This is a genomic window from Endozoicomonas sp. ALD068 (assembly GCF_049310145.1).
Classification (GTDB): domain Bacteria; phylum Pseudomonadota; class Gammaproteobacteria; order Pseudomonadales; family Endozoicomonadaceae; genus Endozoicomonas_A.
Window position 1 is genome coordinate 2,133,847 of sequence record NZ_JBLYNU010000004.1, and the last position, 115,343, is coordinate 2,249,189.

The 115,343-nt window shown below is 47.1% G+C and carries 74 protein-coding genes (1 of these 74 running past the window's edge); 43 read left to right on the forward strand and 31 right to left on the reverse strand.

Translation table 11 applies throughout. The features are described from left to right. Together tsf and rpsB are read right to left on the reverse strand one after the other, a co-directional pair. Nucleotides 1–367: the 5' end (the start) of a translation elongation factor Ts gene (gene tsf, locus ACO6V5_RS07655; RefSeq protein WP_422409533.1), read on the reverse strand. The gene continues 494 nt to the left of window position 1, outside the view; the window shows 367 of its 861 coding nt (coding positions 1–367); its start codon is at nucleotides 365–367; the stop codon falls past the left edge of the window. A gap of 195 nt (nucleotides 368–562) precedes the next feature. Further along, nucleotides 563–1,375: a 30S ribosomal protein S2 gene (gene rpsB / locus ACO6V5_RS07660; RefSeq protein ID WP_422133626.1), complete on the reverse strand. Its 813-nt coding sequence runs from the start codon at nucleotides 1,373–1,375 to the stop codon at nucleotides 563–565. A 440-nt stretch (nucleotides 1,376–1,815) separates the two neighbouring features. Here rpsB and map point away from each other — a divergent pair, with 440 nt between their 5' ends. The 7 genes from map to corA all read left to right on the forward strand — a co-directional run bounded on the left by map (nucleotide 1,816) and on the right by corA (nucleotide 14,347). Continuing rightward, a complete protein-coding gene (gene map, locus ACO6V5_RS07665) occupies nucleotides 1,816–2,616 on the forward strand; it encodes a type I methionyl aminopeptidase (protein ID WP_422133625.1) in 801 nt (266 codons plus the stop codon). Nucleotides 2,617–2,726: 110 nt separating this feature from the next. Beyond that, the gene (gene glnD, locus ACO6V5_RS07670; RefSeq protein ID WP_422409530.1) at nucleotides 2,727–5,444 is read left to right on the forward strand and encodes a [protein-PII] uridylyltransferase; all 2,718 of its coding nucleotides are present in this window, start codon (nucleotides 2,727–2,729) and stop codon (nucleotides 5,442–5,444) included. A gap of 197 nt (nucleotides 5,445–5,641) precedes the next feature. After that, nucleotides 5,642–6,868, forward strand: coding sequence for a hypothetical protein (locus ACO6V5_RS07675; protein ID WP_422441791.1), 1,227 nt, complete (start codon nucleotides 5,642–5,644; stop codon nucleotides 6,866–6,868). 1,047 nt (nucleotides 6,869–7,915) lie between these two features. Further along, complete coding sequence (locus tag ACO6V5_RS07680; protein WP_422409526.1) at nucleotides 7,916–9,208, forward strand: hypothetical protein; 1,293 nt, start codon at nucleotides 7,916–7,918, stop codon at nucleotides 9,206–9,208. Between the two features lie 547 nt (nucleotides 9,209–9,755). Next, nucleotides 9,756–10,916: a hypothetical protein gene (locus ACO6V5_RS07685; protein WP_422492077.1), complete on the forward strand. Its 1,161-nt coding sequence runs from the start codon at nucleotides 9,756–9,758 to the stop codon at nucleotides 10,914–10,916. 414 nt (nucleotides 10,917–11,330) lie between these two features. Continuing rightward, nucleotides 11,331–12,626: a hypothetical protein gene (locus ACO6V5_RS07690; protein WP_422409524.1), complete on the forward strand. Its 1,296-nt coding sequence runs from the start codon at nucleotides 11,331–11,333 to the stop codon at nucleotides 12,624–12,626. A gap of 767 nt (nucleotides 12,627–13,393) precedes the next feature. Next, nucleotides 13,394–14,347, forward strand: a complete 954-nt coding sequence (gene corA / locus ACO6V5_RS07695) for a magnesium/cobalt transporter CorA (RefSeq protein ID WP_317141697.1) — start codon at nucleotides 13,394–13,396, stop codon at nucleotides 14,345–14,347. A 38-nt stretch (nucleotides 14,348–14,385) separates the two neighbouring features. Here corA and ACO6V5_RS07700 read toward each other — a convergent pair whose 3' ends face one another. The 3 genes from ACO6V5_RS07700 to ACO6V5_RS07710 are packed head-to-tail and all read right to left on the reverse strand — an operon-like array spanning nucleotide 14,386 to nucleotide 16,985. Then, nucleotides 14,386–15,750, reverse strand: a complete 1,365-nt coding sequence (locus tag ACO6V5_RS07700; protein WP_422409522.1) for an ATP-binding protein — start codon at nucleotides 15,748–15,750, stop codon at nucleotides 14,386–14,388. Next, a complete protein-coding gene (locus ACO6V5_RS07705; protein ID WP_422137892.1) occupies nucleotides 15,728–16,405 on the reverse strand; it encodes a winged helix-turn-helix domain-containing protein in 678 nt (225 codons plus the stop codon). Before ACO6V5_RS07705 ends, ACO6V5_RS07700 begins: the two co-directional genes overlap by 23 nt. Before the next feature lie 49 nt (nucleotides 16,406–16,454). After that, on the reverse strand, nucleotides 16,455–16,985 hold the full coding sequence (locus ACO6V5_RS07710) for a PepSY domain-containing protein (RefSeq protein WP_422137891.1): 531 nt from the start codon (nucleotides 16,983–16,985) through the stop codon (nucleotides 16,455–16,457). A gap of 259 nt (nucleotides 16,986–17,244) precedes the next feature. On the opposite strand from ACO6V5_RS07710, the gene brnQ reads away from it, so the two are divergent. The 9 genes from brnQ (at nucleotide 17,245) to cydX (ending at nucleotide 30,106) form a co-directional block, all read left to right on the forward strand. Then, nucleotides 17,245–18,558 (forward strand): branched-chain amino acid transport system II carrier protein, encoded by a 1,314-nt coding sequence (gene brnQ, locus ACO6V5_RS07715; protein WP_422133616.1) that lies wholly within the window; start codon nucleotides 17,245–17,247, stop codon nucleotides 18,556–18,558. 118 nt (nucleotides 18,559–18,676) lie between these two features. Continuing rightward, a complete protein-coding gene (locus tag ACO6V5_RS07720) occupies nucleotides 18,677–19,831 on the forward strand; it encodes an ATP-dependent zinc protease (protein WP_422133615.1) in 1,155 nt (384 codons plus the stop codon). An 8-nt stretch (nucleotides 19,832–19,839) separates the two neighbouring features. Further along, nucleotides 19,840–21,381, forward strand: a complete 1,542-nt coding sequence (locus ACO6V5_RS07725; protein ID WP_422133614.1) for a UUP1 family membrane protein — start codon at nucleotides 19,840–19,842, stop codon at nucleotides 21,379–21,381. Nucleotides 21,382–21,384: 3 nt separating this feature from the next. Further along, on the forward strand, nucleotides 21,385–22,353 hold the full coding sequence (locus tag ACO6V5_RS07730; RefSeq protein ID WP_422409518.1) for an alpha-L-glutamate ligase-like protein: 969 nt from the start codon (nucleotides 21,385–21,387) through the stop codon (nucleotides 22,351–22,353). Nucleotides 22,354–22,570: 217 nt separating this feature from the next. Next, nucleotides 22,571–24,763 carry a diguanylate cyclase gene (locus tag ACO6V5_RS07735; RefSeq protein WP_422409516.1) on the forward strand — a complete coding sequence of 731 codons (2,193 nt, stop codon included), beginning with the start codon at nucleotides 22,571–22,573 and terminating at the stop codon, nucleotides 24,761–24,763. Nucleotides 24,764–24,850: 87 nt separating this feature from the next. Continuing rightward, nucleotides 24,851–26,752 (forward strand): hypothetical protein, encoded by a 1,902-nt coding sequence (locus ACO6V5_RS07740; protein ID WP_422409514.1) that lies wholly within the window; start codon nucleotides 24,851–24,853, stop codon nucleotides 26,750–26,752. A gap of 498 nt (nucleotides 26,753–27,250) precedes the next feature. After that, complete coding sequence (locus ACO6V5_RS07745; RefSeq protein WP_422133610.1) at nucleotides 27,251–28,825, forward strand: cytochrome ubiquinol oxidase subunit I; 1,575 nt, start codon at nucleotides 27,251–27,253, stop codon at nucleotides 28,823–28,825. A 12-nt stretch (nucleotides 28,826–28,837) separates the two neighbouring features. After that, a complete protein-coding gene (gene cydB / locus ACO6V5_RS07750; protein WP_422133609.1) occupies nucleotides 28,838–29,971 on the forward strand; it encodes a cytochrome d ubiquinol oxidase subunit II in 1,134 nt (377 codons plus the stop codon). A 12-nt stretch (nucleotides 29,972–29,983) separates the two neighbouring features. After that, a complete protein-coding gene (gene cydX, locus ACO6V5_RS07755) occupies nucleotides 29,984–30,106 on the forward strand; it encodes a cytochrome bd-I oxidase subunit CydX (protein WP_422133608.1) in 123 nt (40 codons plus the stop codon). Nucleotides 30,107–30,271: 165 nt separating this feature from the next. On the opposite strand, the gene ACO6V5_RS07760 is transcribed toward cydX, so the two are convergent. Beyond that, nucleotides 30,272–30,481 (reverse strand): hypothetical protein, encoded by a 210-nt coding sequence (locus ACO6V5_RS07760; protein ID WP_422409511.1) that lies wholly within the window; start codon nucleotides 30,479–30,481, stop codon nucleotides 30,272–30,274. Between the two features lie 227 nt (nucleotides 30,482–30,708). On the opposite strand from ACO6V5_RS07760, the gene ACO6V5_RS07765 reads away from it, so the two are divergent. The 4 genes from ACO6V5_RS07765 to ACO6V5_RS07780 all read left to right on the forward strand — a co-directional run bounded on the left by ACO6V5_RS07765 (nucleotide 30,709) and on the right by ACO6V5_RS07780 (nucleotide 34,611). Continuing rightward, nucleotides 30,709–32,343 (forward strand): IS1634 family transposase, encoded by a 1,635-nt coding sequence (locus ACO6V5_RS07765; RefSeq protein WP_317142404.1) that lies wholly within the window; start codon nucleotides 30,709–30,711, stop codon nucleotides 32,341–32,343. 171 nt (nucleotides 32,344–32,514) lie between these two features. Beyond that, on the forward strand, nucleotides 32,515–32,775 hold the full coding sequence (locus ACO6V5_RS07770) for a pyocin activator PrtN family protein (RefSeq protein ID WP_422133605.1): 261 nt from the start codon (nucleotides 32,515–32,517) through the stop codon (nucleotides 32,773–32,775). 115 nt (nucleotides 32,776–32,890) lie between these two features. Beyond that, on the forward strand, nucleotides 32,891–33,667 hold the full coding sequence (locus tag ACO6V5_RS07775; protein WP_422137886.1) for a type IV toxin-antitoxin system AbiEi family antitoxin domain-containing protein: 777 nt from the start codon (nucleotides 32,891–32,893) through the stop codon (nucleotides 33,665–33,667). Nucleotides 33,668–33,684: 17 nt separating this feature from the next. Then, complete coding sequence (locus tag ACO6V5_RS07780; protein WP_422413967.1) at nucleotides 33,685–34,611, forward strand: nucleotidyl transferase AbiEii/AbiGii toxin family protein; 927 nt, start codon at nucleotides 33,685–33,687, stop codon at nucleotides 34,609–34,611. Nucleotides 34,612–34,651: 40 nt separating this feature from the next. Here the strand turns inward: ACO6V5_RS07780 and ACO6V5_RS07785 are convergent, their stop codons facing one another. The 6 genes from ACO6V5_RS07785 to ACO6V5_RS07810 form a co-directional block, all read right to left on the reverse strand. Next, nucleotides 34,652–35,833, reverse strand: a complete 1,182-nt coding sequence (locus ACO6V5_RS07785; protein WP_422413965.1) for a tyrosine-type recombinase/integrase — start codon at nucleotides 35,831–35,833, stop codon at nucleotides 34,652–34,654. A 722-nt stretch (nucleotides 35,834–36,555) separates the two neighbouring features. After that, the gene (locus tag ACO6V5_RS07790; protein WP_422441790.1) at nucleotides 36,556–37,800 is read right to left on the reverse strand and encodes an AAA family ATPase; all 1,245 of its coding nucleotides are present in this window, start codon (nucleotides 37,798–37,800) and stop codon (nucleotides 36,556–36,558) included. Between the two features lie 607 nt (nucleotides 37,801–38,407). Continuing rightward, the gene (locus ACO6V5_RS07795; protein WP_422133599.1) at nucleotides 38,408–39,067 is read right to left on the reverse strand and encodes a transposase; all 660 of its coding nucleotides are present in this window, start codon (nucleotides 39,065–39,067) and stop codon (nucleotides 38,408–38,410) included. A 48-nt stretch (nucleotides 39,068–39,115) separates the two neighbouring features. Then, complete coding sequence (ltrA, locus tag ACO6V5_RS07800; protein ID WP_422411757.1) at nucleotides 39,116–40,429, reverse strand: group II intron reverse transcriptase/maturase; 1,314 nt, start codon at nucleotides 40,427–40,429, stop codon at nucleotides 39,116–39,118. Between the two features lie 148 nt (nucleotides 40,430–40,577). Next, complete coding sequence (locus tag ACO6V5_RS07805) at nucleotides 40,578–40,715, reverse strand: hypothetical protein (protein ID WP_422133597.1); 138 nt, start codon at nucleotides 40,713–40,715, stop codon at nucleotides 40,578–40,580. 278 nt (nucleotides 40,716–40,993) lie between these two features. Further along, entirely contained in the window at nucleotides 40,994–41,551 is a 558-nt protein-coding gene (locus ACO6V5_RS07810) for a transposase (RefSeq protein ID WP_422137881.1), read from the reverse strand. A 217-nt stretch (nucleotides 41,552–41,768) separates the two neighbouring features. Between ACO6V5_RS07810 and ACO6V5_RS07815 the strand changes: the two genes are divergently transcribed. After that, a complete protein-coding gene (locus ACO6V5_RS07815; RefSeq protein ID WP_422133595.1) occupies nucleotides 41,769–42,128 on the forward strand; it encodes a hypothetical protein in 360 nt (119 codons plus the stop codon). A gap of 801 nt (nucleotides 42,129–42,929) precedes the next feature. Next, the gene (locus ACO6V5_RS07820; RefSeq protein WP_422133594.1) at nucleotides 42,930–43,646 is read left to right on the forward strand and encodes a hypothetical protein; all 717 of its coding nucleotides are present in this window, start codon (nucleotides 42,930–42,932) and stop codon (nucleotides 43,644–43,646) included. Nucleotides 43,647–43,853: 207 nt separating this feature from the next. On the opposite strand, the gene ACO6V5_RS07825 is transcribed toward ACO6V5_RS07820, so the two are convergent. Both ACO6V5_RS07825 and ACO6V5_RS07830 read right to left on the reverse strand, forming a co-directional pair. Further along, entirely contained in the window at nucleotides 43,854–45,089 is a 1,236-nt protein-coding gene (locus ACO6V5_RS07825; RefSeq protein ID WP_422137878.1) for a lytic polysaccharide monooxygenase, read from the reverse strand. A 183-nt stretch (nucleotides 45,090–45,272) separates the two neighbouring features. Beyond that, a complete protein-coding gene (locus tag ACO6V5_RS07830; RefSeq protein WP_422411760.1) occupies nucleotides 45,273–46,541 on the reverse strand; it encodes a hypothetical protein in 1,269 nt (422 codons plus the stop codon). 500 nt (nucleotides 46,542–47,041) lie between these two features. Here ACO6V5_RS07830 and ACO6V5_RS07835 point away from each other — a divergent pair, with 500 nt between their 5' ends. After that, nucleotides 47,042–48,442, forward strand: coding sequence for a hypothetical protein (locus ACO6V5_RS07835; protein ID WP_422411762.1), 1,401 nt, complete (start codon nucleotides 47,042–47,044; stop codon nucleotides 48,440–48,442). 255 nt (nucleotides 48,443–48,697) lie between these two features. On the opposite strand, the gene ACO6V5_RS07840 is transcribed toward ACO6V5_RS07835, so the two are convergent. From ACO6V5_RS07840 to ACO6V5_RS07855, 4 genes are all read right to left on the reverse strand, one after another. Further along, entirely contained in the window at nucleotides 48,698–49,744 is a 1,047-nt protein-coding gene (locus ACO6V5_RS07840) for a hypothetical protein (RefSeq protein ID WP_422137877.1), read from the reverse strand. Between the two features lie 420 nt (nucleotides 49,745–50,164). Then, nucleotides 50,165–53,731 carry a DUF4116 domain-containing protein gene (locus tag ACO6V5_RS07845; protein ID WP_422411764.1) on the reverse strand — a complete coding sequence of 1,189 codons (3,567 nt, stop codon included), beginning with the start codon at nucleotides 53,729–53,731 and terminating at the stop codon, nucleotides 50,165–50,167. A 354-nt stretch (nucleotides 53,732–54,085) separates the two neighbouring features. Further along, nucleotides 54,086–55,174 (reverse strand): hypothetical protein, encoded by a 1,089-nt coding sequence (locus ACO6V5_RS07850; RefSeq protein ID WP_422133588.1) that lies wholly within the window; start codon nucleotides 55,172–55,174, stop codon nucleotides 54,086–54,088. Between the two features lie 388 nt (nucleotides 55,175–55,562). After that, nucleotides 55,563–55,967, reverse strand: coding sequence for a VOC family protein (locus ACO6V5_RS07855; protein ID WP_422133587.1), 405 nt, complete (start codon nucleotides 55,965–55,967; stop codon nucleotides 55,563–55,565). Nucleotides 55,968–56,511: 544 nt separating this feature from the next. On the opposite strand from ACO6V5_RS07855, the gene ACO6V5_RS07860 reads away from it, so the two are divergent. From ACO6V5_RS07860 to ACO6V5_RS07900, 9 genes are all read left to right on the forward strand, one after another. Next, on the forward strand, nucleotides 56,512–57,663 hold the full coding sequence (locus ACO6V5_RS07860; protein WP_422133585.1) for a hypothetical protein: 1,152 nt from the start codon (nucleotides 56,512–56,514) through the stop codon (nucleotides 57,661–57,663). 419 nt (nucleotides 57,664–58,082) lie between these two features. Continuing rightward, a complete protein-coding gene (locus ACO6V5_RS07865) occupies nucleotides 58,083–59,234 on the forward strand; it encodes a hypothetical protein (RefSeq protein ID WP_422133584.1) in 1,152 nt (383 codons plus the stop codon). Between the two features lie 277 nt (nucleotides 59,235–59,511). Further along, a complete protein-coding gene (locus ACO6V5_RS07870; protein ID WP_422133583.1) occupies nucleotides 59,512–60,693 on the forward strand; it encodes a hypothetical protein in 1,182 nt (393 codons plus the stop codon). An 81-nt stretch (nucleotides 60,694–60,774) separates the two neighbouring features. Further along, complete coding sequence (locus ACO6V5_RS07875) at nucleotides 60,775–61,878, forward strand: hypothetical protein (protein WP_422137872.1); 1,104 nt, start codon at nucleotides 60,775–60,777, stop codon at nucleotides 61,876–61,878. Nucleotides 61,879–62,233: 355 nt separating this feature from the next. Then, a complete protein-coding gene (locus ACO6V5_RS07880) occupies nucleotides 62,234–63,217 on the forward strand; it encodes a hypothetical protein (RefSeq protein ID WP_422411768.1) in 984 nt (327 codons plus the stop codon). A 183-nt stretch (nucleotides 63,218–63,400) separates the two neighbouring features. Next, nucleotides 63,401–63,928, forward strand: a complete 528-nt coding sequence (locus ACO6V5_RS07885; protein ID WP_422411770.1) for a GNAT family N-acetyltransferase — start codon at nucleotides 63,401–63,403, stop codon at nucleotides 63,926–63,928. Nucleotides 63,929–64,030: 102 nt separating this feature from the next. After that, the gene (locus tag ACO6V5_RS07890) at nucleotides 64,031–64,486 is read left to right on the forward strand and encodes a GNAT family N-acetyltransferase (protein ID WP_422133578.1); all 456 of its coding nucleotides are present in this window, start codon (nucleotides 64,031–64,033) and stop codon (nucleotides 64,484–64,486) included. A gap of 190 nt (nucleotides 64,487–64,676) precedes the next feature. Next, nucleotides 64,677–64,958: a nucleotidyltransferase domain-containing protein gene (locus ACO6V5_RS07895; RefSeq protein ID WP_422411772.1), complete on the forward strand. Its 282-nt coding sequence runs from the start codon at nucleotides 64,677–64,679 to the stop codon at nucleotides 64,956–64,958. 149 nt (nucleotides 64,959–65,107) lie between these two features. Then, nucleotides 65,108–66,001: a hypothetical protein gene (locus tag ACO6V5_RS07900; protein WP_422411774.1), complete on the forward strand. Its 894-nt coding sequence runs from the start codon at nucleotides 65,108–65,110 to the stop codon at nucleotides 65,999–66,001. A 29-nt stretch (nucleotides 66,002–66,030) separates the two neighbouring features. On the opposite strand, the gene cydC is transcribed toward ACO6V5_RS07900, so the two are convergent. Then, the gene (gene cydC, locus ACO6V5_RS07905) at nucleotides 66,031–67,722 is read right to left on the reverse strand and encodes a heme ABC transporter ATP-binding protein/permease CydC (RefSeq protein WP_422133575.1); all 1,692 of its coding nucleotides are present in this window, start codon (nucleotides 67,720–67,722) and stop codon (nucleotides 66,031–66,033) included. Further along, complete coding sequence (gene cydD, locus ACO6V5_RS07910) at nucleotides 67,712–69,487, reverse strand: heme ABC transporter permease/ATP-binding protein CydD (protein WP_422133574.1); 1,776 nt, start codon at nucleotides 69,485–69,487, stop codon at nucleotides 67,712–67,714. The genes cydC and cydD overlap by 11 nt, the downstream gene beginning before the upstream one ends. Before the next feature lie 207 nt (nucleotides 69,488–69,694). On the opposite strand from cydD, the gene trmJ reads away from it, so the two are divergent. Next, complete coding sequence (trmJ, locus tag ACO6V5_RS07915; RefSeq protein ID WP_422408977.1) at nucleotides 69,695–70,456, forward strand: tRNA (cytosine(32)/uridine(32)-2'-O)-methyltransferase TrmJ; 762 nt, start codon at nucleotides 69,695–69,697, stop codon at nucleotides 70,454–70,456. 11 nt (nucleotides 70,457–70,467) lie between these two features. Here the strand turns inward: trmJ and ACO6V5_RS07920 are convergent, their stop codons facing one another. Beyond that, nucleotides 70,468–71,367 (reverse strand): hypothetical protein, encoded by a 900-nt coding sequence (locus tag ACO6V5_RS07920; protein ID WP_422133572.1) that lies wholly within the window; start codon nucleotides 71,365–71,367, stop codon nucleotides 70,468–70,470. A gap of 195 nt (nucleotides 71,368–71,562) precedes the next feature. On the opposite strand from ACO6V5_RS07920, the gene rarD reads away from it, so the two are divergent. After that, nucleotides 71,563–72,489 carry an EamA family transporter RarD gene (rarD, locus tag ACO6V5_RS07925; RefSeq protein ID WP_422133571.1) on the forward strand — a complete coding sequence of 309 codons (927 nt, stop codon included), beginning with the start codon at nucleotides 71,563–71,565 and terminating at the stop codon, nucleotides 72,487–72,489. 67 nt (nucleotides 72,490–72,556) lie between these two features. On the opposite strand, the gene glpK is transcribed toward rarD, so the two are convergent. The 6 genes from glpK to cysM form a co-directional block, all read right to left on the reverse strand. Continuing rightward, entirely contained in the window at nucleotides 72,557–74,065 is a 1,509-nt protein-coding gene (glpK, locus tag ACO6V5_RS07930; protein ID WP_422133570.1) for a glycerol kinase GlpK, read from the reverse strand. A gap of 126 nt (nucleotides 74,066–74,191) precedes the next feature. Beyond that, entirely contained in the window at nucleotides 74,192–75,007 is an 816-nt protein-coding gene (locus ACO6V5_RS07935) for an MIP/aquaporin family protein (protein WP_422133569.1), read from the reverse strand. 314 nt (nucleotides 75,008–75,321) lie between these two features. Beyond that, entirely contained in the window at nucleotides 75,322–76,143 is an 822-nt protein-coding gene (gene mazG / locus ACO6V5_RS07940) for a nucleoside triphosphate pyrophosphohydrolase (protein WP_422408980.1), read from the reverse strand. Continuing rightward, nucleotides 76,140–78,386 (reverse strand): GTP diphosphokinase, encoded by a 2,247-nt coding sequence (gene relA, locus ACO6V5_RS07945; protein WP_422133567.1) that lies wholly within the window; start codon nucleotides 78,384–78,386, stop codon nucleotides 76,140–76,142. Before relA ends, mazG begins: the two co-directional genes overlap by 4 nt. Before the next feature lie 56 nt (nucleotides 78,387–78,442). Next, entirely contained in the window at nucleotides 78,443–79,783 is a 1,341-nt protein-coding gene (rlmD, locus tag ACO6V5_RS07950) for a 23S rRNA (uracil(1939)-C(5))-methyltransferase RlmD (protein WP_422408983.1), read from the reverse strand. Between the two features lie 243 nt (nucleotides 79,784–80,026). Further along, entirely contained in the window at nucleotides 80,027–80,917 is an 891-nt protein-coding gene (gene cysM / locus ACO6V5_RS07955) for a cysteine synthase CysM (RefSeq protein ID WP_422133565.1), read from the reverse strand. A 107-nt stretch (nucleotides 80,918–81,024) separates the two neighbouring features. Between cysM and ACO6V5_RS07960 the strand changes: the two genes are divergently transcribed. Then, nucleotides 81,025–83,769, forward strand: coding sequence for a response regulator (locus ACO6V5_RS07960; RefSeq protein WP_422133564.1), 2,745 nt, complete (start codon nucleotides 81,025–81,027; stop codon nucleotides 83,767–83,769). Nucleotides 83,770–83,862: 93 nt separating this feature from the next. On the opposite strand, the gene ACO6V5_RS07965 is transcribed toward ACO6V5_RS07960, so the two are convergent. Continuing rightward, nucleotides 83,863–84,195 carry a hypothetical protein gene (locus tag ACO6V5_RS07965; protein ID WP_422408985.1) on the reverse strand — a complete coding sequence of 111 codons (333 nt, stop codon included), beginning with the start codon at nucleotides 84,193–84,195 and terminating at the stop codon, nucleotides 83,863–83,865. Between the two features lie 316 nt (nucleotides 84,196–84,511). Here ACO6V5_RS07965 and ACO6V5_RS07970 point away from each other — a divergent pair, with 316 nt between their 5' ends. The 6 genes from ACO6V5_RS07970 (at nucleotide 84,512) to ACO6V5_RS07995 (ending at nucleotide 99,909) form a co-directional block, all read left to right on the forward strand. Next, nucleotides 84,512–88,234, forward strand: a complete 3,723-nt coding sequence (locus ACO6V5_RS07970; RefSeq protein ID WP_422408987.1) for a DUF4116 domain-containing protein — start codon at nucleotides 84,512–84,514, stop codon at nucleotides 88,232–88,234. 161 nt (nucleotides 88,235–88,395) lie between these two features. Continuing rightward, nucleotides 88,396–89,349 (forward strand): PEP/pyruvate-binding domain-containing protein, encoded by a 954-nt coding sequence (locus ACO6V5_RS07975; protein ID WP_422408989.1) that lies wholly within the window; start codon nucleotides 88,396–88,398, stop codon nucleotides 89,347–89,349. After that, nucleotides 89,240–91,789: a PEP/pyruvate-binding domain-containing protein gene (locus ACO6V5_RS07980; protein ID WP_422408991.1), complete on the forward strand. Its 2,550-nt coding sequence runs from the start codon at nucleotides 89,240–89,242 to the stop codon at nucleotides 91,787–91,789. Before ACO6V5_RS07975 ends, ACO6V5_RS07980 begins: the two co-directional genes overlap by 110 nt. Next, nucleotides 91,770–91,940: a DUF4116 domain-containing protein gene (locus ACO6V5_RS07985; protein WP_422408993.1), complete on the forward strand. Its 171-nt coding sequence runs from the start codon at nucleotides 91,770–91,772 to the stop codon at nucleotides 91,938–91,940. The genes ACO6V5_RS07980 and ACO6V5_RS07985 overlap by 20 nt, the downstream gene beginning before the upstream one ends. 54 nt (nucleotides 91,941–91,994) lie before the next feature. Continuing rightward, a complete protein-coding gene (locus ACO6V5_RS07990; RefSeq protein WP_422408995.1) occupies nucleotides 91,995–95,810 on the forward strand; it encodes a DUF4116 domain-containing protein in 3,816 nt (1,271 codons plus the stop codon). A 385-nt stretch (nucleotides 95,811–96,195) separates the two neighbouring features. Then, a complete protein-coding gene (locus ACO6V5_RS07995) occupies nucleotides 96,196–99,909 on the forward strand; it encodes a DUF4116 domain-containing protein (protein ID WP_422408997.1) in 3,714 nt (1,237 codons plus the stop codon). Between the two features lie 76 nt (nucleotides 99,910–99,985). Here the strand turns inward: ACO6V5_RS07995 and ACO6V5_RS08000 are convergent, their stop codons facing one another. Further along, entirely contained in the window at nucleotides 99,986–103,105 is a 3,120-nt protein-coding gene (locus ACO6V5_RS08000) for a hypothetical protein (protein ID WP_422408998.1), read from the reverse strand. Nucleotides 103,106–103,443: 338 nt separating this feature from the next. Here ACO6V5_RS08000 and ACO6V5_RS08005 point away from each other — a divergent pair, with 338 nt between their 5' ends. Continuing rightward, on the forward strand, nucleotides 103,444–107,151 hold the full coding sequence (locus ACO6V5_RS08005) for a DUF4116 domain-containing protein (protein ID WP_422409000.1): 3,708 nt from the start codon (nucleotides 103,444–103,446) through the stop codon (nucleotides 107,149–107,151). Between the two features lie 102 nt (nucleotides 107,152–107,253). Here the strand turns inward: ACO6V5_RS08005 and ACO6V5_RS08010 are convergent, their stop codons facing one another. Together ACO6V5_RS08010 and ACO6V5_RS08015 are read right to left on the reverse strand one after the other, a co-directional pair. Then, a complete protein-coding gene (locus ACO6V5_RS08010; protein ID WP_422409002.1) occupies nucleotides 107,254–107,775 on the reverse strand; it encodes a hypothetical protein in 522 nt (173 codons plus the stop codon). A gap of 301 nt (nucleotides 107,776–108,076) precedes the next feature. Further along, the gene (locus ACO6V5_RS08015) at nucleotides 108,077–111,196 is read right to left on the reverse strand and encodes a hypothetical protein (protein WP_422409004.1); all 3,120 of its coding nucleotides are present in this window, start codon (nucleotides 111,194–111,196) and stop codon (nucleotides 108,077–108,079) included. 269 nt (nucleotides 111,197–111,465) lie between these two features. Between ACO6V5_RS08015 and ACO6V5_RS08020 the strand changes: the two genes are divergently transcribed. Beyond that, complete coding sequence (locus ACO6V5_RS08020) at nucleotides 111,466–115,266, forward strand: DUF4116 domain-containing protein (protein WP_422409006.1); 3,801 nt, start codon at nucleotides 111,466–111,468, stop codon at nucleotides 115,264–115,266. The last annotated feature ends 77 nt before the right edge of the window (nucleotides 115,267–115,343 follow it).

Sequence of the window (115,343 nt, forward strand, 5' to 3'; positions counted from 1 at the left end):
GGCGTGCTTCTTCCAGTTCACCTTCCATCAATTTGGCTACGTCAGCTTCCTTACGGTCAAAAGCAGCGTCTAACACTGTCTGAACGTAACCCAGGAAGTTGTCATCACGAGCAACAAAGTCGGTCTCGGAGTTAACTTCAACCATTACACCGAAGCTTCCATCTTCAGCAACTTTGGTAGCGACAATACCTTCAGCTGCGGTACGACCTGCTTTCTTGGCGGCTTTAGCCTGACCAGATTTACGCAGCTCTTCAATCGCCTTTTCAATATCACCTTCTGAAGCAACCAGAGCCTTTTTGCACTCCATCATGCCCAGGCCAGTGCGTTCACGCAGTTCCTTAACCAGTGCTGCAGTAATTGCTGCCATGGTGGGTTCCTCTCGCAAATATTCAATAAGGGATTCAGGGCAGCCTTGAGCTTAGTTGTTTAGCGCTTCAAGCTTATGACATACAAAATAGGCTTGTGCATACTGAAGCTCCTGTCAATGACCACCCCAAAGTGACAAACGCTCTTTTAAATCTGAAAAAGGGGGCCACGCCCCCTTTTCGCAACGACCAGAAGATTAAGCTTCCTTAGTGTCTTCCTGGCCGTCTTCAGCCTTGGCTTCAGCTGCTTCTGTAGTTTCTGCAGCTTCAGCTGCTTCTGCAGCTTCTACTTCAACTTCTACAAACTCGCTTTCAGCGCCTGTGTTAGCAGCGGAACGACCTTCAAGAACAACATCAGCAGCAGCTTTAATGTATAACTGAATAGCGCGAATCGCATCATCGTTACCGGGGATAACGTAGTCAACACCTTCAGGACTGGAGTTGGTGTCAACGATACCGATGACAGGGATGCCCAGCTTATTGGCTTCCTGGATAGCGATGCGCTCGTGCTCGACATCGATAACAAACAGTGCGTCTGGCAGACCACCCATTTCCTTGATACCACCCAGAGAGCGATCCAGCTTTTCCAAATCACGACGGCGCATCAGGGCTTCTTTTTTGGTCAGCTTTTCGAAAGTGCCATCTTCAGCCTGAGCTTCCAGGTCACGCAGACGACGTACAGACTGACGAATGGTCTTGTAGTTGGTCAGCATACCACCCAACCAGCGATGTGCTACGAAAGGCATGCTGCAGCGAGCAGCTTCTTCACGAATGATCTTACCGGCGGCACGCTTGGTACCAACAAACAGAATCTTGTTCTTACCTTCGGCCAGCTTGCGAATGAAGCTCATCGCTTCATTAAAGGCAGGCATGGTGTGCTCAAGGTTGATGATATGAATCTTGTTACGAGCACCAAAGATGAATTTATTCATCTTCGGGTTCCAGAAACGAGTCTGGTGACCAAAATGCACGCCCGCCTTGAGCATGTCACGCATGGTGACTTGAGCCATGAGAATTCTCCTGTTACAGGGTTAGGCCTCCACACACCCCATGAGTTCGACCCAACGACCAGCTCTCGCTGACTGCACTCGGGCACCCTGAATCATGTGTCGGTGTATGTGAGTTCTGTTTACAAAATCAAATAGTAACCTCGCAATCAGGTGACCCTGAACACGAGGACGCAATTTTATACCACAATCTTATGATGATTCAAAGTCGACAGATTTCTTTGCAGGAGGATTCTTTATACAGTTGAAGCCAGTTCCAGTTAACAATAACCAACTCTCTCTTCTTTTCTGTTAGAATTTCAGCAATGAATCCATAAAGCCCCTGGGAAGCTACCGAAGCAGACCGTCATAAGTGATCAAAACGACCTTGTTAACCCGTCATCAAAGATCACTCACTATAGAGCACTCTCGGTATTTCCTGCGCCTGACAAAGAATATTTGAAATGAACGTTACGATCAAAACCCCTGAAGATATTGAAAAAATGCGCATCGCCGGCAAGCTGGCTGCCGAAGTACTGGAGATGATCACCCCCCACGTAAAACCTGGCATTACTACTGGCGAACTTGATCGTATCTGTCACGACTACATCGTTAATGAACAGCAGGCTATTCCAGCCCCCCTGAACTATGGTGCTGCACCCGGTCGCCCCGGTTTTCCAAAATCCATATGCACCTCTCTGAACCATGTTGTCTGTCACGGCATTCCCAATGACAAGAAGACCCTCAAGAACGGCGATATGCTCAACATCGACATTACTGTTATCAAAGACGGTTACCACGGTGACACCAGCAAGATGTTCCTGGTCGGCAACGTCCAGCCCTATGCAGAAAAATTAGTCAATGTCACACAGGAATGTCTCTACAAGGGCATCGAGATCGTCAAACCCGGTGTAAGGTTGAGTGATATTGGCCGGGTCATCGCCCAGCATGCTCACGCCAACCACTACTCTGTGGTTGAAGAGTTTTGCGGCCACGGCATCGGAAAGGTCTTCCATGAAGATCCTCAGGTACTTCATTACGATGGTTATGGCGATCATAACGATTATGTTCTGCGGGAAGGCATGACATTCACTATTGAACCCATGATCAATGCCGGCAAGAAGTTCACCAAACTCCTGGGAGATGGCTGGACTGCGGTCACCAAGGATCGTCGCCCTTCAGCCCAGTGGGAGCACACCATTCTTGTTACCGCTGATGGCGTCGAGGTACTGACTCTCAGAAGTGAAGAAACGCTTCCTTTTTGACCCCTGAATGGCTCGCACGTTTTATCTATAGAATCTGATCTGTAGAATTTCGCCTTCAAAGAAGCGCGAGCCGTTTTTTTAGCGACGGAGTGCCAGGAGAATAATCTATTATGAATCACGCAAACCCAAAGATTCCGAATCAGCTTGAAGCCCAGCTGTTTGATAAAAACTCGTTTGTTACCGCCCTCAGCAATCAGCCTTCCATCCCTCTTTACAAAGACACCATCCAGTCTGGCAGAGATATGCTGAACCAATGGTTCAGGAAAAAAGTCAATATTGATCAGCTGGTATACAGTCATACTTGGCTTATCGATCAAATTCTTATCACAGTATGGGAACAATCTGCCTGGGACGATTCTGAACACATCAGCCTGCTTGCAGTAGGAGGCTACGGTCGGGGCGAGCTTCATCCCGGCTCCGATATCGACATTCTGATTCTTCTGGAGAATGACGAGTACCAGACCCACCAGAGAGAAATCGAAACTTTTTTGACGACATTGTGGGACATTGGCCTGAAAGTAGGCTCCAGTGTGCGGTCCATAAAAGAATGCGCCGAACAGGCCAGAGACGATCTGACCATCATCACTAACCTGATGGAAGCACGCCCCCTCTGTGATCCTGAAAATCTCAACAAGCAACTTCAGGAAAAGATCAGCGTCCACCATATGTGGCCCAGCAATCAGTACCTTCAGGCCAAATTTGACGAACAGAAAGCCCGACACAAAAAGTATGCTGACACCGCGTATAGCCTGGAGCCCAACATAAAAGGCTCACCCGGCGGCATCCGTGATTTGCACATGCTGGGTTGGACCGCAAGACGTCATTTCGGTACCCAGGACCCGATCAAACTGATGGCTTTGAATTTTTTGACAGAAGCCGAATACGAACAACTCATCCGCTGCCGGGCATTTTTGTGGAAGATACGATGGGCACTGCATACACTGGCCGGCCGGGGCGAAGACAGACTCCTGTTTGACCACCAGCGATCACTGGCTGAACAGTTTGGCTACCGGGACCAACCTGGCTCACTGGCGGTAGAACAGTTCATGCAAAGCTACTTCCGCACGGTTCTGATTGTTGGCCAGTTCAAAGACCTGATCCTCCAGAATTTTGATGACAAGATTCTGAATGCGGACAAACCGCAGACCGTAACGGCTATCAATGATCGATTCCAGATACGCAATCAGTACATTGAAGTTACTCATGACCGGGTATTCGCTGAGCACCCGCCAGCTATTCTGGAAATGTTTGTCCTCATGACCCGCGACCCCGATATTCTCGGCCCAAGGGCTGAGACCATCCGGTTGCTGCGCGATATTCGTCACACCGTTGACAGTCAGTTCAGAAAAGACCCAAGGTGCGCAAAATTATTCCTTCAGCTTTTGCAGGCACCCTATGGATTAACCATCAGTCTCAGAAGAATGGCTCGCTATGGCATCCTTGGCCGCTACCTGCCAGAGTTTGGTCGCATTATTGGCCAGATGCAGTTTGACCTGTTCCACACCTATACAGTCGATGCGCATACTCTGTTGCTGATCAAGCACCTGCGTAGCTTTCGCTACGAAGAAAACAAGCAGCGCTACCCTATTGCCTCTCGAATCATACATGACATCAAAAAACCAGAGTTACTCTATGTCGCCGGCCTTTATCATGACATCGGTAAAGGGCGTGGAGGTGATCACTCTCAGCTGGGCGCCGTTGATGCCGAAGTATTCTGCCGAAGACACGGCCTGCGTCGTGTAGATACCAAACTCATTGTCTGGCTGGTACGCGAGCACCTCACCCTGTCGACCACGGCCCAGAAAAAAGACCTGTCGGACCCGGAAGTCATTCAGGATTTCGCACGTAAAGTGGGCAATCTGAACAGCCTGAACCATCTTTACCTGCTCACTGTTGCCGACATTAATGCTACCAATCCTGAGTTGTGGAATGGCTGGCGATCTTCCTTATTGCAACAGCTGTATAGCCAAACCCGCCTGGTCCTGGAGCACGGCATAGAGAATATGCCTGACAATGATGAAAGACTGCAGGACATTCAGCAGGAGACGCTCGCCTTGCTGGCTGATGACAACCTGGACACACAATCGATTCAGTCACTCTGGAACACTCTGGATGACGACTACTTTTCCCGTCATGACCCCCATGAAATTGCCTGGCATACGAGGGGAATTCTCGCTCACCAGGAGCAGCAGCCCCTGATACTGACCCGGGAAACAGACACTGACAGGGAGCACAGTGGTTCTCAAATTTTTGTTTATGCGCCTGACCGCCCCAATCTCTTTGCTGCAACGGTGGCCGGACTTGACTCCCTGCACATCAGTATCCAGGACGCAAGAATCATTACCTCCAGTGAACAGTTCAGTCTCGATACTTATACCGTATTAGAAGAAGACGGTTCAGCCATAGGTAACAATGAGTCTCGCATTGTGCAGATACAGAGTTACCTGCAAGATATTCTCAGCGATTCGGGGCAAATGCCCGTTGCTGCCCAGAGACGCACCCCCAGACAACTTCGGCACTTCGCCAAAGAACCTCTGATCACCATCAGCAACTTACCCGGCATTAAAAAGACACTGCTGGAGATCAGGGCAACCGACAGACCCGGACTTTTGGCCAGAGTCGTAAGGACTTTCGTGGAACTGGAGCTGCAAGTCCATAATGCCAAGGTTGCTACCTTTGGTGAAAAACTCGAAGACAGCTTCTTTATAACGGATAAAAACCATCAGCCCATCAGTGATCCTGATGTTGCCGAGCATATCTGCCTGACTCTGAAGCAGATTCTGCAACAGGCCTCTGAACAGGATGTCATCCGCTTTCAGAAACCATAAGTTCTTAGCCAGGCCGACCGGGGACTTCAAGCTGTTTATGACTCTTGAGTCCCTTTATGGCTGTACCAAAAAACACCGGAGCCAGGAAAGCATTAACAACACCTGCAAAGTGTTGCATAGTCGGAAATATTCTAAATAAAAAACATCTTTTTTCAGTGGCTTAACTATTTTTAAGCTTTTGATTAACAGGTGTGATGATGAAAAAACTATATCTTATCCGGGTATCGTTCAGTTTTGTCATTACTGTGTTGCTCCTGCTGACCCCACCAGCTTCGGTTGCAGAGCATTTCCTACTTGTTTTTCAGAGTCCGCAGACCATCGTCAGAGTCCACCTCTCTGTACCCCTTGATACAGAAGCAGCTCAAGCATCGGTAGAACAAGGATTACAAGAACAACCCTCTGGATTGTTACCCAGTGAAGATCAGAAATATACAACAGTAGGTGGCTTGCCAATTTCTGAACCGGCGCCTTCTCCCCCCCCGGTCCGGCCCTCTGATTTTACATCAGGTGCTAATGATGAAAATCAGGAACCTGGTGCAATTGGAGGCATGCCGGAATCCACCGAAAGTCAGTTCTCTGATTTGACTTACATTATTAACGATGAAGGCCAGAACCTGGGAGGCCTTCCTTCACCCGTTTCACTGCATTTCATTGATCCTCATGACGGGACTGCATCAACTTCTTCCCTACCCTTAACAACTCAACCAACTGCTGCATCGAAAGAATATATCCGTCCGCTGCAAACCAAAAGTGCAAGCGTTTCCTCCTGGCTGGAAAGAGTAGAGGATGACGGTGGTGCATTTTTTTTTGAAGGTTCTCCAGATCAGCTGGATGAATTTGTCGTTCTGTTCGCCAGTCTGGTTGCTACGGAAGCTAAAGAAATGCATTCCTGTCAGCCGTTCACCCGGCTCCGCAGCTACATATGTGACTCGGATGTAAATCCGCGCTGGTATCGGGGAAGGATTGCGGTTCTCACTGAGTCAATCGCTATAGCGGCAGTTACCAGTGTTGGATTTAGTATGGGAATCCCTGCCTTGGGAGGCACATGTCTGAGTACCGGAATCTGTATTCCTCCCAGCATTTTAATGTTAAGCCGTGCCTGGTTTCCAAACCGGTTTCAGGTGAGTTTCACATTTCGATCGGATAATTTACTCATGAGTGAGGAAATCAATCATTTGCAGCAGATAGTGAATTTACTGCAGTGCACAGGAGGCTTTAATCTGGTGTCATTTCATTTCAACGAGCGGACCTCCATCCAGACACTGAGATTTATAGTCCAGGTACCTGATACAGTACATGCTGGCAATCTCCGCGGCTTGCTTGAAAGGCACAATCAGCAATTAACAAATCCGTTTCAAATAAAGGTATCTGCCATTGGCGAGCCAACAACACACCCTGTTGGTCTGCTGGAAACCAGCCTCTAGAGCACAGATTAACTTTATATCCGTTATTTCGGACTACAGAAGCCTGGTATCAAAACGCTGTAAGAGAGAAGAAATAACATACTCAAAAACCCCTTCGCCAAATTAACAAACAAACTGTTATGAGAAACATAAAAACCACCTGCTCAACTCAAACGCTCTTTATTAAAATTATTATAAAAAGCAGAATACGTGGTTTTTTTTTGAAAATCTGTATATCTTCACATCAAAATCATTCAGTAGAAATACAATAAAAAAATTCAAAGAATTCAAATACGCCGACTAGAATATGCGACTAGAGAAACATAGCAATTGAACATTGAAGCATAAGCACAAAATTTGATAGCAAAAATAGAGTCCAATCCACCTAAACAGTTGACAACCTGCCACCTTGAAGATTGAAAAAAAACCATGGTCGTATAATTCTCAAAACAACATTAGTCTCTGATTTCGGAACAAGACGCACAATAACAAAAGAGTATTTCCCGGATCAATCAGTCTACTTTGGGTGCAAGCAAACTCGAGCACAGTCCCCACCTGATACAAGTCTAAAAAGTAGTTCAACACGTCAGTTAGTCAAATATATGGATACTTTTTCCTTCTCTATTTTAAAGTCACCCGGTCAAAGAATTCCCCGAACGTTTCTCTGTTTTTCTTTGTTTTTCTTTGTTTCCTTGTTAGTAAAATTTGTGGACACCCCTTTATTTTATATTTTATAGACAGAAATATTCTAAATAAAAAGCATCTTTTTCCAGCGGCTTAACTATTTTAAAAACGTCTGGTAATCAGGTGCAATAATGTTTGAGTCTTTAAAAGACACATTATGGCGATTTTTTTATTACCCCTTACAGTTTGCAGACAACACCATCAACAATCATGGAGGAGTGTTTTCGGGCAAGCATTAATTGAATGCATTTTCTGTTTTTTCGGGAAGGCTTAGTTACTCGCCGGGTCTTTATTCTGCCCTGGAGCAGCTCTCCCTTTCATTCTTATCTAATTCACTGTGCAGATTGGAAATGCGTTTCCGGCTATTAAGCTGGAGGAGTAATTATGAAAAAACTTTGTAGTGTTAAGGTGTTGTGCAGCTTTGTCGTTGCACTGATCTTTCTGCTGACCACCATGGTTTCAATGGCCGATAATTACGTGCTTAACTTTAAAACCTCACAAACACACGTCAAAGTATACCTGTCTATTGATCCTGAAACTAACACTGATGGAGCACCAGAAGAGCAAGCCACGGCCACCGGGATGTCCCCCGATGATGTGAGTGGAAGCCATGAACATAAGACAGTTGGAGGGTTACCAATTTCTGGGCCGCCACCTTCTGTCCAGAGCCAGCCTCGCGATTTGACATCGATAGGCAGTGATGGAGACCGTGAACCTGAAACAGTAGATGGCATTATACAGGGACTGCTATCTGATTTGACAATGGTTGAACATGCTATAGATCAGGAACTTGGAGCAACAGGCGGCCCGCCAGTTTCTCCCCAGACTCAGCCCCTTGATTTAAGATCTACTGGCATTGATTTAGATCAGCAGCCCGGAGCAGTCAGGCGCTGGCCTGCGTCTTCGCCAGTTTCAGTGACTATTATTGACTCTATCGACGCAGCAGATTCCACTTCAGCTGCCCAACCCTTAACCAATCAACCTGATGATGCGTCGGTGCATTCAGTCCACTATCTGAAAACAGGGAGTTCAATCGTCTATGCCTGGTTGGAAAGAGGAGAGGTAAGCGGCGGCAACCGGTTTCATATTTCTGCCAATGAACTTAAAGCCTTTGTCCGGATGTTTGCCAGTCTGGTTGCTATGAAAGTCAACAAAATGCGAAGCTGGAAGCCCTTTCCACGTTTCAGCACCTACGTCTTTAACTCCGAGGCAAATCCGACCTGGTCATGTGGAAAGTTTGCGGTGCTCTCGACGTTTCTTGCGGCAGCGGCAGGTACGGGCACTGGATTTGGTACGGGAATCTCTGGATTAGCTTACGGATCTCTGGTCGCAGGGGGGGTCTTTACTCCTCTGTGTACCTGTTTTTTCAGCCATACACGTTTTCCAAACCCGTTTCAGGTGAGCTTCACTTTCAGTTCAAACCAGTTGCTTATCAGTCAGGAAATCTATGATTTTCAGCAAATTGTGAATATTCTACAGTGCTCGGGAGGTTATGAATTGGTATCGTTCAGTTTGGATGAGCAAAACGCCAGCCAGACACTGACGTTCAATGTCCGCGTGCCAGATAACGTGGATGCCAAACAGTTCCAAAACTGGCTGGAAAGTAAGAATCAGCAATTAGCTAATCCGTTTCAAATAAAAGTCTCTTCCATGGGCAAATCCGAAACCACGCTATAGGGCTAAGGTTGAATTTATCCGCAGCCGACAGATTAATCCTCATCTAAACATCCCCCCACTGATTCAAAGAAATCAGCGGGGGATTGTCTTTGCAGCTACTTTTTCACGATTTCGTAGTGGTTCCTGCCTGCTTCGTCACAGATGCCAATGAGCCTGGTCAAAAGGCCAGCAGGTCACGTCCTGACGCTCAGCCTATTGTAAGTACCTAACCAGTTGGTTTCGCATATTCTGGACGGCGGCTTTTTCCATCCTTCTGCGTTACAACTCTGGTTGCGTAGCTATGGCCACGCGTCCGTCGTTGCGCCTTGAAGGATGAAAAAATCCACTCGCCAGAATATGCGAAACCAACTGGCCAGGTACTTAACGGGTGCCTTTTGAAAGAGTTTGGGTGATGGTATTGCCGGGTGGCAGTATATTGCGCTTTTTCAGTACTTTCTTACTTATCTCAGCTTTGCTCTCTGCTTTTGCGACACCCTGGGAACTCTTACGCGATAAAAAACATCTTTTTCCAGTGGCTTAACTATTTTAAGACTTCTGATTAACAGGTGTGATTATGAAAAAATTTTTAATCATCGAAGCATTGTTCCATTTTGTCACTACAACAGTGTTTCTGACAGCTCCCATGGTTTTAGCAGCCGATGACTACGTGCTTAATTTCAAAACTTCAAAGACTCTCGTCAAAGTCTATTTATCTATAGACCCTGACAGAAAAACCGATGAAGTATCGCAAGCATGCGGGCTACAAGGGCATTCCTTTGTGTTACCAAACGTTGATAACAGTGCGAGTCGAAATTCCAAAAAGGCTGAAGGGTTACCAATTTTTAATTCGCCATTTTCCCGGGTTCACGCTCCTGGGATGACACCCTTTTATAATGATGAGACCGAGGAGCGAGGCGCCGTTGGGGGCCTGCCAATTGCAGTATCTTTATTCGAGCTTGAGTTTGAGTTTGATTCCGATGACGAAGATGAATCCTCTCCTCCAGCTCAACCCTTAACCACTCAACCCGTTGCAGTTTCAACCCATTCTATCCAAAATCTGCAAACTGGAAGAGCCTCGGTTTCCGCCTGGCTGGAAAGAGTAGAGATGGCCGATGACGCCCCGTCAATTCATGTTCCTTCAACCCAGCTCAATGCGTTTGTCCGTGTCTTCGCCAGGTTGGTTGCTATGGAACCTAAAGAAATGAATACCTACCAGCCTTTCACACGGTGTGGCATCTTTGTATGTGACTCGGCCGCAAATCGGATTTGGAAATATGGAAAGTTTGTGCCTTTCTTTGCGTTGATTTTGACAGCAGCAAGTTCCAGTGCTGCATTTGCTGAGGGAGCTCCTATTCTTGCTGCCGTATCCCTGGCCGCAGGGCTACTCATCACCTCTGCCTCTACCTTATTCTATAGTCTTACCCACTTTCCAAATCAGTTTCAGGTCAACTTCACATTTAGCTCGAACAATTTCGAAATCTGTAATTTGCAGCGAATAGCGATCATGCTGAAATATTCGGGAGGTTACGAATTGGTATCGTACATTTTGGACGATCAACACGATAGCCAGACACTGAGGTTTAATGTCCGGATGCCGGACGCAGTAGATGCCAACCAGTTAAAAGCCTGGCTCGAAAGTCATAATCATCACTGGGCCAGCCCTTTCCAGATAGGGGTCTCCGACATCAGCAGACCAAACTATATGGGTGAGCGGGAATCCAGACTTTAGAATTCAGTTTCAATTTATGGGCGGAAAACAGGACGGTTGTTGTCTCATCGCAACCGTCTTTTATCGATACAAGGCGGCCTATTGACAGAAAACAAGCAGGACGCGCCCTACAAGAGGTGTTGAAAAACGACCATAAAGGAACATCACAACCGATCTAAAGAGCCTCGATATCTTTGTTAAAAAGTCTAACAAAATACTTTATTTACTATGGTCAAAGGGAATGACTGGTTAATAGTTGTCATAGTCGGAAATGTTCTAAATAAAACCCCATTTTTTCCATAGGCTTAACTATTTTAAAATTTCTGATTAACAGGTGTAGTTATGAAAAAAATTTCGAGCATCAAGAGATTGTGTAGTTTTTTCACTGCACTCCTATTCCTGCTGACCCCCACAATTTCAGTCGCAGATAATTTCGTGCTTAATTTCAAAACCTCACGGGCACTCGTCAAAGTTTATTTGTCCGTAGAGTCTGACACAAAAACCGTCGCTGATGACCTAACCCCAGCCCCCGGATCACAGGGAGACTACTCTGAGTTACCAACCCATGAAAATACTGAAAGCCAGAGATCTGACATGGTTGGCGGGTTACCCGTTACCGGACGGATCCCTTCTGCCCAGAGTCATTCCAGTGGCTTGACATCGGCGGCTGACGATACGGGTCAGGAACAGGGAGCTGTTGGGGGAGTGCCGACTTCTCCGGCAAATGGTGCGGTTTCCTTACCAGTCTCAGTGTCTTTCTTTGATTCTGATAACAGGGCTGAATCCACCACTCCCGAACAGCCCCTGACCAGTCAGCCTGCTGCTATGTCGAGACGTTCCGCTGAATTTCTACCCACCGGAAGTGCCTCTGTTTCCGCCTGGCTGGAAAGAGAAGACCGTGGCGCTGGTGAACCGTTTGTACATATTCATGAAAACCAGCTGAAAACGTTTATCCACGTATTCGCCAGGCTGGTGGCCATGAAAGCCGACGAAATGTATTCCACCCCGCCTTTCTCCCGGCCTCACTGTGTATCAGACCCGGAAGCCATAGAGCCCGACCATCAGCTCAGCTGCTTATGTGGTAACTATATATGTAACTCGGAAGTAAATCCGTCATGGTCATATATGAAGTATGCGGTTGCGCTTACGTTTCTCGCGACAGGGGCTGTTTCAGGAGTTGGATTTGGTATAGGGATTCCAGAGCTGGGAGGCGGATGCCTGGGTGCAGGACTGATCGCTTTAGGTCTGGAAGGCCTTTTCTTTAGTCATACCACCTTTCCAAAAGAGTTTCAGGTCAGCTTCACGTATAACTCAAGTAATCTGGAAATCGATACTTTGCAGCATATGTTACCCATACTGCAATACTCTGGAAGTTATGAGTTGCTCTCATTCAGTTTGAACGAACAAAACGCCAGCCATACATTGAGTTTCAGGCTATGGGTGACGAAGGCTGTGAATGCCGAGAAGCTAACAAACTGGCTCGATACTCGTAATCAGCAATTGGCTAATCCTTTTGAGATAGAGATCTCTTCTATCGGCGAGCAGGCAGATAAGGAGCCGGTAGATAAAGAGCAAACAGATGGCGCGCAGGCAGATGATGAGTCGGCAGATAACAAGCAGCCAGCAGATAACAAGCAGGCAGAAGATCGGCCAGCAGATAACAAGCAGGCAGAAAATCAGCCGGCAGATAACGAGCTGATGGATAAAGTCGAAAAGGAAACCGAACTATAGGGCTCATTAACTTTATACAAGGCGGCAGGCCGGGTAGCTTTCCTATCGCAACAATGCATAGCGATAAAGCTGGCCTGCCGAAAGAAAATGAGTTAGACATGTCCCACAGCAGATACTGAAAAACGACCAGAAAGTAAAATTACAGCCTGATTTGAGTCACTTTGTATTTTTTCTCCATCTACAGCTACTCAGCGGGAATGGCTGATTGAGAGTTTTTACATTCAGATATCATCTAAGTAAAAAGCATCTTTTTTCATTGACCTAACTATTCTGAAGCTTCTGACTAAAAAGGTATGATTATGAAGAAAAAATGCCGCAATGCTCAGTTGCTTATTATTTGATCGGATTTCGTTTTGACAGGGAGCGCAAAAGCCAGACACTGATGCTTAATGTCCGAATGCCAACCAGCTAAGAGACTGGCTCGAAAGTTATAATCAGCAATCAACCAATCCCTTTCGGATAGAGGTCACCTCCATGATGCGAAGATCTGAACATACAGGCGATGAAAGAACCCGCTTATAGAGCCTGGGCTGAACTGTCTCACTATTGCTGACAGGTAAAAAGCCTTATAAAGCATATCACCAGACTCTGGTGGACAAATGCCTTGCCTCCACCAGAGCCAGATCACTGCTGGACTAAGGTGCATCGATCTGTACAATAGAGCGACCCTTCTTAAAGGAGCCTGATGGACTTAGACGATTTTAGCCAATTCCGGGAAGCCTGAGTCCAACAGACGCCAAGTACCAGATTTGCTATCAGAGTCTTTTATGATCAACGCCTATCACCGTGATACTGAGCAGTACTGCATCACCCGTATACAGACCGATGTGGCGCTTCCTGAAAATACACTCTGGCTGGACCTTGTTGAACTGGACGAAAACGAGGATGACTGGCTGAAACAGGAGTGCCCGGGATTTATAGAAGACGAAGATGCACTGTACGAGATTGAAGCCTCATCACGATTTTTTGAAAGTGAGACAGGTTTTCATATTCGTTCCTTATTCCCTCATCAGGCAGGCCAGGAATTTCGAAGCATCAACGTTGCTTTCAACCTTCGTGACGACCAGTTGGTCACCCTACAGGATGAGCCTACCGCCCTGTTCCGACTGATGAGAAATTATCTGAAACTGCAACACATAAAGGCACGAACACCGATCGATATCTTGATCGCATTGTTTGACACTAAAGTTCAGTTTCTAGCTGACACTCTGGAAGAAGTTTACGAAAATCTCGAAGCCACCAGTCAACATGCTCTTTCTGACGATGATACTGATGTTGATGACCTGTTGAAAAATATTACCCTGCAGGAAGATATAAACGGCAAAGTTCGTCTTAATCTACTGGACAGCCAGCGCTGCCTCAGATACATACTGAAAAACTGCCGTCACAAGCTGGATGACGGACAGGTTGACCAGGTGCGAGACATTCTTCGTGATATTGACTCTCTGACACCCCACACTGGCTTTCTCTTTGATAAAATCAACTTCCTGATGGACGCCACCATGGGTTTCATCAATCTGGAACAGAACAATATCATTAAGATATTTTCCGTAGCCGCCGTGATGTTTCTGCCGCCGACCCTGATTGCCAGCATCTATGGTATGAACTTCAAGGTAATGCCTGAACTCAGTAGCAGTTGGGGATACCCTCTGGCCCTGATTCTGATGCTGGCAAGCGCTCTTGGCACTTATTTTTTCTTTAAACGAAAAGGCTGGCTATAAGTAACCGAACAGAGTAAAGCCTGCCCATATGCCAGGCTTTACTCTCCTCTGCGAAACGTCAGTTTAACAGCAAAAGATTGCTCACCCTGCTCAAAACTGATCCTGGCATTGTGCAGCTCAGCGACCACCTTGACCAGCGACAAACCCAACCCATGACCAGGAGTTGTTCGACTCTGATCAAGCCGGTACAGCCTCTGGAATACCTTTTCCTGCTCTGATTCCGGAATACCTGCCCCCTGATCAATAACTGATACTGAATCCTGATCAATACGAATTTTGACCTCGCCTTTTTCAGGAGAGTACTTGATTGCATTCTCCACCAGGTTAAAAAGGATTCTAAACAGCAACTGGTGACTCCCCCGAACAACCAGAGGCTGCTGCACTTCAAGTATTAGAGACTGCTCACAGGCTTCTGCCAAAGGCTCCGCCAGTTCAACCACTTCATAGCCTATTTCTTTCAGGTCACAACGGACAAACTCAAGATCCCCCTGCCCATATTCCAGTTTCGTGAGTTCAAGCATGGCATTGAAGGTATGCAGGATCGTATCAAGCTCAGTCTGGGCCTCAAGAATATCCTCAACACCAGCACCGCCATTTCGCAAGTATCCATCCAGCTTGATCCTCAGTCGGGATAAAGGCGTTCTGAGATCATGAGCAATACTGCTGGTTACCGATGCAATGGCTTCTACTGAGTCTTCGATCTGCGCAAGCATTTGATTGATATGACCAGCCAACTCATCAAACTCATCGCCCTTTTCAGTGACTTTAACTCTGGCGGCTAACAGACCTTCACCGACTTTTGCAGTCACTTTATTGATAGCGCGAAGACGAGCCAATATTTTTTTTGAAAATAAAAACCCGGTCACCAGTCCTACCAGCAAAACCAATACCATAGCGGCATAAAGTGCCAGAGTGAAACGAGAAGCAAACAGGTTAAAGTCTGAAGAGTTGTAGGCCAGCACCAGGGGACCCCAGCGACTGTTAATACGACTCCCCCGCACTTTCTGGAAGCGACCGTCTCCCAGAACCGAATCTCCCAGTATCCAGAAACTGCCCGTCGCTGGTGACAGGGGGACGGTTTCAGGCAGATAATTCAAATTACCCAGATAGCCTTCGGCGCTTTTAAAAACCACCAGCACTTGCCGGTTATTTTCAGCCATCTGACTTACAACCGCGCTGAATTCACTTTCTGAATGGCTTCTGGCCAAAGATGCCAGAGAATTGAGCTGTTCCAGAACAAATTGATCCTGTCGTTTCTGATAGAACCCCAGACTGTAGTCTTTCACTAACCACAGGGCTGATCCGCAGAGTACCAGGACAATAGCTGTATGCAGCAAGGTATAGCGCAGCAGTGAGGATGCCCGTAACCGACCCAGAGGGTCAAGCTGACTCACGGAGAACATAACCTGCCCCTCTCACAGTGTGAATCAGGGATGCTCCTCCGGCAGTATCCAGCTTTTTCCTCAATTTAGCGACATGAACATCAATAATGTTGCTGCCCGGATCAAAGTGATAATCCCACACAGACTCAAACAGCATGGTTCTGGAAATCACCTGATCCTGATGCTCCAGGAGAAAGCGAAGAAGCTGGAACTCTCTTGGCTGAAGGTTCACCTCAACCCTGTTTTTGACCACACGCCTGGATAATAGATCTACTTCGAGATCGGAAATAACAAGAGTATTTTTAGCTTCTTTACTGTGCCCTCTGCGAGTCAGAATTTCTGCCCGAACCAGAAGTTCCCCAAAAGAGAAAGGCTTGCAAAGGTAATCATCCCCTCCCTGCTTCAAGCCTTTAATGCGTTCATCAACGCCATCAAGAGCGCTGAGAATGATTACCGGTGTCTGGTTTTCAGAAGCTCTCAGTGCCGCCAGCACCTTGAGCCCTTCCATCTGGGGTAGCATACGATCCAGAACAATGATGTCATAGCTCTCGCCTGATGCCAGAAACAGACCATCCCGGCCATTGTCAGCCACATCCACGGTCCAGCCATGCTCCATGAATCCCTTGGCAATGTATTCACGGGTTGTCCGGTCGTCCTCAACCACTAGCAACTTCATATCATCACACCTATTCCGTTCCGACCATGGAAGGGAATCAAAAGCCTGATCATTTTTGGGTCACCGGAATCGGCCTGCCAGACTGAAGATCAACAATCACCTTGCGCACGCCTTTATCCGTCAACAACTCAATTTCAAAAAATACAATACCCTTCTCCTGTTCAAGCTCTGCTTCCATCAGCTGCCCCGGAACAATCTTTTTCGCTTCATCAATGGCTTTCTTCAAAGTCATGCCACTGTTCATTAACAGCTGGTACTTTTTACGTTTCAACTTTTTGCTGGAAAGCCTGTCTTTTTCGTCCAGCCAGACCTTTCCCGAGTCAGCATCCATAATTACTTCCAACTCAACGCTGTCTTCTGGATCAACAATGGCAAACTCATAAACCATTCTACCGTCTTCATCATCGATGCCAAATTCGCTGAGATGCCCGGAATAGCGGTCGGAAATTTTCGCAATGGCCTGTTCGGGTTTGATTTTGGCATTTTCGATAGCCAGCTGAAGCAGGACATTCTCCTGGCTTGCCAGAGCAGCGGTTGATACCAGAAAAAGGCCCAGAATGGCCTCTTTTAAAAGCCTCATGACACTTACCTGTATGAAATCAGTGAATAATCGCAAAGGATAGTGACTCTACAATGAAGACCCAATGAGCATAAGATTAACAAAAGTTAATCTTATGCTCATCTCGAATAATGACCGAGCAAAACTCGGACCGGACTACCACTTTCTGAAATTGAGTCCATACTTCCTATTCATTACAAAAAAATCGTTCATCTCCCAGGATTGAGCATGGACGTCCGTTTCTGACCAGATAACATTCAATCAAGGCAGAACCTTACGCATGAAGCAACGATTAAGTCTTCAGAACATCATTGGTATGGGTTTTATGACCTTCGCCATGTTTCTTGGCGCGGGCAATCTCATATTTCCTCCATTGGCGGGGCAGCTGGCTGGCACCCACGTCTGGCTTGCTGCTGCCGGTTTTCTGGTCACCGGAGTGCTTCTCCCTTTGTTAGCTGTGGTCATGATTTCCCGAGTTGGCGGCGGCTTCAACGAGATCACCGGTGAACTGCCACGCAGCATGATTGCATTGATGGGTTGCTGCATTTATATCATTGTTGTCCCGATATACGGTGTCCCGAGAACCGGCCTTGTTGCCTATGAAATCGGAATAATCCCGTTTCTGAAAGAGCCCGACAGCACTTCCAGACTGGCATACAGCATCATTTTCTTTGGCACTGCCTGGTATCTCAGCCTCTATCCGGGAAAATTACTTGAATCCGTAGGCAAGATCATCACACCGGCCCTCATCCTCTTGCTGATGATTCTCGGTATATCTCCCCTCATCTCCCCTCTGGGAGAAGCCGGTGAACCTATGAACGGATATGCAGAAAATCCTTTCTTTAGTGGATTCCTTGAAGGCTATATGACGATGGATGCTCTGGCTGCACTGCTGTTCGGCATTGTCATCATTACCAACCTTAAATCTCACGGTATTACCGCACCCGACGCCCTGGCCAGATATTCTGTCATAACGGCCTGTCTAGCAGCTTTCGGACTGGCTCTGGTCTACCTGTCCCTCTTCAATCTGGGTGCTCAAAGTCACGGAATCATTGCCCACCCAAACAACGGCGGCCAGATTCTTTCTGTTTATGTCAACAGACTGTTTGGTTTCTATGGCAATGTTCTGCTTGCAACGGTTGTGACACTGGCGTGCCTGACTACCGCAATTGGATTGATCACTGCTGCTTCGGAGTATTTCTGTGATCTCTCCGGGAAACTCAATTACAAGGTACTTGTGGCGACCATCAGTCTCTCCTGCATGATGTTTGCCAACTTTAATCTCAACCAGATGATCGAACTGTTTATTCCTGTTTTACTGGTACTCTACCCGGTCTCTATTGCCCTGATTCTCCTGGGACTGATCAAAAGCCTGCTACCCAATCCTCAGCTGGTCTACAGAGCCACGCTCCTGGTCACCTTTATACTCAGTCTGGTCGATGCCAGTAAGGGTTTGAACCATCCAATTACACAAAAGCTTCTGGTACCTCTTGAGTCACTACCAGGGTACGACTTTAATTTAAGCTGGGTTGCCCCCTCTGTGGTGACTATTGTTCTTACCTGCCTGATCGGGAAACGCGTTACCCCTTCATAGCCTGCTCACAAGGCCAGACTTCTTGGCAAGTCACCAAACATCAAGTAAGCTGCTCGGCTTGCGATAGACTATCGCGGCTACCATTCACTCATTTTATGTAAAAATAAGTAGCTTACCCATGACCCGTTTTCCGGCATTACCCGCGCTTATCCTGGCGATATCCGCTTTGACTGGCTGCCAGGTGCTACAAAAACCTGCTCAAACTACGGACAGTCAAAAGACCTCCAGGACAGAAACCGAGGCGCCCGACTCAAAACAGAAGACAGAAGAATTACAAACTTTTAAACCTTCCAAGCCTCTTCATCCGGATACCATTTCTGTTAAACAGCAACTGGTTCAAACCCCCGCCCGTGTTGGCGGAAAACTGGTGTTGGGTTTTGCAGAGATAGGCACTCTCACAGAATACGGTCTGAAAATGAATGCCAAGATCGATACCGGTGCAGGACGCTCGTCGATTGATGCCAGAAACATTAAGAACTTTGAACGGGATGGTAAAAAGTGGGTTCGCTTTGACCTCCCCAGAACCAGCAAGGGCAATGTCACTCTGGAACTCCCCGTCAAAGACACTGTCTTGATCAAGGTTCCGGGCGGTGAAGAGTCCCAGACCCGTTATGTCGTCAATATAAACGTCAAGGTCGGCGATATTACCCAGAACCTGGATGTCTCACTGAACGACAGGGAAAGTTTTGAATTCCCACTGCTCATTGGTCGGGATTTTCTCAAAGACATGGCCATAGCCAATGTTGGCAAGAAATACATCGCAACCGAGAAAGTCCTGGATACCTTGACCGTTAAGCTCCCGACTGGCGGCAACCTGAGTATCAAGAAACAGATTGACAAGCCTGTCGACGTCAGTGGTCTTGCTTTGTTTGGAGAGCTTGAAGAGGTTCGTATCAAAGGATTCAAGAACCCATTCAAGGCACGTATTGATACAGGTGCCAAAACGTCTTCCATTGATGCAACCGATATTGAATACTTCACAAAAAATGGCGAAGAGTGGGTTCGTTTCAAGATCGTCAATGGTGACAACAGCCGGACCTTTGAGCGCAAAGTCCATCGTGAAGTTTCAATCAAACGTCACGGCGGTCTGGCAAACCAGAGCCGGGTTACTGTCTTTATTCCCATAACTTTGGGAAAGATTTCCAAAAATGTTGAATTTACGCTGACCAATCGCACTGGCTACGAGCATCCGATTCTTATCGGTGAAAGACTCCTGAGCAATACGGCTCTGGTTGATGTTGCCCAGCAAAATATTGCTGAGAAAAAGAAGTGAGGTTTTGAATGAAAGGACGTTTTCAACTCAGTCTGGCGGTGGTCATTTTGATCGCGGCAGGTTTGGGCCTGACTTTATACAAACACTTTGCCCTGGGGTTTCCCTTAACCCGGGGAGAAACTACCACCGTCTGGAGTGTTGAAGCTGAAATACAGTTCAAGGCCGACGGTGGACCCGCCAAGGCATCCCTGACCTTACCCGATCAACAATCCGGCTTCCGTATTCTGAATGAATCCTTTGCTTCTCCGGGTTATGGCATCAACCAGTATGATGATGAAGGACAACGTCGTGCAGAGTGGAGCATTCGCAAGGCCAGTGGCAAACAAAGCCTGTTTTACAAGGTGAGTCTGCATCCGGATCGACAACTGGTGGAACCTCTGGCCCCTCCTGTTGAAGAAAACAACGACACCCTGAAGGCCAAACCGTCCCTGCCGGAACCTTATCAGACTGCAGCAGACTCACTGCTGGAACAGGTGAAAGAACGCTCTGCTGATAGTCGAAGTTTCACAGGCACCCTGATCAAGGAATTTATTGCCCAACAGCCCAGTCAGAATACCAACATGCTGCTTAGCATGATTGATAGCCGTGCTGAGCTCACCAATCTGCTGATCGAGATGCTCTCCATGGCCGATATACCGGCCCGGGTTGTTCGAGGCCTTTACCTCGAAGACGGCAGACGTCGTCAGCCCATAGTAGAGATGCTGGAAGTCTACACCAATGATGGTTGGTTACTCTTTGATCCTGAAACCGGAGCATCCGGAAACCCGGAAAACTTCTTCCTCTGGCAACGAGGTGGTAAATCCCTGTTGGATGTCATGGGTGGCACAGCGTCCCGGGTCTCTTTTTCGATGATTTCCCAGAACGAGCCAACAAGGGATCTGGCCATTGAAACGTCCCGGGCTGACAATGCAGCACTGGTCGATTTCTCTATCTACGCCCTGCCTCTGGAAGTCCAGAATGCCTTCAAGAGCATTCTGCTAATTCCGATTGGCACCCTGGTCGTATTGATCATGCGTATCCTGGTCGGCCTGAGAACATCAGGAACCTTTATGCCGGTCCTGATCTCCGTGGCCTTCCTGGAAACCCAGTTACTGCCTGGTTTGATTATCTTTGTCACCATAGTTTCCATCGGCCTCTGGATTCGCTCGATATTGAGTCAACTCAATATGCTCCTTGTCGCCCGACTGGCGGCGGTGATCATTGTCGTCATAGGCATAATGGGCGTTATGAGCGTACTCACCTGGAAGATGGGGATTACCCAGGCCCTGACCGTGACCTTCTTCCCAATGATTATTCTGGCGTGGACCATTGAGAGAATGTCTATCCTCTGGGAAGAAGAAGGCCCCAAAGACGTACTGATTGAAGGCTCTGGTAGTCTGCTGGTGGCCACTATGAGTTACCTGCTAATGTCCAACCCACTGGTTGAGCACCTGACCTATAACTTTCCGGAGTTGCTATTGACCGTTCTGGGTCTGACCCTCATGCTGGGTCAATACACCGGTTACCGTCTGTTGGAACTTCGTCGCTTCAAGCCTCTGGTTGGAGGTTAACCCATGGAGTTCATCAAACGATTTTTTCGCAGTTTTGCCAGTCCATCCAGCCTCCACGAGGCCGGGATTCTCAGCATGAACATGCGGAACCTCGATTATGTTATCAAATATAATCCCCGCAAACTGCTACCTCAGGTGGACGATAAGCTCACTACCAAAAGGATGGCAGAAAAAGCCAATGTAGACGTCCCTGAACTGCTGGGTGTTGTCGAATACCAGCACGACATTAAAGATCTGGGTACCCTGCTTGAAGAACACAACAGTTTCGTGATCAAGCCCGCCCAGGGCAGTGGCGGTAAAGGCATTCTGGTCATCGTGGGTCGCGACGGTCCACGTTATGTAAAAGCCAGCGGCGACACTCTGGAATTTGAAGACATCAACCGACATGTTTCCAACATTCTGGGTGGCCTTTACAGTCTCGGAGGCAAAAGTGATGTAGCCATGATCGAGAGCCTGATCGTGGCAGACCCGGTATTTAATGATTACAGCTTTGAAGGTGTGCCGGACATTCGTATGATTGTTTTCCGGGGCTTTCCGGTGATGGGCATGCTGCGTCTGGCCACCCGGGCTTCTGATGGTAAAGCCAACCTTCACCAGGGAGCCGTTGGAGTGGGTCTGGACATTGCCTCTGGCAAAAGCCTCAGAGCCGTCCAGTTTGATCTGCCGATTGACAGGCACCCTGACACGGGTCACAGCTTTGAAAAACTGGCAGTACCTCACTGGGACAAACTGCTCAAGTTGACATCAGCCTGTTATGACATGACAGGATTGGGTTATCTGGGCGTGGACATTGTCCTGGATGAGAGGGATGGTCCACTGATCCTTGAACTCAATGCCCGACCCGGCCTGGCTATCCAGATCGCCAATGACTGCGGCATCCAGCCCCGTTTGGAGCTGATTGAGTCTCTGCCCAACTGGACTATGCCTATTGACGAGAAAGTCGCCTTCTCTAAAGAGCACTTTGCGATGTAATTTCCACTACATCAGGACTCGACGTCCTGATGTACACTCGTTGCACCAGTGACAAGCAACGTCACTGTCGAAGTTAAATTAGTGACGAATCCGCTCTGCCACCTTGGCCTGCACACCTTGTCTGTGTCACAATCATTTACAGGGTAAATAGATTTAACAGACGACCCTTTGAAGGAAGAGTGAAAAGCTGTCAATTCGTCATGGAGGACTGCCTGAATTGCGGGTTCTATTGACCTTCTCAACCTGTTCGCAAAGAGCAGTCATTTTCATCAGGGCTCTGGTGCTTCTGCTGATCTTTTTTGTCAGCCAGGCTACCCACGGGACTTCCGTTGCAGAATCTTCACCGTCTGGACCGGTTAAACTGGTCAGCTTCCTGACTTCGGTTCCTGCTCCGGAAGCGATCCTGAGCGGAAAACAGCCCGGCACCAGTGATCGCTGGTACAAACTCCGCCTGACATTGAATCATTCTCTTAATTCAGACTGGTTGTTGGTATTCAGAAGGACTCCCCACAAGAAACTTGATGTCTTCACACCTTCTGAAAAGGGTTATCGGATCACTTCATTGGGTATTGGCAGTCAAAGCCGCAAGTCAGACCCAAGAGTTCTGAAACTCCGGCTACCTGGGAACAAAACCCACGACATTTATATACGTGTGGACAGCTCAGAACCAAACAGGTTGAACCCTCACCTTTGGCCACAATCACTCTACATGCTGGATGAATACAAAAATCAGGCCTTGTCAGCTTCACTGCTGGCATTGCTTCTGCTCTTTCTGATCGTTACAGCGGCTGTAATGATCTACACCCGGCACCCTTCCTACCTGTTGCTTACTGCACACCTGCTGGCCACCACGACGCTGATCGTATTTTACCAAGGCGACATTTTCTGGATAATTAACGGGTCCTGGGACCCCGAATTCTGGGTGCTGATCATGACGGTCATCAGCCTTGTCTCGGCCCTGGGCTGTTACAAGAACCTCGGTTTGCTGGCACTCTATAATCCCAAAACAGACAGACTTATGCTCTGGCTTAGCTGCCTGTCGGTCGGACTGGTTCTCAGCTTCTTCGCCACAGAGAAAACCCTGCTTCTCAATGCGGCATTTTTAATGATCGCAGTGTCCGCAGTCCTGCTCATTGCCAGCCTTCTGACTATTTTTTCGCAGGGTGTCAGACCCGCCAAACTGGCGTTACCGGTCATGCTCACACTGTTCTTTGCCCTATTTAGCAGCTGGGCCTCAAAAGAGTGGCCCAGAGTCATTCCCAGTCAGGCCGAACTGGCATTAATTGCTCTCCAATCCATGCTAATTAACGGTCTTTACTGGATTAACCGCAAACACAAGAATCGCCAGGCTATCTCTATCAATCTGGTTAACAGCCAATTTGATAAACGACGAGTCTTTGATTCAGCCCTTCGCAAACATCTTCAGGCACCCAGCAATGCACTAATGGATGAAAAGACCATTCGACAGCGTATTCTGGCAACTCTGGATGCGATAATACCCGATACACCCTCTATGATACTGATTAAGAATAAAGACCAGTGGGATGTCAGCAGCCATTACCCTAAAGCAGCCCAGATTCTAACAAACAGTATTGACAGTATTGAAGATGAGCTGATGAACATCATTACCTCGGAACAAAAGCACCATATCCGGCTTGAAGATCGAAACGGCGTTAAATACTGGATATTTCTGCTTCACAGTGAAGAAAACCACCATAGTCTGCTGGTGGTCTCACCGGGAAGCCAACCCAACAGACCTTTGAAGTGGCAACAGATAACCGACATCAGCAACCATGCGCGAACCCTGTTTCAGGCCAATCAGCAGACTCGATTCTGGAAACTGCAGGCCAGCCTTGATTCACTGACGGGTCTTCTGAATCGGAGAGCTTTTGTCAATGAGGCTTCAGAACTGCTTCACCGCCCTGATTCCGCAAAGTCCCAATCCTGTCTGATTTTCATAGATATCGATGATTTCAAACAGATCAATGATCGTTTCGGTCACCCGGCGGGTGACAAGGTTCTCTCTGACCTTGCCTGTCAACTAAGGAAAGATCTTCGTCAAGAGGACCTGATTGCCCGCTATGGCGGCGAAGAATTTGTTGTTCTCCTGCCCAACACAGATGCTGTCAGGGGCGTAAAGATCGCTGAGCGACTCAGGAACTCGGCATTACTCTACAAGGGAGGTCCTGTTCCCCTGAGCCTCAGCCTGGGCATTGCTGCCACCGGTCCGCAGACCGACACTCTCGACAAAATACTTAAAGAGGCAGACGACGCTTTATACCAGGCCAAGCATCTGGGTAAGAACAGAGTCTGTCGGGCACCTTCCTGTGCAGATATTCGACTATCGGTTGGTGAACCAGACAAAGTTCGACAGCCTGCGCGAGAAGAGATTACAAAACGCTTATCCTGAAACGTAAATCTACATATACTACACCGTCACACTGAGGCTTTAGAATATAGTACTCATCTCCTACCGAAAAAAACGTAATATACGACAATGACCGCTCTTTTCAGTCGCTGGAGACGGCAACGGAATGACGCAGACCTGCAGCTTGAAGAACGAAATTTAAGCTGGCTGGAGAAAGTGGCACGCGCTCCTCACCAGGAGCCCTGGAGTGTCACCATACTGCAGTACGCCTGGACTGCCGGTCCGGTCACACTTCTGGCCGCCTTTGCAGGCTACTATATTGGTTACGGCACCATGATGCCTTTGGACAAAACCCTGTATTTTGTTGGCTATTCTATTGTTGCCATTGGTCTGGGTCTGTTCACCAAGCTAATTTACGACGTTACCCACGGCCGACGGATCAATCAAGACAAAAACAACCTGCTCAGCATCATCGACCGAATTCCCGAAATCATTTACATGGTGCGTGATCTGACCCAACGTAATATGACCGAAGATGCACGTCGCATCCACTCTGCCGGTATTCTCTTGCAAAAGTTCGATCTTGGTCCGGAATGGATATCAACAGCCATCGAAGATATTACGGGTGACCCCGATCTGGCCCGCAAGGCCGAACAGATTGAAATATTTCGCAGGGCTGGCCTTTATCACAGAATGCATGACATTGTTCACGAAGTCTCTGATGACACAGAGCGTTATCAAAACGAACTCAAAGAACTTCACCCACGCATAGCCAAAGCGCTCAAAAACAGGTTAAGCGGGATCGTGGCCAGACCCCATGAAGGGCAACCCAGGGAGCCTCTGTTTATTGAGCGGATTCTCACTGCCAGCGAGCGAGATAATGAAGAATTGATGACCCTTCACGATGTCGAGGAAATACTCATATTATGCTTCGAGCTGATTTGCGGGCGCAAAATTTCCTGGCTGAAAATTGAGTATACCGGTCGCTGGGATCTGGCCAAGGCTTTGGACAGGCTCGAGGAAGAACGCAATGATTTCCGGATCAGCCGGGCCAGGGTGTACTCACGCCTCAAGGCTCTGGCAACCTGGCTCCATAATGTTGATATCCAGAATGACATTATTACCGATCACGGCCTGAGCCCCCGGAATTTGCTGGCGGCAGTCAGGGAGTCACTCGACACTCTCAGTTTGCAGGTTCGCCAGGCTAGGGACCTGACCCATAAAACCGGCAAACACGTTAAGGCCCTGAACATAAAACGCAAACAACTCGATAAAGCCATTCAACTCTACAATGAAGCTCACCGCGCCTACCTGAAACAGGGACGGGACAGCGACAAACTCAAACGCGCCCTGAAGTACTGGCAAAAACTCTCCACACTCCATCAGCACAACCCTGAAGAGAACTTAAAACGCAGCCTGACTATTTCAGAGCAGATTATCGAACTGGACGATGACACCAGAATGGAGGTTGCCAACCGTCTGGAAGCGTTTTCAAAGGAAACCCGCTTGAGAAAAGATAGCCATCGAGTCCACTCCCTGTCGCCTGCACGGAGATACCTGACAGAAACACGTGCCAGGGAGGTGGCCATCGAGGTGGCAACTATTCTAGACCCCTACATACATCTTCATGACCCACAGATTCAGAGGGCTATTGAGAGTTCCAATGCTTCCAGCCTGGCTTTTCTTGAGCCCGGTATGAGCGCCAGGACCAAGGCAGCGCTGGGAGAAGCTTTGGCCGCAGATGTTGATAAAAACCTCTCGGCCAGTGCCGAGAAACTGGCCCAAAACCTGATCCGTTACTATCGCGTCCCCCTGAGTGAGAGAACCATTAACTTCCTGGTACACACCTATCAGGCCGATTTGAAACGATTACAGTTCATTGCCCAGTTCGAGAGCCCTATGAGCGCTCGCTATTCACGGGATAATATTTCGCCCATCGAAGTTCCCCCTGCCAGTAACAAATGGCACATTGACTTATACAACGCCAATAAAGTCATCAGCAAATACAGCTCTGCCAGAAGCCATGGCTGAGTCACCTCTCAGCCCATCCTGATAACAATCAACCGAGCAAATATTTTCTATATGCCAATCAGAAATACTGATAGACAGATATTACATCCATCAGCATTCCTTATAGCCAAAAATCCACTTTACATTTCGAATGTTTCGTTTTTACACAGTGATTTATTCTTTATATTCAAACAAAAAACATTTATATCCCTAAAAAAAACCTGGATAACAATATATTTTAAACATTTTTGATGAAGATCAAACTTTGCGTCCTACTGTAGTTCATATATGTAACAAATCCGAGTAACATGTCCACAAATCTGTTTAACCAGCCACAGATTGATCCAGACCCATCTAAAACTCGTATATACCGGCGCACCGGCCAGATACATGCATTTAGCATGTATCTATTATCCAGAATGCGCGGTAACTGCAGCACAAAAAGGACCTCTGTGGCAGCATGCATTTTCTGATTTTCAGTACGGATTTGATTTAACACTGTCATAAACGAGGAGCACCATGATTACAGACGAAATCATCGACCTGTCGCGATTCCAGTTCGCGATGACAGCACTCTATCACTTCCTCTTTGTGCCGCTGACCCTGGGCATGACCTTCATTCTGGCGATCATGGAGTCGGTTTATGTTATGACCGGCAAACAAGTCTATCGGGATATGACCAAATTCTGGGGTAAATTGTTCGGTATTAACTTTGCACTCGGCGTTGCTACCGGCCTCACCATGGAATTTCAGTTCGGAACCAACTGGTCATACTACTCCCATTATGTTGGTGACATTTTTGGTGCTCCACTGGCCATTGAAGCCCTGATGGCCTTCTTCCTCGAATCAACGTTTGTCGGCATGTTCTTCTTCGGCTGGGACCGACTCAGTAAAGTTCAGCATCTGGCTTGTACCTGGCTCATGGCTATAGGTACTAACCTATCGGCCATGTGGATACTGATTGCTAACGCCTGGATGCAGAACCCGGTAGGTGCAGAGTTCAATTATGAAACCATGCGCATGGAAATGACCAACTTTGCTGACCTGATTCTGAACCCTGTAGCCCAGGTGAAATTTATTCATACGGTTTCTGCCGGTTATACAACAGGTGCCATCTTTGTACTGTCTATCAGTGCCTGGTACATGCTTAAAGGCCGTGATATAGGTTTCGCTCGTCGTTCATTTGCGGTGGCCGCAGGCTTTGGTCTGGCATCCATCCTCTCTACGCTTCTGCTTGGCGATGAATCCGGTTATGAACTGGGTGACGTACAGCAGGTCAAGCTGGCAGCGATCGAGGCCGAGTGGGACACCGAACCTGCACCGGCCGCTTTTACTGTTTTTGGACTCCCCAACCAGGAAGAGCAGAAAACAGATTACGCGATCAAAATCCCTTACGTCATGGGCATAATCGCAACCCGCTCAACAAACACAGAAGTACTGGGTATCAAAGATCTGATCGACGACAAGATTCAGAGAATCAACAATGGTATCAAAGCCTACGAACTGCTTGAAAAACTTAAAAATGGTGAAGATACACCCGACAATCGTCGCGAGTTTGATAAAGTCGTGGATGACCTGGGTTATGGCTTGTTGCTCAGCCGCTATACCGACGACATTCGAAGCGCGACACCCCAAATGGTTCGGCAGGCTGCAGAAGAGGCTATTCCGACCGTGTGGCCACTGTTTTTCTCTTTCAGAATCATGGTAGGTCTCGGTGTTGTGATGCTCCTGCTGCTTGTAACCGCCTTCTACAAGACGGCCCGCAGAACTGAGTACAATAGTCCAAAATTCCTCAAACTCTGTTTCTATGCGTTGCCACTGCCATTCATTGCCAGTGAAATGGGATGGTTCGTTGCTGAGTTTGGTCGTCAACCCTGGTCGATCTCAGGCATTCTGCCTACCTACCTGTCTGCTTCTACCCGGACAGAAGCTGACCTCTGGCTCAGCATCATTGGTTTTACTGCGCTCTACAGTATCTGCATCATTATCGAAATTTACCTGATCGTTAAATATGCCCGCAAAGGCCCTAGCAGCCTGCACACTGGCCGCTACCACTTTGAACGCAATCGTACCGACGATATGGCTCAGGCATAAAAGGAGGCCCTTATGGACTACGAAGTTCTCAAATTCATCTGGTGGGTTCTGATCGGAGTCCTGTTCATTGGCTTTGCCATAATGGACGGGTACGATCTGGGGACCGCCAACCTGCTGCCTTTCATGAGCAAAACTGACGAAGAACGTCGTATCATGATCAATGCCGTCGCCCCTCACTGGGACGGCAACCAGGTTTGGCTGATCACTTCAGGTGGCGCACTGTTTGCGGCGTGGCCTATCGTTTATGCCACAGCTTTCTCTGGCTTCTACTGGGCCATGCTGCTGGTTCTGTTCGCACTGATTGTCCGTCCGCTGGCCTTTGATTATCGCTCCAAGGTTAAACCCGAGCAGACAAAGTACTGTGACTGGGGTCTCTTTATCAGCGGCATCGTACCTTCTCTGGTATTCGGCGTAGCCTTTGGCAACCTGTTCCTGGGCTTTGGTTTTAATCTGGATGACACAATGCGCTCCAGTTTTACTCAGGGTTTCTTCTCATTGTTGAACCCCTTTGCCCTTCTTTGTGGTGTTGTCAGTGTCTCTATGCTAACCATGCAGGGATCTGTATGGCAAAGCATGCGCTCTGGTAGCCCAATCAAAGAGCGTGCGACCATTGTCGCCCGCATCTCTGCCCTTGCGACCATTGTCACCTTTGCACTCGCGGGTGTCTGGGTAGCTAACCTGCCCGGCTTTGAGGTCGTCAGCGGTCTGGTTATGAATGGCGAAGCCAACCCTCTGATCAAAACAGTTCACATAGCTGACGCAGGCATCTGGTTGGCTAATTACACCAAGTACCCGGTTATGCTGATTGCACCGGTCATGGGTTTTGCTGGCGCCATTGGTGTCTTCCTGCTGGCCAACAGCCGTCTGCACGGCCTGGCCTTTACCTGCAGTTCAATCACCCAGGCAGGCATTATCATGACAGCCGGCTTCTCACTGTTTCCATTTATTCTGCCGTCCAGCACCCACCCTAACGTTAGCCTGACACTGTGGGATGCAACGTCCAGTTACCTGACGCTGGGAATTATGACAGTGGTTGCCATGATATTTGTTCCCATCATTCTGGGATACACCATCTGGTGTTTCTACAAATTGTGGGGTCGTATGACAGCAGAACACCTTAACGAAAACACCCACTCACTTTACTAAGGAGGGCAGACTATGTGGTATTTTGCCTGGATTCTGGGCGTACTCCTTGCGTGTGCCTTTGGTATCATCAATGTCATGTGGTATGAGTTTCATGATATGGGATTTGATAATGATATCAATGATTTAGATGACTAGGGCAGGTGTTTGGGAGTAAAATTTTGTTACTCCCAAGCTCATTTTTTGTTCCCGAACATGCTCAATAAGAAGCAACAATTCCGAATCGTGCCTTGTGGCAAGATTTAGTTGCTCAGGAAGAAAACGCCACTCTACAGCAAAAAAGCAGTGAGTGGCGTTTTAGTTTCAGTGCAGCAGCCAGTCCCTGGTCAAAGCGAACAGAGAAGATTTCAGCTGATACAACTGCTCAATCATCAGGCTTTTTGGGAACAGCTCTTCTGGTAGCTGAATACTGATCCCCAGCCCCATAACATCTATCCCTGAGTACTCACAACGTTTCACCAGGTCAACCACCGCATCATAGTGGTCAATATCCGGTGCTCCATCAGTAATCATCAGAATCAAGCGCCTTTCGGCATTTGATAGACAAGTCTGATGCACTGCATACCACAACCCTGTGACCATGGGGGTTGAGTCATGGCTGTCCAGAGCAGAGAGTGATGGCTGTCCAGAGCAGAGAGTGTTCCTGCAATTCGTAGATTGGACCTGCCTTTCACCACCCCGATTGATATTTGCCTAAAATCTGTTGTCAAAGAAATAAACAGACATTCAGGTGCACCAACATGCCTCAAGCTCAATACCAGTCTAAGAACCTCAACCACCTTGGCTTGGTTGCCGCTATGTGTCGGGAGTTAAAGATAGCCGAATACATTGATGCCCGTATCACAAATGACTCCGATGTTCGTAATGTCACTATTGGACAAGCTGTAGTTGCAATGATCATCAATGGCTTGGGCTTTACGGGGCAAACTCTGTACATGCTCCCTGAGTTTTTTGAGGATAAGCCGATTGACCGCCTTATCGGGGAAGGTATACAGGCTGAACACTTGAACGACAAGGTACTTGGTCGGGCTCTCGACAGTTTGTACGACGCTGGTGTTAGCGACTTGTATCTCAATCTGGCCGTCAAGGTCGTCAATCATCTGAAACTTCCTTGCAAGGCATTAAATCTGGATGGCACCAGCTTTCATGTGGATGGAGTCTATAACAGTCATGACAATCCAGACGACTTAAATTGTATTCATATCTGCCAAGGTTACAGCCGTGACCACCGGCCTGACCTGAATCAGGTAGTCTTGCAGTTAATGACTGAAAATCAGGCGGGCATCCCTGTGTTTATGGCCCCTGCCAGCGGTAATGTAAACGACAAAACCTGTTTTCAGGAAATTATCAAAAATCATCTGTCATGTTTTAAGGCCGCTTTGAATAGCCGCTATCTGGTTGCTGATGCTGCCATGTATGTTGCAGAAACCCTTCAGTTGCTTGATGAGCAAAAGCAGCTGTTTATCTCCCGGGTGCCCCTGAACATCAAGGAGGCAAAGGAGCTGGTCTGCAAAGCGCCAACCATGTCGCTGGTGCCTGTTGAAGGCTATGAAGATTACTATTCAGCTGAAGTGCCTTCCTGCTACGGAGGGGTTCAGCAACGATGGTTCCTGTTTCTCAACAAAAAGCGCGGGCTTAGTGAACGGAAAACATTGACCCGAAAGATGCAAAAGCAGTCACTGAAAGAGGCCCGTGATCTGGAGAAGCTGAGCAAAAAGGCCTTTTTGTGCCGGGACGATGCATTGAAGGCTTTTGCCTTGTGGCAGAAACAATCGAAACTTTGCCAAAGCGAAACAGAGCCAGAGGTTATCCGTAAACCCTGCTATTCGGGCAAAGGAAGACCATCGCCGGATAGCAAGCCTGATCACTTCGAGTACTTTGTGCAGGCTGAATGCTTTGTTTCCTGCGAGAAAAGGGAGCATGCAGAAGCCTCACTGGGTTGTTTTATCCTAAGCACCAATGAACTGGATAAAAATAGTTTGAATGCCTCTGAGCTGCTGTCTACTTATAAGTCGCAACAAAAAGTTGAAGGCGGCTTTCGGTTTCTGAAGAGCCCGGACTTTCTGGTCTCTTCGCTCTATCTGAAGAAAGCGGAACGTATTGAAGCCCTGTTAATGGTGATGACTCTATGCCTGATGGTCTATGCTGCTATCCAGCACAGAATCAGGCAGGAACTGAAAAAGCAAAGTCGTGTATTTCCAGACCAGAAAAAAAAGCCCTGCCAGAACCCAACAGCAAGATGGGTATTTTTCTGTTTCCAGGGGCTTAGTGTATTAACGGTCAATAATCAGGAGGAACATGTGATTGGCTTGAAGGAAAGGCAGTGGACGATCATTCAAATTTTGGGCATTTTTTACGAGTCCATGTATTCCTGATAGGGGTGGTGAAAGGCGGCTATCAACAAGGCTGGATCAATAAAGATGACTTCCAGAAAACCAGAATCACCAATGAAACCTGGGATAAAGGTTTGCTAACTGAAAAAATAAATCTATTTAGCAAGCCTCACTTTAACCCTCACTAATACCCAATGTCATAGTCTGAATATTATGAATACTGAACTGATGCTCTTTGCCAAGTACGAGAAACCTTACGTCCGCCTCGAAGAGGTATGTGACGAGTTTTTTGGTTTATGTGAGAAAAAAGCTAAAGCAGCGGCAGCTTCCCAACAACTACCTGTACCGGTAGTGCGGCTGACTGAAAGTAGGAAGTCGCCGATGATGATTCGGTTGTCAGACTTGGCCAACTATCTTGATAATCGGCATCAAACCTATAGCAGTACTTGGGAAAAGGTTAGAGGAGTACGTTGATCAAAACAGCGCAGTTTATGATATTTAATATATTGACACCTTAGGTATTAATATCTGCATTTAGACAAACCTGTCTGTTTGGCATAAGATATAAATTAACACCTTGGGTATTAATATGTCATCTAAAATAAACTGGCTAATAAACCATACCTCTCCGGGCTCTCTGGTGCTCCAACAATGGCTGACGGAGAACGGTATACGTTATTCCCTAGCCCAGAAATATGCCAAAAGCGGCTGGTTGAAGAGACTCAGCTCTGGTGTCTACTATCGTCCGGAACCCAGTGGCAAGATCAAACCTGACTGGCCGGACGCATTGCAGGCTCTTACTCAACAGTTACAGTTGCCAATACACCTTGCAGGGCTTAGCAGTTTGACTCACCAGGGGCTTAGCCATTATCTGCAACTGAATTCAGAACAGGTCTGGGTTGGGACCAGAAGCAAGCAAATCCTGCCCAAATGGTTTCGGGAGTTTTCCGAACAGCCCTGGTTATATAGTGGTAACCAAAAGCTTTGTGAACTAACTGACAAAGATTTCACTACAGTAACCGTAAAAGGAAAGGAACTCAGAGCCAGTCGCCCGGAACTCGCAGCTTATGAAGTGGTCGATGCTATCGGGAAAAATATTCGTTTTGAACACGCCGCCGAATTATTTCAGGGTTTAGTTAACTTGAGCCCAAGAAAAGTGCAGTCACTTCTTAATCGCAGTAATGCTGTTCAGACCAACCGCATATTTCTCTTTCTGAGTGATTACTATGGCCATCAATGGTTTGGCCGTCTTGATGAATCTCAAATACAACTCGGTTCAGGTAAACGTCAAGTAGTGACTAACGGTCGATTCGACGAGCGTTACCAGATCACTGTTCCTCAATCTCTACACTACCCTGCATCGTAAAAGAAGATCAGACTAAAATGGACAAAAAATCCGTTTATTACCAACAGCTGTCCCTGTTGATCCAAATGCTGCCAGTTGTGGCAACCGAGCCTGTCTTCGCCCTGAAAGGCGGAACAGCCATCAATTTGTTTGTTCAGAATTTTCCTCGACTTTCTGTAGACATTGACCTTGCCTACCTTCCTCTCGAACCAAGGGATGAAGCACTGAAAAATGTTCGCTCAGCACTCGAACGTATAGCTGAGCGGATTAATACGCAGCCTTCAACCAGTGCAGTGCTTCAGGACAACCGACAAGACGAATTAAGAATTATTGTTACTACAGAATCCGCAACCATCAAAATCGAAGTCTCTCCTGTTGCCCGGGGTACACTGCATGACCCAGAGTTGCTGCCTGTGGTTGAGTCAGTAGAGGATGGATTTGGCTATGCTGAAATACCTGTTGTCAGTCAGGCCGATTTATATGGAGGAAAGCTTTGTGCTGCTATGGATCGCCAGCACCCTCGAGACTTGTATGATGTACAGCGAATGCTAAATGCAGGTGGAATTTCCAGAGAGATATTTACTGGCTTTCTAACCTACACACTGAGCCATCCACGCCCCATACATGAAGTCATGTCACCACGCTGGAAAGAGTTGGAGCAAACGTTTTACGATGAGTTTGCCGGTATGACGAAAGAACCAGTGGAATTGAACGAACTAATAGAAACCCGTTCTCGTATGGTGGCAGCCTTGCAAGCTCACTTCACCGAGAGAGACCAGGATTTTCTATTATCTTTCAAACGAGGCAAGCCAGACTGGACACTGTTTGACGAGCCTTCTGCTGCAGAACTTCCCGCTATCCGCTGGAAGCTAAAGAATATTCAGCGGTTGTCAAAAAACAAAGACAAGCATCAGCAGCAGCTTGAAAAACTGGAGAATACACTGAAGCAGTGGCTACAGGTTTAGAAAATATGCACTGACCACAGCAGGCAGAACTTTAAGTTTCTTACTCCGTTCCCCATGAAAGCGACATCGAAGCCTTGAGCAACTGCCTGTTCACCAGCTCATTTTCAGCCCAGTAATTATTTTCTATTCTCTTGCACTGCCCCCATAAATCCGGTGGCTCTTTGTGCAAGAGGTGAGTATAGCGCCGCAGATGCTCCCAGGTTTTATGACCACTACGAAGTGCCACTTCAGGAATCGACATATTTTGCTCAAACAGCCTTGATACACCTTCGTGCCGAAAGGAATGAAACCGGATATCTGGAAACCCAAGCTCTTTCGTCCAATAGGAAAAGCGCACAGCGATAGATTTTGCCTTATAAGGAAATATCCGGTCTTCCCCCTCGAACTTTGGCTGCCTCTCAATAATTTCAAGACACTCAACAGGTATGGGCACTTTTTGATGGTTCCCGAATTTATTGTTGGGGTCTTTCCTGTCTTCAATGATCACAAGCCCATGCTCCATATCGAGCTGACTGTACTTGATGCTACAAACCTCTCCCTCACGAAAGGTGCTGTATATGCTGAACATCATGATGTGATGGTGAGGTATGGTTCCAGTTGGTTTGTTATAACCAGCCAGTAGTACCTGATATAGCTGAAGTATCTGTTCCTCAGTAGGCCGTATGTCGTGCCGTCGGGATTTTCCCACCAATCCGAGCTTCCAAAGCTCCTTCATCACTTCATCATTAATAAAACTCTTGAAGTAAATTCCTACCCTCTTTTGCCAGCTGACGGCACGCCTCAGTAGAGAGACATATAAATGATTGGTCGATGGAGTAACCGTCTCCAGTCGTTCATCGAGGATTTTGATTAAATCCTGCTCGGTAATTTCATTTGACCTCTTCTCTGCCAGCCAGCTTTTCTCCCAAAATTTGATCGCCTGCATATCCCGATAGCTGATCTGCTTTTCTTCTGGCAGGGTACCCTGTTTTAGCCTGTAATGTTCAAGGTAAGATTTCAGGGTAATATCGCCGGTTCGAGACTGAGCCGCCTCGTACTTTGGTTCCTCTTTTTCCGCTTCTCTCAGCATTTCCTTTTCAACCTGTTTTGCCCAGGCACGTCCTGACGGCTTGTCCGGAAATGTCATCTGTTCTTTGGCTACGAAATGCTTTTTCATGACCTGAACGATGAACTTGTAAACAGTGCCTTTCTTCCGCTTTCGGGTGTCGCAATAGATACTCATCAGCATTACCTTTCAAGCAAGTTTTTGGGAGTAAATTTGGGAGTAAATGCTGATGAATTATAGGTGTTTCAAGGGGTTTTATAGTTCTCAACGGTAATCAGAATCGCAGTAAAACAAGAGGTTAGAGTGACAGGAAGGGGCGCTTAACTTGATGTGGTATGAGTTTCATGAGATGAATTTTGATAATGAAAACAAAGATTTAGAAGAATGATGTGAATTTTGGGGGCCAATTTCACTGGTCCCCAAGCTTAAAAAATCGGGTGTTATTGTGCCTGATGGTGGGCAAAAGGTTGCTTTCTGGAGGGCATTCCCTACCCGGTTTTGTTAACCCCGGAATGATAGAAGAATAGAAAAATCATAGAAAAATAGGATAGAAAAATCATCCTGAAAAATAGTGAAAAATAGGACATCCAAAAAAGAGAAACAGAAAAGGAAACAGTCTGACTGCTGTATCGTCCTAGGAGGCCGACCGAGAATAGCGCCCGTAGCGAGGACGGCAGAAAATTGAGGATGAAAATTCGGTTTTGTGAGGAGAATAGCGAGCTATTTGACGAACAAAAGCGGATTTTCAGACCAATTTGCTGCCGCCGCAGTAGGGCAGTCTATTCTCGGTCGGCCTCCTAGCAGAGGAAAATGCTAATAAACAAGCCGGGGAATGGGTCATGGTACCCCTTTTTGATGAGCTTTTGCCGGGAGCTTGAGGATTCGCCCGTTGCAACTGATCAGCGGTATATGTCCTTCCAGGCATCTGATTCATGATAAGCTGACTGATACTGATAATCCTCCATAGCTGCTTTCAAATCAGCCACGGAAAACTCCATCAGCTGTTCAACATCTGCAGTAGGATGAGCAGAGTTTGCCCCTTGAGAAGTTATAGAGTCCTCCTGTGGAGTCCCATTGTTACCGTCAAATTGTGCACCAAATTCTCTGGCGAGCCGACACTCTTGAGCAGATTGAACACTCTCAAAAAAGTTCCTGATACTTCTGGCATTAGCGAAATGTTCACCCTCTTGTTTTTTGATGTCTAATAATGTTTCTTTACAAATAGTGACGGCATCATCTGAGAGCTGATAACCGTTGTGATCACACATTTTCTGGAATATCTGGATTAACTGTTCATTTTTGTAATCATCAAAATGGATCTTTATTGGCACTCTGGATTTAAACCCCGGATTAGACTCAATCAATTGTTCCATCTGCTTATGATATCCAGCCAGGATGACTAATGTATTTATTTTAGGGTCTTCCAACATGACCAATATTTTTTCGATGGCTTCAGTGCCATAATCACGATCTGAACCGGGCTTGAAGAGACTGTATGCTTCATCGATGAACAGTACCCCGTTTTGTGCTGAATTAACCAGCGCCTCGGTTTTGATAGCCGTATGCCCAACATGTTCTCCAACCAGCCGGGATCGATCCGCTATAACGATTTTGTCTTCTTTTATTATTCCGAGTTCATACAAAATATTTGTTAACAGCCGAGAAGACATGGTTTTTCCTGTACCCGGATTACCTGTAAAGAGCATATGACCACGGGATAAATCCTTGCACTCCAGGCTGGCATTTCTCCGCATTTCTCGAACCATCATTTTTTGTTGTATTTTTTCGACGTGTCTTTTTAAGTTCTCTAAACCGACCATATTGTGCAACTTTTTGAGTGAGCCAGAGTCGACATGTTGTTGTCTTTCAAGTTGACCGCTTAACAGACGATATTCCGTGCGCAACCGGTTTATTTTTGGTTGAACGAAAAGTTTGTGGGTCAAGACACGAGTCAAGATCAGAGTACCTATTGATATAGCTACCGCTTTGCCTTCTCCAACATAGTTTCTGCTAATCTTCAATGCTTGCAGGCTAGTAGTAAGGCAAACTGTGCGAACAAGCCACTTTGAGACAGAAGTTTCACTGATTTCGTTTTCCAGTTTATCCAGCGTCTGCTCAAAATTCGGTGGTGAAACTGGTTTCAATCCATTACCACCCTGCCAGGTAATCGTGAACATAATTATCTCCTTTTGATACAGTATATTTATGCGAAGACCATGTTATCAATAACGTCGGCCTTCGCATCATTTCCAGTTTAATTAATGTATACATAAGTGACAAGAATTGCAGTGACAATAATTACAATGACAAAGATTAATACACCTTCTAATTAACAGCCTGCGCAAAATCTTATTGAATTAATTAAATCGAATGACATTGACTGCATTATTTCTGACCATGGACCAGTGAGAAATCTCCTCTCGACAACCACATTGTTAGTTAAACAAACTAATTTGTTATGCCTATTGACATATTGAGCAGCACAGATGTCAGTTATGTGAGGATTTTTAGTCTTATGGTGTTGCAGTGCTATAACAGGGTGAGTCGTCCGGAAAAGGATCCAAACCGAATAGCGTGGTGTTTTATCCAAGCGGAGATTTTTGGATATCTGTTGACTGTCGAAAAGATGCAGAGCGCTCTATAGGGGGCTTTGTATTGGCAACGAATGATGTGGACGATAAGAAAAAATAGGACATCCACATTGAAAAAAAAGCAGGGAAAAACAGGACATCCATTAAAAAAAGAGCCTCGTCAGCAAAATCTGTGGGGCATTTCTGGTTCGGGCAGGTTGCCCAGTGCGTGATATAAAGCGATTTCTGCACATCTATAGGTTCTGAAACCATACGATTTTCTCGTAGTGAGTTTTATCTTGGTGTTCAGACCTTCCACAATTCCGCTGGAAAATGCTTTTTTTGCCCTGAACCAATTCAGGATCAGTGGTCTGTGTCGCCGAACAGTTTTAGCTACTTTCTTCATCGGTTCTATCTTTGACCGCATGACTCTTGTACACCACCGGTCCAGATACTTTCCTGCCCAGTGTGGTGATATGTAACTCCAGAACACTTGAAACTCCTCTCTGAGCAGATAGGCCCTGACACTTTTGAGATTATACTGAAGCACTGTATTTAACTTGATCTCTTCTTTCTCGGTCAGGTTTTCCTTCCGTTTCAGCAGACACCAACGGGTCTTTTTCAAAACAGGCTCATAGCCATCAGCCTGAAGCTGTTTGTGTTCTGATGCCCTGACCTCATCGATGGCCTTGTTCAGCATGGCCACAATGTGAAATCGATCCAGAATATGCAGCGCCTGATTGGCAAACTCGGCGATCGCCTTTACATAGGGCTTCCACATGTCAGAGCAGACATACCTCACCCGCTGTGTCCGAGTAGAAGAGGCCGTTGCCGACCTCAACCCTCGCAGACCCGGACGAGCGCAATTAACGCATCCGGTTCCTCACAATTATTGGTTCACTAGCCGACGACCATATGAATACCGATGATAGATTTTCGGCGGTGCCAAGGGGAAGCGATCCAGAAGCAGATTGAATTTCTCCCACGTGATATGGCTCTTCTGCGAACGCCGACTGAGCCACTTGTGCCAGATTTTCTTCACTCGATGTAGGATCGTACTTAACGCTTTGGCGTTGCCCGTTATTCCGAAGTATGCGTAGTGCCCCCGAAGCTTCCGGTTGAGCGCTATATATTGTTCACCCAATGACTTATGTCGGTATTTTTGACAGTATTGGTTGAACGACTTCAAAGTTCTGGCAATTCGCCCTTTTGCTGTTTTCTGGTAAACAACAGTATTCCCTCTACGGGAAGTTCCCCAGAAGTGGGTAAACCCGAGGAAGTCAAAGCTGACCGGATTGCCGTTGCGTTTGTTTTCTTTCCGGCAGTAAGGCCGAAAGTCAACGCATCGCGTTTTCTCCGGGTGCAGTGTAAGTCCAAAGCGTTCAAACCGCTTTGACAGCACTGCCTCAACCTTGTTGCAATCTTCATGAACCGAAAATACCATGACAAAGTCATCAGCAAATCTCGTCAGATTGCATCTTCCACGCATCCTTGGCTGGACTGTCTGAGTGAACCAGTTATCCAATACATAGTGAAGATAAATGTTGGCTAGTAGCGGTGAAATTACTCCGCCCTGTGGTGTTCCCTGCGTCGGGTAGACAAGCTCCCCAGACTCAAGAATACCTGCCTTCAACCATTTATCGATCAGTTTTCTTACTACGCCATCAGCCACTCGTCTGGCTAGAAACTGTCTTAGCTGACCATGGTCAATCGTATCGAAATACTTTTGTATGTCCACGTCCAGCACCCAGTAGGCACCATTTCTCATAATGTTTTCACGCAGACTACACAAGGCTTCATGTGACGACCTTTGTTTGCGAAAGCCAAAGGAGCCGTTATAGAAGTCTTGCTCGTAGATGGGTTCCAGTAGCATAACCACCGCTCTCTGAGCAATTTTGTCTTCGAAAGTGGGTATGCCCAAAGGCCGTTTCTGACCGTTTCCTTTATCGATGTAACTCCGCTTCACAGCGGGTGCTCGGTAGCGACCGGATTTGATACGATCCAACAGATTCAGGAGGTTATACTCCAGCTGTCGTTCATACATTTCAGCCGTCTGACCATCTACTCCTGTAGCGCCATCTTTACGGGTCAGTTGGTATGCCTGATAAAGCCACTGATAATCCATGTGATGATTGAGAGAAGTGAAAGCCATGGCCGGGTTGTCTCTGGCCAGTGTGGCTATCCGTTTCTGTTTCGTTGACACAAACACAGGTTTCTGAGCACCTCTTGTGTTTCCCACAAACGGGTCAATAACTATGATGTCCCCTTTCCTCGTCCGGGTCCTCCTGAGCAGAGTTCCCCGTTGTCATCAGTACTATGGGACACTAAGACTTCCAGTACCTACTGCCCGGTCACTTATGTATTCGCTTCCGGGTTCCTGCATGCTGCTTCATGTTTGCTTCATCGGGTTTAAAGCGATACCTGATGACCGGGTTCTGTTCAGCCATAGAACCAATGGCGATTACACCCAGGTCAATACTGGACCTCACAGGTTCCTGAGAAATCCATCCTGTACCTCTGCCCTGCTCTCCGATCCCGGTTAGGTTGATGTTGCCTTACCGTAGCGGCAAACCAATGCTGACCCCATTTCCTGAACAATGAAGTCCACCAACAATTGCAACATTTCGAGACTCAATCACATGGCTTTAGCACCCACTGTCTACGCTTCACAACCATCGTTACCCGCTGGCTATGCAAGACTCGTTTCCGGCTGATGGTTAGTCTTTGCCGGGCAGGAGTTGAACCTGCTGGATTTCAATGAATGATTTCAGTTCATGGAACCTCCCACATTCTCAGGCTTCGCCTCATCCAACAACGCCTGACTTTTAAACCGCCCTTCCCAGAAGCGACCTTGGCAGCCATCTTCCTGGTTAGCCTCACGGGCAAGATATTCGTTCAGGCAACGCATGAACCAGCTGATATTCGTTAAACGATTTCGATACTCTTCAACAAATTCATCCAAACGAGCCAGTTCCGAATGACTCAACTGGTCAGCAGCAAGATATCTCTGAACCAGGAGCGGCCCTGTGAAAAGCCTTGTCCATCGACTCAAAATTTCATCTCGTGTCCACTCTCTGGCAGGCTTCTGATTGATATGCAAAACCACATGATAGTGATTCGACATAACCGCATAGGCGCAGACTTCTATAGAAAAGATTGAAACCAGTTCCCTGAGCTTATCTACAACCCACTGCCGACGGTGCTCGTAGTTTTTGCCCGTTAAATGATCCTCTCCGCACAAATATGCTCTGCGTACGCATCGAGCTATACAGTGATAATAAGGCGTACAACCTGGGTCGATCAGAGAACTTCGCGCACGGGTCATAATCTCTCCTGCCGGAACTAAAAATCAGCGACAGGGAACAGAATTAGACGAGCTGGCTTGTTTGTCAAATATAAGGATGTCCTATAATCACCCATAATCACTATCACTCATAATCACCATTGTAATCATAGTGGCACACCAGTAACTGGCTATCTTAGAAGGATGATCTATAAAGAAGGTGTTTATAGGTAGTTTTTCATTTTAGGAAGGCATTTTGATGCATACGTTTAAAGCTACTGGAGTACTGCTACTAATTTTAGTTATATCTGTTAAAGCCAAATCTGACCCTCTGGAAATATACTCACACTACGGCTATGAAATAAATCCAACTCTTGTGTATTTGGTTATAAGCTATCCTTTCATTCACGGTCTTCTTGAGCATCTGTACGCGCTGTCAGATAACTTTATCTTTGCACTAATGCAGCTGGTTTACAGAAGTTCATCAGATGCTGTCGATGAAAGAAACATGATTAATATGGAAAGAAGGTTAGCCACTACATTAGATCGTAATAAAACTGTCAATTACTTCAAAGAGCGCTTATACAAAAATAAGTGGTGGGCTAAAAAAAAACTATAGCCACCTGAATCAGGTAGCTGGATGTCTCTACTCTCCAGCCCCCAAGCACATCGACATTCGGGTCCGCACCGGGGTAGGTTCATCGAGGATGGTTAAAGCTGACCCATAAGCCCTCCAGAGAAACAAGCCCAAGGTTTGAAAGACAAGAAAAGTGTCGTTCAATGCCTCACTGTACAAGGTAGATGTCGCTTCGGCAATTCTACAGGCTATGGAAAATCTCAGAGAGCAATACAGCCGTGTTGTTGATGGTTAAGCTTATGAGACTCCTGCCAATCAGGTGCAGCCAAAAGTCATCATTCAAGACTTTTGGCTGCGGCCATTTTTTTTGAACCACCAAGGGTGTTCTTGTCTGTTGAATGGCGATCGCTGATGAGAGAGCTCCTGGTGGATGTGCCTGCAGATACGTCGATTTCAGCAAATACTCTGAGCTCTTTTATGCAGTTGGATTTAGCTAAGTAGAATTCTGAATATGAGCTAGTACATTGGATGTTCCACATATGCTTGTAACATTGGATGTCCCACATATGTCTGTTGGATGTCCCACATATGACTTGAGCTAGTACATTGGATGTCCCATATATGCTCTCTCAGTTATTGAGAGTCATGAATCAAAAGAGGCGACATCTATCCTGACACAGAGGGTAAGTTAAACCTCTTGGTTCTTGGCGGAACCCTTGAGGTTAGCTACCGAAGCCTCGGTATGACCTATGCGAGTCTCCCCGGCATAGCCGGGGGTTTACCTAATGATTAATCAATTCTTGTATAATGTTCTATGTGATAAGTAATAGCGAGGGTCAAATCATGAAATCAATCATCTCCTTTTTAATTTCTCTGCTGCTATTTTTTTCGTTTTCTTTGTTTGCTGATTCTTTTGTATTCGACAATCCGGATGAATACACTATAGAAGTATTTGATGGAGATTCACTCATATACGACCAGCATGATAGAAGCATTTATCTTGATCGAAATCCTAAAACCAATTACTTCATAGTAAGAGTAGACAAGTTCACAACTCCTATAAATCTAGTATTAAACACTTCTTTAAATGAACAGTTCTATACAGGAGGTTGTAATTATAGCTTTACACTAAGTAAAAAAAATGGATGGGCTTTTGAGGGCAGTGATTTTCCTTGCACAAAAGGCCAGGACCATTTAAAAGTTGATGCTCCTTTATTTATCATCCGAAATGATTCGATTGACCCAAGTGATCCAACTAAAAAAGGAATCAATGTCTACCCAGCAATTGCCGCAACTAAAAACGGTTTTACCGCTGATAACCAACGAGGGTTTCTCTATCCAGGAGACACCAGACCTATTACTGAAGACAATATTATATTAATAAACTTAGGTATAAAACGTGGTTCAAACATACAATTAGGATTTTTTGATCCTGGCATTCCTGGCTATATAGTTTGTGGGGATGATGTAATGCCTTATACCGGTCGATATACATTCACACTGACAAAAGATAAAAAATGTATCATTGCAAAAAATATTAACCAGGTAAAAGCTTACTGATTATTGGAATGTTTAAAAATGGGAGTCTCAGTAATTTAGCTGTCTTCCGGTTGCACACCATATACAGCTGAACATAGGCTCCCATGTTTTGATCTGTATATTCTGTTGACATCAATTGCCATTTTTGATGGCCACCGGATTGATAGCTACAAGGTTTTCTCAAAACCGTCAACAGGTCAGGCAAAAGCCCGACCTGAATCAACGAACTTACTTTTTCATCCAGGCCTCGGACCAGTGTAAACCGGTTCCCGGAGCATAATACAAAGTAGACTGATTACACCAACCAGAGTAAGGGAAAGGCTTGCACTGATAGATCTCACCATCTGTGCCAAGGACAACTGAACCAGGCTGATAGCTACCTTTACCTTCCGGATACTTATATTCGTAATTCGGTGTCGGAGAGGGTGTGGGAACGTTATCTGCTTTTATGACGGAAGTGGATGCTGAGTGTTTAGTGTCAGGAGCCCAGATACGATTGCTGAACAGGTTGTCTTCATCATACATCAAATGATTCATCTCCTGATGCCAGATACCAATGAAGGCTTTACCCTGATTGCGATCATTCACCTTCAGTGCCAACTCTGTGGTCCAGAGGTTAAAGTCGGCATTGCTGCTGGTAATGGCAATCTGCTCATCCGCCACTTCTTTACCTGTGCCGTCAAAGAGTCGGAAGCGGACCCTATCACCAGCTTCAGCAATATCGTGCCCGGTACTCACATAGGTTCCAACATTCACCAGCTCAGGTGAAGGATCCGGATCTGGAGAAGGTGTTGGAGCTGGTGTCACCCCATCACTGCTGAAAGCAATGTCAGAACAGTTATAGAAGCCTTCTCCTGCAGGGTCAGCGCGTTGCCACCGCACATAAAGAATACCGGTACCGCTTCTTCCTTCGGGAATATTGATATCCATCTCGAAATACCCGTTCACTACGGGCAGGTCATCATGGCTGTTGATCAATTCGAGATCGGACCAGTGCAACCTTTGTAGGGAAGAATCAAATCCGGGTCTGGTCAAATAAATTCGCCAATAGCTGGGGTTGTGAGGTGCAGTTGCCCTGAATCTCAGTGTGTGTGTACCGGCAGACAATTCAGTCTTTTGCCATTGCGAGGACGGAATATCCATGCCCGCTTTAGCGGCAGAGCCAGCACTGCAAAGATTACCATCTGTCACAACCGAGCTGACAGCTGCGTTATTATTATAATCAATGACATTGGCAGCAAACTCATTTTTCTGCACAAAAGGGTATGTACCAGACTCCAGAAACGCAGCACGACAAGCTGCATTGGGAATCGTGGAGCCATCCTGATTACCCCAGTAACCCCCATCATCAGCACAGATTGTCTGCCTTGCTTTGGGGAATTCAGTCCAGCCATGACCAATAGCCATACTGGAAAACACTGCAGTGGCCAGCGATGCCAGCCCGACAAAAGAAGTTTTTATCATTTTTATTCTCATCTTTATTTTCTACCCAGACAAAAGCCATGGGATATAAATACGACTTTCAAATACTAATATTAAGACGATGACAATAAAACTTGCGGATAATACCTACTGAGAATTATTGTCAATACAGAATCCGCAACCATCAAAATAAAGTGATGCTGACCCTATTTTGGCCATGTTATTCTACCTCTCACTCTGAACCTCTCTCTCCAAAACAGACAGTTCACAGGTATCAGAATTATAGAGAAAAACATCCAGTTCAAGTCCTAACTTTTTTTTCACTAAGTTCCGGAACAACTTACAGTCTTCTGAAATATAATTAACAATGAGACTCGATAAACCTGCCTCAGTATTTTTTCCATATTTTTTTTCATATGATGATAAATTAACGACCATTCCAACAATGGATTTTTTCGAGTATGAAATAATAAGTTCGTTTTCTAGAGGGCATTTTTCCGAGTTATACTTTAGATCCAATGAATCTTGCAGTGCAGAAATGGACTCCTTTTTAAATTCATGACTCCCCGTTACCGTTCGGTAGTACCCTCCAAAACTGGTTTCCAGCTCAAAGTATTTTGCTTTTTTTGCTTGTTCATTTTTTAAAAAAAAGTTTAAGTCGAAGGCTTTCTCGGGTATTGAAACCCGAAGATCCTGACCTGTAAGCCTCGAGTAAATATTCTGTAGTGCAAAGTTAAAGTATGTGTCCAACATTAAAGAAACAACTTCTGCTCCGACATACTGTTTATCTATTATCTTTAAGAGCTCATCTTTTACAAATTCATGCTTGTTTATACTCCACTTACAAACTTCGCCCTGATTATCCAGTAATCGTGTATACACATCTTTCGAATATATAGCCTTTACTTCGCACTTATCACGCTCAAGAAGAAAACCAATATCTCTGAATAACTGAGTTGGAACATTGGGGGACATATAGCTTACTGATGACACTTGAATGCATTTTCTATGCTTTAGCTCATCCACCTCTAAACTTACTCTGTCATAGCCTGAACGCAGACCAGTTTTTCTAATTTCGAATCGCTTGGGATTTTCAAGCATTTTGGCAATAAGTTTTCCTTCCTTGAAGGCTTTTATAACTTTACTTTGTTTGTAAGCATTACTGTTACCAGGCAGCTTATCAGGCTTACCTACGGACAGTGCAGGCTGCCGTAACAAGGCAGTTTCATCTTGAAGCCATTCTGTATAAGGCTGTGTGGGTAAAAGTTGAGCATCTATATTTTTATGCGAAGGAGAACTATGCTGCCTTGCAACAAAATATTCCTCTAATTTTTTTCTTGTCCTCATGATTCCTGGTTTGAATTTATCATCATCTTTAAGGACAAGGTTTTTAGGTGAAGGATCCACTGTCACAGGAGAGTATGCACTTCCATCTCTCGTTTGGGGCGGTGCCATAGTTGATACAGTTGATAATGGTTTGATAGATGAATCCATGATTAAGCCCTTTCTTGATAAAATGAATGTTTAGAGCCCTAGTCTTCAAGAAAAGTTCATAACAGCAACGACAGCACCCCTAACAAAATCCCTCAGAGACTGCCCGGTCACCTCGCTGGACCGCCAGAATCGAGCCTTTTTTGGCGTCTGACTGACAAATCTTTGCACTGCATGCCACAATTCTGTGACCATGATTAAGTCATGACTCCCAGAGCAGAGAGTATTTCGACAATTCTTTTACCAGGCCCCTTGACTGAAGCTGTACGATAAACTCCGAATGGTAACTCCAGACTCCATGAACAAAAGCTTCTGGAGCAGAGATATGCTTTAACAGAGAGCAGAGATTAGAAATACTTACCAATGACGCCTATTGTTCACATTTATACTTAAGTAGTACTTCAGCAGGTTATTTTTATCATGACTCCAATTTTTTATTTACCTCAATTCCGGAGAATAAAAAGCAGAAAAATACTTCTCTGTGTCCTGCTGTCTTTTTTTTTGTGCCTGCCGCTTTTTCTGCCTGGGAGTTTAAATATTCTCGTAGCCTTACGAAATACTGCAATGAAGCAGGCACCAAACTGAAGGAGGACAGTCCCTATCAGTATTTCCTGTGCATCTCAAAAAAAAAGAACAAAGCATCTACGATTTCAAAAGCTGTGAGCCAGGTCATGCCTGTTCCGATGGTGGCTGTTCCAATCAACACACCGGGCGAACAACCAGGCTCTGATGACGCTGAAATTTATTCGGGCTATACCGAAATTGTTATAACCAATACACTTGCCGCAACATCAACCTCTTCGTCTTTAACTGTTTTAGGCGCCATTAGCCTCAATAAAAGTCGTGTGGCCATCAGTGAAAGCGAGCTACCCACACAGGCTCCCCCTATAGCAATAAAAAATGCCTTAGAAACTTTCAGGCAATCCACTGTCTTTAGCGCAAATCCTGATGGAACTCCAATCTACTTTACAACTTCGGCTGTTCAGATGAACTCTGAAAGAGCCAGAACTATTCATGAAGAGATAGGAAAAATAGTAAAACACCTGGATGATCTTGATGAACTAAACGAAGAAATTCCACATTGGATCAGGAGAGTCTGGTTAATGATCCGAAGTTACTATCCGACTTTCACTCGATTCAGCCCTGCAGGGGCATTATTTGTTTCAATATTTTCACCGCTCTACACAAAGCCACTGGAAAACACTTTTACTGACTATATAGAACAACCTTCTTATAACTTCACAGGCTGCCGTGTTTTTGTCATTATCAACACTGAAAGGTTAATAAGGGATATGTACCAACAGGGCGTATTAATTTTTGATCCTAAAAATGGTTTTCCGCTATTGACCAGCGCCAATACGGTGAGAGAATTTGCTTTATCAGCCAACAAATCTGTGCACTCATTTAAGACTAAAGGCGAGTTCATTAGCTTTTCAGACAACTCACTCCAGTGTCAGTGCCCCATTTGCAGCAAAACAGGAAGGCATGCGGCCAGTGCATTTGGAGGCTGTCTGGTTGATGGAATAGTATTACCCAATGTCCTTTTCGTTAATGTCATAGATGAAGTGCGTAATCGACTTGACTCACCTATTGGCAATATATCAGAGATTGAAATGTATGTTCATAACATCTCTGACCCTCGCTTATTAGACCGACCTCTAAAAACCAGGCTCTATAATTTTGTAAATTTCAGTTCTTTTGATGACACGAATGAAAAATTCTTTGGGCGGCACTCCCCGTGCCAATGTGAAAGCTGTCCGAATGTACCGACTAAAGAGTCGGAAGCCTCTGCAGTTTTAGTGACTTTTATTGTGAACGGATTAGTCTTTGTTGCTGCAACAGCAATGGCTATAGCCTGCAACAATGGCCTGAGACGTGTAATCATACATGCCAGAGAACGGTAATCTAAGTACTCAACCATACGAAATCATATTTTCTGACTTATTGTTCAGGCACTCTGACTGCGTTGCAACTCTGGTCACATAGCTTGCTATGTTCGCGTCGTTGCGCCTTGCAGAGCACCTGCCCAATAAGCCAGAAATATTCGATTCCATATGGCTGAGTACTTACATATCTTTTCAGTCAGACTGCTGATGTTTGCCAGGTCGATTAGATAAAAAGGCCCTCCAGAGACACGATGCGGGTCATGTAATAGAGTGTTATTTAAATTGTTCAGGAGAATCAATCCCAAAATGATCATCAGGCAGAAGCCACTGAAGCTGCTCATCCGATACGGGTGGTTCAGAGTTTAAATTGTCTGTATGACCCAAAGTGCTTTGCATTCCTTCCAACAGCAATCCGAGGTCACTCTCGTTGACTATCATCATGCCCATTCCATAATTAGTGAACAAAGTGACCGTTTGATCATCATTTAAAGCAAGCAAAATCCAGATGTCAGAGTGAGGTTCTGGTAATTGATAGGTCGAGGTTCCATCTGATATATAAAAACGTCCCAGAAAGTTCCATCGTCCCTCTTGCAGGAATCTTAAAATCCAATCCTGCGGTTGCAGATACATCATAGTCCAACCCTGCGGATTGAGATATTGAGTAAGCCACTTCCATTTCCATGAACCTGTCATGTCAAGCACCGAGGATGGCACAACACAGGACTCAATATAAGAGCCAAATGTCATGTGCTCAGGAACAAAAAGATTGTCAATACTTTTCTCATCTCCCCTATCATAATCCAGTAAATAGCCATGCAATCGTTTGACCAGACTATTGTCCTCTTCCTGACGGGCCTGCTGTTGTCGCAGCATAATGTAATAGAGATAAGCAAAAAAACGCCTTTCATTCCTCAGTTGCTTCCAGTCATAGCTCGCCAGGTCAGCTTTTATTTCAATGGACAGCCAGCCAATTCTGATAAAGAAGGTTTTCTCAAGCCGATCTAAATCAACATCAGTGATCTCACCTGCCTCCATAAGGGCAAAAAAAACTGTCAGATCTTCCGGACTGAACAAGCTGGCATAGCCTTCACTATCTCCCCCGGGAAGGTTTCGGTGAATATGTCGCTGCATGAATTCAGATCTTTCTCTGAATGTTTGTATTTCATTGCTCAACCTCTCATTCAGCATGACTGGCTGACCTGTTAAACAGTTATTCGCAACGCTCAGTATATTTGCGTTCATTATGCTATCGTCGTCTGTTTTATCATTCAATAGCTCTACCAGCACTTCGCAGAACCCACGCAAACCCTGACTTGACATGTTAGAACTTGTTTCTAAACATCTGGCGCAAACGCCACCCACTGCCCCGAGGTTTGACAAATGTTGGCAGTCAGGACAACTGGCGTTAACCTTTGGCACAGACAGCGATAAAGTTACTAATAGTAATGCAGTGAAAAGTCGCAGCATACAAAGATGCTTAAATAGTCCTGCAGTTTCTCTCCAGGGCCGATTGTTAATGTTCGATTCAGATTGCACTTTATTGTCTCTATTGACCGGTTGAATAAACGGAAGAGTTTTAAGATTCCTGCCACGCTGGTTTGCAGTAAGAACCAGGCAAGGCAGACATGATAAATAATAACAACGATTTCCAACGGTCGCTCAAAGTTATCAACGCATTATAAAGCTCAGATGTGTTTTACGTGATGACAGTATAGTGAACTAGGACTTATGCGCCGCTTTCTAAATAAATTCACGAACTTTACTGTTTTTTTCAATTGCTGACCTGACAAAGACTGTATCATTTTTAAGCTCATCATCCGCATAAATGAAAGCACGAGGATGCTTTTTAATTAATTTCAGCAAATACTTGCGATCATTCAATATCTCTTTACTGGCATATGATAAGAAACTAATGTCGTCGGCAATGACTCTTTGAATAAGGTGCTTATCGCTTCGGATTCTTTCACTTGCATCATTCAGAGCCATTGGGGACTTTGCGATAGCGGTCATTACAACCTCATCATTGTCCCGAAGTTCCGGGCTGGCATATTCCAGGTCGCCCGGATGTTCTTTAATGGTGAGTAATACAAAATCTTTATCACTTCGAACCCGTTGGCTGGCATAGGTCAGCCCATATTCCAGCAGGATGTTCCTGACCTTTTCTTTGTGATCCTGAAGCGATTGACCCGGTGAAACAATAAACTCCAGATTGTAAGTATGAGGTGGCTTGATAACAAAGTATTCATTTCTCAGATGGCTATAAAAATGCTCAAATAATGGGGTAGCTTTTCGGGAACCAACGAGTAGGAGATGAAATAAAAATTTCTTGCAGTTGTCCTCACCGATCCCTTCATTTATTAACATTTCCTGAGGATTCTCCTTTGATTCTGCCAACCGTAGACTGTCATCCATAAACTGCTTGTGGTGGCTGCTTAATAACTGGCACCAATCGGGAGCGCTGTGGAAAAATCTGAAATAGAACATTGAAAAAAGGCAATGCTGGAAGGCAAATCTATCAGCTTCTGCAAAAGAATCGCTATTAAGGCGTTGTGCAAGAAAGTTAAAGTTCCACTGATCTCCACCAAAAATGGTCGTATTGTGCCTCAAGTGAACTTCCACCTCATCAAGAGCATCATCTAACACTGCGATCAATTTCTCAAAGGCATCCTGCATAGTTTCAGTGGTTTTCATTCGGGGGCATTCGACGATAATTTCTCCCGCTACGGCATTGCTACTTAGCTTCATGCCATCAGCATTTTTATCCAGCTCGATCGCTTGTAATAACTGCACCAGAAACCACATACGCTTCAACCTGAAGGGTTGATCACTGCCATCAGGACTATAAAACTGGTCAGAGAATGTCAGCCGCAAGGTTCGTTTTTTTCCACCCTCTGCCTGTTCAAGTAACTCAATGATACCCACATGATTGCCAAAATTCAGGTTAACAATCACGGCATCAACCATATTGACGACAGTTGCATTAATCCGCATTTTTTCGATGGCTGCTTTGCAGGTCTGATTCAATAGCGCCGTTTTATCGCCCGGGGGTGAGCAATCAACATAGGTGACTTCCTGTTCAGTAGAGACTTTGCCCTGACCAGAAGCCAGAGAGACCATTGCCAACGCTTTTACAAAGCGCTGATGCAGGGCAAAAATCAGGTCATGAACACTCTGAACCTGTTCAGCCTCCAAGGGATGGAGTGCCTGGAGAGAAGATTGCAGATGATGGCAGGTGGCCATCCACTGACGAAACATGTCCGGACACAGTTTCAGTGCTTCACCCGCCTGCAGGGGAAGAATGATACGCTTTAACGCTGATCCGATGGTCTCTTTCAGCGTCCCGAAACGGTTAATCAGTTGTGGTAATTCATCGTGCAATGACTCGAGCTGGGGTGAAAGGTGCTCACCCGCCAGTAACAGGAATGCCCGGTAACCTCCCAACAGTGCTTCAGCTCCCTGAAGCAGCAGGGTTACGTCATCCTCTGTCTCTGACATTATCTTTAAGCGTTCTGGAGACATGCTTAGTTTTATTGGATCTGCAAGACAATCCAGTCCGCCGCCGGGGGCAAAGAATGCCAACAGGCGGGCATTTTGATCCACAAGCCATTGAAACCCGCTGGCAACTTCACGGAAGGTCCCTTCAGGGGGAGATAAATCATCCGCTGACTTGCCGGTTCTTACTGATGGCACATCAGAGAATCCAGAGGATTGGGTTCTGTGACTGACCAGTTTTCCAGTAAGGTCACCGTTAACAATAAACGCGCGGGGCATACCGTCAAAGCGGGCGCAGACCAGCGTGGCTTGTTGTTCATCCTGGCCCGTCAATGTCAGGCACTGGTCACCGGCCAGCATTAAAGGTATTTTTTTCTGTCTCAGGAGGATCGCAACATGATCATTGAATCCTCCAATAACAAAGACAAAACCCGCAATCCGCTTCAGGCAATCAGGCTCAAGCATCCAGTCTTCAGCGTGTCGTGCCACGACAATGGCGCCGTCTGGCATAGAGTCTGCCTTTTGTTTTTTGGCCAGCCAGAGTGGTCCGGTGCAATAGCCTTCGCTGATGCCCTCGCCACTGGCAAGGGTTTCTTCGGGTTCGGCCATGGCAAAATCCATGCCCCCGGAAAGTCGGGTAATTGGGCGCACCTGCAACAGGAACAGACGACCCTGTTGATCGATGCCAAACTCCACATCCACAGGACAGAGCAACAGGTCTTCAAGTATTGCCACTGCCTGCCTGAGTTCTGAAACCAGGTCATCACTGAGTCGTTCCCCAACACTGTCTGGTTTGCCAACGATATTATGAATCTCTGTTTCCGAATAGCCGTCGTTATCGCTATTCCTTTGCAAGATAAAGTGACTTGAGACCGTCCCGGGAAAGTAAGTCACCTGGTCAGCCCCTCCCCTTCGTTCAATATTGATGCGGTGAGGCATGTTAACGGACTTGCCAGCCACTGCGCCTCTGGGCTGACCGGATGAGTACTCAACCCTGATGGTATTATCCTGGAGTGATTGAAAGCTCATGGCTACACCGCCACATTGGCAGACAATACACTGTTGGATGATCAGTGCCATAGGTTCCGGTATACCCCCATGACAGACTCCAGGCCTGTAACCTGAAGCCATAACCTTAAGACAGGTGCGCAATACATCATCTTCTCCCTGAATTTCAGAAAGGTATTTGCCCGCCTGGACATCGCCGTAGTTGTCTTCATTGATACCAGAGCTGCGGACAATAACAGGCTGCGATAGGGATGGCCCGCCCAGTTCAAAGCGCAGATCCCTGATTTGTTGAGCCGTTTCTGAATCTTTTACCTGCTCGTAAAAGTCATGACTGGCAACAAATTTTGCCAGCCCTGTCAGCCAGTCAACCCATCTGGTAGGCTCTGAATCCAGCCAGCCAGTGAGGTGCTTCCTGATATCCACCAGGCTGGTTTCTGCCCCCAATTCAGCCACTATTTCAGGAAGGTACGGGGCTAAACGACGGTTATCCAGTGGCTGTTGTTCAAGAGCATTCGTCAAAGAGGCTGCAACACATCTGAAGGGTGGGACTGTCAGCCCTGCTTCCTGCATACGCTGTAAAAACATACCCTTGCCCCCGAGCTGTTGCCGGTCGGGGAGAGAATGGTCAGAAGAAACAGGAAAAGGTTTACGGCAGATGCGCTTGGCTAATGGTTTTGTCTCGGTCAGAGTGTCATGGGGATCAGTACCCTTTAAATATCTCTTGGATGGGCTTTTGGCCCCGTTATTTTGAGAGGGTTGAGTGGTCGGGCTTTGATAATCAGGACTGCCAAATTGAGGATTTAGCATCAAGATCTCCAATATAACGTCTAATGTTTGTCCATGACTTAATGGCTAATATCTGTGGTTTTCAGTGATCATGGTGCCAAAAAGTTGGAAAAGAAAATCATTCATCCCGGTTGGACAGTAATATTTCTATAAAGTTCAACCGTTACAATGAAGTAGTTAATTTGGTCATTATCATAAGTACCTGGCCATCACCGGAGCCGATTGATAAGCAACAAAAAGATTTACGTGAAGAGCATGAATACGGGTTAACAATTCATGTTGAGGAATATAAAGGGGGCTCAATACCGACAGACCATCCATGGTCTGAATCGCTCGCAGATAGTACCGGCCTGTTACAGTTTCTACAGGCTGTCATCAGGACCCGTTAGGGGAGACTTTTATACTAAACGGATTAGCTAACTGTTGATTGCTGGTTTCGAGCAATCTTCTTAGCTGATCGGCATCCACGCAATCCGATACCTGGACATTAAACGTCAGTATCTGTCTTTCAACCTGTCGTTCAAAGGCTCTTAAATTGTAGCCACCCGAGCACTTCAGTAACTGCGCTATTTGCTGCAAAGCGTCGATTTCCTGAGTGATCGTCAAGCCGTTCCTGCTGAATGTGAAGCTCACCTGAAAATGATTTGGAAACTGGCTATGGCTAAAAAAAGAGATAGAGCCAAAAGTAGATAAACTTTCTGCTACTAACCATCCGAATTCCATGCCAGGTACCCCTGTACCAAGGTTGCCAGCAGTGCGTGCCGCTGTTGAAAGAGTCCTCAAAAAAATTGCAAACTTTCGACGCCACCCGCTTAGGTTTGTGAGCGAATCACATGTACAGCTGCCAGAGCTCACGGAAGGCTGATTGGCATAGATTAGGATCGGCTCCTCCATCAGATTGATAAGCGTCATAACGTAATTACGCAGCTCGCTTTCAGGTATTTCATGAGCCGGTAAATGTTCTATTTCTGTTGCTGTTTCTATGTCTGTTGCTGTATTAAAACTTGTCAACCAAGCCAAAACAGTAGTACTTCCGGTTGTCAGGGAACGAGTCCAGTCATTAATATAATCTATTAATGTCGTTATAACTGGCAAAGCAGCTGTTCCAATTGCCGGGTAAGCCGGTAAGCCACCAACGGCTCCACACTCTTCCTGAGGGACTGATGCGCTATCAGTCCTGCCAGATTCCCGGGGAGGCAAGTCATCAATGGTTCCGGATTCCCGATTTGCTCTGGATAACAACCCGGAGGATGGCTCTTGTGGCCCCTGCACTTGCGATGATCCATCGGTTTCTGTATCGGGCTCGACTGATAGCAATAGTCTGACGTATGACTTGGTGCCTTTAAGGTGAAGCAGGTAATATCCTGCTAATGAAGTCGTGGGCATCAGCAGGATTGCCAACACAGTGATAAAACTCCACAAGACTTTCAGGTTGCAATATTTTTTTATAACCTGCTTTTTCATAACCAGACCTGTTCATAACAAACCACTAAAAGTAGTTAAGCCACTTGATAACAGGTGGTCTTTACTTAGATTATTTTCGACTTAGAGAGGGTGCCCGCTCAACCCATAATGGTTTCGGCAATTTTCCGAAAAGACTTGGTCATATAGTTCTAAAAATACGGCGAGCCTGACCAGATCACCGCGCCTGAATCTTTTCAGAATCGCTTATCACCGGTGACATACAACCACAGCCCCCGCTGTCGTAGAGGATACTAATCCACGACAGGGGAACACTTTACACAAGCGATCAGTCCGAGCGCTTCGGCAATAGAAGCCAGAGAACGGTTTGTTTTCCTGATTTTTTTCTCGTAGTTAGTCCAGCAAGGTTAAAAGACAAAGAAAAACTCATTCATCCTTTACCCGCTGGCTGATGGAACTCAATTACATTGCTATCAGGATCACGGATAAAAAGCAGTATTGAGCCATTGTTTGTAGTAACAGGACCTTCTGTGATAGTGATTCCAAACGCCTGCAGCTGCTTCTGAACCTCATGGATATCATCCACTTCAAGCGCCATATGGGTATAGCCCGGGTGCTTTTGGTCAATATCCATCAGGATATTCTCTTGCGGCTGAACCGTTGCGTTCAGGATGAAGTTCAGGTTGACGCCACAGGGGTGCTCCATAATGGCAACCGGCTCTGGCCCCACAGGCCCTGCCAGAAACTGGAAACCGAGCTGCTGATAAAAGCTCCTGGTCGTCTGCAAATCGCTTACCCGAATGCCCACATGGTTAATTCTGCTGACTCTTATCATCACTCACCTCCGTCAGACCCATAAGTACTCAACCGGTCTGACTGTTGTTTAACAGCTGAATTCCTGTTAAGTACCTAACCAGTTGGTTTCGCATATTCTGGACGGCGGCTTTTTCCATCCTTCTACGTTACAACTCTGGTTGCGTAGCTATGGCTACGCGCCCATCGTTGCGCCTTGAAGGATGAAAAAATCCACTCGCCAGAATATGCGAAACCAACTGGCCAGGTACTTATTACAATTTATCAATTCCACCCAGTCATGTACAAACCGAACGCTAAACAAACCATACCCTGACTTTAGAATTAATAATACCTGAATTATTAAGTACAACTCTACCTGCCTTTATTCATATAAAAGTACAAAATACTGAAATCGTTAACGAAACCATGCAACCAAAACATTATAATCCGGCACAAAGTTTTTCAAACATACCTGTATGTTTACCCATTATTAAAATCCTCAAAAAATATCTCACCAATGACTTGAGCTATCCTTAATTGCCTACATCGGCAAGTTGATTTTAATGAAAAACAGGTGATTGACAATGAAAATGCACGTCAGATCAATTATTTTTTTTCTACTATTATTGCTACCATTTTATTCGCATTCAAAAGATTTACACCTCAATTGGAAGCTGGAACACCATAATAATTTGCTACTAAGTGGTAAAACAGTAACAACCAATCAGGTAAGTCATAGCAATTCTTTAACAGGTTGGAATGATCACCCATCAGAGCTGGATATTTCCACTCCACCTTCTGTTTCTTGTTCAGGGGACAGTTTTGCCATTTATTATGACGTAGTCTCTTTTACTACTGTGAATTTTGATCAAAATAATCCAGGTTATACTGTGCCAAAGCTTTTTAATACTTTATTAGGCAATGGCAATGATCGTCTTGACCATAGTTTCAATACTCAATACACACTAAGAGGTCACACAACAAAAGCAAGTAACCTTGCTGAACTCTTTTGTTGCGTGCTCTGTCATCCTTTTTATCTGGGATTCAAGAAATGCTCAGCCAAAGTCTCACATGGATCTGACAATGAGCTGGCCAGAATCAAAGCATTGGAAGCAGCAATAGCAGCCGATTTTCCAGAGCATATCACTATTCATAAATGCGCTTTATATCATGGGGCTGTGGACAGTCATCATAAGATGCTTTCATCATCAAGCACAGAAGCTACAGACGCTAAGACTCATATATTTGATCTTTTCCTGAATACTCCGGAAACACAGCATTGGCTAATAGAGAATCTAAACCCAAAAACCAACCAGAGGTTAGAACTGATAATACCTGAGTTATTCAATACAGCAGCACCTGCTGCAATTCTTGTGCAAGAGAATAACGGGGAAACTAATGATGAAAGCCTGCAACCATCACATTTTTTATCATTAGATTTTACCAATGGAATTAAAGTACAATATCACCTTAATCGAGTCTCCGACATAGAGATTGAGGTACTAGCAATTGTGGTAAGCGCTGAGGGGTATACCCTCACACTCGTAGTTAATAATTATGATATTACAGCTAACCAACCTCCCCCACATTATGCGGCATTACCAAAAACCTGTAACTGTAACGGCGCATGTAATTGTGACCATTCAAGGGCAAATGATACTGATAATTCAGATAATCGGATTCATAGAATTAACATTATGAATCCTCGTATATTTTTTCCTCATACTCGTCTGTGAGGCTGAAAATGAGCGTCTCCGTTGGGCAGTGGACGTTGGCAACAATCTGCTTCCCAGCCCCCTGAGAGTCATTCAGATGGTAAAATGACCCTGGCCAACTGAGCGAAATTAACAGCAACAGAATCCCAGCAGTGACTCTGTTATGATGCTTTTGTCGAATCGTGCCATCTTTGTGTCAATTCGCTTCAAAACTGCCCCACATCAGTGAATACTCGCCCTTATTTATACCAGGCTGTCGCTCAAGACAATACGTCAGTTTCTACCTGATCGCCACTAGCAGCTCGCCGAAGATTTACATTTATACAAAGACGTCTATTGGTCGCTAGAAGAACTCATAAAAAAAGTTATATCAAATGTTTAAGCTATTCTAAGCTTCAAATGTCTGGAAATTGATATTCGTAAAAAATAGGTAGTTAGTAATGAATATAGACGTCAGATTAATTATTGTATTCTTTCTCTACTCGCTATCATTTTATTCCAACTCAAAAGACTTACACTTTAACTGGAATCTGGAGCTGAACGACAGGTTGCTGCTAAGTGGTACAGCCACATCATCCCATCATTGTGGTCATAGAGAAGATTTAACAGAATGTAATTATGAAGACCTTACTCAATCGAAGACTGATTGCTCAGGGTATGATTTTTGCATTTATGAAGTAACTACTGTTACCTCTATAGAATTCAATCAGACTCAATCTTGTAATATTATACCAATGTTCTTTTACAGTTTGTTAGGAGATGGCTTCAATAGCCTTAAACATAGCTCCCTGACTTGTTATACACTTAGAAGTCAATCGCCAAAGACGACATCTTCAATTGCTGAACTGTTATATTCCACTTTCTGCACTCCCTGCTTCATGCCTGCTGAGCTGGTTTCTCAAGATTCGCAAATTCAGCAAGAAAGAGTGAAGGAGTTGAAAGCAGCAACACCAAACCATTTGCCAGATCATGTAACTATCCATAGCCGCTCAATATTATCTGAAACAGCTGTGTCAAATGATCGTCATACGTTTTTATTGTCAAATACAGAAGCTATAGACGATGATACCCATATATTTGATCTCTTCCTGAATAATCCGGAAACACAAAAATGGATAATAGCGCATCTAAATCTTAAAAACGGAATGATGTTACAACTGATAATACCCGGGCTATTCAATACAGCTTTACCCGCTATGATTTTTGTGCAGCATCAAACCAGTGGAGATAACAATGTAAGCCTGCAACCCTCACATTTTGTATCAATATATTTTCCTAACGAAGCCAGAGTGCAATACCACATTAAGAAATTATCCAATAATGATATACAGGTATTAGCAATTGTAGTTAGCTCTCATCTTTACACCCTGACATTCGCTATTGATAACTATGATATTTCAGCCAACCAGCCTCCTGCGTATTCTAACCAGGCAGAAGTAGCACCAGCAAACACCTGTCATTGCCGAGGAGCATGTAATTGTTCCAACCAAAGAAAAAATGATACAGATGAATCACAGGGCACAGAAGACTCAGATTATCAGAGTGACAGCATTATTGGTCATGTAATTTCAGGTCTGGAGCAGTTGAAGTGAACATCAGATTAAACTACTTATTCTCCTGTATATTTCTCAGGCTTTATCATCTTGAAGCGGTCGAGAATAGGATTACCCGAAGCCGACTACATTCACGAAGACAGGTAAAAACACCCACATATCAGGTTGACAAAAAACTCTATACGTTTTTTTAGAGTTGTACAAGGACGTCTAATAGTTATTACAAGCTTCATGAAATTGTTATATGAAAGTTTTGTGCTACCTTTCACCTCTGATTTCTAAAATTCGATATGAGTGAAAAAACAGGTATTTAACAGTGAAAGAAAGCGCCAAATTAATGATTTTATTCTGTCTTATCTTGTTATCATCTTATTCAAACTCAGATGCCTTGCACTTTAAATGGAAGTTGGAGCATTTGGGTAGATTAGTACTCAACGGCACAGCCACATCATCCACTCATTCTAGTCATAGCGGGCCTACAAGAGAATGTTACTGGGATGATCCCACCAAAGGTTTTAGTGATCTATCCGGGGATTACATTCTCATTTATGAACTGCTTTCTTCGATCAATATAGAGTTTAATCAGCAGAACTCTGGAAATAATGTACCCGTTTTTTTTTATGAGTTGCTAGGAAATGGCCTTCATAACCTTCAACATAGCTTCCACACTCGTTACACACTAAGAGGTCAAATTGAAACCAGGAAATCCATGATTACTGAACTTATATTCTGTTTATTCTGTCCTTGTTTTTTTGTGGCTGGCAATGGGGATTATCAAGACTTGTTGGACGAAAAAGTAAGAGCGCTGGAAGCAGCCACACCAGAACATTTGCCAGAGCATGTAACTATTGACAGCCGCTCTCTATCTCATACAGCTGTGACCAATAATTATCAACAGTTTTTATCGTCAAACACAGAAGCCATAAATGATAACACCCGTATATTTGACCTTTTCCTGAATACTCCGGAAACTCAACGATGGATTATAGGGCATCTGGATTCAACGACCAACCATGTATTGGAATTGATAATTCCCGGATTAATCCGAACTGCTATACCAGCTACAGTTCTCGTGCAAGAGCAAGGCAGTGAAAACTTGCAAGCGTCACATTTTTTATCATTAAACTTTCTGACCGGTACTAGAGTGCAATATCACCTTAACAGGTTATCCAACAATCAAATTGAGGTACTGGCAATTGTTATTAGTTCTGCTGGTTACACTCTGACACTCGTTATTGATAATTATGATGTTATAGCAAACCAGCCTCCGCCACATTACACCGAGCTACCAATACAGTTACCATTACAACAAGCCTGTCATCATCATGGGGCATGTAATTGTGCAACTTCAAGAAATAATGATACCCATAATTCAAATTATCAGCGTGAAACCATAGGTGATAATGGCCAGGACATGCTCAATCATGCAGAAGTGATAGTGCCGCTGGGCACCCAGGAATCGCAAGATATGGATGGCAAACTCAATACGAAACTGTAATGAACATCAGGTTAAGCTGTTTCCACCCGTTCACATTTCTCAAGCATAATCGTTTTACCTCTGAGCAACAGGTAGTTAACAATGAAAACAAACGTCAGTGTAATAATTTTATTCTTTCTTTACTTGCTATCGTCTTATTCAAATGCAGAAGACTTGCACTTCAGATGGAAGTTGGAGCATCTGGGTCAACTTGTACTCAATGGTAAAGTCACATCATCCACTCACTCCGGTCATAGCGAAGCCACAAGAGAAGGCTATTGGGATGCCCTCACTAACTATTTGAGTGGTATTTCCGGAGATCATTTTGTTATTTACGATCTGCTCTCTGACACCAATATAGAATTTTACCCGCATGATCCGACCATTAATGTGCCCGATTTTTTTCATGGCTTATTAGGAAATGGCAGCCATGACCTTCAACACAGCTTTCATACTCGTTACACACTAAGAGGTCAAACAACAACCAAAACAGGATCTATTGCCCAATTATTATGTTGCATTTTCTGTCTTCCCTGTTTTTTGAGTAGCAAGATAATTAATCAAGACATTCTGGAGCAGGAAGCAAAACTGAGAGAGCTGGAAACAGCAACACCAGACCATTTGCCTGAACATGTCACGATCGATAGTCGCTCTATGGCTCATATAACTATGACCAGTCATTATGAAACGCTTTCGTCATCAAACACAGAAGTTATAGACGATGATATCCATATATTTGACCTTTTCCTGCGCAATCCGGAAACACAAAAATGGATAACAGGATATCTAAACTCGGAGACCTACCTGACGCATGAATTTATAATACCCGGGTTATTCAATACCGCCAGACCTGCTGAGGTTCTTGTGCAAGAGCGAGACAGTGAAAACGAGAGTGAAGATGATGACACCCTGAAACCAACAGATTTTGTATCATTATACTTTGATGACGGAACCGTCCTGCGATACCACCTCAAGAGATCACTCACCAATGACCTTCAGGTATTAGCGATTTCGGTTAGCTCTAATTATTATACCCTGTCGTTTGTTATTAATAATTATGATGCTTTAGTCAACCAACCTCCCCTGATTCTCTCTTGGGCGGAACTTAGATTCTTTGATCCCTGTGATTGTAGTGGAGCATGTAATTGTGCACTCCCAAGATATAATAATAGAGATGGCTCAAATTATGAGAGTGACACGCATTAGTGTTTATGTATTTTTTAGTGTGAAGCAGTCAAACTGACATCCGCTTAAGCTGCTTCCATCTGTTTATACTCCCACAAAGGCAGTTAAAAACACCTATACATTAAGTACCTAACCAGTTGCTTATGCTTACAAAAAAAACTCAAACGTTTTTCTTTTTTTAAACTAGTTTGAATACTTCACAACTAATGATAAAACTGTACTATAAACTGTGAGGTTTTCGTTGAATAAAACATTTCCTTCTTTCTCAAAAACTTTAACTCCGTCTTTTCTTCTGGCTGTTTCGATATCTCTGTCGACGAGCACCTATGGATTACCAAAGGACACATTGTGTGAAGAGTATGGAGAGCGTTTCAATTTGGCTAACTCACCCTCCAGTCGTGGAGGAGCCTATGGCGAGTGGATTGATAATAAATGCAACATCACTGTTCTTCCATTAAGCGAGCTCAACAGGAAGGTTTCTCTTGTAGATGCCAGACTCCCGATTGTTTTGAAACCATCTCCGGTTTCTGACTCGGGAGGCTCCATAGCCCGCGACCGTCAAAATCACAAAGAAGTAGATGTGTCATTTATTTCATTCGACAACATAGAACCCACCTCGCATACAGTCAAATATTATCCAATGTATTCTCCCAGTGCTAGCAATGATGGTTATTCTGATGGCTTAACACGGAAAGAACCCACCTTAATGGCAGCTCCGGGCTATGAAGAGGAAGTTCTTTTGGAACTGCCGGGCGATGTGATTATTGAAAATGGTTTCATCATCGATCGCTCTCAACTCAAACCCACCATCAGTGGCTGTTTCCATTCAGGTCTTGCCCTTTTTGGCGCATTGATTACTGGCGACGTTTCAGGTGTTGGCTTTTCAGATATAGGTCTTCCCGCATGCACTGGCTTATATATGGGAGGACCTGACTTCACAGCCCCTGTCAGCAAAATCCGACAGGCAACTAAAAAAGGTAACTCAAGAGGCAGTAACGGAAAAGCTGGCGCCAAAAGCAAGAAAAATGGAAATGGCCAGAAAGGTGGTAGCCATGGACGCAATGGAAAAAGTAGCAAAAATGGTAAAAACTCGGGTGCCAGTGGTGGTGCCGGTGGCGGCGAAGACCCCTTTCACAGCAGTAAAGGCCTTCACTATATGACGGAGCCACTTTATAAGACGGTTATAGATGCCATAAAAAACCTGGCCAGTAAGAGACTGGAGAAAGGCTTTGATCGAACGTCAGCCTCGTCAAGATCACTCATAGGACAAATCAAAAAAGGAACAAGGTCCTTGTCAGATGATCAGAGAGCATTCATTTACAGTACTGAGCCCTATAGATCAATCAGTCATTTATTATAAAAAACCGTTGTGATCCTGAAGCACTCTTCAATCGACGATATTGTTGAGTGCTTTTGATGAAAGTGTTAAAGGCCAAGCCATGTCAGTGACTTTAACATTATCTCAATAAGCCCCAAAACAGGGATTTTTGTTTAAATCCATGGCAGGATATCAAACAGGAAGAAACAACAAGAGTCTGACATTATGGAAAAAACAATTGCCACAGACCGGTTAATCCTCAGAGCCTTCACTCAGCAGGATGCTGACCAGGTACAGACACTGGCTGGAGAGGAGCAGGTAGCCAGACTGACCGAAAATATTCCCCACCCCTACCCGGACGGACTGGCAGAAAAATGGATTAAAGATCAAGAATGCCTGAGAGAAACAAACAGCGCTTTTGTGTATGCCATCAAATTGAAATCATCAAGTACACTGATCGGAGCCATCGGATTGAATAACGCAACTCATACCGAGGCTAAATTAGGTTACTGGCTGGGTCTACCCTTCTGGGGGCAAGGGTATTGCTCAGAAGCCGGACAAGCACTGCTAAACCACGCCTTTGAACAGTTACCACTCAGCCAGATCCGGGCCAGGGCACTGACCAGGAACATAAAGTCCCAACAGGTTCTTTTAAGGCTCGGTTTTCGGTCCACTTCGGAAATTCTTGAAAAAGTAAAAGAGGACATGGATACGGTAAAGTATTATGTTCTGAACCGGAGTCATTCACGATGAGCCACCGAAACTAGTCAAGATCGTGATGCTCACCCGGCAGCCAGCGGATCACAGCATCAGCTTTGCAGATTAAATAACCATTCAGCAGTAAAAGAATAATTTATGGAAATAAAACTAGACGACCTACAGGGTCAGGAAATTGCCCATCTGCTCCAAGACCACCTGGATGATATGTATAGTCACTCACCGGCAGAAAGCGTTCATGCCCTCGATATTGAGAGGTTGCGTTCGCAAGACATAACCTTCTGGTCCGCCTGGATAAACCGCAACCTGGCAGGTTGTGGTGCATTAAAAGCCCTCTCGCCCTCTGAAGGCGAAATCAAATCCATGAAAACCTCATCTGGCTTTCTCAGGAGAGGTGTAGCTTCCGCCCTCTTAAAAAATATTCTCAGTGAGGCAGAACGAAGACAATATAAGACCGTGTACCTGGAAACAGGCTCCATGAATCACTTCAAACCGGCCTGTGAGCTTTATGAACGCTTTGGTTTCGAGCCCTGTGCACCTTTTGGAGATTATCACGAAGACCCCAACAGTCTTTTCTTTTCAAAAAAACTGTGAACCCATAGCGCCCGGAATTCTGAGTGAATACCGGGTGGCTGGTTGCCTGAATCTTTATCATACCCCTGGAACAACACATCTCTTTTACAGGCAGCAAGTAAACACAAAAATAATGCAAGACCCGTCGAGAGCTTTTTCTGGCACCTGTGAAACGATATGATTTTCCCCGAAAATCATCCGGATAATCATTATGAGATTGACTGAACAGGAACAACAGATCATCAAAAAGGTCATTCAAGGTTACGATGCAAAGTCAGTGATTCTATTGTTTGGTTCGCGTGCTGACAGCGGTAAGAAAGGCGGCGATATTGATCTGCTGGTAACTTCACAAACACTGGGCATTGTAGATAAACTCAATATTCTCGCTGATCTGCATGGTGAACTGGGTGAACAGAAAATCGATATTGTGTTAGACAACGATGGTTCCGGAAATTTTGCCAGATCAGTTCTCCCCACTGCGATTAAACTTTGAATAAATTGATCCGCCACAGGGTGACCCATGACTGATAAAATTGATCACTACCTGCATGACAAGCTGTCATAAGCCGTCATGGGTAGCCTTCTATACTGAGAGTGTCTTCTTTCAAAACACAATAAGGACAGCTCTACAGGGACTTAATCATGACCAGCAGCGTTGAAAACTGCCTCAATATACTTCGCCAGGACCTTCTTCAGGACATTCCCACAAGCCAGCAGACATCTGCGAATAAGCCTCTCTGGCTCGGAAGGCGTGTGGTCAGAAAAGTAAAGGGTTTCGGTCTTAAGCTGGCCGATATACTCAGGGGCCGGGGCTGGCTCAGTAATAAAAAGATCAATGAACGGGAAATTCGCGAATGCCGGTGGGCTCGAAGTGTTGCCGGGGCTGGACTGGTTGACCAGAATTTTTTTCCTGCCAACATTCCTCAACAGGAGCTTGTTGAGCGCACCCGCCTCGCCCGGGAACTCTGGCAAAAAGACCCGTACAGTTTTGCTCTCTGGTGCATTGAAAACGATCAACCTTTCCCGGAACACTTTCTGGAGGCAGAGCTTATCCCCTGGCAGATGGAGCAATTTGCCAGCCTGGGCCTTAATCGCAATCATGCGGCCCGCATGTCCCTGCGCCTGAGCATTGCAGTTAAGCTGCTGCATCCCTCTGAAGCCGCTGGTCAAAGGGAAAGCCTGTTAACCGTATTGCCCACAGATACCCCGGATGAGATTGAAAGAAAGGAGAAATATAACGAAAAACTTCTCAATCTCGATCATGATGAGGAATCAGCCGATATGTATCTGGACAGTTTTATTGGCAACTATACCCCCAGTGAACAGATCGAACTCCTGAAAGCCTGCCGGGATGAATTGGCGACCCACCCGGAAAGTCATCAGCTATCCGAGCAGAACCTGCTGAGAAAAGTGATCAGTGACCGTCAAAGGCAGGAGACCGCTCAATTTCTGAGCGAGCGACAAGGCAGTGATGACAGTCTTGTCGACTTTGATACCGAACTGGACGAGAAAGGTCGTCCAAAAAAACCGTCATGACGATAACATTTGTGGACCATATAAGCCTCCTAGACAATACGTCCGCCATCCATTCGAATCACTCGGTCCATGCGCTCCAGCATGGCCTTCTTATGAGTAATCATAATGACGGTTTTATCCCGGTATGCGTCCAGAATCAGGTTCATCAAATGATCCTCACTGACCGGGTCCAGACCTTCACTGGCTTCATCCATAATCAACACTTCACCCTTTTTCAAGAGTGCCCGGGCTATTGCGAGCCTGCGCTGCTCACCACCGGAGAGAGCGATCCCAGCCTGTCCCAACCATAGATCCAGCAGGTTCTGTTCACCCTCAGCCGCCGCAAGACGATCCAGGCCTACCACTTTGACAGTTTCCAGTAGCTCACTGTCTTGCGCTTCGGGTCGGGCCATTTTCAGATTTTGCCTCAGCGTCGTACTGAACACATGGGTTTGCTGGGGAATCACCGTTAATAATTGATAAAGTGAAGCCTCGGAATATTCATTAATAGCAATGCCGCCCAGCTCGATACTGCCCTCAAAACCCGGTAGCTGCCGGGTCAGGATACGGATCAGTGTCGATTTACCACAGCCCGTTTTACCCAGTAACGCCAAGTGCTGACCTGCCGGAACATCAAGACTGATGCCCTCCAGAATCATCGGCCCCGCTGCCGAAATTCCCGCAGCTGCGGGGTATTGGAAACACAGATCCCGAAAAATGATATGACCCTTGAAGGCATCCGGAATGGTTTGATCACCAAACTCAATAGCTTCTTCTTCAAGGATCTCTGTCAGCCTCGCAGCGGCCAGTTGAGTGTTACCGAGAAACTGGAAAGCACCCGGCAGAGGCATCAACGCCTCAAAGCCTGCCAGTACTGCAAAGACGGACATAACCATCACTGGTCCGGAAATAACGCCTTGCTGGTATTCCCCTGCAGCAAGATAGAGCATTATGACCGCTGAAATACCAGCCCCAGCCACCATCAACGCACCACCTAGCCCCTCCAGCCTTGACATTTTTCTCTGGATATAACTCAAATTTTGCCCAGTAACATCGATACGCTCCCTCATCCGGACTTCTGATCCATAAATTCTGGATTCGGCCATGCCCTGCAGATAATCCAGGGCTTTCTGTCTCAGCTCCCCCAGAAGTTTGCCCTGTGCCCGGCCACTCCTGAAACCCAGACGGTAGAACATCACCGGCAGAACGATCAACCAGACTCCCATCAGCAGCAGCGCCCCCTGAGCCAGAACAGGGCTAAAAAAGCTCAGCCCAAGAGAAAGCAGAATCACAACCAGCACCGCAGCAATAACCGGACTGAACAGTCTCAGATACAGCTGATCCAGGGCATCAACGTCCGCCACAAGGCGGTTCAGCAATTCAGCCTTACGATAACGTTTCAACTGAGTCAGAGAAAGTGGGAGCAGTTTTTCGAAAAACCAGCTTCTTAACCAGGCCAACAGTTTGAAGGTCGCATCGTGACTCACCAAACGTTCAAAGTAACGGGCAGCGGTACGACCGATTGAAAAACCTCTGACCCCGGCACCGGGAGAGAAGAAATCAAATCTCTGAGCGGTCACGACCGTCAGACCAGCCAAAGCTGTTGCCGTGATAAACCAGCCTGACAGTGCCAGCAACCCAAGACTGAACAACAAGGTTGCCAAAGCCAAAAACATACCCACAGACAGTGCCCCCCAGTGCCTGCGATAAAGCTTTAAATAAGGCAACAACTCACTCATCATCCAGACTCCCTGCTAAACCGGCCACAAAAGCTTGCACCACCGCAGACTGTTGCCTGAGGACACCGGGTTCACCATCAGCGACCAACTCCCCGTTTTCAAACATCAACACTCTGTCCATCGAATCTATCTGCTTGAGTCGGTGGGTGACAGTAATGACAGTGCATTGCGGATCGATGGCTTCCAGAGCATCCAGGACAAGACGCTCATTGTAGGCATCCAGGCTGGCCGTTGGCTCATCGAGAATTAACAGTTTTACCGGCTCGGCTATAGCTCTTGCCAAAGCTATCCGCTGTGCCTGCCCTACGGAAAGATTGCCTCCCTGTTCTTGCAGCAGACTGTTCAGCCCTTCCGGTAGCTGTTCAACAATCTCCATAGCCTGAGCCTTTGCCAGAGCCCGATTGACCTGAGATTCATCCAGATCCCGACCAAATGAAACATTTTCATAGACCGTGCCATGAATAATCAGGGGCTGTTGGCCCAGCCAGGCAATTCTTTTGCGCCAGTCATCCATTGACAGGCTGGAGAGGTCTTCACCTGCGGCTCTGATTTTACCCTGGTAGTTCCAGAACCCCATGAGGGTATTTACCAGGGTCGACTTACCTGCCCCGCTGGGGCCAATGATGGCCACTCGCTCGCCAGCTGCAATATCAAAAGAAACATCCCTGAGCAAAGCTCTGCCACCGGCACTGCCCTGAACCATCAGACAATCAGCACTGAGTGAAACCGGCACGTCCATAGCCATTGAATTGCTGCCCTGATGCATCCCGGACTCTTTGCGCTCTAGCAGCTCAAGGATCAATTCTGCTGCACCCACCGCTTTTGACTTGGCGTGATAGTGCGTTCCCAGATCACGCAATGGCTGATAGAACTCAGGCGCCAGCAACAGCAGAAACAAGCCGGTATAGAGCGTGACCCCGGCACCATAACTGCCAAAATTCAGATAGCCCAGAAAGCTCATTCCCAGATAGACGGCGAGAATAGCAATGGAAACAGAAGCAAAAAACTCCAGCACCGTAGAAGACAGAAAGGCCAGTCGCAGTACCTGCATGGTTTTGTGTCGAAAGTCTTCACTGGCCGATTTCAGCGACTGGTGCTCATGATAGGTCCGCTGAAATAACCTCAGCGTTTCCATGCCCTGCAAACGATCAAGGAAAAAACCACCCAGTCGGTCCAAGGCCCGGAAATTCCGTCGATTCGCTTCGGCTGCCTTCATCCCGACCAAGGCCATAAATACAGGAATCAAAGGGGCTGTTCCCAGGAAAATCAGACCGGCAGTCCAGTTCACTGGAAAGGCCACGATGAGTATGACCAGCGGAACCAGAACTGCCAGAGCCATTTGCGGAATGTAACGGGCAACAAAGTCCTGTAACTCTTCCACCTGCTCTACCACCATGGTCGACCAGCTACCAGCTGGCTGCTCTGCAATGACAAGAGGGCCAAGAGCTTTCAGCTTATTGAGAATAGCTCCTCGAATAGTCTCCTTGACGATCAACCCGGCTCTGAACCCGGTGATCTCCCTGCCCCAATGACAGAGTGCCCGAAGCAGGATAATCATAGCCGTCAGAATCAGGTCATGGATCAAAGACTCCCTGACTGCGCCTTCCATTACGATCTGATGAATAATTTTCGCCAGCAACCCAGCCTGAGCCAGAAACAACAGACCATTGATCAAGCCCAGTATGATGGCTACCAGCAACCAGTTCCGGGTAGGACTGAGCTGGCCAATCAACCATTTATAAGCCTGCTTCTCCGTAATACGACTCATAGCAGAGGACACAACCTGAGGGGGAAAAGAAGACTATTCTATCTGAACTCGGGTGGTTATACAGTCAGGCAACAGTAAATTACCGTCACTCTTCAGATGGAATGGCAATAATTCAATCCGGTTTCACCCAACCGGTCGTAAGTTAAAACGACTCAACGTATAATGACCTGCTTTTAACCCCTCTTCTCAGTGCTAATTCGGGTTACGATGCTGTCTAACATTCGCATTATTCTGATCAATACCTTTCATCCCGGAAACATTGGCTCCGCCGCCAGGGCCATGAAAACCATGGGACTCTCAAATCTTTGCCTGGTCTCCCCGCAACGATTCCCGGATCCGGATGCCGAATCCATGGCAGCAGGAGCCCAGAACGTTCTGGCGGCTGCCAGAGTATTTCAGACCCTGGATGAAGCAATTGCTGACTGCTCAATGGTAATAGGAACCAGTGCCCGCACCCGCAACCATACCTTTAACCGCCCCATGCTGACGGCTGAAGTTTGTGCCGACAAGCTGGTTGCTGAAGCGCCCCGAAATCCGGTGGCACTGGTTTTTGGTCAGGAGACTATGGGACTCACCAATCAAGAGCTGGAGAAATGTCATTATCATGTCTCCATTGATGCTAACCCTGAATACCCTGTGCTCAACGTGGCTTCTGCCATTCAGATTCTCTGCTACGACATTCGCAAGGCAGAATTGCGCAAGAGCCAGCCGGATTTCTCAGGCGACGAAGCAGAAGAATATCCACTGGCCCGTGAGCTTGAATATTTCTACGAGCACCTGGAAGAGACACTCAACAACATCAACTTTATTATCAAACAGCACCCTGGTCTGGTAATGACCCGCCTTCGTCGTCTGTATAACCGGGCCAGGCCTGAAGCCAAAGAACTGAATATGCTCAGAGGCATTCTTGCCGCTGTCCAAAAGTCAGTCAGCAGGGAAAATAGCCCCATCAAAAAAGACAACGAATGACGTTTTGCAGGTCAGTGACAGGCTCTTAGCGGCAGGCTGTTAAACAATGCCGCCTTGAGAGCAGCAGGAGCGGCAAATGAAGAACCTGTCAGCAATCGCCAGAATTTTTTAGGGTACTCTGTCATTTTTCGTGAATAGCCGGTCAGTCGATTTAAGGGAATATCTACACACTGGTCGCCATTGAGGTCATAACCAACGGGCTTACCTTCAGAATCATCAATACGGATGACTTCGTAGGCAGCCCGGGCGTAAGTATCAACAAAGGGATTATTAGCAACAAAGTGTTGCAACTCTGGTTCCACAGAGCCGACCGTGACTACATCATCCGCAAGAGAAAAGGTATTGATCATTCCTCTCCCGCCATTACCGGCTATGGTATAGACCTGTATACCCTGAGTGGTAAGTGCCTCCAGAGCCATTATAATCTGGTAAGTGGTTTTCCAGACTTCATCCGCCTGCCCCATCTCCCTAACTTTCTTCTTATACTCTCCTGCCCGCTGCAACTGAAGTGGCGCTTTGAATGTGCTGATCAACGTGGAAGACTCCCAGGAAAGAAGAACGGCATCAACGGGCTGTTTTTCGAAGCGAGCCAGAATATTCTGAAGGTTGACGAGGATTTCTGACATGGGCTTTTTCCCATCCAGAATCGGGTATTGGATAAACGTAATCTGAGGGTGAGACGCTATCATCCGAACCACATCACCATGATAAAAAGGCTCCCGACGTTCATCGTCGTCTAAGTCCATCATGCCATACAGCCAACCATGGAGAACTCGCTCTTCATCATTTTTAAAACCTTCGGCCGGAGGGAAAAAGCGATCGATGATCGCTACACGATAAACAGGTAACCGCACTTCGGCCTGAGTAAACAGACTCAACAGAACTATCGTAAAACCGGTAATCCATCGCATCGCAGCCTTTGCATCCTTTACTCATCCATCAGTAAAGTCATCGGCTTAAGGGCTTTTTTCTCAATGCGTGCTTATCAATAGAGAAGTGGGTTAACTCGAAACAAATGTTCAGGCACAATGTCCCTTCGTGAAAAACAGAACACCATGCTCGTCACCATAACTGCGTAATTAGAAGTAACCATTTAAGGAAAAAGAGTGTCCGAACAACGAGATTTCTCTGGCTTTGCATTGGGTATAATGGCCTTTACCATCTGGGGGCTGGTACCCATTTATTTCAAAGCTCTGGAACACGCACCTCCGCTGGAAGTATTGGGACACCGCGTATTCTGGTCAGCTTTATTGCTGCTGGCCCTACTGAAAATAACAGGTACGATTTCAGAGCTAAAGCAGATTTTCTCCAGTATCAAACTGTCGGGAACACTGACACTATCCGCTATTCTCGTTGGTGCAAACTGGTTGATCTTTATCTGGGGTGTGACCAATGACAGGATTCTTGAAACCAGTCTCGGTTATTACATCAACCCACTGTTTAATGTTCTTCTGGGCTATCTGTTTTTGAATGAAAAACTGTCACCGCTCAAACAGATTGCTATCCTCCTGGCTACTGTCGCTGTCATCTATCAGATACTGATGTTAGGTATTGTGCCCTGGGTTGCTTTTGCCCTGGCTATGTGTTTTGGCTTGTACGGACTGGTCAGGAAAAAGACTCAGGTGGAGGCTGTACCTGGCCTGGCTTTCGAAACTCTGATTCTGCTGCCAGTGACTCTGGGATATTTTTTCTGGCTCTACAAAAGTGGCAACCACAGTTTCCGTTTCTCGGACCCTCACACCAGTCTACTGTTGTCTCTGGCCGGATTGGTGACCACCGTCCCTCTGGTTTTGTTTATCACGGCGGCCAAAAAGCTGACATTAACCACAATCGGTATCCTGCAGTATCTTGGTCCATCCATTTCTTTTTTGGTTGGACTGTTCGTCTACAAAGAACAGGTGACTCAGGCTCAATTAATCACCTTTGGTCTGATCTGGCTGGCCCTGATTATTTTCACCTTTGATGGCTTGCGTAAAAAGTCATCTCCAATGAACCAGAAACCGAACTCAGTCAAGACTCAGAGCGCAGAGTAAATAACCCCCATTGCAATCGCGAGCCTGCCTGAGCAGGCTCATTTGCAATAGTATCAGGAAATTTACATCACTCCTGATTTTCCCATGACTGACTGCGAACGACCGCTTTCTTCCAACCGTCGTAAAGTTTCAGACGATCTTCATCGGACATCGACGGAGCATAGACTCGATCAACGGAAACCTTATCCTTTAACTCATCAGTGCTTTTCCAGAAACCAACGGCCAGGCCCGCAAGATAGGCCGAACCTGCGGCAGTGGATTCTACAACTGTCGGGCGAACCACTTCAGTGTCGAGAATGTCAGACTGGAACTGCATCAAAAAGTTATTGGCTACCGCACCACCGTCGACGCGCAACTGTTTCATTTCAATTCCGGAATCCTGTTCCATTGCGTCAATCAGATCACGGGACTGATAAGCAATGGCTTCCAGTGTTGCACGAACTATGTGGTTACGGTTAGCTCCCCGGGTCAGGCCAAAGATCGCACCACGCGCGTAGGGATCCCAGTAAGGGGCACCCAGACCTACAAAAGCAGGCACAACATAAACACCGTTAGTGTCGTCGACTTTATTGGCAAAATATTCCGTGTCGGCAGCATCACGGATCAGTCCCAGTTCATCACGAAGCCACTGAACTGAAGCACCACCCATAAATACGGCACCTTCCAGAGCGTATTGCACTTTGCCATCAATACCGAAAGCTATGGTGGTCAGTAAACCGTTTTCTGATTTGACCAGCTCACTCCCCGTATTCATCAGCAGGAAGCATCCTGTGCCATAGGTATTCTTGGCCATACCTTTTTCATGACACATCTGGCCGAACAGAGCCGCCTGCTGATCCCCCGCAATACCGGCTACAGGAATGCGGGTACCGCCTTTTCCACCAATGTTAGTCTGGCCATAAATTTCAGAGCTGGATTTCACTTCCGGTAACATAGAGGAAGGAATTCCCATAGCCTTCAGCAGGTTTTCGTCCCAGTCCAGTCTATTGATATCGTACAGCATGGTGCGCGAAGCATTAGAATAATCGGTGACATGGGCACGACCTTCGGTCAGCTTCCAGGTCAGCCAGGTATCGATAGTACCGAACAGCAGATCGCCGTTTTCAGCTTTTTCACGAGCACCTTCTACATTGTCCAGAATCCACTTGATTTTCGTTGCCGAAAAATAAGCATCCAGAACCAGACCGGTGGTTTCCCGGATATAGTTTTCCAGACCTTCTTTCTTCAGCTGCTCGCAGATTTCGGTTGTACGACGACACTGCCATACAATGGCGTTATAAACAGGGCGGCCAGTGTTCTTATCCCAAACGACAGTGGTTTCACGCTGATTGGTGATACCCAGAGCAGCGATTTCGTCAGAACGAATACCTGTTTTAGCCAGAACTTCCGTCAGCACAGAACTTTGGGTCGCCCAGATTTCCATCGGGTCGTGCTCAACCCAACCCGCCTGTGGGTAGTGCTGGGTAAATTCACGCTGTGAAGTTCCCACCATGTCACCGTCGTGATTAAAGATAATGGCTCGGGAGCTTGTAGTACCCTGGTCTAATGAAACAACGTATTTCTTCTCAGTCGTCATAATCAATCTTCTTTATCATTCAGCTCTGGGCTGATATCAGCAGTGCACCCAGTTAAGCCTGTTATACAAAACAGTGAAAAAGACCGCGCTTTCTATGTAACAGGGTGCGTAACGGGTTTTACTGTGTTATGTGGTTTTTATCTCTAATTGGCTCGATGTTGTCTCGGGCTCTAATTGTTTGCCTAACAGGTTAATGTAAATCCATGCGCCAGCCATTGCGCCGCCGATCGGAGCCACTATTGGTACCCAAAAATAGGGATTGGCTCGAGCGCCGGTCAGAGCCACTTCACCCCAACCTGCCATATAGGTGAACAGCTTGGGACCAAAATCCCGGGCAGGGTTCATGGCAAAACCAGTCAGTGGGCCAAAAGCAGAACCAATGGTTGCAATCAGCAAACCGATCAGGAGGGCAGACAGCGCACCATTGGAGTCACCATTGTTGTTATCACCAATAGCCAGAATAACCCCCATCAGCACTGCAGTAATCACAAACTCCACAGCAAATGCCTGCATATTGCTCAGGGCACTGTGCGCATAGGTGGAAAAGATACCCGCTGTGGCCAGGCTCTCTTCGGAACCACGGACGATACCTTGAGACAGTTCAAAATCGGCAAACAGATTACTATAAAGAAAATAAACCAATGCAGCGGAACAGAAAGCACCCAAAATCTGGGCAAGGATGTAAGGCACAACCTTGTGCTTTTCGAAACCTTTAAACACAGTCAATGCCAAAGTGACTGCCGGGTTCAGATGAGCGCCGGAAACACCACCGGTTACGTATATCGCCATAGAGACGCCCAGCCCCCAGACAATAGAAATTTCCAGCTGACCAAAATCCGCGCCCGCCAGTACCAATGCGGCAACACAGCCAACACCGAAGAAAATCAGAAGGCCAACGCCGATAAACTCAGCCAGACATTCACCAAAGAAAGATTTTCGCATAAAAATGAGCTCCGCCCACGTAGGTATACATTCAAGATATTAATTGCGAGGCCTTATAAAAACTTGTTTATTTTTAGCAGCCCCGACAGCGGGCAGATTATTTCAAACAACAACAAAACTCATCAACGCAAAACCATTGATTTAAGTCAACCAATGTTCAAACATGTTCGTTTTTTTTCTAATCAGGTCTATCACTCCGCGCATTATGTAAAGAGTCAAGCATCTTGCTCTGCTATTTTTTCAATGTCGTGCCTTTCATGGGGCCAGGGTGGAAAAATGTCAATGTTATTTCTGCAAAGGGTCAAAAAAGCCCACTAACGAACTTTTCCCAGCTGCCAGTACGCTTCCATTTCTTCCAGTGTTAACTGATGAAACTCATGGCCTTCTTCAGCAGCCCTTAATTCCATGGTTCGAAAACGCTTCTCAAACTTGTCACTGGCTTTGCGCAATGACAACTCCGCATCCACTGAAAGATGACGCGCAAGATTGACACAGGCAAACATCAGATCACCTATTTCTTCTGCAATCCGATCATTGCCCTGCTGTTCTCGCACAGCTTCACGTATTTCTTCCATTTCTTCCTGAATCTTGTCAAACACGGGTTCGACTTCTGGCCAGTCAAAACCGACCTTTGCAGCCGCTTTTTGCAGTTTGAACGCTCTTGTTAACGAGGGTAAAGCAGCCGGTAATTTTGACGGCATGGCCGACTCTGAAGTCTTCTCCCCCCTTGCCAGTTTCTCTTTCTGCTTGATCGCCTGCCAACTTTCAACGACTTGATCGGAAGTGGTGTCATCATTCGGCGACATTCTGGATTCCAGGGTTCCGTCAGGGAAAACATGGGGATGACGACGCACCATTTTCTCCACCAGACCAGCAGCGACCTGATGAAAATCAAAGAGCCCGGCCTCTTCTGCCATTCTTGAATGAAACACTACCTGAAACAGCAAATCACCGAGTTCTTCACGAAGGTTTTCAAAATCCTCGCTGGCAATGGCCTCCAGAACTTCACAGGTCTCTTCCAGTGTATAGGGGGCTATAGTCGTAAAGTTCTGCTCCAGATCCCAGGGGCAACCAGCTTCGGGGTCCCGAAGCCTGCTCATAAGATACAGCATATCCTCCAGGCTACTCTGACTCATCTGCCTTCCTTGCGATAACGCGCAACTTCGACCACGTTGGGCAGCTGATTGACTTTAGCCAGGACTTTACTCAGTTGCTGCAGACTCTGAACTTCAACCGTCAACAACATATTGGCAATGTTGTCTTCCTTGCTGGTTCGCGTCTGTACTGAGAGAACATTGACACGCTCATTAGCCAGAACAATGGTAATATCGCGCAGCAGCCCTGAGCGGTCATAGGCGGTGATGATAATTTCCACCGGGTACATGTATTCCGGAGAATAGCCCCAGTTCACCTCTATCAGTCTTTCCGGTTCCAGCTCCTGAAGATTCAGGGCGTTATTGCAGTCCTGTCGGTGAATGGTGACACCACGACCGATCGTGATATAGCCTATGATGGGATCACCGGGCACCGGTTGACAGCAGCCGGCCATCTGGGTCATCAGATTACCCACCCCGTCAATGGTGATAGTACTGTCTGACACTTTTTCCTGAGGTGCCCGGGTACGTATCTCAAACTCTTTTTCTGCTTCCGGCTCCAGCTCTCTTTGAGCCAGGGCTACGGCCTGGGTGACACGATAATCGCCAGCTCCGATGGCTGCGTACATATCATCCATTTCCTTAAAGGGCGTCTGAGGCAGGAGATCGTTGAAATCAACGCCCGTCAGAGCCAGACGTTTGAGTTCAGCATTGAGCTGACTACTGCCATCAACAATATTGGAGTCGCGATCCTGCTTTTTCAGCCAGTTGGTAATTTTGGCTCTTGCCCGATTGGTATTGACATAACCGAGATCCGGGTTGAGCCAGTCACGACTGGGTTGAACATTGGGTCCGGTCAGAATTTCTACCTGATCTCCGGTTTTAAGATTGTGATTCAGAGGCACAATGCGGCCTCCCACCTTAGCGCCGCGACACTTCAAACCCACTTCTGAATGAATTCTGAAAGCAAAATCAATGGGCGTAGCACCCAGAGACAGATCCACTACATGACCTGCTTTTGTGAACACATAAATACGATCCGGCTCGACATCAGAACGCCACTCTTCAGCGATGCCTCCCAGATCACCCAACTCTTCATGCCACTCCATGACATTACGCAGCCAGTTGAGCTTTTCTTCATAACTGTCACTTTTGGTATTAACGTCGGTGCCCTTGTACTTCCAGTGGGCACAAACACCCAGCTCAGCTTCTTCATGCATCGCTTCGGTTCGAATCTGTACCTCAAGCGTTTTGCCTTCCGGTCCAAAGACCGCTGTGTGCAGGGAGCGATAACCATTCTCCTTGGGCGTTGCGATGTAATCATCGAATTCCTGAGGGATATGATTAAACAGAGAGTGCACAACACCCAGAGCCGCGTAGCAATCCCTGACCTCTCTGGTAATCACCCGAAAAGCACGAATGTCATAAAGGTCCCTGAAGTCCAGCCCCTTGCGTTTCATTTTTCGCCAGATGCTGTAGATATGTTTCGCGCGACCATAAACATTGGCTTCTATCTGAGCTTCACCCAGCGCTTGCCTGAGTTGATCGACAACATGGTCAATATATTGCTGGCGATCGGTTCTTTTCTCATCCAGCAGGCGGGCAATACGTTTGTAATCCTGAGGATTCAGATAGCGGAAGGAAAGATCTTCCAGCTCCCACTTGATATAACCGATACCCAGGCGGTGAGCCAGGGGGGCATAGATTTCAAAAACCTCACGGGCCACCCGACGGCGCTTGTCTTTATCAGCATCTCTCAAAGCTCTGATGGCACAGGTACGCTCTGCCAGCTTGAGCAGTGCTACCCGAACATCGTCAATAATAGAAACCAGCATCTTGCGGACTTTTTCCAGCTGGTCCTGACTCTGATCCAGCACCTGGGTTCTGGCCGGGTTAAGGAGTTCACTGATGGCGGCCATACCCTGAACATCTTTAATCAGACGAACGACGGTCTTGCCGAAGTCTTCTTCCACCTGTTTCATGGACAGTCTGTGTTCACGAACAGCCCGATAGAGAGCAGCAGCCACCAGCGTTTCAGTATCCAGCCTCAGCTCTGCAAGGATTTCAACCATCTCAAGGCCGGTACGAAAACAACCCAAACCTGTAGGCCAGACAGTATCTGCCTGCTGACGAGCCTCAAGCTCGGCCCAACGACTGAGTTCACAGGCAGCCCTGAGGCGATCCGTTCCGGTCACACCAAAGCTTTCCTGCATACGCACCAGCCAGGCATCCAAATCGATGGAGCCATCAAAGCGAACGGGATGATCTTCTCTTACCTTTACCATGCAAGTTTTCCACTTATTTCTTCGGAGGCACTGCCTGAATGAAGGGATCTCCTGAATCAGGACTGTTTAAAAAGTGCCATGGATTCGACATGCCCGGTTTGCGGGAACATGTCCATCACGCCTAATCTGACCAGCTTGAACCCCTGTTGGGCGAGGGCTCCGGCATCTCTGGCCAGGGTTGCAGGGTTGCACGAGATATAAAGCAACCGATCGGGTATATGACCTTTCATGTGTTCAATAATTTCAATAGCACCGGTTCTGGGAGGGTCCAGCAACATGGCGTCGTAATGTTGATGCAACCAGCCCTCCCCTGACTTGTTCCCCTCAACCAGAGCAGCAAGGTTGGCCTGATAAAAGTGGGTGTTTTTCAGACCATTCAGACCGGCATTGAATGCAGCTCTCTCAACAGCCCCCGCACTGCCCTCGACACCAACGACAGAAGTTGTCTTTCTGGCCATTGCCAGAGAAAAATTGCCAAGACCACAAAAAAGATCCAGCACCCGGTCTTGCGGTGTCAATTCCAGCCAATCCAGAGCCTGTGCCACCATTTGACAATTAACAGGCCAGTTGACCTGGGTAAAGTCTGTTGGTCTGAACTGAAACCTAAGGTCCATCTCCGGTATCCGGTAATACAGCCAGGGATCAGCCACCGGAGAGTAGAGGCAACGGGTAAGCTTCTCATCCCCCATCAGGTACAGGTGCAATTGCTGCTCCCGGGCCATTGCTTCCAGCCTGTTCAAATCCTCGGGCGGCAACCCCCTGGTGTGTCTGAGCAGAATGGCGCGGCCGGAATCAGCCAGCAACAGTTCAGCATGACTGATCGCTTCTCGCTGGTTCAGTTCTGGTAAACAGTCTCGCAGCAACGCCGGTAGTGACTGCAAGGGTTCTGCCAGGACCGGACACTCACGAACATCGACAATCTGTTTACTGCTTCTCTCCCTGAACCCGAGTGATAAGTGGCCCTTCTTCCAAAGGATCGACAAACGGGCACGATAACGATAACCATAGGGTTGAGAAGCCAGAGGTTCAGCTATTGCCATGGGCGTCAGCGACGAAAACCGCTGCAACTGATCCAGTACAATACTTTGTTTGCCCTGAAGCTGGCCCTCATGGGACCAGTATTGCAGGCTGCAACCACCACAGACTTTAAAATGTCGGCAGGGAGGAGAGACGCGCTCATCTGAAGCAGACTCTATATCAGTGACCCGACCACTGCTGAAACGACGTCGATCTTCTGTCAGCAGGACCGAAACCTGCTCCCCGGGAAGCGCCCCATCGACAAAAAGGGTTTTGCCTTTTAATCGGGCAAGACCCCGACCATCATGGGAAAGACCCTGTACAAGAACTTCTCCAACGACCCGACGTCTGGCGCCCGGAGAAGCCTTCTGAGATCGCATGAAACTGTATCCTTCAGATTCAGAAATACACACGCAGCCTGTCAACGAAACAACACAGCCCCTCACAACAAGAAGCAGTGCCGGAGTGAATAATGCTGTATTTTCACGGGAATAGCTGCGTAAAAATTAATACCGTTGAGAATTGTACCTACAGCTGTATAAAATTTCAGTACTGGAGAGCAATGACTGTGTAAATGTTTTTTGAACCCGCTTTTAGACGACACAGTCAATGCGTTGATTCCCCTATCGGTTAAAGACGTTGGTAGAAAGATAACGATCACCCCGGTCACAGATAATGCAGACGATGGTGGCATTTTCCACTTCTTCAGCCAGTCTTAATGCTCCCGCGACAGAGCCACCGGAAGATACACCGCAGAATATACCTTCTTTTTTGGCCAGGGTTTTCATGGTTTCTTCGGCTTCGGACTGATGGATATCCATCACTCTGTCTACACGACTGTCATCGAATATTTCCGGCAGGTATTCCGGTCGCCAGCGCCGAATACCGGGAATGCTGGCTCCATCAGCAGGTTGCAGACCTACAATCTGGATATCCGGGTTCTGTTCTTTCAGGAACCTTGAGGTACCCATGATGGTGCCGGTAGTACCCATGGAGCTGACAAAGTGGGTGATCTCACCACCAGTCTGCTGCCAGATTTCAGGGCCGGTGCCTTTGTAATGCGCCAGAGGATTATCCTGATTAGCGAACTGGTTGAGCACTTTGCCCAGACCTTGCTTTTCCATTTCCAGCGCCAGATCCCGGGCCCCTTCCATACCCTCTTCCTTGCTCACCATTTTAAGCTCTGCACCATAAGCAGCCATGGCACCCTTGCGTTCTTCGCTCATGTTATCGGGCATGATCAGAATCATTCGATAACCCTTGATAGCAGCAGCCATGGCCAGGGCTATACCGGTGTTACCACTGGTCGCTTCGATCAGATTATCACCGGGCTGGATGACGCCCCTGGCTTGCGCCTCAGATATCATGGAGAGCGCAGGACGATCCTTGACCGATCCGGCGGGGTTATTTCCTTCCATCTTCAACAGAATAGTGTTCCCTCGCCCGGCAGAAAGCCTCTGCAGCCGAATAAGAGGAGTGTTGCCTACCAGCGACTCGATTGTGGGGTAATCCATACTCTCTAAACCAAAACTTCCTAAACCAAAACTTCCAAAACTGACACATAACTCTTATGATGCCCCCAGCATAAATGATAATAATCCAGTCTGTACAATTATTACTTATGAAAACATCTTTCCAGACTGTTCAGCGCAGGATTCTTGTTTTAGCACTGCTACCGGGCACACTCATCTCTGCCCTTACGTGCAGCCTCTATCTCTGGGCACATTTAGCCGGACTTGACCAGCAGCTGACCACGAAAGCCAGAGACATGACTCGCAAGCTGGCGACGCTTGTAGTTTATTCAATAGAAAGCGGTGAGATGCAGAACACCCGTGATCTGGCGGTCCGGATTCTGGATGATACTGATATCAGGGCAGTCAGCCTGCTCGATCGAAATGGCAGGGAATTACTTCATACCGGCCCCAACCTGCTCCCTGTAGGCATAGATCAACCACTTCCCGACGCTCTGACTCTTTTCACCACCCGGGATACCTTAAGAGCTATTACCCCCGTGGTTCGACTCAGTGGTGATTCAACTGAAACCCTTGGCTGGCTGCAGATTGAATACGCTTATTCGGAAACACGTATACAAAAACACAGAGCCACTCTTGTGGCCGTTATTCTGCTGGCTCTGGCTATTGGCATTGTCCTTTCTCTCTACATGAAGCTGTCCCGCTCCCTGATAAACCCCATGCGGGCCATCGCCGATGCTATGGATAAAATCGATGCAGATGATCAGGATAGCCGACTGGAAGCCTCTCCCGGGAGTCTCTACTTTACACTGGAGCTGGCTATCAACAGACTGCTCGAGCGGCTCACTCACTCCCGGGAGGTGTTGCAAAGAAGCGCTGACTTATCCACCAATGAATTACACGAAACTCTGGAAACCATAGAAATCCAGAATGTTGAGTTGGACCTGGCCCGAAAAGAAGCACTCGAAGCCTATAAGAGTAAAAGTGAATTCCTGGCCAATATGAGCCATGAAATTCGGACACCTCTAAACGGTATTTCCGGCTACACTGCCCTGCTGCTTGAAACGGAACTTAAATCACAGCAAAGGGAGTATCTGTGCACTATTGAGAAATCTGCCCAGGGTCTTATGACCATACTGAATGACATTCTCGACTTCTCCAGAATCGAGGCAGGCAAGCTCGAACTGGACAATCAGCAACTCAGTATCCGGGAAGTGATCGACGATGTCCTGGCTATTATGGCCCCTGCGGCACACCATAAATCGCTGGAACTGGTCAGTTTCATTTATGAAGATACTCCTGAAGATATCATTGGCGACAAGCTGCGGCTCTCCCAGATTCTGACCAACCTGGTAAGCAACGCCATCAAGTTCACCAATTACGGCAGTGTCGCCATTCGAGTCATGCTGGAGCAAGTGGATGACGCTGACATCCATACACTTAAGTTTACCGTCACAGATACTGGTTCAGGGCTGACGTCTGAACAGCACTCCCGCATTTTCAAATCTTTCTCTCAAGCTGACTCCAGCAGAACACGACAAGCCGGTGGTACTGGTTTGGGACTCGCCATCAGCAAAAGTCTTGTCGAACAGATGCAGGGGGAAATCGGACTCGATTCTGATCTGGGCAGAGGCTCTACTTTCTGGTTTACCATTCGAGTCCGCTCGATAAAAGATGAGAGCCTTCTGTTTAAGCCGGAGCCCTTACCCGGCTGCCGTCATGTATTACTTTACGAGCCTCAGGAACTCTCCAGGCTTTCCATAGGGCATCAGGCACAGAGCCTGGGATTAAAAGTCACTTCTTTTCAGTCTTTGTCAGAACTGCAGACTTACGTTGAAACTCATAACAACCATGACCTGCTTCTGCTGAGCCAGGGTGACGATCATCTGCAGCGCACCCTAAAAATCGCCGTAAACTATCTCCAGCAAAGCCCGGTTCTGATTCTTGCCGTGGCCGGTAGCAGCAACCTGCTGGATACTCTGCCCTCAGGGATTCACTGCCTCCTTAAACCCGTAGCCAGAAACAAGCTCTTGCGGGCGATTAAAGGGATGACTTCGAACCCCGCCCCCGGAGCCGATGTCATGCGACCTGCCAAAGCAGTGTTTGAAAAAAAACTGGATATCCTGATCGTGGATGATAATGAGGTCAACCTTAAGCTATTGGAAACCATTCTGTTAAAAATGGATCAGTCTGTAGTCACTGCCAAAAATGGTTTTGAAGCCATTGAATGTTGCCATCAGAAAATCTTCGACCTGATACTGATGGATGTTCAGATGCCTGAGATTGATGGCTTGGAAACGACTCGTCGAATCAGAAATATCAACACTATTTACAACCGTATTCCTATTATTGCAGTGACTGCCCACGCACTGCCTGAAGAACGCAAGCAGATCCTGCAAAGCGGGATGGACGACTATATGACCAAGCCCGTCAACACCCGTCAGCTGGTCTCTACCATCAGTCACTGGACAGGCAATTCAGTGCAGGCACCGGATGACCCGACTGAAGAGAGCCTATCCGTTCAGCTAGAGGCTGACTCCTCACCAATAGACGTGGAGAAGAGCATACAACTGGCAGCCGGCAACCGGGAACTGGCCAGAGAAATGCTGGACATGCTACTTGATGGTTTGCCAGAGGATTTGCAGACCATCGAAGAGAGCTTCCGAAACCATCTCCATGAGCCGTTACTGGATCGGGTTCACAGACTTCACGGAGCTTGCCGATATTGCGCGGCACCAAAACTTCTGAAAGCCTGTCTGGAGCTTGAAACCAGCCTCAAACAGAGTACCCACCTCAATTCAAGCCCTATTATTCATGGTGTTGAAGAAGTGATTAAAGCCATTAAAGAGCTTCTGGAATGGCAGCGGTCGAAGGAAGCAGTAGCTATTGCATGAGGGCTACCTGCTTCTGTTCCAGCCAGCCTTGTTGCGTCTTCGCTTAATTACGATCAGGCGGAACCTTCACGGGCACCAGCATTTTCTGCAGGTTTACCTTACCTTTCTCGTCATATCCCCTGAAGCGCTTCTCCTTAACCACCAGGCCCGCAATACATGACTGCAGTTGTGATCAGGCTTCCATACCCCGGGAAATGTTTCACTGCCAAGGCATTGGATAACTCGCTCTGGCCCGGGGCGACGGTGATAATGCTGTAGTATTCTCAGAATGGTCTCTTCGTTATCCATGGCATTAGGCAAAACCGGTGGTACTCTGAAGGGGTACTCTGAAGGCGTCGACGAGAAATTGCAACGCTTCTGGTTGTGCCAGGGAGGCAGGTTGCACAGATCGACAATGGCTGAGGCCAGGGGACCTTTGCAGTTCAACTATTTGTTGCTGCCCTACTTTGACTTTTTCTGGCCATCGCCGGTAAAAGGGCTTTTGACCACGCCGTTTCCAAAGTGCTTTAACCCAGTGGATATAATCATCTGCACTCAGCGTTCCCAGAGATTTCTCAATATATTCAGGGTGGGTGTCTGCTATTTTCGAAGGTCGCCCGGAAATTTCGCTACAACCCTCAAGAAACAGCTCTCATTCTGGTCTCTCTGTGCAAGCAGAGGCCTGATGTTGATTTATTGAAACTTTTTTCAAAAGTACCGGTCTCATATAAAGGTAATCAACGAAATCAAGGAAATTAAGGCTATGGATAGCATTCAACCAACAAGATCAGGCCCGACTGAGGACAAATCTGCCCGGTTGTCGGGTGGTCAGGCAGCGTATGCACTCAGCCGTTCTATCACTCCTAACGATCATGAGAGCCCTCCTCACAAGCAGCTGCGGTTAATGAAGGTTGATCCAGGTGAAGCTTTCACGTCTTTTACTCCGCTATCCGCTCGTGGTATCGAATGCCCGGATACGAAAAATAGCAAGCCTGCCAGCCATGACTTGCCAGCTGACTTTTCAACTCTCATCAAAGACGAGCAAATCCGATCCTCTATAGGCGGCAAGGGATTGTTTCTGCACCGTATGCAACAGGCCGGGATTCCGGTTCCACCCTTCACGGTGGTTGACACAACCCTGATCGCCAGGCTCGAGCAACAGCCTTTCCCCGCAAAATGCCTGTTGCCCTTTTTGCCAGATATAGACACGCAGAGTCAGCAATCATTCAGCCTGGAACAACTGCGCACGATCGTTACCAAACTCCCCCACCCGCAACTATCAGAATGGCTTAAGGGTTTATCCGGGTTTATTGCCAGTGAGGATTTCTATCAACAAGTAGAAAATATCAGTGCTGCCCGGGGTATTCGCCATCGCTACTTCAGACTTCGGCAACAAGCCAGTGGAGCCTGTATCGTCCGCAGTTCCGGCGTCGATGAAGACCGCTTCGGCAACGCCCAGGCCGGTCGCTATGATTCCCGGGTTCATGGTGGCGGCGATATCCTGAAAACCTGCCTGCAAGTCCTGTCATCCGCCTACCGGCCTGAAGTCTGCCCGAACGGACAGGTAAAGCCCATGGCGCTGGTCCTGCAGCAGTGCATTCATTGCCTGCTGGGGGGCGCAGTGATCAGCCACTCAACACTAAAGGACAATACCATTGAGGTGGAATATGCACTGGGTCAACCCCGGGGGGCGGTCTCCGGAACCACAGGTATCCGCCCCCATCGCTATTCGATCAAGCGCAGTGATGACGAAAACAGTCAACCAGATCGGCAATTTACCCCGGGTGATGTTACGACACAGTTTGTCCTGGAAAAAATCACCGATGAAGAGACCGGTGAAGCGGGTTATATCGAACGCAGCAAGACGGCAACCACCGATGCAAAAGACATCATGCTCTCTGACAAGATATTGCAAGAACTGCAGAAAAACATAGAAAAGCTCGAAGATATGTTCTGTTGCCCGGTCGATGCTGAGTTCGGCGTGGATGGCGATCTGCAACTCCACCTGTTCCAGAGTCGACCAGTGACTCAGCTGCCGGGCAGTACCCGTTTCTCTGCACCTGCGCCAGCCCGGCCACTGGCTGAAGGAATCATGGTCAGTGAAGGTTGCTGCAGTGGTGTGGCCCTGGCGGTCAACGAACCGGTCAACCCAGAACAGATTCCACCCGGTGCCATTCTGTTTGCCAATCACGCCAGTGACTGGATGCTGGCACCTGATATTTTAAAACGTCTGGGTGGCTGCGTGTTCAAACAGGGAGGAACTAACGATCATGTTGCCATCACCCTGCGTCAGGCGGGTATACCCTGTCTGTTGGCTGGTTGTCAGTATTCTGAGGCATTAAGACAGAGCAGCGGACAACAGGTAACGCTGGTGGCAGGCAGTTTTGCCGACAGCCCCGGAGCCTGTTTGCTGACCGGCGACCAGTCTGCCTACTGGCAGGCCAATAGCAGGACTTCTGGTGAGGATATCATAAGCCGACCCTCAAGCTGTCTCACAGAACCGCCCGACTTCACCAGAGTCGACACAGGTTTTGACTGGCTGAACCGCCAGAATAATCGCTTGCTGGACTACTTTCATGCCGACAGACTACTAAACCACTGCCTTGCTCCGGGTCGAAGCAAGGCAATGAGTATGTCAGCAAACCGAACGAATCTATTACCGGAACTCGGTATGGAGACTCTTCTTCTGCAGAACGATTTGCAGCAATTTCTAACCGGTTATGAGCGCTTTTTATATCTGGCTGCAGGCTCTGAATCGGGCGCCCTATCTTCCGGAGTCCAGCCTTTTGTCAATGAACTCACGGCACTCAAAAAACAATGTAAATACCTGGAGGATGCCATTAATGGTCTCTGCTCAAAAGTGCTCTTGCCGCTGGCTACGGAAGGAGAATTGCCCACCCGGCGGACGAATTTAGGACAATGGCTCAAAGATTGTCAGACCTTGCAGGATAAACTGCAAAAACTGACCCAACCCAGAGAAGTGTGCGATATCCATTCTGCTCATGACCTGATTTACTGGTTTCATCAGCGATTTGTCAGCGCTCTCGCCCCGGTGGCCGAAGCATCCGGCCAAGGTAAAATTACCGAAATTACAGAAAAGAGAATCCTGATTGATTTACTCCCCCGAGGCGTTTCCGGACTATTAAACGACAATTGCATCTCGGTACTGAGCATACTTAACGTAGCCAGTCTTCGCATGCTTAATATGATGGATGCCGCTTTGATTAGTGCAACACTCGGAATACATGCCTGCACCATAACCATGCTGGAACAGGCCGAGGGTGGCAAGGGCCGAACACTCCGCCTCGACATCTCAGATAAGTTTTCCCAAAACGAGAAAAACAGGAATTTACAGGGCAAACTGAAGCGTTTCTGGTTTTTGGTCCAGACACTGCGCTGCGCATCCATTGATAGCAATTCACGGCCAATGGCAATCAGTTTCAATCAAAGTGCGGGAAAAATGACCATAGAATACACTCAGGTTGATACAAAACGAGCATTGCAAGATGGCTTTGTGAAATTGGTGACCATTCTGTCAGGACTCACCAGCATGGATATATCAATCAACAAATTTAATCCCGGTGACACTTCTGAAAAGTGGTATTTTGAAACACTGGTTAAAAAGTGCCAAAACGGGCTGGACGAACCTGAAAATAACTGGATATACAAACATTGTCTGGTACTGGATGCAATCACTAGCCGATATATGCCGACAGAATGGCATTATGATTATACGTTCTTCGATTATCTGGATAGCGAGTACAGACTCTTCTTTGAATTGGCCAAAAGAGCTCGCCACCAGACTAACACATCCAAAGCTCCGAATCGAAATACAGAACTTCGCGAGATCCTTAGCTCAGCGACCAAACACCTTGAGCCGGATGATGCCGCAAGAATAATAAAAGAACTGTTAGCTCACATGGCCATTGGAAGCATATCGACACTCACTTATATTGAACTCTTGCGTGAGGACTTTAATTTAGATGACGACAGGGCTCAGGTTAGATTCCTGGTTCGCCATAACCCAAGGGTATTTGAATATATTGCCGACCGATTTAAGAATGATATTGAAATAGCTGAATCTGCAATAAAAAAGCAAGGAGATTTATTAGAGTATGCCAGCAATCATCTCAAAAATAATAAATCGCTAGTGACGATTGCCGTCAATAATTGTGGTAGAGCCATCGAATATGCCAGTACAGATCTCAAAAATGACCCCGCTGTGGTTTTGTCAGCTACCAGAAACTATGCTTTTGCCTTTTACTATGCCGGACAGACAGTAAAAAACAATGAAGCCCTGTCGAGGAAAATCATTAAGGAAAAACCGGAAGCCATGTACTTTGCTACTGAATCTCTTAAAAATGACAAGGATTTTGTCCTGCCTCTGCTCTCACGATATCCCTGCATTTACGAAGACCTTAGCGATAAACTGAAATCTGATCCGGACATCCAGGCTGCAGCGCAAAGGATGGAAATCTCATACTGATCAACGCCAAATCTCTGCATCCCATGCACTACAGAGGCTGCCTGCTTCATAGCCAGCTCAGTGGATGCGAGTCGCACACCTCAATTAAGCTCGGACTGATTAGTTGAAACTTTTTTCAAAAGCACTGGTCGAAATTAACCAGGATTATGGAAATCACAGTCATGGAAAACACTCAGCTAACAACATCGGGCCTTGCTTCACTCAAACCTGCCCGTAAGCCAAACTGCGACAGAGCATCTGCATTCGCTCGTTCTGTTATTTCTGCCAGACAAGACTCCTCTCCTTGCATGAAGGATAATTCAGACAAAACTCATCTCTCTTGTCCTGAACTCACTGCTCGTGATATCAAACTTCCGAATACGGATAACCGCAGGCCCGTCAGCTATGACTTGCAGCCTGTCACCTTGCCTAGCAGCAATGACAGGCAAACCCGGGCCTTTATGGGCGGCAAGGGGCTGTTTCTGCAGCGTATGCAGCAGGCCAGAATCCCGGTTCCACCCTTCACTGTGGTTGACACAACCCTGATCGCCAGGCTGGAGCAACAGACTTTCCCCGCAAAATGCCTGTTGCCCTTTTTGCCAGATATTGACACCCGGAGCCAGGAATCATTCAGTCTGGAACAACTGCGCACGATCGTTACCAAACTCCCCCATCAGCAACAATCAGAATGGCTCAAGGGGTTATCCGAATTTATTGCCAGTGAGGATTTCTATCGACAGATCAAAAATATCAGTGTTGCCCAGGACATTCGCCATTGCTTCTTTATGCTCCGGCAACAAGCCTGCGAAGCCTGCATCGTTCGCAGTTCCGGCGTCGATGAAGACCGCTTCGGCAATGCCCAGGCCGGTCGCTATGATTCCCGGGTTCATGGTGGCGGCGATATCCTGCAAACCTGCCTGCAAGTCCTGTCGTCCGCCTACCGGCCTGAAGTCTGCCCGAACGGGCAGGTAAAACCTATGGCGCTGATCCTGCAACAGTGCATTCATTGTCAGCTGGGGGGGGGTAGTGATCAGCCACTCAACCTTACAGGACGATACCATTCAGGTGGAATTTGCTCCGGGTCAACCCCGGGGGGCGGTCTCCGGGAATACAGGCATCCGCCCTCATCGTTATAGTATCAGGCGCAGTGATGACGAAAACAGTCAACCAGATCGGCAATTTACCGCTGGAGACGTTACCACACAGTTCGTTCTGGAAAAAATCACCAGTGAAGAGACCGGCGAAGCAGGTTATATCGAGCAGAGCACCTCGGCAACCTCGGATGCAAAAGACATGACGCTCTCTGACGAGATATTGCAACAGCTGCAGAAATACATAAAAAAGCTGGAAAATATGTTCTGTTGCCCGGTCGATATTGAGTTCGGCGTGGATGGCGATCAACAACTCCACGTGTTCCAGTGCCGACCAGTGACCCAGCTGCCGGGCAGTACCCGTTTCTCTGCACCAGCACCCGCCCTGCCAATGGCTGAAGGAATCATGGTGAGTGAAGGTTGCTGTAGTAGTGTGGCCATGGAAGTCACCGAACCGCTCAGCGCAGAACAGATTCCACCCGGAACCCTTCTGTTTGCCAATCACGCCAGTGACTGGATGCTGGCACCCGATATTTTAGAACGTCTGGGCGGCTGCGTGTTCAGACAAGGGGGGACCAACGATCATGTTGCCATCACCCTGCGCCAGGCGGGTGTACCCTGTCTGTTGGCTGGTTGTCAGTATTCTGAGGCATTAAGACAGAGCAGCGGACAACAGGTAACACTGGTGGCAGGCAGTTTTGCCGGCAGCCCAGGAGCCTGTTTGCTAACCGGCGACCAGTCTGCCTTCTGGCAGGCCAACAGCATCACTTCCGGCCAGGATATCATCGGCTTACCCGCAACCACTCCTGTAGAACCGCCCGACTTCACCAGAGTCGACGAAGGTTTTGCCTGGCTGAATCGCCAGAATAACCGGTTGCTGGACTACTTTCGCGCTGACCGGTTACTAAGCCACTGCCTTGGACCAGGGCGAAGCAAGGCGATCAGTATGTCAGCAAACCGATCGGATCTGTTACTACAACTTGGCATGGAGATTCATTTTCTGCAGGACGATTTGCAACGATTTATAACCGGTTATAAGCGTTTTTTAGATCTGGCCATTGGGTCTACAGCGGGCTCGATAGTCAGTTACTTTATCGATGAACTCCCGCTCCTTAAAAAACAATGGCGCTACCTGAAGGATGCTATTGGTGACCTGTACTCAGAAGTGGTCACGCCGCTGGCCAGCAAAGGAGAATTGCCCAGACGACGGACGAATTTCAGACAATGGCTGAGAGATTGCCAGACCTTGCTGGATAAATTGCAAAAACTGAACCAGCCCGGAAGAATGAGCGATATCCATTCTGCCCACGACCTGATCTATTGGCTTCATCGGCGATTTGTCAGTGCTCTTGCCCCGGTGGCTGAAGCATCCGGTCAGGGACAAATTACCGATATTACATTATATGGAACGCTGATTGATGTACTCCCCCAGGGAGTTCCCGGACTATTAAACGACGATTGCCTCTCAGTACTGAGCAAACTTTTTGTAGTAGAGCTAGACATGCTAAATATGGCGGATGCCGCTTTTGTTAATGCAACCCTCGGAGTGCACGTCTGCACCATAACCATGCTGGAAGAGGCTGAGGGAGGCAAGGGCCGAACACTCCGCCTTGACATCTCGGACAAATTTTCCCAAGACGAGAAAAACAAGCACTTACAAGGTAAATTGAAGCGTTTCTGGTTTTTGGTCCAGACGCTCCGTTGCGCATCAATTGATAGCAGTTCACGGCCAATGGCGATCAGTTTCAATCAAAGCGCGGGGAAAATGATCATAGAGTATACCCAGGTTAATTCCACACAAGCATTACAGAAAGCCTTTGTGAAATTGGTGAACATTCTGTCCGGGCTCACCTCCATGGATATATCAATCAACCAATCTAATTTCAGTAAAAATACTGACAAATGGTATTTTGAAACGCTGATTAAAAGGTGTCAAAACGGGCTGGACGAACCAGTAAATAACCGGACGTTCAAACATTGCCTGGTATTGGATGCAATCAATGACAGAGATGCTGCTTATTGGCATCATGAATATACTTTCCTCGATTATCTGGATAGCGAATACAAGCTGTTTTTTGATATGGCCAATAAAGCTTGTCATTGTATTAAGGCAACTGAAGATCCGAACACAAATTCAGAACTTCGGCAAATATTTAATGCTGATACCAAAGACCTTGAGCCGAATGATGCCGCAAGAATAATAAAAGAACTGTTACTTTCCATGGCTATTGCAAGCGGCTCGCCATTGCAGGACGCTTGCATTGAACTCCTGCGTGAGGACTTTGATTTAGATCATGACAAGGATCTGGTGCTTTTGCTGGTTCGGCAAAACCCTTGGATATTTAAAAATGTCGCCGACCTATTCAAGGATGATATTGACATAGCTAAAACTGCCATAGAACAGGAAACTGATTTATTAGCCTTTGCCAGCGAACGTCTCAAAAACAATACATCGCTGGTATCGCTTGCCGTCAATAATCATTGATTGTGCTCTCCACTCTGCCAGTAAAGATCTCAAAAATGACAATGATGTGATTCTGTCAGCTACCAGAAGAAATATTTATTCCTTTGACTATGCCAGGTCGTTAGCAAAAAACATTGAAGCCCTGTTGAGGATAAGACTGACGGATAGTTGAAACTTTTTTCAAAAACACCAGTCAAATATAGAAAGGATTATGGAGATCACAGTCATGGAAAACACTCAGCTAACAACATCGGGCTTAGCATTACCCACATCTGCCTGTTCGCCAAAATGCGAAAAAGCATCTGCATCTGCATTCGCTCGTTCTGTTATTTCTGCCAAGCAAGATTTCCCACCCTGCATGAAGGATAATTCAGACAAAACTGTCCTCTCTTGTCCTCAACTACCTGCTCGTGATATCAAACTTCCGAATACGGATAACCGCAGGCCTGCCAGCCATGACTTGTCCAGCTTGCAAGCCAACAATGACCGGGCCTTTGTGGGCGGCAAGGGACTGTTTCTGCACCATATGCAGCAGGCCGGGATCCCGGTTCCACCCTTCACTGTGGTTGACACTGCTCTGGTCGCCAGGCTGGAGCAACAGCCTTTCCCCAAAAAATGCCTGTTGCCCTTTTTGCCACACATAAACATGCGGAGCCAGAAATCATTCAGTCTGGAACAATTGCGCACGATCGTTACCAAACTCCCCCATCCGCAACAATCAGAATGGCTCAAGGGGCTATCCGGATTTATTGCCAGTGAGGATTTCTATCAACAGGTCAAAAAAACCAGTGCTGCCAGGGAGATTCACCATTGCTACACCCTACTTCGGCAACAAGCCAGGGGAGCCTGCATCGTCCGAAGTTCCGGCGTCGATGAAGACTGCTTCGGCAATGCCCAGGCCGGTCGCTATGATTCCCGGGTTCATGGTGGCGGCGATATCCTGAAAACCTGCTTACAAGTCCTGTCATCCGCCTACCGGCCTGAGGTCTGCCCGAACGGTCAGGTAAAACCCATGGCGCTGGTCCTGCAGCAATGCATTCATTGCCGGCTGGGGGGTGTAGTGATCAGCCACTCAACCTTGGAAGACGATGCCATGGAGCTGGAATATGCACAGGGGCAACCACGGGGGGCCGTCTCCGGAAATGCAGGCATCCGCCCCCATCGCTATACGATCAGGCGCAGTAATGACGAAAACAGCCAACCGGATCGGCAATTTACCCCGGGAGACGTTAGCAGCCAGTTTGTTCTGAAAAAAATCACCGGTGGAGAGGGTTATGTTGAAGAGTGCATTGCGACAACCGGCAATGCAAAAGAAATCAGGCTTACTGACAAGGTATTACAACAAGTCCAGAAACATATAGAACAGCTGGAAAATATGTTCTATTGCCCGGTGGATGTGGAGTTCGGTGTCGATAACCGGGGGAATGTCTTCGTCTTCCAGTGCCGACCAGTGACCCAGCTGCCGGGCAGTAGCCGTTTCTGTGCAGCCGCTCCCTCCCTGCCTTTGGCTGAAGGAACCCTGGTCAGTGAAGGTTACTGCAGTGGCCTGGCCCTGGTGGTCAACGAGCTGGTCAGCGCGGAACAGATTCCGCCCGGTAGCATTCTGCTTGCCAATCACGGCAGTGACTGGATGCTGGCACCGGATATTTTAAAACGTCTGGGCGGCTGCGTGTTCAAACAGGGAGGAACCAACGATCATGTTGCCATCACCCTGCGTCAGGCGGGTATACCCTGTCTGGTGGCTGGTTCTCAATATTCTGAGGCAGCCAGCGGGCAACAGGTCACACTGGTGGCAGGCAGTTTTTCCGGCAGCCCCGGAGCCTATTTGCTGACAGGCGACCAGTCTGCCTTCTGGGAGGCCAATAGTACCCATTCCGGACAGGAGACCGTCAGCTCACCCGCAACAGGTGCTGCAGAACCCCCGGACTTCACCCGGGTCGACGAAGGTTTTAGCTGGCTGAATCGCCAAAATAACCGCTTGCTGGATTATTTTCTCCCTGACCGAATACTCAGTCACTGCCTTGGCCCGAGGCGGAGCAAGGTCGTGAGCATGTCAGCAAACCGATCGGATCTGTTGCAACAGCTTGGCACGGAGATTCGGCTGTTGCAGGATGATTTGCAACTGTTTGTATCCGGTTATACGCGCTTTTTAGATCTGGCCAAAGTGTCTCAATCCGATAAAGCACACATTAAAGTGCGAGCCTTTTGCAATGAAATCCAGCTCCTTGAAAAACAATGCAAGAGCCTGAAAGATGCCATTGATAACCTGTGTTCAAAAGTAGTCATACCGCTGACCACTGGCCTGAAAGCATCCAGCCAGCCTGCGAATTTCAGACAATGGCTGAAGGATTGCGAGACCTTGCGAGATAAATTGCAAACACTGACCCAGCCCGAGGAAGTGACAGCTATCCATTCTGCTCATGACCTTATTTACTGGCTTCATAAGCGATTTGTTAAAGCTCTTGCCCCGGTGGCTAAAGCATCAGGACAGGGAGAAATTACCAAATTTGCTGAAAAGAGATCGCTGATTGATATGCGCCCCCCAGGCGCTTACGGACTATTAAACCACCATTGCATCTCGTTACTGAGGAATATTCCCGGATTGAAGCTAGGTGTGCTTAACATGGCGGATGCTGCTTTTGCCACTATATCCCTCGGACAACACGTCTGCACCATAACCATGCTGGAACAGGCTGAGGGAGGCAAGGGCCGTACACTCCGCCTCGACATCTCGGACGATTTTTCCCAAGACCAGAGAAACATGCACCTACAGGGTAAATTGAAGCGTTTCTGGTTTTTGGTCCAGACACTCCGTTGTGCATCGATTGATGAAAGTTCACGGCCAATGGCGATCCGCTTCAATCAAAGCACGGGTAAAATAACCGTAGAGTGCAATCAGGTTGATTCCACATCAGCATTACAGGAGGCCTCTGTGAAATTGTTGGTTATTCTGTCAGCACTGCGCGACATGGATATGTCACTCAGCGATTCTTATCAGGGTGCTACTGATCAGTGGGATTTTGAAACACTGGTTAAAAGGTGCCAAAACGGACTGGACGATCCCTTAAATAAGTCGACATACAAACAATGCCTGGTATTGGATGCAATCATAAGAAATGAGACAAGCTTCAAAAAATACGTGCTATTGGATTCAATCTCAGGGGGCAGGGATGGTGACTTCGACGATCGTCTAGACCACTACGGACCTCGTGTTTCGCTCCTTGATTATCTGGAAAGTGAATACAGGCTCTTTTATGAAATGGCCAAAGAAGTCCAAGACTGGCTTCAGACAACTGAGGACTCGAATAACCATACGGAACTTCGCCAAGTCATGACCACTGCTACCAGCCACCTTGAGCCGAAGGCTGCACCAGGAATTATAAAAGAACTGTTATTTTGTATGGCTAGTCTGGATGATTGGCGGCGCATACGTGATGTTGCTATTAAACTCTTGCGTGAGGACTTTGATTTGGATAAGGATAGAGGTCTGGTGCTTCTGCTGGTTAAGCAAAATCCAAAGATATTTGCATCTCTCGATGACAAATTGAAGGATGATGTTGACATCGCTAAAACTGCAATAGAACAAAATCCATATTTTTTACAATATGCCAGCGATCGTCTCAGAAATGATAGAACGCTGGTAAAGATTGCCGTCAAAAAAGATGGTCATGCAATCAAGTATGCCAGCAGCAAGCTCAGGAATGACCACGAGGTGGTTCTGTTGGCCGTGAAAAAGATTGCGTCTCCCCTTCTTGATGCCGGGGAGAAAGCAAGAAACGATAAAGCCTTGTTGAGAATTATCATTAAGGAGCAACCCTTAGCCTTCGCATGCATTGATGATTCCCTTAAAAATGACAAGAAATTTATTCTTCGACTGCTCTCACAACAGCCTTGCATCTATAAATATTTCAGCAACAGTCTGAAATCTGATCCGGATATTCTGGCCGCAGCCAGTCAAAGGAATATAGTTGAACCTGAAATCACGAGCTCAGATCAGCCTGAAAAGCCGACAGACCAGGGCTCTTCGTGTGTAATCCTCTGACTCTGACTTTCACCTTCTGAGTGCGCTTTTGTGAACGGATGGGGTGCAGAAAAAGATGACCGGTACCCGATGTTGTCCCGAAGATTTCGCTACACCCCTCAAGAAACACCTCTCATTCTGTTATACCAATCGAACTTTCTAACTCCCTATTGCGCTGAAGATTTGAGCCTTAATCCTGCGTTGGCGATCGTCGCCATAGCTAAGGCTATGACTCCTCACGCCGCCTTGTCTTAAGGCTCAAATCTCCATGCTCATTGCGGGAGTTAGAAAATACGATTGGTATTAGCTCTGTGCAAGAAGAGGTCTGGTGTTCATTTATTGAAACTTTTTTCAAAAGTAAGGGTCTTATTTCAAAGAAATCAAGGAAATCCAGGAAATCAAGGCTATGGAGAGTATTCAACCCACAAAATCAGGTCCGACTGAGGACAAATCAGTCCGGTTATCGGGTGATCAGGCAGCGTACGCACTCAACCGTTCTGTCACTCCTTACGATCATGAGAGCCCTTCTCGCAAGCAGCTGCAGTTAATGAAGGTTTATCCAGGTAAAGCTTTCCCGTCTTTTACTCCGCTACCCGCTCGTGGTGTCGAACATCCGGTTACGAAAAATAGCAAGCCTGCCAACCATGACTTGCCACCTGACATTTCTACTCTCATCACAGACGAGCAAATCCGATCCTCTTTTGGCGGCAAAGGATTGTTTCTGCAGCGTATGCAGCAGGCCGGTATCCCGGTTCCACCCTTCACTGTGGTTGACACAACCCTGGTCGCCAGACTGGAGCAACAGTCTTTCCCAGCAAAATGCCTGTTGCCCTTTTTGCCAGATATTGACTCGCGGGGTCAGGAATCATTCAGTCTGGAACAATTGCGCAGGACTGTTACCGAACTCCCCCATCTGCAACAATCAGAATGGCTCAAGGGGTTATCCGGGTTTATTGCCAGTGAGGATTTCTATCAACTCGTCAAAAATATCAGTGCTGCCCGGGATATTCGCCATTGCTTCTTCAGGCTCCGGCAACAAGCCGGGGAAGCCTGCATCGTCCGCAGTTCCGGCGTCGATGAAGACCGCTTCGGCAACGCCCAGGCCGGTCGCTATGATTCCCGGGTTCATGGTGGCTGCGATATCCTGAAAACCTGCCTGCAAGTCCTGTCCTCCGCCTACCGACCTGAAGTCTGTCCAAACGGACAGGTAAAACCCATGGCGCTGGTCCTGCAGGAGTGTATTCATTGTCAGCTGGGGGGTGTAGTGATCAGCCACTCAACGTTACAGGACGATACCATTCAGGTGGAATTTGCACCAGGTCAACCCCGGGGGGCGGTCTCTGGAAATACAGGTATCCAACCCCATCGCTATACGATCAGGCGCAGTCATGACGAAAACAGTCAACCGGATCGGCAATTTACCGCTGGAGACGTTACCACTCAGTTTGTTCTGGAAAAAATCACCGGTGAAGAGACCGGCGAAGCAGGTTATATCGAACAAAGCACGACGGCATCCTCGGATGCAAAAGACATCATGCTCTCTGACGAGATATTGCAAAAACTGCAGCAATACACAGAACAGCTGGAAGATATGTTCTGTTGCCCGGTCGATATTGAGTTCGGCGTGGATGGCGATCAGCAACTCTACGTGTTCCAGTGCCGACCAGTGACCCAGCTGCCGGGCAGTACCCGTTTCTCTGCACCTGTGCCAACCCTGCCACTGGCTGAAGGAATCATGGTCAGTGAAGGTTGCTGCAGTGGTGTAGCCATGGCGGTCACCGAACCGGTCAAGGCAGAACAGATTCCGCCCGGAACCCTTCTGTTTGCCAATCACGCCAGTGACTGGATGCTGGCACCCGATATTTTAAAACGTCTGGGCGGCTGCGTGTTCAACCAGGGGGGAACCAACGATCATGTTGCCATCACCCTGCGCCAGGCGGGTATACCCTGTCTGTTGGCTGGTTCTCAGTATCCTGAGGCATTAAGACAGAGCAGCGGACAACAGGTAACACTGGTGGCAGGGAGTTTTGCCGGCCGCCCCGGAGCCTGTTTGCTAAACGGCGACCAGTCTGCCTTCTGGCAGGCCCATAGCACCAGTTCCAGACAGGATATCATCAGCTCACCCGCAACCGGTGCTGCTGAGCCACCGAACTTCAACCGAGTCGACGAAGGTTTTGACTGGCTGAATCGCCAAAATACCCGGTTGCTGGACTATTTTCACCCTGACCGGTTAGCAGGCTTCTGCCTTGGCCCGGGGCGAAGTAAGGCCGTCAGCATGTCAGCAAACCGATCGAAACTATTAGAACAGCTTGGCATCGAGATTCAGCAGCTACAAGAGGATTTACAACGATTTGTATCCGGTTATCAGAACTTTTTAACGCTGGCCACAGCGTCTGAATCGAATGCAATAGCAGCCGAAGTCCAACCCTTTACCGAGGAACTCTCATCCCTTGAAACACAAAGCAATTGCCTGAAAGATGCCATTGCTAACCTGCGCTCAAAAGTGGTCATACCGCTGACCAGCGACCAGGAAGTACCGGACCAGTCTGCGAATTTCAGACAGTGGCTGAGAGATTGCCAGGCCTTGCTGGATAAATTGCAAAAACTGAACCAGCCAGAAGAAGTGCGCGATATCCGCTCTGCCCACGACCTGATTTACTGGCTTCATCAGCGATTTGTTAGCGCTCTCGCCCCGGTGGCAGCAGCATCAGGGCAGGGACAAATCACCAAAATCACAGAAAATAGAACACTGATTGACATACTCCCCCAAGGAGTTCCCGGACTATTAAACGACAATTGCCTTTTTGTACTGAGAAGACTTGGCATAGTAAAGCTACGCATGCTTAATATGGTGGATGCCGCTTTTATTAATGCAACCCTCGGAGTGCACATCTGCACCATAGCAATGCTGGAACAGGCCGAGGGAGGTAAGGGCCGTACACTTCGGCTCGACATCTCTGATCGTTTTTCCCAAGACGAGGAAAAAAAACACCTACAGGGCAAATTGAAACGTTTCTGGCTTTTGGTCCAGACACTACGTTGTGCATCAATTGATAAAAGTTCACGACCAATGGCGATCAGTTTCAATCAAAACGCGGGGAAAATGATCATAGAATACACCCAGGTTGATACCACCTTAGCGTTACAGAATGGCTTTGTGAAATTGATCACTGTCCTGAGAGGACTGCCCTCGATGGATATATCAATCAACAATTTTAATCGCGGAAATAATACCGATAAGTGGTATTTTGAAACACTGGTTAAAAAGTGCCAAAACGGGTTGAACGACGACCTGAATAGCTGGATATTCAAACATTGCCTGGTATTGGATGTCATCAAAAGCCGCCATATACCCTCATACTACTATGACTTTGCGTTCCTTGATTTTCTGGACGGCGAATACAGGTTCTTCCATGAAATGGTCCAACAAGTTGATGATTTTCTTAACACAACTCAAGGCCCGGATAGAAGTTCAAATCTTCGTCAAATCCTGACCGCTGCTACCGGACACCTTCAGCCGAATTATGCTGCAAGAATAACAAAAGAACTGCTAGCTCACATGGCCATTGAAACCCACTCTCCAAAGATTTTTATTTTACTCCTGCGTGAGAACTTTGATATAGATCACGACAGGAATCTGGTGCTTTTCCTGGTGCAACAAAACCCAAATGTATTCAGATATATCTCCGACGAATTCAAGGATGATATTGAAATAGCCAAATCTGCAATAGGACAGCAAGGGCTGTCATTAAAATATGCCAGCGCTCGTTTCAAAAAGGATAGAGTGCTGGTAATGCTTGCCATTAAAAGTGATGGCTGTGCACTAAAGTATGCCGGTACGGATCTCAAAAATGACCCTGATGTGGTTATGGCGGCTACCAGAAGGCATTTTGATGCCTTTCACTATGCCGGGCAGACAGTAAAAAACAATAAAACCCTCTTGAGAATACTCATTGAAGAAAACCCTAAGGTCATGGACTTTGCTCCTGAGTCCCTTAAAAACGACAAGGACTTTGTTCTGCCACTGCTCTCAAGGGATGTCCGCATTTACGAATACCTTGGCGAGGAACTGAAATCTGATCCGGATATTCAGGCTGCAGCCCGGAACCAGGACGCTTGATTCAGGCAATAGAGCAATAGGCACAACTTATGAGGCTGGCTGTGCCTATTCCAGCCAGCCTTGTTGCGTCTTCGCTTCATTCCTTATACGGCAAAACACTAACATCACGATCAGGAACAACCTTCACGGGCACCCGCATTTCCTGCAGCTTTACCTTACCTTTCTTGTCATATCCCCTGAAACGTTTCTCATTAACCACCGCAAATCCTCTTTTCTCAAGCGCTCTTTTTGCCTTACGTGATTTCAGGGTTTCCTGGGTTAATGTGCCGAGGCTCATGAGTATCCCTTTGGATTGCAGTCGTTGCACCTCCTGAACGATGGCCTCTTGTGTTTCAGTGCTCAGTAATCTGAAGCCATGGCGACACTGCATCTTTTCCAGACGGGTCATTCTTTCAGGCACCCTGACTTGTCTGAGATCATGAAAACTGTTGTGGATGCCACGGGTAATCCCCTTTTTCTGGTCAGTCTTGCACTCTGTATGGTCAGGGCTGGAACAGGTGTTAATGCCTGCACGGCTGGCAATATAGCGCCGGACGTTATCATCCAGGTATTTTTCCATGTTCTGCAGAGGCAGGGGCGTGTGTTCAAATTTATCGGTGATAGCGGTCCTGTCAGGCTGGAGCTGGAAAGTTTGAACATAGGGAACCGTCCGCAGGTCTTTGCTGTCACTGCCAGTGACTTGTAGCAGATCAGCAGCACCGTGCATGGCGGCTTCCAGTTGCTGTTGCAAGTCCGGTTTCAGGGCAGGACCATGGGTGAAATTCCGGGTCAGTTGCGACGGCAGATCCAGACGCGATGGGTCAAACTGTCTGGGCTTTTGTCGGTCTTTGAAGAGTCCCGGGAACGAGGCATCAACCCCGCTGAATCGGATAAAGTCCATGCGGTCGGCAAAGCGCAATACATGCAGATAACCGCGAACCTGTGTGGACAGATTCTGGTCGCTCTTACCCTGTAGGTCGTCTTCCTTGCGGGCCAGTGCTTCGGCAATATCATTCAGCTGATGTTGTGGGTACTGCCCCTTCAGATCCCGCTTGAAATAGGAAGCCGCCCTGTCTTCTTCATCCTCTTTGGGGACATCTTCTGCAGCGGCATCATGATAGATGATCGCCAACGACAACAGGTTCTTTTCAGATTCAGAGAAACGCATCAGATCGGATTTCTCCAGCAACTCGATGTACCACAACAGATTGTTCCGGGCCCGCAATACATGACTGCAGTTGTGATCAGGCTTCCATACCCCGGGCAATGTGTCACTGCCAAGGCATTGGATGACTCGCTCAGGACCGGGGCGACGGTAATAATGCTGCAGTATTTTCAAAATGGTCTCTTCGTTATCCCTGGCATTGGGCAAAACCGGTGGAACGCTGAAGGCGTCAACGAGAAATTGCAACTCCTCTGGTTGCGTCAGGGAGGCAGGTTGGGCAGATCGACAGTCGCTGAGGCCGAGGGACTTTTGCAGTTCGACTATTTGTTGTTGCTCTGCTTTGACTTTTTCTGGCCATTGCTGGTAAAAGGGCTGTTTATCTCGGCATTTCCAGAGTGCTTTAATCCAGATGATATAGTCATCTGCACTCAGCTTTCCCAAGGATTCTTTGATGCCTTTAGGGCCGGTGTCAGCTATTTCTTTTCTCACGGCGCTTAATGTTTGCTCATTGGGCTTGCCAAAATGAAACAGTGCTAACAAATAATTCCTAAGTTGGTTAAAGGGATGATGTCCCTCAAAAGGTCGTTGAAGGACAAGGTAAAACGCTTCCTGCAGTTGTGCTGAACTGAGTCTCAGACAACGCTGATGAAACTCCAGCATCACAGCCGGATCATTGCAAGATGGGTGGCAAAGTATCATAGACCGTAAATCAATACCCTTGTAGGATAATCCCAACGCCTTCAGATGGCGGCAAAGCCTTATTGAATAAAAATCCTGTAGAATGTTGTTGGCGGTTTTCTCATTAACAGACACTCCGCATTTGGCCAGATCAGTGGCTAATTGGACAAAAATAGCTTCCTGTTTAGCTGTCCAGCTCATACACTGGTCTTCGTCAGCTGCTGTCTCTCTGTGAAGATGGTCGTAAAGACATAATTCGCCTGCTGATTCGATCAACACATCAAATAGTGTTTGGTATTCTCCTTCGTAAAATACTTTCTTTTGTACAGGGAAACCCTGGTCTATTAATTTCCGTAAGCGTTGATGAGTGGAGGAATCCGGGTTCGTTACCAGTTTCATAATGTCCTCAACCTGAACCGGATGCCGCTGTGTTGGCAGATACTGTTGATTCAGAATTTCTGCTTTTAACGGCAATGGCAGAAGATTCAATAACATCATCAAGATCTCTTCAGAAATGTTATGGGATATCGCAAAATTTCTGAGCCTGGCTTCATTAAGCGTTAACAGATGATCACTGGGGAGTTCATCCTCAAAATAAACCTCTGCAGAACCGCCTTGCCTGGAAAACACCAGCCAGGGCAATGGGTCTATGCCTAAAGCCTCCTCTAATTGGTGTTTATCCTGCAAATGATCGGTAATACTTTTGGCAATGTTCTCTTTGATCGTGAAAAAACACTTGATGTGTGATTTTGTATAGCCGGTGGTTAGCCATTCTGCAGGGTTTCTTAACTTTTCATTATCTTTTTCCCTGAATTCGGGCGCTTTGAATGTGCCGTTCGGTCGCAGTTCACCTGACGTAGACTTCCTGTATACACTACAGAGCCGGTCAGCTTGCTCGAGCTTTTTCAATCTCAGTGAACTGTGGTCAGGGAGGCATTTAGTAGAAAGTTCATCCGGCTTTAAACCCCTGAACTGTAAATGAGCTGTAACAGCATGATTTTTATAAGCAGCGAGCGTATCGGGTTTTAGAATGCCAACTGTGACATCTTTCGTTGGGGGTAATAAAGAAGGCACATCTTCGATAATCAGGTTGACCGGTCTTGGTGCTTTTGGATACTCGTCGTTATGGTCATGATAAATCGACTCTTTTTCGAATCTTGTATAACATGATTCCGAGTCGCACGCCCGAATCTGTCGAGCCCCCAAAGTGCCGACCTTCAGGGCTGCGTGCAATTCCTGTCTTAGCTGCTCTCTGCTACCCGGGGACAGGCAGTGTGCAGTGTTTGAATTTTTGCCAGATTGCGCCGAACAACTCTCAGGGTTCGTAAACGATGCTGTCGAGAGTGAATTTCCTGTTTCTGGTAATGAATCCATATCAATAACCCCTGGAGTAATTGCAAAATCATTGTGATGTCCGGATTAGAATTACCCCACTCGTATTGCCGCCCTGATGTTCCTGAAGCAAGGAAGCGTTAAACATAGAGATAAACCCGACGTCATTCCTGAGCCGCTGGTGAGTCACTGCTGACGATGAATACCTGACTTCATCGGGATGATGGTGTTGGTATTAAGGTTCTTTTAAAAACGGCACTATAGTTTCTGACTTTTTTACATCAAAAAAGTTCCTGCAGCTTAAACCCGGACTGACGATTAGTTGAAACTTTTTTCAAAAGCACCGGTCAGATGTGAGAAGAATTATAGAGATCACAGTCATGGAAAAGGCTCAACCAACAACACCAGGCTTAACTTCACTGAAACCTGCCCGTAAGCCAGACTGCAACAGCGCATCTGCATTCGCTCGTTCTGTTATTTCTGCCAGGCAAGACTCTCCTCCTGACATGGGGCACTGGACGGATAATTCAGACAAAACGCTTCTCTCTTGTCCTCAACTACCTGCTCGTAATATCAAACTTCCGAATACGGATAACCACAGACCTACCGGCCATGACTTGCAGCTTGACACCTTGTCAGTCACCGATGACAGGCAAACCCGGGCCTTTATGGGCGGCAAGGGACTGTTTCTGCAGCGTATGCAGCAGGCCAGTATCCCGGTTCCACCCTTTACTGTGGTTGACACAACCCTGGTCGCCAGGCTGGAGCAACAGCCTTTCCCCGCAAAATGCCTGTTGCACTTTTTGCCAGATATTGACACCCGGAGCCAGGAATCTTTCAGCCTGGAACAATTGCGCACAATCATTAGCGAACTCCCCCATCCGCAACAATCAGAATGGCTGAAGGGGTTATCCGGATTTATTGCCAGTGAGGACTTCTATCAACAGGTCAAATATGTCAGTGCTGCCGAGGATATTCGTCATCGCTACTTCATGCTTCAGCAACAAGCCAGCGAAGCCTGCATCGTTCGCAGTTCCGGTGTCGATGAAGACCGCTTCGGCAACGCCCAGGCCGGTCGCTATGATTCCCGGGTTCATGGTGGCGGCGATATCCTGAAAACCTGCCTGCAAGTCCTGTCCTCCGCCTACCGGCCTGAAGTCTGTCCAAACGGACAGGTAAAACCCATGGCGCTGGTCATGCAGGAGTGCATTCATTGCCAGCTGGGGGGCGTAGTGATCAGCCACTCAACCTTACAGGACGATACCATTCAGGTGGAATTTGCTCCGGGTCAACCCCGGGGGGCGGTCTCCGGACGTACAGGCATCTGCCCTCATCGCTTCAGGATCAGGCGCAATGATGACGAAAACAGTCAACCGGATCGGCAATTTACCGCTGGAGACGTTACCACACAGTTTGTTCTGGAAAAAATCACCGACGAAGAGACCGATGAAACGGGTTATATCGAACAGAGCACCACGGCAACCACCGATGCAAAAGACATCATGCTTTCTGACAAGATATTGCAAAAACTGCAGGAATACACAGAACAGTTGGAAGATATGTTCTGTTGCCCGATGGATATTGAGTTCGGCGTGTCTATGTTAGGGCAATTGTACCTGTTCCAGTGTCGGCCAGTGACCCAGCTGCCGGGCAGTACCCGTTTCTCTGAACCAGCACCAGCCGTGTCGATGGCTGAAGGCATCATGGTCAGTGAAGGTTGCTGCAGTGGTTTGGCCCTGGCGGTCAACGAACCGGTCAACGCAGAACAGATCCCGTCCGGAACCCTTCTTTTTGCCAATCACGCCAGTGACTGGATGCTGGCACCCGATATTTTAAAACGTCTGGGCGGCTGTGTGTTCAAACAAGGGGGAACCAACGATCATGTTGCCATCACCCTGCGTCAGGCGGGTATACCCTGTCTGTTGGCTGGTTGTCAGTATTCTGAGGCATTAAGACAGAGCAGCGGACAACAGGTAACACTGGTGGCAGGCAGTTTTGCCGGCAGCCCCGGAGCCTGTTTGCTGACCGGCGACCAGTCTGCCTTCTGGCAGGCCAATAGCACCACTTCCGGTCAGGATATCGTCAGCTTACCCGCAAGCAGTCCTGCAGAACCACCCGAGTTCACCAGAGTCGATGAAGGTTTTGGCTGGCTGAATCGCCAGAATGACCGGTTGCTGGACTACTTTCGCGCTGACCGGTTACTTAGCCATTGCCTTGGACCAGGACGAAGCAAGGCAATCAGCATGTCAGCAAACCGATCGGATCTGTTATCACAACTTGGCAGGGAGATTCATCTTCTGCAGGGCGATCTGCAACAATTTTTATCCGGTTATCGGCGTTATTTAGATCTGGCCGTCGGGTCTGAAGCGGTTGCTATACCCTCCAAAATCCAGCCCTTTACCGATGAACTCCCGTACCTTGAAACACAATTGATAGACCTGGAGGATGCCATTGATGACCTTTACACAGAAGTGGTCACGCCGCTGGCTGGCAATGAAGAATTGCCCTCCCGGCGGACGGATTTCGGACAATGGCTGAGAGATTGCCAGACCTTGTTGGATACATTGCAAAAACTGAACCAGCCCAGTTATGAATGCGAAATCTGTACTGTCCACGACCTGATCTACTGGCTTCATCAGCAATTTGTCAACGCTCTCGCGCCGGTGGCTGGCGCATCCGGCCAGGGAAAAATTACCGAAGTTGAAGAAGACAAAACGCTGGTTGAGATACTCCCCCGGGGAGTTTCCGGACTATTAGACGACAATTGCATCTCGGTACTGGGCAAGCCTAGTTTATTTGAACTAAGCGTGCTGAATATGGTGGATGCCGCCTTTGTTAATGCAACTCTGGGAGTGCACATCTGTACCATAACCATGCTGGAACAGGCCGAGGGAGGCAAGGGCCGAACACTCCGCCTCAACATCTCAGATGATTTTTCCCAAGACAAGAAAAACGAGCACTTACAGGGTAAATTGAAGCGTTTCTGGTTTTTGGTCCAGACACTGCGTTGCGCATCATTAGATAAAAGTTCACGGCCAATGGCGATCAGCTTCAATCAAAGCGCGGGAAAAATGACCATAGAGTATACCCGGTTTGATTCCACACCAGCATTACAGAAGGCCTTTGTGGAATTGGTGAACATTCTGTCCGGGCTCACCTCCATGGATATATCAATCAACCAATTTAATTTCAGTAAAAATAACGACAAATGGTATTTTGAAACGCTGGTTAAAAGGTGTCAAAACGGGCTGGACGAACCTTTAAATAACTGGACGTTCAAACATTGCCTGGTATTGGATGCAATCAATGACAGGGAGGCAGATTATTGGAATCATGAATATACTTTCCTCGATTATCTGGATAGCGAATACAAGCTGTTTTTTGATATGGCCAGTAAAGCTTGTCATTTTATTGAGGCAACTGAAGATCCGAATAGAAATTCAGAACTTCGCCAAATATTTAATGCTGATACCAAACACCTTGAGCCGAATGATGCTGCAAGAATAATAAAGGAACTGCTCTGTAGCATGGCCATTGCAAGCGAATGGCAGGGGCGGGAAGCTTGCATTGAACTGCTGCGAGAGGACTTTGATTTAGATCATGACAGGGATCTGGTACTTTCGCTGGTTCAGCAAAGCCCGGAAATATTTAGTTTGATCGCCGACCTGTTTAAAGATGATACTGACATAGCGAAATCTGCCATAGAGCAGCAAGGAGATTTGTTAGCTTATGCCAGTGAACGTCTCAGAAATGACAAGTCGCTGGTAAAGCTTGCCATCAATAATTATGCGGATGCACTCAAATATGCCAGCACGGATCTCAGGAATGACCCGCAAGTGGTTTTGTTGGCTACCAGAAGCTATTTTCCTGCCTTTTACTATGCCGGACAGACAGCAAAAAACAACAAAGTCCTGTTGAGGACAATCATTGAGGAAAATCCTTTAGCCATGTTCTATGTCGCTGATTCCCTTAAAAATGACAAGGATTTTGTCCTGCCTCTGCTCTCACGAGTTCCCCAAATCTACGAATACCTTAGCGACAAACTGAAATCTGATCCGGATATTCAGTCTGCAGCTGAAAGGATGTAGTGGAATGGGTGACCATTCTGTCAGGTCTGACCTCCGTGGATATATAAATCAACCCATTTAATCCCAGTGAAAATACTGACAAATAGTATTTTGAAACGCTGATTAAACCGATGAAATTACTTCACTTTGGCGAAGGCGCTCGTAATGCTCAGATTCATCATATGAGGGTGGAGCATTCGTTCTGTTTTCATCCCGGGGGATGCTTGAACGCTGGTTTGCGCGTCGCTCTTGCTGAATATTAAGTGCTTCTTCAAGATCTCGTAATCGCTGACACTCTCTAGTAAAGGCTGCCTCGGCCAGAAAACCTGATTGCCCGCCAAGAATGAACCCGGTTGCCGCAGCACCCGCAAGCCCCAGAGGATGAAGTGACATTAGTTGCCCGGCAGCCAAACAGCAAACGATACCGGTAGAAATACCGATTGTCCTCATTAGTAAGCCCGGACCAAACCTTATTTCGACAGGATCATTATATTTCCAATCACGGGCATCCCAGAGGAAGTTTTCGGTGAGTGATTTTTTTACGGTCAGCCGCAGAAACCTGCCAACATTTGAATCCGTGCTTGAATCTGTTTGTGTGCCTCGGTCAATTGTTTGATGACTCGGTGCTTGAGTGTTTACATTCATAGTAAGGTACGTCCTGTTTCAAAATTATAAATCGTCCAAATTATCTTACCCTCACAGAGAATAAGTTTTACCGACACTTGTGATCATATATTTCACAAAATATTCAGCGAATATTTGTAGTATCAAGTAATCTGACAACGGAATTAAGCTGATTTCTTTAATCCCTGCGGCTTTAGACAGTGCCACTACAAAATAATTCCATTAATCATTTATCATTTCTAAACAGTCCGCATTCAAACCTGCCTGCAAGGTGTCAGTTTGTTGCGATTTTGCCTCGTCTCTTTATGAGGGCTGGCTGTATCTATTCCAGCCAGCCTTGTTGCTTGTTCGCTTCATTACGATCAGGCGGAACCTTCACAGGCACCAGCATTTCCTGCAGGTGTACTTTACCTTTCTCGTCATATCCCCTGAAGCGTTTCTCATTAACCACCGCAAATCCTCTTTGCTCAAGCGATCTTTTCGCCAGGGGTGATTTCAGGGTTTCCTGGGTTAATGTGCCGAGGCTCATGAGTATCCCTTCGGATTGCAGTCGTTGCACCTCCTGAACGATGGCCTCTTGTGTTTCAGTACTCAGTAATCTGAAACCGTGGCGACATTGCATTTTTTCCAGACGGGTCATTCTTTCAGGCACTCTGACTTGTCTGAGATCATGGAAACTGTTGTGGATGCCACGGGTAATCCCCTTTTGCTGGTCCGTTTTGCACTCTGTATGGTCAGGGCTGGAACAGGTGTTAATGCCTGCACGGCTGGCAATATAGCGCCGGACGTTATCATCCAGGTATTTTTCCATGTTCTGCAGAGGCAGGGGCGTCTGTTCAAATTTATCGGTGATAGCGGTCCTGTCAGGCTGGAGCCGGAAAGTTTGAACATAAGAAAGCGTCCGGAGGTCTTCATGATCACTGCCAGTGACCTGTAGCAGATCAGCAGCACCGTGCATGGCGGCTTCCAGTTGCTGTTGCAAGTCCGGTTTCAGGGCAGGATCAAGGCTGAAATTCCGGGTCAGTTGCGACGGCAGATCCAGGCGCGATGGGTCAAACTGCCAGAACTTCTGTCGTCCTGTCAAGAACCCCGGGAACGAGGCATCAACCCCGGTGAATCGGATAAAGTCCATGCGGTCAGCAAAGCGCAGTACATGCAGATAACCGCGAACCCGTGTGGAAATATTCTGGTCACTCTTACCCTCTACGTCATCTTCCTTGCGGGCCAGTGCTTCGGCAATATCATCCAGCTGATGTTGTGGGTACTGCCCCTTCAGATCCCGCTTGAAATAGCTGGCCGCCCTTTCTTCTTCATCCTCTTTGGGGACATTTTCTGCAGCGGCATCATGATAGATGATTGCCAATGACAACAGGTTCTTTTCAGGTTCAGAGAAATGCATCAGATCGAATTTCTCCAGCAACTCGATATACCACATCAGATTGTTCCGGGCCCGCAATACATGACTGCAGTTGTGATCAGGCTTCCATACCCCGGGCAATGTGTCACTGCCAAGGCATTGGATGACTCGCTCCGGTCCGGGACGTCGGTAATAATGCTGCAGTATTTTCAGAATGGTCTCCTCGTTATCCCTGGCATTGGGCAAAACCGGTGGTACGCCGAAGGCGTCGACGAGAAATTGCAACGCCTCTGGTTGCGTCAGGGAGGCGGATTGGACAGATCGACAGTCGGTGAGGCCGAGGGACTTTTGCAGTTTGACTATTTGTTGCTGCTCTGTTTTGACTTTTTCTGGCCATTGCCGGTAAAAGGACTCTTGATCTCGCCGCTCCCAGAGTGCTTTAACCCAGTGGATATAATCATCTGTGCTTAGCGTTCCCAGGGATTTTTTAATGCCGTTAGCGCTGGTGTCTGCTATTTTTTTTCTGATGGCGCTTAATGTTTGCTCATTGGGCTTGCCAAAATGAAACAACGCTAGTAAATATTTCTTAAGTTGTTTACAGGGATGATGTCCCTCAAAAGGTCTTCGAAGGACAAGGTGAAACGCTTCCTGCAGTTGTGCTGAGCTGAGTCTCTGGCAACGTTGATGAAACTCCAGCATCACAGCCGGATCGGTGATAGAGTCGTGATCAATCATTAAAGACCATAAATCTGTACCCTGGTAGGATACTCCCAATGCCTTCAAGTGGCAGAAAAGTCTTTTTGAATAAAATTCCTCTAAAAGCCTATTGGCGGTTTTCTCAGTAACAGGCACTCCGCATCTGGCCAGATCAGTGGATAATTGGATAAGGATATCTTCCTGATAATCTGCCCAGCTCAGGCACTGGAATTCGTCATTACCCGTCATTCTGTAAAGCTTATCGTTCCGCCAAGATACGGTTGCTGACTTGATCAATAAATCAAATATTGTTTGGTATTCTCCCCGGTAAAGTACTTTTTTTTGAACAGGGAAACCCTGGTCTATTAACTCCCGTAAGCGTTCACGAGTGAAGCAATCCGGATTCGTTACCAGTTTTATAATGTCCTGAGTTCGAAACTGCACCGTTGGCAGATGCTGTTGATTCAGGATTTCTGCTTTTAACGGCATTGGCAGAAGATTCAATAACCTCTTCAGGATCTCTTCAGAAATGTTATGGGATATCGCAAAATTACCAAGCTTGGTTTCATTAAGCGTTAACAGCTGATCACGGTGGAGTTCATCCTCAAAATAAACTTCTGCAGAACCGCCTTGCCGGGAATAAACCAGCCAGGGCAATGGGTCTATGCCAAAAGCCTCTTCTAATTGGTGTTTATCCTGCAAATGATCGCTAACACCTTTGGCAATGTTCTCTTTTACAGTCAGAAAACACTTGATTTGTGATTTTGTATACCCGGTGGTGAGCCATTCTGCAGGGCGTCTTAACTTTTCATTATCTTTTTCCCTGAATTCGGGCGGTTTGAATGTGCCGTTCGGCCGCAGTTCACCTGACGTAGATTCCCTATAGACACTACAGAGCCGGTCAGCTTGCTCGAGCTTTTTCAATCGCAGTGAACTGTGGTCAGGTAGGCATTTAGTAGACAGTTCATCTGGTTTTAACGTATTTTCCTCTAAAGAAAATGTGCCGGCATGATCTTTATAAGCAGCGAGCGTATCGGGTTTTAGAATGCCGACTATGACATCGTTTGGTCTTACTAACATCGAGGGTACGTCTTCGATAATCAGGTTGACAGGTCTTGGTGCTTTAGGAAGCTCGTCGTTATGGTCAAGATAAACCGACTCTCTTTCGAATCTTGTAAAACATGATTCCGAGTCGCACACCTCAATCTGTCGAGCACCGAAAGTGCCTGCCTTCAGAGCTGCCCGCAATTCCTGTCTTAGCTGCTCTTTACTACCCGGGGACAGGCAATGTGCAGTGTTTGAATTTTTGCCAGATTGCGCCGAACAACTCTCAGGGTTCGTAAACGATACTGTCGAGAGTGAATTTCCTGTTGTTGGTAATGAATCCATATCAATAATCCTTAGAGTCATTGGAAAGCCATTGTGATGTCCGGATTAGAATTACCTCACTCGTATTGCCGCCAGGAGCCTGACGATAAAATAACTGCCTTCATCGGGATGATGGTGTTGACATTAAGGTTCATTTAAAACCGGTATTGATGCTTTCTGACTTTTTTATATCCAAAAAGTTCCTGCCGCCTGGATCCGGACTGACGGGTAGTTGAAACTTTTTTCAAAAGCACCGGTCAAAGGTAAGAGGGATTAAGGAGATCACAGTCATGGAAAAGACTCAACCAACAACGACGGGCTTTACTTTGCCCGAATCTGCCAGTGAAGCAGACCGCTGCATCGGACGGGCATTCGCTCATTCTGTTATTTCTGCCGGGCAAGACTCCCCTCCTTGCGTGGGGCACATGACGGATGATTCAGATAAAACCGTTCTCTCTTATCCTCAACTACCTGATCGTGATATCAAACTTCCGAATACGGATATCTGCGGGTCTGCCAGCCATAACTTGCAACCTGCCACCTTGCCAGCCACCGATGACAGGCAATCCCGGGGCTTCGTGGGCGGCAAGGGCCTGTTTCTGCACCGTATGCAGCAAGCCGGGATCCCGGTTCCACCCTTCACGGTGGTTGACACAACCCTGATCGCCAGGCTGGAGCAACAGTCTTTTCCCGCAATATGCCTGTTGCCTTTTTTGCCAGATATTGGCACGCGGGGTCAGGCATCATTCAGCCTGGAACAATTGCGCACGATCGTTACCGAACTACCGCATCAGCAACAATCAAAATGGCTCAAGGGGTTATCCGAATTTATTGCCAGTGAGGATTTCTATCAACAGGTAGAAAATATCAGTGCTGCCCGATATATTCGTCATCGCTACTTCATGCTTCGTCAACAAGCCAGCGAAGCCTGCATCGTTCGCAGTTCCGGCGTCGATGAAGACTGCTTCGGCAATGCCCAGGCCGGTCGCTATGATTCCCGGGTTCATGGCGGCGGCGATATCCTGAAAACCTGCCTGCAAGTCCTGTCGTCCGGCTACCGACCTGAAGTCTGTCCAAATGGACAGGTAAAGCCCATGGCGCTGGTCCTGCAGCAGTGCATTCATTGCCAGCTAGGGGGCGTAGTGATCAGCCACTCAACACTACAGGACAATGCCATTCAGGTGGAATATGCTCTGGGTCAGCCGCGGGGGGCGGTCTCCGGAACAACAGGAATTCGCCCCCATCGCTATACAATCAGGCGCAGTGACGATAAAAACAGTCAACCAAATCGGCAATTTACCCCGGGTGATATTACGACACAGTTTGTCCTGGAAAAAATCACCGATGAAGAGACCGGTGAAGCGGGTTATATCGAACGGAGCAACACGGCAACTACTGATGCAAAAGACATCATGCTCTCTGACGAGATATTGCAAGAACTGCAGAAAAACATAGAAAAGCTGGAAGATATGTTCTGTTGCCCGGTCGATGCTGAGTTCGGCGTGGATGGCGATCTGCAACTCCACGTGTTCCAAAGTCGACCAGTGACCGAGCTGCCGGGCAGTACCCGTTTCTCTGCACCTGCGCCAACCCTGCCACTGGCTAAAGGAACCATGGTCAGTGAAGGTTGTTGCAGTGGTGTCGCCCTGATGGTCACCGAACCGGTCAATGCGGAACAGATTCCACCCGGTGCCATTCTGTTTGCCAATCACGCCAGTGACTGGATGCTGGCACCTGATATTTTAAAACGTCTGGGCGGCTGCGTGTTCAAACAGGGAGGAACCAATGATCATGTTGCCATCACCTTGCGACAGGCAGGTGTAAGCTGTCTGTTGGCTGGTTCTCAGTATTCTGAAGCATTAAGACAGAGCAGCGGACAACAGGTAACACTGGTGGCTGGCAGTTTTGTCGGCAGCCCCGGAGCCTGTTTGCTGTCAGGCGACCAGTCTGCCTATTGGCAGGCCAGGAGCACCACTTCCGGTCAGGATATCATCAGCTCAGCCGCAACCAGTCCTGCGGAACCACCCGACTTTACCCGTGTCGACGACGGTTTTGCCTGGCTGAATCGCCAGAATCACCGGTTGCTTGACTATTTTCACCCTGACCGTATAACAAGTCGCTGCCTTGGCCCGGGCCGAAGTAAGGCAGTCAGCATGTCAGCAAACCGATCGAAACTATTACAACAACTTGACCTTGAGATTCAGCAACTACAGAAGGATTTAGACCTGTTTGTCTCTGGTTATCAGCACTTTTTAGGTCTGGCCACAGCATCTGAATCAAATACTGCACCATCCAAAGTCAAACCCTTTACCGAGGTAACCCATCTCCTTGAAAAACACTGCAAAAGCCTGAAAGATGCCATTGATAAACTGCGCTTAAAGGTGGTCTTGCCGCTAACCACCGAGCTGGAATTACCCGACCAACCTGCGAATTTCAGACAGTGGCTAAGCGATTGCCAGACCTTGCAGGATAGATTGCAAAAACTGACCCGGCCCGAATTTATACTCAATATTAGTTCTGCCCACGACCTGGTTTACTGGCTTCATCAGCGATTCGTTGATGCACTCGCCCCGGTGGCAGAAGCATCAGGGCAGGGACAAATCACCAAAATTACAGACGCCAGAGTGCTGATTAATATACTCCCTCAGGGCGCTTTGGGACTATTAAACGACAAGTGCATGTCGGTAGCGAGCAAACTTCCCATAACAAGGCTACGCATGCTTAATATGGTGGATGCCGCTTTTGTCAGTGCGAAACTCGGAGTGCACGTCTGCACCATAAGCATGCTGGAAGAGGCCGAGGGAGGCAGGGGCCGTACACTCCGCCTCGACATCTCTGATAATTTTTCTGAAAACGGGTTCAACACACACTTACAGGGTAAATTGAAGCGTTTCTGGTTTTTGGTACAGACACTCCGCTGCGCATCGATTGATAGTCATTCACTGCCAATGGCAATCAGTTTCAATAAAAATGCATGGAAAATGACCATAGAATACACTCAGGTTGATTCAAAAAAAGCATTACAAGATAGTTTTGTGAAATTAGTGACTGTTCTGAGCGGACTGACCGACCTGGATATGTCAATCAACAAATTTAATCGTGGTGAAAATCTTGACGAATGGAATTTTGAAACGCTGGTTAAAAAGTCTCAAATCGGGCTGAGCGACTCTGTAAATAACTGGATATTCAAACATTGCCTGGTAGTGGATGTATTCGAAAGCCGTGACGTGCGTCGATGTTACAAAAACTATGCGTTCGTTGATTATCTGGACGACGAATGCAAGTTGTTACATGAAGTGGCCAAAAAAACTCATGAAACTCTTGAGGCATTTCGGGCCTGGTACAGAAGTTCAGAACTTCGCCAAATGTTAGCCGATGCCAGCAAACAGCTCAAACCCGATGATGCGGCAAGAATAACAAAGGAACTGCTGACCCACATGGTCATTGAAGACTTCCACCCGGAGCTTACTTTTACACTCTTGCGTGAGGACTTTAATTTAGATCACGATAAGGATCTGGTGCTTTTCCTGATAGAACAAAACCCGATGTTATTCCGTTTTGTCTCCGACGCATTCAGGGATGATTTCGATATAGCCAATTCTGCAATAAGATCGCGAGGGCGGTTATTAAAATATGCCAGCGATCGTTTCAAAAAGGATAAATCTCTGGTAATGCATGCCATTAGTGATCCTGGCGGTATTTCTCTTGAGTATGCCAGTACCGATCTCAAAAATGACCCTGAAGTGGTTATGGCAGCTACCCGATATAATTATCATTCCTTTCAATATGCCGGGCAGACAGTAAAAAACAACGAATCCCTCTTGAGAGTCCTCATTGCAGAAAACCCTTTGGTCTTGATCTATGCAACTGAGTCCCTTAAAAATGACAAGGACTTTGTCCTGCCAGTGCTCTCAGGAAATACCCACATTTACGAAAATGTCCACATTTACAAATATCTCAGTGACAGACTGAAATCGGATCCGGATATTATGGCCGCAGCCGGGCACCCGATTAAAATTGAACCTGAAACCGCGAGTTCAGATCAGCCTGAAAAGCCGAAAGATAAAAAGCGTTCGTGTGTCATCCTGTGACTCTGATTTTCACCTTCTGAGTGCGCTTTTGTGAACTGATGTGGTGCAGACAAAGAGGCCCGATACCGGAATAAAGT

Coding starts and splice junctions, on each gene's coding strand:
- rpsB (WP_422133626.1), bottom strand. CDS start 1,375: ATGGCTCAAGTCACCATGCGTGACATGCTCAAGGCGGGCGTGCATTTT.
- map (WP_422133625.1), top strand. CDS start 1,816: ATGAACGTTACGATCAAAACCCCTGAAGATATTGAAAAAATGCGCATC.
- glnD (WP_422409530.1), top strand. CDS start 2,727: ATGAATCACGCAAACCCAAAGATTCCGAATCAGCTTGAAGCCCAGCTG.
- ACO6V5_RS07675 (WP_422441791.1), top strand. CDS start 5,642: ATGAAAAAACTATATCTTATCCGGGTATCGTTCAGTTTTGTCATTACT.
- ACO6V5_RS07680 (WP_422409526.1), top strand. CDS start 7,916: ATGAAAAAACTTTGTAGTGTTAAGGTGTTGTGCAGCTTTGTCGTTGCA.
- corA (WP_317141697.1), top strand. CDS start 13,394: ATGATCAACGCCTATCACCGTGATACTGAGCAGTACTGCATCACCCGT.
- ACO6V5_RS07700 (WP_422409522.1), bottom strand. CDS start 15,750: ATGTTCTCCGTGAGTCAGCTTGACCCTCTGGGTCGGTTACGGGCATCC.
- ACO6V5_RS07705 (WP_422137892.1), bottom strand. CDS start 16,405: ATGAAGTTGCTAGTGGTTGAGGACGACCGGACAACCCGTGAATACATT.
- ACO6V5_RS07710 (WP_422137891.1), bottom strand. CDS start 16,985: ATGAGGCTTTTAAAAGAGGCCATTCTGGGCCTTTTTCTGGTATCAACC.
- brnQ (WP_422133616.1), top strand. CDS start 17,245: ATGAAGCAACGATTAAGTCTTCAGAACATCATTGGTATGGGTTTTATG.
- ACO6V5_RS07720 (WP_422133615.1), top strand. CDS start 18,677: ATGACCCGTTTTCCGGCATTACCCGCGCTTATCCTGGCGATATCCGCT.
- ACO6V5_RS07725 (WP_422133614.1), top strand. CDS start 19,840: ATGAAAGGACGTTTTCAACTCAGTCTGGCGGTGGTCATTTTGATCGCG.
- ACO6V5_RS07730 (WP_422409518.1), top strand. CDS start 21,385: ATGGAGTTCATCAAACGATTTTTTCGCAGTTTTGCCAGTCCATCCAGC.
- ACO6V5_RS07740 (WP_422409514.1), top strand. CDS start 24,851: ATGACCGCTCTTTTCAGTCGCTGGAGACGGCAACGGAATGACGCAGAC.
- ACO6V5_RS07745 (WP_422133610.1), top strand. CDS start 27,251: ATGATTACAGACGAAATCATCGACCTGTCGCGATTCCAGTTCGCGATG.
- cydB (WP_422133609.1), top strand. CDS start 28,838: ATGGACTACGAAGTTCTCAAATTCATCTGGTGGGTTCTGATCGGAGTC.
- cydX (WP_422133608.1), top strand. CDS start 29,984: ATGTGGTATTTTGCCTGGATTCTGGGCGTACTCCTTGCGTGTGCCTTT.
- ACO6V5_RS07760 (WP_422409511.1), bottom strand. CDS start 30,481: ATGATTACTGATGGAGCACCGGATATTGACCACTATGATGCGGTGGTT.
- ACO6V5_RS07765 (WP_317142404.1), top strand. CDS start 30,709: ATGCCTCAAGCTCAATACCAGTCTAAGAACCTCAACCACCTTGGCTTG.
- ACO6V5_RS07770 (WP_422133605.1), top strand. CDS start 32,515: ATGAATACTGAACTGATGCTCTTTGCCAAGTACGAGAAACCTTACGTC.
- ACO6V5_RS07775 (WP_422137886.1), top strand. CDS start 32,891: ATGTCATCTAAAATAAACTGGCTAATAAACCATACCTCTCCGGGCTCT.
- ACO6V5_RS07780 (WP_422413967.1), top strand. CDS start 33,685: ATGGACAAAAAATCCGTTTATTACCAACAGCTGTCCCTGTTGATCCAA.
- ACO6V5_RS07785 (WP_422413965.1), bottom strand. CDS start 35,833: ATGAGTATCTATTGCGACACCCGAAAGCGGAAGAAAGGCACTGTTTAC.
- ACO6V5_RS07810 (WP_422137881.1), bottom strand. CDS start 41,551: ATGACCCGTGCGCGAAGTTCTCTGATCGACCCAGGTTGTACGCCTTAT.
- ACO6V5_RS07815 (WP_422133595.1), top strand. CDS start 41,769: ATGCATACGTTTAAAGCTACTGGAGTACTGCTACTAATTTTAGTTATA.
- ACO6V5_RS07820 (WP_422133594.1), top strand. CDS start 42,930: ATGAAATCAATCATCTCCTTTTTAATTTCTCTGCTGCTATTTTTTTCG.
- ACO6V5_RS07825 (WP_422137878.1), bottom strand. CDS start 45,089: ATGATAAAAACTTCTTTTGTCGGGCTGGCATCGCTGGCCACTGCAGTG.
- ACO6V5_RS07830 (WP_422411760.1), bottom strand. CDS start 46,541: ATGGATTCATCTATCAAACCATTATCAACTGTATCAACTATGGCACCG.
- ACO6V5_RS07840 (WP_422137877.1), bottom strand. CDS start 49,744: ATGTCAAGTCAGGGTTTGCGTGGGTTCTGCGAAGTGCTGGTAGAGCTA.
- ACO6V5_RS07845 (WP_422411764.1), bottom strand. CDS start 53,731: ATGCTAAATCCTCAATTTGGCAGTCCTGATTATCAAAGCCCGACCACT.
- ACO6V5_RS07850 (WP_422133588.1), bottom strand. CDS start 55,174: ATGAAAAAGCAGGTTATAAAAAAATATTGCAACCTGAAAGTCTTGTGG.
- ACO6V5_RS07855 (WP_422133587.1), bottom strand. CDS start 55,967: ATGATAAGAGTCAGCAGAATTAACCATGTGGGCATTCGGGTAAGCGAT.
- ACO6V5_RS07860 (WP_422133585.1), top strand. CDS start 56,512: ATGAAAATGCACGTCAGATCAATTATTTTTTTTCTACTATTATTGCTA.
- ACO6V5_RS07865 (WP_422133584.1), top strand. CDS start 58,083: ATGAATATAGACGTCAGATTAATTATTGTATTCTTTCTCTACTCGCTA.
- ACO6V5_RS07875 (WP_422137872.1), top strand. CDS start 60,775: ATGAAAACAAACGTCAGTGTAATAATTTTATTCTTTCTTTACTTGCTA.
- ACO6V5_RS07885 (WP_422411770.1), top strand. CDS start 63,401: ATGGAAAAAACAATTGCCACAGACCGGTTAATCCTCAGAGCCTTCACT.
- ACO6V5_RS07890 (WP_422133578.1), top strand. CDS start 64,031: ATGGAAATAAAACTAGACGACCTACAGGGTCAGGAAATTGCCCATCTG.
- ACO6V5_RS07895 (WP_422411772.1), top strand. CDS start 64,677: ATGAGATTGACTGAACAGGAACAACAGATCATCAAAAAGGTCATTCAA.
- ACO6V5_RS07900 (WP_422411774.1), top strand. CDS start 65,108: ATGACCAGCAGCGTTGAAAACTGCCTCAATATACTTCGCCAGGACCTT.
- cydC (WP_422133575.1), bottom strand. CDS start 67,722: ATGATGAGTGAGTTGTTGCCTTATTTAAAGCTTTATCGCAGGCACTGG.
- cydD (WP_422133574.1), bottom strand. CDS start 69,487: ATGAGTCGTATTACGGAGAAGCAGGCTTATAAATGGTTGATTGGCCAG.
- trmJ (WP_422408977.1), top strand. CDS start 69,695: ATGCTGTCTAACATTCGCATTATTCTGATCAATACCTTTCATCCCGGA.
- ACO6V5_RS07920 (WP_422133572.1), bottom strand. CDS start 71,367: ATGCGATGGATTACCGGTTTTACGATAGTTCTGTTGAGTCTGTTTACT.
- glpK (WP_422133570.1), bottom strand. CDS start 74,065: ATGACGACTGAGAAGAAATACGTTGTTTCATTAGACCAGGGTACTACA.
- ACO6V5_RS07935 (WP_422133569.1), bottom strand. CDS start 75,007: ATGCGAAAATCTTTCTTTGGTGAATGTCTGGCTGAGTTTATCGGCGTT.
- mazG (WP_422408980.1), bottom strand. CDS start 76,143: ATGAGTCAGAGTAGCCTGGAGGATATGCTGTATCTTATGAGCAGGCTT.
- relA (WP_422133567.1), bottom strand. CDS start 78,386: ATGGTAAAGGTAAGAGAAGATCATCCCGTTCGCTTTGATGGCTCCATC.
- rlmD (WP_422408983.1), bottom strand. CDS start 79,783: ATGCGATCTCAGAAGGCTTCTCCGGGCGCCAGACGTCGGGTCGTTGGA.
- cysM (WP_422133565.1), bottom strand. CDS start 80,917: ATGGATTACCCCACAATCGAGTCGCTGGTAGGCAACACTCCTCTTATT.
- ACO6V5_RS07960 (WP_422133564.1), top strand. CDS start 81,025: ATGAAAACATCTTTCCAGACTGTTCAGCGCAGGATTCTTGTTTTAGCA.
- ACO6V5_RS07970 (WP_422408987.1), top strand. CDS start 84,512: ATGGATAGCATTCAACCAACAAGATCAGGCCCGACTGAGGACAAATCT.
- ACO6V5_RS07975 (WP_422408989.1), top strand. CDS start 88,396: ATGGAAAACACTCAGCTAACAACATCGGGCCTTGCTTCACTCAAACCT.
- ACO6V5_RS07990 (WP_422408995.1), top strand. CDS start 91,995: ATGGAAAACACTCAGCTAACAACATCGGGCTTAGCATTACCCACATCT.
- ACO6V5_RS07995 (WP_422408997.1), top strand. CDS start 96,196: ATGGAGAGTATTCAACCCACAAAATCAGGTCCGACTGAGGACAAATCA.
- ACO6V5_RS08000 (WP_422408998.1), bottom strand. CDS start 103,105: ATGGATTCATTACCAGAAACAGGAAATTCACTCTCGACAGCATCGTTT.
- ACO6V5_RS08005 (WP_422409000.1), top strand. CDS start 103,444: ATGGAAAAGGCTCAACCAACAACACCAGGCTTAACTTCACTGAAACCT.
- ACO6V5_RS08010 (WP_422409002.1), bottom strand. CDS start 107,775: ATGAATGTAAACACTCAAGCACCGAGTCATCAAACAATTGACCGAGGC.
- ACO6V5_RS08015 (WP_422409004.1), bottom strand. CDS start 111,196: ATGGATTCATTACCAACAACAGGAAATTCACTCTCGACAGTATCGTTT.
- ACO6V5_RS08020 (WP_422409006.1), top strand. CDS start 111,466: ATGGAAAAGACTCAACCAACAACGACGGGCTTTACTTTGCCCGAATCT.